The sequence below is a fragment of the Virgibacillus kekensis genome, assembly GCF_042654125.1.
In the GTDB taxonomy this organism is placed as follows: domain Bacteria; phylum Bacillota; class Bacilli; order Bacillales; family Amphibacillaceae; genus Lentibacillus; species Lentibacillus kekensis.
The window spans coordinates 1153428-1248681 of the sequence record NZ_JBHSFU010000004.1 but is presented as its reverse complement, the minus strand read 5'-3'; the positions used below and the strand labels follow the sequence as shown (position 1 = coordinate 1248681).

Sequence of the window (95254 nt, the reverse complement as noted above, 5' to 3'; positions counted from 1 at the left end):
GAAAGCATTAAATGCTTTTCCTGTCTTCTTGACATACTGGTTGTTTTGTTCAGTTTTCAAGGATCAAATTTCAACGTCGCTCTCAAATTGGCGACTTTATTAATATACCATCTTCACAACATAAAGTCAATAACTTTTTTCAACTTTTTGTTGTAATTGGTTGGTTTCACCGACAACAATACAGTTCTCTTCCGCATCCGCAGAAGAAGAATTGCGTTGCAGTTATTAGCGCAACGTTTAATAATTTACCATGGTTGCTAACTAAAAGCAATAGGGAATTTGAAAAAAATAATTGGATATTTCATCCAAACTCGCGTTTGCGCTTAAAAAAATAAAGCAGTACAGAAACCATAACCTGTATGGTCGGCTCTGTACCGCTCCTATATGAAAGGTTTAAATTGTATAACCTATTTGTTCCGCATCTGAGGAAACAGCAGTACATCCCTGATAGATGGGGAGTCGGTCAGCAACATTACTAATCGATCGATTCCGATTCCAAGACCACCGGTAGGCGGCATACCATACTCGAGCGCTTCAAGGAAATCCTCGTCCATTAAATGCGCTTCATCGTTTCCGGCATCCCGTTCTTTAACCTGAGCCTCAAACCGCTGCCGTTGATCAATAGGATCATTCAGCTCACTAAAGGCATTTGCATGCTCTCTGCCAACAATGAAGAGTTCGAATCGATCGGTAAACCGTTCATCTTCTTCATTCTTCTTGGCAAGCGGAGAGATTTCAACCGGATGTCCATATATAAAGGTAGGCTGAATTAGTTCCTCTTCTACTTTCTGCTCGAAGAACTCATTTACAATATGGCCAAATGTCATCGATGGCTGAATATCAATTCCATGTTCTTTTGCCAATACCCTTGCATCCTCATCACTCATCTTCTCCCAGAAGTCTACTCCGGTATATTCCTTAACTGCATCTACCATATGAAGTCTCTTCCATTTAGGCTCCAAATTAACTGTATAGTCACCATAGGCCACTTCTGCTTTACCAAGTACTTCTTTTGCTATATGCGCAATCAGCTCTTCAGTAAGTGACATTACATCATGGAAATCTGCATAGGCTTCATAAAGTTCCATCATGGTGAATTCAGGATTATGACGGGTAGAAACACCCTCATTACGGAAAACGCGTCCAATCTCATATACTTTTTCCATACCACCGACAATCAGCCGCTTAAGATGCAGCTCTATCGCTATACGCATATATAACGGAATATCCAGAGCGTTATGATGCGTCTCGAATGGACGTGCAGAGGCACCACCAGGAATTCCGTGCATCATTGGCGTCTCCACCTCTAGGAATCCCTGCCCATCCAGATACCGGCGCATGGATTGAATAATTTTACTGCGAAGAACAAAGGTCTCCCGGCTGTCCATGTTTGTAATTAGGTCAAGGTAGCGTTGACGGTAGCGCTGTTCGATATCCTTCAATCCGTGATATTTCTCCGGAAGCGGGCGCAGTGACTTGGTCAGAATAGTAAATTCTTTTGCTTTGACCGAAAGCTCTCCTACTTTGGTTTTGAACATTACACCGGAAATTCCGATAATGTCCCCCATATCCACTGATTTAAATATCTCGTATGCTTCTTCACCAATCATATCTTTTCGGACATATACCTGAATCTGTCCGCTTAAATCCTGCACATGGGCAAATCCTGCTTTCCCTTTGCCACGCTTTGTCATTACCCGACCGGCAATAGTAACTTCATCTGTTTTTTCCTCCAGCTCTTCCTTGGAGAACTGGTCATACTTAGCAATAAGGTCCTCTGCTAAGTGGGTCCTGTTAAATTTTCCGCCAAAAGGATCGATTCCCTGCTCTTTATATGAATTGAGTTTCTCCCGGCGTACCCGCATATGCTCATTTAGTTCTTCTGACACAACTATCACTCCAATATTTCTATTTTCGACCGAACTCCGATCCGTTAACCAACATTATATACAAGTATATAGAAAAAGAAAATTCCTTTCATCCGTCGAACCCTATGATTAAATATTGATGAACAAAAAAACTGCCAGTACGTAACCGGCAGTTTTTTCATCCTCGTCCATTGAATCAGGAAGCTCTGCTTGCCGCTTGGAGTTCCTGGGCATAGTTATAAAGTATTTCTAGTAAGCCTTCACGTGTTTCGAAACCATAATATCGCTTATTTTAAACGTTCCTTATCCTTCTGTGGAGAAGTTTCTGTCAGTGTAAGTTCCTGCTTTGAGACGGATAGCTTATCAGCAATCTGCTCGATCAAGTCACCGGAAGCTTCGATTTTTCCCCGTTCCACATCACCGAGCGTTACGATTGGTACGTCCAGTTCCTTGGCCAGGTCCACTTGTGTGTAGCCTTTTAACTTACGAAAGGCTTTTATTCTTCTGCCAAGTCTATGTCTGTCCATTTGCTTACATCCTTTATGTCACTTTCCGAAAGATCTTCTATATAATCAGCCACTGTTTTCCCCTTTTCCCCAAACCTTAATTCAGGGGAGATCTCATGTAGAGGGACTAGCACAAAAGCCCGTTCATGCATTCGTGGGTGCGGAAGTATTAATCGGTCCGTTTTTCTATTTTCTTGATTATAGACCAAGATGTCAAGGTCTATTGTGCGGGGGCCAAAGCGTATTTCTCTTTTTCTTCCTAATTTTTGCTCGATCGACTGACAGTAATCTAATAGTTCCAGCGGGCTAAGTGATGTTTGGATTTCCGCCACCATATTAAGAAATTCTGCCTGGTTCGTGTAGCCGACTGGAGCAGTCTCATAAATGGAAGATTTTTCTACTAGTAGAATTTTATCATGCCGGCTTAATAATTGTAAGGCCTTTACAAGATGTTCTTTTCGGGGTTCAATATTGGTTCCAAGCGCAAGATATACCTGTTTCATTGATCTCGCTCCCGGAAAATCTCTACGGCAACTGACTGATAATGGCCTGGGATAGGTGGATCCGGTTTAGTTACCCGAAGTCTGCAGCTGTCCAAAAGAGGAAAGTTATTAAATAAACTTTCGGCGATCTCCTCTGCCACCGCTTCGACCAATTTTTTGGGGTTACCTTCCATTATCTCTTTCACATGTTGATAGGCATCCCCGTAGTTTATGGAATCTTCCATGGCATCTGACTTTCCTGATTTACTCAAATCAAGAAACAGTTCCGCATCAACATAAAATCGTTGACCCAGTTTATTTTCCTCCGGGTAGAGCCCATGATACCCGTAAAACTCCATTCCATTTAAGATGATTTTATCCAATGGTTTCTGCTCCTTTCTTTCCGAGCATAGCATCCATCATCTTTGCCAGTTCCACATTCAACTTAACATTGTGAACACGGACGATTTGCATCCCTTTAGCAATTCCAAGACAGGTCGTAGCCCCTGTTCCGTTATCCCGGTCAGCAGGCGGAACATCAAGAACCTTGCCAATAAATGACTTGCGTGACGTTCCAAGAAGAACCGGATAACCAAGGTCGTTAAACTTCTCCAGATTATTCATGACTACAAGATTGTCCTGTGATGTTTTGGCAAATCCCACTCCTGGATCGAGTATGATGTTTTGTTTTGGCACACCTGCTTCAAGTGCGATATTAATACTCTCCTGCAAATCCTTTTTCATATCGTCGATTAGTGATGTGTAGTTTTTGTCTGGACGATTATGCATAAGTATTATTGGAACGTTACACGCTGCAGCAACCTCAGCAATTTCAGGTTCTTTTTTCGCCCCCCAGACATCGTTTATAATATCCGCTCCTGCCTCAACCGCCTGCCTCGCCGTCTCAGCTTTATAGGTATCAATTGAAATAGGTATGTTTACTTTCTCTTTAACCGCCCTGATAGCCGGCAAAACACGGTTTAGTTCCTCCTCGAGCGACACAGGGTCATGATCGGGACGGGTGGATTCTCCGCCAATATCAATAAAGTCCGCTCCCTGCTTCTCCATTTCAATCGCCTGGTCAACAGCCCGCTCAATCGTTGTATAACTTCCACCATCAGAAAAAGAATCCGGTGTAACATTTAGGATTCCCATAATATGTGTTCGTGCAGACAAATCGTATGTACTACTTTTAGTTGTCAGTATCATCGCTATCCTTCTTTCATCTCGTTTTATATAACTGTAGCATATCAAATCTATTCCATGTGTGCACAGGTAATCATCGCCTTGTTAGACAGTCTTTTCTACACTTAAAAACGGCTGGCATCCAAATCAATCGATGCCAGCCGTTTCATCTTACATAATTTTATTCTTCTTCATATTGATAAAGTGGGGTGGACAGGTATCTTTCGCCATTGTCCGGTATTACAGCAAGGACTTTCTTGCCTTTCCCAAGTTGTTTGGCAACCTTTTTAGCAGCTGCAACCGCTGCACCAGCTGAAATACCACCCAGGATCCCTTCAAGTTTAGCTACTTGACGTGATGCTTCGAAAGATTCTTCATTCGAAATACGAATAACTTCATCGTAAACATCCGTATCAAGGATTTTCGGTACAAAACCTGCACCAAGCCCCTGAATTTTGTGTGGTCCAGGTGACCCTCCTGACAGGATAGCAGAATCTTCTGGCTCTACTGCGTATATCTTCACATTTTCAAAGTTTTCTTTAAGGACTTTACCAGCACCTGTAATCGTTCCACCAGTACCGATCCCGGATACAAAGGCGTCCAGTTCATCCATTTGCTTCACGATTTCTTTTCCTGTTGTCCGGGCATGGACTTCAGGATTTGCTTCATTGTTGAACTGTTGGGGCATGAAATAGCCGTTTTCATCTTTTAGTTCCTCGGCTTTCTTAATAGCACCCTTCATTCCGTCTGCACCAGGTGTAAGAACAAGTTTTGCACCATAAGCACGCAGCAGGTTTCGACGCTCCTGACTCATTGTATCAGGCATAACCAGTACAGTTTTATATCCTTTTGCCGCAGCAACCATTGCCAGACCAATCCCTGTATTTCCACTGGTTGGCTCAATAATGGTGTCGCCATCTTTAAGGTCACCACTTTCTTCAGCAGCTTCGATCATGGAAAGTGCGATTCGGTCTTTTACAGAACTGCCGGGATTCATGAATTCCAGTTTTAAGTACACATCAGCACTATTTTCATCCACAGTACGATTTAACTTGACGATTGGTGTTTCCCCAATAAGACCAGCAATATTATCAGCAACTCGCATTCTAATTCCTCCTAATTCCTAGTAAATTTGTAGGATTAATTATAATGTACGTTGAAATGTATGAAAAGTCAACTAATACAAACTATTCATGGCGATTTCCTTATTTCCTTAGTCTATTCATAAATCCATTCAATGTTCAACTGATTCCATAAAGGTTCAGCAGTTAGCGTCTGATCCTGCTTATCAAGTGCAAGCTCACGCTTTATGTACGGCTTTATCTCATCATAACTAAACGTGATAGACGGCAATTTACGGTGCAGATATATTATTGCAATACCGGTATCGCTTTGAAATGGCTCACTGAACGACCGCTCCTCCATAGCTTCTGCAGCCTTCAAATAGCCTCCAGGAAGGAATTGACTCGAGTTGACAAAAGTTCCTAGATATCCACCCTCATCTTTGGTATCTTCATCGGTGGAGTATTCTTTCGCAAGCAATTCAAATGATGCGCCTTTCTCCAATTCTTCTACAACTTTCTCTGCGGCTTCAAAGTCAGGGACTATTATATGGGAAAGTTGAATCGACGCCTGGAAGTTATACTGATCCTGATATTTCTCATAATGGGCACGGATTTCTTCCTCAGGCGCCGAGGTTCCAGATGCCAGAAGAGCACCCAAACGGTACCTGTACAGGATATCCTCCCGCCATTCTTTTTCTTTTTTCTTCGTCTCTTTTTCAGAGAGCACCCCGGCCATTGTTGTGAGCAAAGCTATTTCCCGGGCAATAACTTTGTCGTTTATTTCAATATTTTGTTCCTTGGCCAGCTGGTTGACAACTGACCGGTTAATCATGTTCTCCAGTTGATCTTCTCCATGATTTTCTCGTAAAGTTTCCATCCAATCTTCGTAGGAAACTTCCTTCCCACCAACGGAAGCAACTGCACCATCCTGGTTGATTGCTTTATTGTTGTTATCAACCTTGACTGTTTCTTCTTTGTTCCAAAAAAACAATGTGGCAATATTCGTAATTACCAGTACCACGATTACACCAAACAGAAATTTCTTCTTCATTAGTAACCCCTCTCGCTATTCCCCGGCTGACTCTTTAAGCTCTTCCAGTTCCTTTTCTGAAAACTGGTATACTTCATTGCAGAAATGACACGTAGCTTCCGCACCATGATCTTCATTAATCATTTTTTCTATTTCCTCATTGCCGAGACCTGTAATTGCCCGTTCCACTCGCTCCCGGGAACATTTGCACTTAAACGTAATCGGTAATGTTTCATGAATTTTTAAATCTTCCTTGCCAAATAGCCGCTCAAGAATTTGCTGCGGGGTATTACCCTCTCGGATTAACGTCGATATTGCAGGGAACGCCTGAATTTTTTCCTCAAGCTTCGTTACAACCTCTTCATCTGCCCCAGGCATAACTTGGACAATAAAACCGCCAGCTGCGAGAATGGTATGATCCGGGTTAACAAGCACACCAGCTCCAACCGCTGAAGGAATTTGCTCAGAATTGGCAAAGTAGTATGTGAAGTCCTCACTGATTTCCCCTGAAACAATTGGAACCTGGCCTGTAAAATAATCCTTTAGCCCCAAGTCCTTTACCACACTCATATTTCCTTCTGTACCCACCGCACGGGCAACATCCAGTTTTCCCCGTTTATTGAGGTCAAAGTCAACATGCGGGTTTGTTACATAACCACGCACCTCACCTTTAGCGTTACCATCTGCCACGATTACGCCAATTGGACCATGACCTTCTATTTTGACCGTCAGGGAATCGTCACCTTTCATCATGGCTCCCATCATAGCCGTAACAGTTATAGTCCGTCCCATTGCTGCTGAAGCTGTAGCCCATGTATCCTGTCGTCTGCGTGCCTCTTCCACTGTGCTTGTCGAAGTTGCAGCATAAGCACGTATCATGCCGTTATACGTCGTGGCTTTAATCAAATAATCCTTCATGATGTATTCATTCTCCTTTTTGCGATTGATTAAGGTTTTTTTTGTAAATTAAATATAACCCTTTCAATGTTAAATGCTTGTCCACATAGTCAATTGTCTCAGAAGCATCGGAAATTAATGCCGCAAGTCCACCAGTCGCAATGACCTTGGGCGTGGAGTCCATTTCCCGCTTCATACGGTTTACTATTCCATCAACCTGTCCGACATATCCATAAAAGACACCGGATTGCATCGCTTCGATCGTTGAACTTCCAACGACATGTTCAGGAGCCTGTATCTCTATTTTTGGAAGCTTGGATGCCTTACTGTAGAGTGCTTCCATTGAAATATGAATGCCCGGCGCAATTAATCCACCAAAGTATTCCTCGTTTTTATTGATATAGCAATAGGTAGTCGCTGTACCAAAGTCAATAATAATGAGCGGAGCACCATATTCTTCGATTGCCCCTACCGCATTAACAATCCGGTCAGCACCTATTTCATTCGGGCTTGGATAAGCCATTTTAAGATAGGATCGAACATCCTCTTTTCCAATAACCAGTGGGTCCTGTCCAAAATACTTTTCACACATTTTTTCAAGAGCAAACATAATCGGAGGGACTACCGAAGAAATAATGACTCCGGTAACATCCGAAAACGCCAGCTTTTGATGTTCAAGCAGTGACTTTGTAAGCATCCCAAATTCATCTTCTGTCTTATATCTGTCTGTCTTAATTCGCCATTCATGTATCAGTTGATCATTATCGAACACGCCCATAACCGTATTCGTATTTCCCACATCTAGTACAAAAAGCATTCGTAACCATACCTTCCCGCCAACAGTAATTTCTTTCTTACTAATATACCATATTTACCCTGGCTAAAGAACATTATGCCCTTCCCATACCGCCCGGGATTCTTACACCAATCATATAAAAGCAGCCTCCCGTTTAGGAAGGCTGCTCTGTTATAGGTTATTCTTTTTTATCGTCTGATTGCTCATCATCCTGCTCGGACGCTTCAGCTTCACGACGTTCTTCAGCTTTTCGTTTTGCCTCTTCAAAACTTTCTGGTTCGACCTCATCCTCTTTGGACTGGATATTTACTCTCATATCCTTATCGTCGCTTGAGGTGTGCTCTTCCGCCTTAGTGGTCGGAGCCTTATCGGTCTCTTCTTCCTCTTCCAATTCTTCTGGTTCAGGAAGCTTGCCATTTTCAAACAGACCTTTTATCTGCTTGGCATCCAATGTTTCCACTTTAAGAAGCGTTTTTGCGACCAGTTCAAGTTTATCCTTGTTCTCAGTAAGAATCTTCTTAGCACGATCGTAACAGTAGTTGATAAAGTTTTGCATCTCTTTATCAATTTCGGTTGCGATGGCATCACTGTAATTCTGGTCGTTCTGAATGTCACGACCAAGGAATACTTCGCCGCCGCCACTGGTAAACTGCAGCGGACCGATTTTATCACTCATACCATACTCGGTAATCATCTTACGGGCAATACCCGTTGCACGCTGGAAGTCATTATGGGCGCCTGTACTTACCTCGCCGAAAATAATTTCCTCTGCAACACGCCCGCCGAGCAGTCCGGTAATCTTATCGAACAGTTCAGGCTTAGTCATAAAGTAACGGTCTTCTTTTGGAAGCATGACGGCATAACCGCCTGCCTGTCCACGAGGCACAATGGTAACTTTATGGACCATATCCGCCTCATCAAGTACCATACCGATAATCGTGTGTCCACTTTCATGGTAGGCAACAATATTACGCTCTTTCGGCGAAATAACCCTGCTTTTCTTGGCTGGACCTGCGATAACACGGTCAATTGCCTCATCGACATCAAGCATGTCGATTGATTTCTTATCATTCCGTGCAGCTACAAGCGCAGCTTCGTTCAGCAGATTTTCTAGGTCAGCACCAGAAAACCCTGGTGTCCGCATCGCGATTGTTTTCAGATCAACTGTTTTATCAAGCGGTTTATCTTGTGCATGTACTGCCAATACTTCCTGACGACCTTTTACATCAGGGCGGTCAACCGTGATTTGACGGTCAAAACGTCCTGGACGCAGTAAGGCAGGGTCAAGAATATCCGGACGGTTTGTAGCAGCAATCATAATGATTCCTTCATTCGCTCCAAATCCATCCATTTCAACGAGCAGCTGGTTCAGTGTTTGCTCACGCTCATCATGGCCACCGCCAAGACCAGCGCCACGCTGACGACCTACTGCATCAATTTCATCAATAAATATAATACATGGTGCATTCTTTTTGGCATTCTCAAACAAGTCACGTACACGGGAAGCACCTACACCAACGAACATTTCCACAAAGTCGGAACCACTGATGGAGAAGAATGGTGTTCCAGCTTCACCAGCAACAGCACGTGCCAGCAATGTTTTACCTGTACCAGGAGGTCCTACAAGAAGAACCCCTTTTGGTATACGAGCACCTACAGCGGTAAACTTACGCGGATCTTTCAGGAAGTCAACTACTTCCACAAGTTCCTGCTTCTCTTCATCCGCGCCGGCAACATCTTTAAAGCGAACTTTTTTCTTATCTTCGCTGTACATTTTTGCCTTACTTTTACCAAAGTTCATTACACGGCCGCCACCGCCGCCTTGTGCCTGACTAAGTATGAAGAAAAAGAATAATCCCAGAATCAGAAACGGAATCATAGTGGTCAGGAATGTGACCCATCCGCTTGGCTGCTCCTCTTCTTTCACATTCAGGATACTTTGCTCGGTAGCCTGCTCATAAACATTTGATACTATTTCCGTATTTTCCGGAATCTGTGCGATGAACTGTTCCTCTTCACTCAGTTGTCCGGTAATACGTATTATTCCATTTGATGGCTGCATCGTCATTTCTTCGATGTCACCATTATTTAATGCGTTCATAAACTGTTGTACAGTAAATTCTTTTGCTTGTTCATTCTGTCCATTAAATACTCCAATAACTCCTATTACTACTAAGAATATGAGTAAATAAAAGATCACATTACGAAATATCCGGTTCATTACTTACCTCCTCCCAAGCGGGAAAAACTACAAACAATAGTACCATAGGAAAAAGTGCTAATACAACTAATTCCACTTACTTAAAACACATGATTCTGGCCATTTTCCTTTACGTCTGACACCATTATGAAAAAAATCAACAATTCTGTGAAGGCTATATCAATATGTTGATAAATTTCCTTTTATGATTCTTCTCCACCATATATTTTCGGTTTAAGTACTCCGATATACGGCAGATTACGATATTTTTCCTCGTAATCCAGTCCGTACCCGACCACGAATTCATTCGGAACTTCAAATCCGACAACATCGGCCTTGATATGCGCGGTCCGACCGGATGGCTTATCCAGAAGCGTAACAATTTTAATGGACCTGGCTTTCCGGTATTTGAATAAATCGACCAGATAGCTTAGGGTTAGCCCACTGTCAATAATATCTTCAATGATCAGCAAGTCACGTCCTTCCACTTTTGTATCAAGGTCTTTTACAATCTTAACCTCACCTGACGAACGCATTTTACCCCCATAACTCGATACGTCCATAAAATCCATTTCCAGGTGTGTCTCCATCCGGCGCAAAACATCAGACATAAATGGCATTGCCCCTTTTAAGACACCAATTGCCAAAGGAAACTTTCCATCATATTCTTCAGTCAGCTGCTTACCAAGTTCAGCACATTTGGCGGCAATTTCTTCCTCTGTAATAAGTATTTTTTCAATATCGTTATGCATGATGCTCCTCCTACATATTACCTTTATTGAATGTCAATTGAATGTATGTGCCCTTATTCACCTGCTGTTTCGGCTTACCTTTTTTTAGCCCGATAATCCACAATATTTCACCTTTATTATCGGTAAGTATTGGCCAGATATCCCTCTTTTCCAGAGGAACTTTAGCATCAATAAAAATATCCTTGACCTTTTTGCTTCCATTCAGTCCTTCCCAGCGCATCCGGTCACCAGCCTGGCGGGTCCTGATATGTAAAGGTAGTTCAATACTGGCTTTATTGCAATAATAACCCAGTTCCCCCGTGACTTCCGGACTGTCTGTCAGGATTGCCTGCAATACTGACCCATCCGGCAACTCTGTCTCACCTGGTATATTCACTTTCTGTTGGAAATATAAACGTTGTGATTGATCGTTTGAGAAGGAAAATACTGCGGTCTGATACACCCTTTTCAATTTCAGTTGTTGTGGAAAATCAATTTGGATATTGCCTTCAGCACTGTCCAGCAAGGTGAAAAATTGCTTTTCATGCACATATGACAAATTTCTAGGCAGTTTATTATACAGATAGTTTAATATTAGATGATAGGCCCGCCTTTGTAAAGAATGTGGATAGGTCTGAAACTCAAGAATATTAAAGGAAGCTTCCTTATTCCCGTTTTTTAAATTCACCGTTGTTTCAACGAGCCTGGCTGCCTCCTGACGAAGGTAGCGTTCGTCCTCCTGCAGTGCCTCACTCAAGTGCTGAACGGTTGCTTTTATGTTGCTGTTTTGTTCTTTAATCAGCGGAATGACCCGCTTCCTGAAAAAGTTTCGCGTATAGGTTGTCTCTTCATTGGAGGGGTCTCGCCTTGGGTAAATGCCATTACTCCGGCAGTACATTTCAATCTCATTCTTCGTAACGGCAAGCAACGGACGAATAATCTGTCCATTCGCAAATTCGCGTCTGATTGGGATCCCTGAAAGTGATGAAGGTGATGCCGACCTGGAAAGGGCCATAAGCATCGTTTCCACCTGATCATCGCCATGATGCCCGAGCGCCAGAAAGTCTGCATTATTCTCAATCATTTGCTCTTTAAAAAAATTGTAGCGGAGTTCTCTGGCGGCAACCTGTGTCCCAATTTGCCTATCCTGTTTATACGTAGAGACATCCAAAAAGGTTCCAATAAATTTTATATCCCAAGAACTGCAAATAGACTCCACATATGCGAGGTCCTCCCGTGACTCTGCGCCCCTTAACTGATGATCAGCCGATAACGCAATAACTGTCAGGTTCCAGTTATCCCGGATTGCCTTAAAGTAATGGAGAAGCGCCATTGAATCAGGCCCACCGGAAACACCTAATAAAACGGTGGAGTTTTTCTTCAATAATTTATGTTTCTCAATAAACGCCTGAACTTCGTTAATCATCCTTGTCCATCTCCAGTTAGAATGCGTAAGCGTCATGCTCAACGTTAGTTATATGGACTGCGCCTGCTCACATCGGACGCTGAAGCTAGCTTAACTATACTTGGCCAACCGGCAATCATCCATAGAAATGCCATGTTTCACCTAATACATATCGTATCATACTTCATTGTATTAGTAATGAGGAAATATAATATAATAATGCGATCAGGGATATTCCACCTGCCTCCACATATGGTGTTCCTTTTGGAATGGAATTGGCTGTTCGTTTTTGGGATCGCTTTTTTTGTGTAACCGCCTGTAGGATGCCTGCCAGTTCTTTTTTCATTTCTTTGCTTGATTGATATTTTCCGAGAAGCGCTCGTTTCAGGCAATCTCTGTATATCCTGAGCGGCTTTACATCATCCAGTTGCCTGAATAGGGTTGTCCGTGGATTGCTTCCCCGTTCAAACCTTCTTGGATAATAAATATTCAAAACTACCATTACAAATGCAAACAAATCATAACTTGGTTCAGCCCTCCTTGACCCAAGTCCCCAATACCCTCTGTCAAAGAACTCCGTATATTCCTTAACTGCCCTGCCTATCTGTGTCGTCCCGCCTACATCTATCCAGCGGACTTTAGGCGGAGAAGACAGCACAATCAGGTTTTCCGGCTTAAAATCACCGAACACCCATCCAGACTGATGGAGTTTCTCCAAGTCATCAAGGAGCTGCAGCATAAACACACCAAGCCATTCATCTCCATGTTGCCTGATAAAACTGATCAGGTTTTGGCCGTGCAGATACTCCATTACATAAAACGAATATCTGAGGGATGCGGACACGACCCAATCATCAACATCTAATAAACAAGGCCCAAGTGGATTTCCTTGGACCTTCTTTAGTGACTTGAGGACATTGACCTCAGTTGTCATCGATGAGCTGTTCTCGCTTATTTTAAGGGCAACCTTTTGTCCGTTCCAGTCACACAGATATACAGTCCCTACTGCCCCGTTTCCAAGCTTCTTTGTTACCACGTAACGATGGTTATGCCATTTACCCTTGATTGCTGTTCCAGGTTTTATTTCAATTCCATGCTTCTTCCATGCCTGATTCATCGTCATCCCTCAAGTTCTTTAGCAAACTCTTCTTTCCGAACTGATAGATTGCTTCCCTGATTGCCGGTCCTGTCGGTGTAATTCCGCCACTTGTTAGTTTAGGATAAACCGTTGACATGGCATCAAGTTTAGGTGACCAGTCAAATACCTTCTGGATATCTTTTCGTTTCCCAGGAAAACTGTAGATGCAAAATCGGTTTCGTCCGATTCGCGCATTCAGACTGATGGACAAATCGATTAGCGCCTCTTTTACTGTAGGCAGTTTATCATGCATACTCGCACTTGTATCTACCAGTACTAACACTTCCAGATCACAGGTCTCGCCCATATCTTCAACAACTTCCATGATTTCGCCGCGTTTTTCCGGCTCGATATCCTCCAGACTCTGATCAGGTCCAAGAATCTGCTTCAGTTCTTTATTAACGAACCCTTGCAGTGTCTGTGTCATCGCCTGTTTCGTAACCATTTGCACTGTCTGGGAAAGCGACTGCTTATAGACAATTTGGCTGACTCCGCCTCCTGCCAGTGCAATATCTTCTACTTCCTGCAGTCCCTCAGGCTGCTCGGTCTGATCATCATCCAAAATACCAATAACATTTACTGTAATGCCCTGCTGATGGGCAAGCGCTGCGGTTGCTGCCGGATCTTCACCCTTATTTGAACAGCCGTCCGTAATCAGCAGAATTTGTTTCAATGTTCCTTTTTTCACTAGGCATACCTCCCAATTATTCCACTACCATCATCGCCAGATATTGTGCCATATATACGTCAAAAGACTATCTTAAAGGGAAATATGCTCGTGTCTTCGGGTAATCTGCCCACCTCCTTAGTCGTAAAAATGTGCACCCTGCATTTTATCAGTGGCAGACCTCATATATCCGCCGTTGTTTTAGATTTATCCGCGGTCCTCCGTTGGATATCCGTTGTTGACAACGGGTTATCCGTAGATTACGCTCATTTATCCGGAAATCGCCCCAAATTGGCAAAATAAAACTGATACCAGGTCTACGCTCGCTAACCGGTATCAGCCTGAGCATGCATATTTACTGTGCTTTTTCCGTGTACATGGGAATGGATGTCCACTGTGGGGTGTTTTTCATTATTTTTGCCACCACCACTGTCATGTCGTCAGCAATCTCCCCTGACCGTGTTCGGATAACCTCCTCCAGCAGCAGATCGGCAATCTCCTGCGGCTCGTCGGTTTTCATTTCCCGGATTTTCCGTTTCAGCCAGATGTCTGTATTCTCGACATGTTTAGGACCATCAAATATTCCGTCACTCATCATGATTAAAATATCTTCGGACTTCAATTGCTCACCGACAATATCGACATCAAATTCCTGAATGATTCCCATCGGCAGATTGCCTGCTTCAATTCTGATCAGTTCATCTCCACGTTTTACAAAGCTTGGCGTGGAGCCAATTTTCAAGAACCGGACGAACGCGTTGTGTAGGTTGATAACCGCTAGGTCGAGTGTCGCGAACATTTCATCAGATGTTCGGAGTGATAGAATTGAATTAATCGATTTAATGGCAACCTTTTCCGGAATCCCGGTCTGAAGAATCTGCTGGAGGAGGCGCAGTGTTTCTTTACTTTCCTCACTGGCACGCTGTCCATTTCCCATGCCGTCACTGATGGCCATGGCATATTTTCCTTCACCAAGCTCGATTGTCGTATAGCTATCTCCAGATACCAGTCCACCACCTTTAGCTGCGTTAGAGATACCAGTATCAATCACATACTCTTTCGCTGACCCAAATGCCAGGAAACAGCTTCCGTTCGGGAAGGGTGAAACTTCTTCTTTTTTTACAATAATCATTTCATTTAAAATATCGGACAGGACGGGGGCAATCAGCTTAGGACCCTCGCCGTGATAATCATAGAATGATACGGTCATTTCAATGTCGACATTTCCTTTATCCAGTCGATAGATATCCAGCTTTTCTAGATCAATCCCCATATGTTTCAATGTATTAACAATTTGAATTTCCTGTTTCTCGTGCTGTTGCCGCTCCTTAAGTATTTCATTTGCAAAGTCCTCCATTACCTCGGAGACTCCCTGCAGCTGGTCAGCGACAAATCGCTTACTTTCCATTACCTGTTTCTTAAGTTTCTTGTTCGCTTCATAAAAAGATAATTCCTCTTTCATTACATCAATTACTTTACGCGACTTCACACAGTGGTTTTCAAACTCGCGCATCAACTTCCGACTTGGTTCTTTTCCTTCAGTTAATTCCTCCTTCAGATTTTCCATTAGAGAATACGTACCATCAAATTGCTGCTGCCAGCACCTGTCCTTCATAAAACAGGTCTGACATGTTTTCTCGGTGATCTGACTTAAAAAGAAATCCGTTTCCCGTTTATCATCAATTTGTTCTTCGGTGAATTCTTCAGAAGAAGCAAAACTCCTGGAAAGCGCTTCAAATACATCGGAAAACTGTTCTACCCTTTTTGCGGTAACATTACGGACCTTCTGCAGATATTGTTCCTGCTCATTCGTGTGCTCTTCCGTACCAGGGATAAACCGCGACATTTTTTTGAACAAACTTGCCGGTGTAACCAGGAAAAGAAGAATTGCTATCGATGTCTCAATAAGGGACGGCATGAGTGACCCAACGTTTACATAGATGCCAACCAAAAAAGTACCAACCAGCAGCCCGAAGCTTACACCAATTTTGTTGCCCTCCTTAAGCAAACCGCCAAGCAACCCGGAAAACGCCAGCAGGCTCATCTGATAAAGGTTGGCCACATTTGCGAGTGACAGGATAAGTCCAGCTACAACCCCGACTGTCGAACCAATTGCAGCGCCGCCAATAAAAGCAAGCAATAGAACGAAATAGCGGGACAGCACCTGCTCCACAGAAGCACCATACCATTCCCAGCCAATTGTTCCGGTAAGAATCGATGCGAGAAGAATTATCATGCAAACAATTTCTTCATTTTTTAAAGCAGGATTGTATCTCTTTGGTGATAACAACGGAATGCTTTGCATAAATATAAGTACAAGTACACTCCCAAGCACTCCTTCCACAAGGAGAAGCATCCATTCATAGGATGAGAGTGTATCGGTTAATGAATATACAAATAAACGTGGTGCTACGGTAGAAAAGAACGCAAAGATTGGAATGAGGACCTGCTGATGTTTCCGGTTTTTGAAAATGCCGGCCAGCAGTACAAATAAGACCATTGCCAGTGAAATAAAACCACCATGGTAAAGTGAAACACTTAATGCCCCGGCAAGTACTGCAATCATTACTTTAGGTGCTTTATCCCTGTGGATCACCCATATTGTCGCCAGAAATGCCACCGCAAAAGGTGAGACAACCGACAGAATAACTGCTCGTCCAAGCAGAAAGCCCACAATATAAAACAGCCATCTTCGCTCGAATAAAAGTGATTTTATTTTAGAAGATGCCCCCGTATGTAATTTTCTCAATGGATTTTTGTGGACTCTGATTGGTTTGGATTCCGCTCCTGAAATTGATCCTATCATACAATACCACTCCCTCTTGCAAACATTTAAACACATTATGCTTTCTTTTTTTGTCAAAATAACAGGGCAAGTCCGGAAAATCGTTCGACTGCATTCTATGCGGACAAGCGATATTCTACATAAGACTCCGGATACTGTTTGGAATTGTCTAATAATTTATTTTACTAAAGTAAATGAATTGAAATAGATTTCGCTGTGTCTTCCCGGCCTTGGGTAATCCGCTAGCTTCCTCTGCCCAGTTCGGTGTCCCTTATTAGCTTTATTCAGCGCTAAATAGATTAATTCAGCGTTCGCGAGGTGGTATTCAGCGCCGGTCAGCGTTTTTCAGCGCAACCGGGTTATAATTCAGCGATTACAAATTAATCTGGCTGGAGTTTCTTGCTGATGGATCAGGAAAACTCTAATTCATACAACCAACCTTCTAAAAAACAACCAAATGAAAAAATATCCATTGACACACGTCCAACCCTGTTGTATTATATTTTTTGTGATTCAAAAAGGTGAAGCGGGCTTGCCAGAGACGACATGCGTAAGCAAGAGACTGTAGAGTTCTGCTCTTGTACTCGAAATGTCTATTGCTTACGTCACGAGTCTCTAGCCCGCTGAACTAGATTCATTTTGGCGGTGTAGCTCAGCTGGCGAGAGCGTACGGTTCATACCCGTGAGGTCGGGGGTTCGATCCCCTCCGCCGCTATATAAAAAGGTGAAGCGGGCTTGCTCAGAGACGACATGCGTAAGCAAGAGACTGTAGAGTACCGGTTTTGTACTCGGAATGTCAATTGCTTACGTCACGAGTCTCTAGCCCACTGAACTAGATTGAGTAAAACGAAAAAAGGCGACTGCTTCTTTAGCAATCGCCTTTTTTCAATTTTAAACCTATCCTATTACAAAAAGAGCGGGTACCACCTCATCTGAAGTGGTACCCGCTTTTTTTATATAATGTAGAGCATTGTCACAGACAGCAGCTGCTATCCTCTTTTAGCACCTCGACCTCCACGTTTGGATTCAGTGTGCTTCTTTAAAGAGGCTAAACGATCCTCAGAATCCTTCAGAAACTTGTTCATTTTGGATTCGAAGTTTTCACCGCGATCACGATTATTTCTTGGGCGTGCTGGTTTATCCTTGGCTTTTTTAATGGATAAACCAATCTTACCGTCCTTTTCAACATTAATAACTTTAACCTTTACCTCGTCACCGACAGTAAGGTGTTCATTAATGTCTTTTACATAATTGTCGGCAACCTCACTAATATGGACTAGTCCTGTCTTGCCTTCTTCCAGTTGAACAAAGGCTCCGAAATTAGTGATACCAGTTACCTTACCCTGCAGCTTGCTGCCTACTTCGATTGACATAAAAAAAATGCTCCTCCTTAAAAGTTTGAAAATGTAGTTCTTATATATTATAGCTAAGCTTGTAAAAGTGTGTCAATAAGAGTGTTCATCGTCCGGAAGTTTAAAGATAAGTTCTCCCTCTTTTGAGAAGAAATAGTTCGTTCGGGCTATTTGCAGAACGTAATCTTCATCTTTCAACAGATTGATCTCCTCTTTCAGTTCTTTCTCTTCTTTTTCCAGTGTAGCAAGCTTGTCCTGTAACTGCTCATACTCCTGTGCTTTCTCTTCCTGCAGCATCCGCTGCTGAATATGATAGGTTGTCAAACAGCCAATTACAATTACGACCACTGCAGAAAATAGTACTAGACGACGGATGAGACGCTTCTTTTTTCTTTTTTGACGTTCTATGTAGGCATCATACTGCTGTACGTAGCTTGATTCAATTTTCGTGATGGGTTTCTCTTTCCGGGACACCTGCATCTACCTCCTCTTAATCGTCAAATACTTTTTCCATTTCTTAAATATATTCTCCATTTTACTATAAAACCCTGCAACGGTGTGTAAAAAATTTCGGATATTTTTTGGCAGCAGCCGATGAAGTGCTGAAAACACCCAGGCTACCGGTACAAAAATAAACGTAACAATATAACGAATAATTGTCCAGAGAATGCTCGCTATAAAGACGATAATGGCTACAAGCATCTTTACTATATATATAATTGGAGCCACCACAATCGCCAGGAATGTGTTTTTGGCAAACTGGTAGATTCCGATTCCAATTCTGATCAGGTGCTCAAGCAGACGTTGATAGATGGTTGACGCCAACACTTGGTACATGGAAAATCCGAGCAAACAAGCAATAAATACATAAAATCGTAATTCACCGCTGTTTACCCGGAAAAGCAGATAATATAGGAGTACTGTCTGTGTAAGCCAGAAGCTGATTTCCATAAAGTATAAGAGAACCTTTTTTTTCCTCCAGTACACCGAGAATCTGCGGAAGGTATCCAGGCTCAACCCCAGATAAAAACCGCCCAGCACCATGGAAATCATAGTCAGAAACTGCACGCTCAGAGTCATTTAAACAGCTTGCTAAAGAGTCCTTTAGCTTTCTCCTGCTGTTGTTCATCCACGTAGGAAAGCTCGTATATTTTACCTTTAATCGAGACAAGGCCTTCACCTACATCAAGATTCTTCAGTTGCAGATTCTGTCCGCGGACGATCAGATATCCCATTACAGTTTCTAAAAGAAATTCTTCATTATCAAAACTATCAACTTCTTTTACACCGGTGATCTCAAGGTTTTTACGGTTATTAATCTTTACAAAGTGTTCCTGATTAGCACGCTGCGTTGTATCCTTTTCATAGTAATTCATACACTTCGCCCTCCTTATCATTATTACTGTATGATAGGTAGGACAAGTGTAGAACCTCTACGCGTTAACTTTCTCTTCTTTTAACACGGTGTAAAGCATTTCCGCTTCGTCTTTCTTAACTGCCTCTTTAAGAGCTTTAATTTCCAGTGTGACCACTTTCTGGCCAAATTTGATGACCAGTTCATCTCCGACTGATACAGTCGATGATGCTTTTGCCTGGTTGCCGTTAATGGTAATACGCCCCTGATCGGCCACCTCTTTTGCCAGGGTGCGCCGCTTAATCAATCGTGAGACCTTCAAGAATTTATCCAAACGCAATTTCATCACTCTCTTTTCTTTGCCTGATTCCAGTAATAATCCATTTCTTCTAATGGTGTTTCGTTTATGTCTTTTCCCCGCTCATTAAGCTGTTCTTCGATGAAGCTGAACCTGGACAGGAACTTCTGATTGGTCAGATTCAAGGCTATCTCTGGGTTTATTTTATAATACCTTGATATATTGGCAAGTACAAACAGAACATCACCGATTTCTTTTTCAAGATGTTCCTGTTCCTGACTTTCAACTGCTTCTTTAACCTCATCTACTTCTTCATGAAGCTTGTCCCATATATCATCAACATTATCCCAATCAAACCCAACCTTAGCCGCCTTCTTCTGTAGTTTATATGCCTTGGCAAGCGCCGGGAGACCGACTGACACTCCATCCAGTACGGATTTCCGCTGGTCACCCTTCTCTTCTTTCTTCAGTGCATCCCATGTCTGATAGAGTTCATCAACTGTGGAAATGGACGTATCACCGAACACATGCGGATGGCGGTGAATCATCTTATCCGTTATGGAGCGGATGACATCGTCAACAGTAAAATAACCGTCATCCTCACCAATCTGGCTGTGCAGCATTACCTGAAGCAAAATGTCCCCTAGTTCTTCGATAATTCCCTCATCATCCTGCTGGTCGACCGCCTCAATAAATTCATATACTTCCTCAATCACATACTCCCGAAGTGATTCATGTGTCTGCTTTTTATCCCACGGGCAGCCATCCGGACCGCGCAGCACAGCGATTACTTCCCGCAGATGCTCAAACCTGTGATTCAATAGGTGCGAAGGAGCCGGTGGCACGTAAACCGATGTCAGATTGTTAACTTCAACAGAGCGGTCAAGTTCCTCGAGAGGAATGGTTGTAATCTTCTCCTGCTCACTTCCAGCCGCTGTAACTATTGTAACAGAATATTCTGGAGGAAGATCCTCAAGCAACGCTAGTTTAACTTCTGATGCAACAAACTGATCATATACCTGACAGAAAACCAGGTGTTGCCTGTAATTTAGTTGTTCACGATTAAATCCAGTTCCATCGACAAACTGAAATCCATCAATCGGATCTATTTTTAATGATGTAAACAAAGCATCCAGGTAGCTTTGGCCCCCTGCAACCTCCACTTCTATTCCCGTTTGTTCGAGCAGGAGCTGAACTGTTTTTTCTGCAAGCATCGGGTGTCCGGGTACCACATAAATCAGTGACGAATCTTTTGCTTGTTCAAGCAGTTCCTCCACTATCTGCTGATAAACATCGGCAAACTGGTTCTTTTTTTCATACAGAATGTCATACGACGTAAAGTGCAGACCCTCGTCCTGAAGCGTGCTGATTACCGGATGGTCATTAGTCCTGGAAAATAAAGGTATTGTTGTATTCGTAAGTTTTTTGTAAATTCCAAGCGGCAGTTGATTAATATCCCCTGCACCAAGGCCGATAATTTCTATTCTGTTTCCCACAATCATTTCCTCCCTCGGTGAAATCGTATAAGTAACGTGGTAAAAGGCAGCATGGATATTTCTTTTTCAGTAAATGCTCCAAATCGTAATAATAAAAATAGATAAAGTACCGCACCGCAACTTACAACAATAAGCACATAAAATAGTAACCCCAAACGTGAAAGAACATCACCTGCAAGATAATCACTTACCAGCAAGAAGCAACACATTCCTGTTAGAGCTATGGATAGTGCCAACCAGTTTATATGTCGTTCCACACGGAGTTCAGGCAACCTTCTTTTCAGTGCATATAGCATCATTATAGAAAGAAGCGCAAGACTGATGACAGTAGCAAGGGCACTTCCCGTAATTCCAAACAGCGGAACCAGCGCCTGATTTCCGATCCATTTCACAAAAAGGGCAATCAATATAAATCCCGCAGTCCGCTTAATATACCCGAGGCCTTGGAGAATCGATCCAGCCGTAATAGCAATCGAACTAAGGAAAATGGCGATCACAAGTACGCGCAGACTTAGTGTACCCTGGTCATTTTGAAAGAGCAGGATATTAACTTCAGGGAAAATCACAATCAGTCCAACCATAGCGCCTGCAGCCAGATAAAAACTGATTGTAAGTGCGCTATGGATATATGTATAAAAATCTTTCGGATTACTGGTCAATCGTTCCCGTGAAATAGACGGTATTAACGCCAGAGCAAATGAGGAACCCAGCACCGTACCAAGTTGAATCAATGGCTGTCCACGGTCAAAAACACCTTTTGCCTTCATCGCCTCGAGCTTTGTATACCCATAATCCATCAGACTTGGCACCAGGGTGAACGTGTCAGCAAACTGAATTACCAGCAACACCATGTGATTTAAGGCAGCCGCGATTCCGAGAACAACGAAACTTTTCAAATAGAACTGCCATGGAATCTCAAACTGCTCAAGTGAAACAGGATTTTTCCGCAAAAAGAAAACGCCAACTATCAGAATTGCCCCCGCCCCTCCACATATAGCTGCAATCGCGGCAGCCTTTCCGATCAGATAAACATCCCCGCTCTGAAAATAAATATAGGTGGCAGCATAAATAATGACAAATACACGAATAAACTGTTCACCAATCTGCGAGAACGCCGTAGGTTTCATGTCCTGAATCCCCTGCAGGACTCCGCGTAGCACCGACACAAACGGCACAAGCAGAAAAGCAAACGATGTATATCTGTATGCGGGCTCAAGGTTGGCATCACCAACCCAGACAGCAATCTGGCCGGCATTCAGGAAAAGAAACAGGAACATCCCGCCGTTTATGAAAAACAGAATCAGGAATACCGGAAAATAAAAGGACTTAAGCGAAAGACCTTTTCCATTACCACGCAATTCTGCTGTCATTTTGGAAACTGCTGACGGAAAGCCGTAAAGTGACAAAACCAACGCAATTCCGAGCAGCGGATACACCTGCTGATATATATAGAACCCTAGATCCCCTGTCAGGTTTTGCAGTGGGATCCGGTACCCCGCACTCAGCAGTTTGCCGATAAGTCCTGCCAGCGTCAGAAGCAAAGCACCTCTGAGCAGCTTGTTGGTTTCACTTCCAGCCATGATAAACGCCCTTCTGTACAATTTTTGTTTATTATAGCATATCAGTATTCTCTTCATCTTCCTAGAACAGGTTTGATTATGCCCATATTAAAAGGCACTTTTCGTAAATTTTGTTGTTCCTTAACCCTCAAAGTTGATATAAAATGCGAAACAACTCTTAGCTTCGCTTCGGAAATACATTCCGCTTTCCGCGGGCAACGCTTCAACTTCCTCGGAAGAAAACCACTTCCTGCGGGATTTTCAGCTGTTGCTTCGACGAACAGGACGTTCTAGTACCGGCGTTGGTCACAGGACGTGACCGTTTTTAGCCGGTGACCCGCTGGAGTCTCCATGTATTTCCGTCGCTGGATTGAAGTTAATTCATCCTTATCCAGATGCCCATCTTAATCTTATCAAACGACAAACGCATATTAGCGCAGGCATAATACGAAGACTACTGAGGAAACAGAACGGATCTGAAGAACCCCGCAGCGACGGCCTTTCCGCGAGGAGACTGAAGCCGTGCCCGGCGGCAAAGGAAACACTGTGAAAGCTTTAGCTTGAACAGATGTTGAACTTGCACCCGGAGTGGTGAAAGCGACTGCGCGTAGCGGAAATCAACATAACTATCTTGTAGAAAATAGCCTATTAAAAAGAGCAAAAACCAGGATAGCCTGACCTGGTTTTTGCTCTTTTGTTCCATAAAGTTATTCCATTTGTTTCGCCAGAAAACTTGAGGCGGTCTCCAAGCTCTTCTGTTCAATATTACTGAGTTTCTTTCCATCTTTGGAAAACATGATTACACAGCCAACCGGATCACCATTAGCAATGATAGGACTAATGCAATACGAATCTAAATCTTCATCTTTTCCCTGAACGAGTTCAACGGTATTAGCTTCTGTCTCAAACACCGGTGTGCGGTCCTGCATTATTTTCTCACTTTGATTACCAATGCTTTTATTTAAATAATCCTTTTTTGATTCTCCTGCAACTGCGATAATTTCATCCCGGTCACATATCAGGACGGGATAGTGCAGGGAGTCAAATAATGCTTCTGCATATTCCTGAGCAAAACTTCCCAGCTCATTAATTGGTGAATACTTTTTTAAAATGACTTCACCTTCTCGATCTACAAATATCTCTAATGGGTCGCCTTCACGAATACGCAACGTTCGTCTTATTTCTTTTGGGATGACCACTCTGCCCAGGTCATCAATCCGTCGTACGATTCCTGTTGCCTTCACAGTGATAGCCTCACTTTCTACGATGATTTTTCTCTGGTGTATGTAAAAATTCAACTTTACTCCCATGTAAAAAAACACCAGTTGTAACATTAGTATAAAACATCACCGTAGAACTATACATGACTATAGAAAAACTTGTCTTTTTATCACAAATGTGCAAAATTACATTGACTTAATCATCTTCCCGGTCTACTTCAGAGAGCCTTTTAGTAAAATCTTCGACTGTGTCGTACCTGTTATGCCGGGTATCGCGTGTCCACTTAAACATAACCTTTAATTTGTTGCCCTCGGTACCGAGTTGAACTTCACGGCCAAATGTATTGGCAAGTTCGAATAGCTTGGAACCATCAATTTTTTGGCTCCTTGCCTCGTCCACCAGCATCTCCATGTTATTTTTCCGTTCACTGATGGATTCAACCCGCTGCTGTTTGGCATGCCGTTTGAGTGAAGAGACAGTAAACAGGTTAGACACTTCTTCCGGATAGTCACCGAACCGGTCAATCAGTTCATCCCTCAGTTCTTCTATATCCTCGGAGGTTTCAATCGTCTGGAACTGTTTGTACATATCAATCTTCTGCTTCTCATCCTTAATGTATGAATCAGGAATATAAGCATCAATAGAAAGGTTCAGTTCGGGTTCGAATGCTTTTATTTCTGCTGGTTCTTTTCCATATTTACGGGCATCTATCGCGTCTTTCAGCATTTGTGAGTACATATCAAACCCGACGGAATCAATGAATCCGTGCTGTTGTGCTCCCAGCAGATTCCCTGCACCACGGATTGACAGGTCTCGCATTGCAATTTTAAATCCTGATCCAAGTTCAGTGAACTCCTTAATTGCCTGAAGCCGCTTTTCAGCCACCTCAGACAGCACCTTATCTTTTTTATAGGTGAAATAGGCATAAGCAACCCGGTTCGAGCGTCCAACACGTCCTCGTAACTGATAAAGCTGGCTAAGTCCCATCCGGTCAGCATCGTTCACAATCAACGTATTAACATTAGGAATATCGACACCAGTTTCTATGATTGTGGTGCTTACCAACACATCATACTCACCTTCCAGAAAGGCAAAAATCACATTCTCCAGTTCTGTTTCATTCATTTTTCCGTGCGCTACCGCTATTCGTGCATCATCAACAAGCATTCCCAAATCGCGGGCAACGCTGTCGATATTTTCAACTCGGTTATACAGGAAGAATACCTGGCCTCCTCGCGCCATCTCCCGTTCGATCGCTTCCCTGATAAACACCGGATTATATTCCATAACGTACGTCTGGATTGGAAAGCGGTTCTCAGGTGGTGTTTCGATAACTGACAAATCACGCACACCGAGCATGGACATATGCAAGGTTCTCGGTATCGGTGTAGCCGTTAGTGTCAGGACATCAACATTGGTCTTAAGCTGCTTGATTTTCTCTTTGTGTTTCACACCAAACCGCTGCTCTTCATCCACAACAAGCAAGCCAAGGTCTTTATACTCAACATCTTTTGACAACAGACGATGCGTGCCAATCACAATATCGACCAAGCCCTTCCGGAGGCCTTCAGTCGTCTCTTTCTGCTGCTTCTTTGTGCGGAATCGGCTTAATAGCCCAATATTTATCGCATGGTCTTGGAACCGCTCCCTTACAGTTTCGAAATGCTGCTGCGCCAGAATGGTTGTTGGAACTAGTATTGCAACCTGTTTCCCGTCAGCAATTGCTTTAAATGCAGCACGAATGGCAACCTCTGTCTTTCCATATCCAACATCACCACAAAGCAGCCGGTCCATTGGCCGAACCCGCTCCATATCCTGCTTGATTTCTTCAATGCAACGAAGCTGATCCTCTGTCTCCTGATATGGAAACGATGCCTCAAATTCCCGTTGCATCTCGGTATCCTCACTGAATGCATAGCCTTTCCTTGCCTCACGTTCGGCGTACAATTCGATTAGATCATCCGCAATATCCTCTACTGACGACTGAACTTTCCGTTTTACTTTGGTCCATTCGCTGCCGCCAAGTTTATAAAGTTTGGGTTCTTTTCCCTCGGAACCTACAAACTTCTGAACGAGATCAATCTGGTCAATCGGGACAAACAGCTTGTCATCGCCTGAGTATTTAATCAGCATATAATCCTTATGAAGATCATTAACCTCAAGCGTCTCTATGCCGAGATACTTCCCTATCCCATGACTTGCATGGACAACATAATCTCCTACTTTAAGTTCCTGATAGTTTTTAATACGTTCTGCGTTGGAAATCTTCTGCTTTTTACGAGGACGCTTTACCGTTTTCCGCTTAAACAGTTCATTTTCCGTAATCAATACCAGTTTATGCATCGGCAGCTCTGTACCGCTGCTTATGTTCCCGACCGCTATTGTCGGTTTGGAGACCGGGAGTTCAAGCTTATTTGCAACTGCTGAATCAATTTCATAATCCATAAATATAGAATGTATTTTCTCAGCTCGTTTGGAATCAGGCGCCAGCACTACCACCGAAAAGTCGCCCTTCTCCCAACGTTTCAGTTCATTCTTAAATAGGTGCATCTGTCCATGGAATTCCTGCATCGCGCGTGACGATAAGTTAATTATATTCTGTGGTTGTGTATTGGGAATATGACGAAGAAATACCGACATATAAAGCCGTGGCTGCTCCATGTTTTCCCATACTGTATGCCAGTCCAATGAAAACCGGCTGTCCCGGACCATTTTATTGGCCTCCAACAGACTACTGTACCATTCGCCTTCCTCAGTATCAAGGTTGGTGGCAGTTTCCATGATCCTGCTCATTTCATCCATAATAATCAGGCCGTCTGATGGTAGATAATCTAACAAACTAGCAGGATTTTCGTATAAAAATCCAATATACTTGTACATTTCCTGGAAGCGTTCCAGGTTTTTCAGTCGTTCGATGTCATGTTCAATTGCCTCAACAAGTGTTTCTTTTGCTTCAGGTTTGGCTATTTTTTTCAGTGAGGCTGACAGCGAAGTTTCCAGGCGCTGCGCTGCGCTAATCATGTCTTCTTCTTTTAAAAGAAGCTCGGTTGCAGGGCCAATGATAATTTCGGTTTCCTTACCAAGCGACCGCTGTGATTCCGCATCAAAAAAACGAATGGAATCTATCTCTTCATCAAACAGCTCAATTCTGACAGGGTGAGCTTCGGTTACCGGATAGATATCAATAATGCCACCCCGACGGCTGAATTCACCAGGGGATGTTACCATAGAAGCTCGTTCATAGCCCATATCAACCAAAAAAGAGAGATAGGTTTCCAGGTCGATATCTTCCCCTAATTTGAAATGCAGCTGATAATTTTTCCAATAATCGGTTGGTGGCAGGATTCGTTTTAATGCCGCAACAGGGGCAATTAAGATTCCCGACTCTTTCTTTGACCATTCCGATAATGCCTCAATCCGCTGGCTTCTGAGTTCCGGGCTGGCAATAGCAATCTCTGAAGCAATCAACTCATTTACCGGGTAAAGATATATATCATCACCGCCGATAAATTCTACAAGGTCATCATAGAGCTGCTGCGCTTGAACCAGCTGATGCGTTACTAGCAGCACCGGTTTATGTAGCGACTCGTTTATAACAGAAACAAGCAGACTTCTGGCTGAGCCTGATAATCCAGCAACAAGCTGTTCATTCAGTCCACCCGAAACTCCGCTTAAAATTGACTCTATATCTTCGTTCGCACGTAAATATTCGTTAATACCTTTCATCTTTCCCCCACCTGCTAACATACAAAAATGCCTTGGTTATACAACTGCCTGACAAATCGATTTCACCTGCAACAGCGAAACCTGCAGAAGGGCAAATGCCGTATACTGCAGGAAACTAATTGCATATTCAACTGCTCTTTAAAGGCTTGAGTATACCAAAGCTCTTTGTATATATTATTGTATAAAGTAATCCAGTTCATGATAGTGGGGATTGGTTCCAAGGGATTCCTCACAGTTTTCACAAATGGTCTGAATCTGAACGTCCCCATTACTTTGATAGTGAATCATTTCCTGTCTTTCTTCTGGTGATAATCTGTCCCATCCAAGCATGGACGTATCGACTACTTGCTGGTTCAGTTTCCCAATCTCATGGCCACAATGTCTGCATTTATAGACGATAGACAAACAAAAAACCTCCTCGGATAAACATGGGGTATATTAAAGTTTATCCGAAAAGCGCCTTTTTATACTCTATGCCTGTTCTATCTGTTAAATTCATTCATTACTTCCTGAAAAGGTTTTTTCAACCATGCTTCACAAGCATCTGCCGCTTTTTGAATGCTGGCGTCAACATCAGCGGCTTCTGCTTTCGGGAACTCGCCAAGCACATAATCTACGACCGGCTGCTGGGTTACAGGACGGCCAATACCAATTCGGATCCGTTTGAACTCTCTCGTACCAAGATGGTCGATTATAGAACGAATACCATTATGGCCGCCGTGACCGCCTTTTTGCCGTAGTCTTACCTTACCAGTTGGAAGGTCAAGATCATCATAAATGACCAGTACATCTTCCGGATCAATATCATAAAAATCAGTCAATGGTCGAACGGATTCGCCTGACAAATTCATGTATGTCTGCGGTTTTAAAAGTGCAATTTTATCTCCATCCATTGTTTCAATAGTGGACTTGCCATTGAATTTATCTTTTTTTAATTTCCAATTATTACGGGAAACTAGCTCATCTATTACCATAAATCCGATATTGTGGCGTGTTTTCTTATATTTTCGGCCTGGATTCCCTAATCCTGTAATACACTTCATTCGTCTTCTTCCTTTGTGGATCAGTTTCTAATTTCAGGAATTCCTGAATGAACGGTTGTCCCTGCTATATATTTTACTGTCTTTTCATACTTAATGAAAGCGAAACCCTCCTGGACAGGAGGGTTTCTTAAGTTAAGTTATTTGCTTTTTTCTTCTGACTGTTCATCGTCATCTTCAGCATCAACCAATTCAGGCTCCGCATTTTCATCTGGTGATTCTTCTACATCATCAAGTGTATCTGGTGGAACTACGGTTGCAACTGTTGTAGTTTCGTCTTCCAGATATTCATACTTATCCGACCGCGGCAGGTCAGCAATTGTTATACTATCGCCAATTTCAAGACTTGCAACATCAACCGCGATTTCTTCTGGAATCTCACCAGGCTTTGCACGTACCTGAAGGGCATATAGAGGGTGCTGCAGAACGCCGCCGTCCTTGGACCCTTGCGCTTCCCCTTCGAGACGAAGCGGTACTTCTACGTCAATCTCCTTGTCCATATTAACAATATAGAAATCTGCATGTACCAGTTCATCCTTAAGCGGGTCAATCTGATACTCATGAAGCATTACATCTACCGGGCTATCATTTTCGATATCCAGTGAAATAATGGCGTTTCTACCTTCGTCACGGACTGTTTTCACCAACTCAATGCTATTAACAGCAATAGATTTAGCTTCCTTGTCCTTACCATATACAACTGATGGTACATTTCCATTTTCTCTGTGTTGTTTCGTCGCTGATTTTGTTAAGTCATCTCTTCTTGTCGCTTTTAATTTAACTGCCATATTTATCCCTCCATTATTTGAAAACCCGGCAATAGCCAGGTCATGTGGCTAAGCTGTTACGTTAAAAACAAAGTTAATGTTGTACAAAATCCATACCTTTTCTATACCCGTATTTGCTACGTATTAAACACTTAATCAAATAGAATACTTACAGACTTCAGTTCATGTACACGGATAATTGCTTCACCGATCAGTGGAGCAACCGAAAGCTGTGAAATTTTTTGGTTGTATTTCTCTGCAGGAAGCGGAATTGAATTAGTCACAACAAGTTCTTTTATTTTAGAGTTTTCAATCCGCTCTAATGCTGGACCAGAAAGTACCGGATGCGTACAGCAGGCATAAACTTCTTTCGCCCCATTTTCAACCAGCGCATTTGCTGCAAGAGTAATAGTCCCTGCAGTATCAATTATATCATCAATCAGGATCGCTGTTTTGCCTTCTATGTTTCCGACAATATTCATTACTTCGGCAACATTTGGGCGTGGACGGCGTTTATCGATAATTCCGATCGGCGCTTTCAGACGGTCCGCCATCTTACGCGCCCGTGTAACCCCGCCATGGTCCGGAGATACAATGATCAAGTCGTCAAAATTCTTTGCTTCAAAGTGATCAGATAAAATTGGAACACCCTGTAGATGGTCAATCGGAACGTTAAAGAATCCCTGAATCTGCGGAGCGTGCAAATCTAGTGTGATAACACGATCAGCGCCGGCAGTTTCCAGAAGGTTTGCAATCAATTTAGCGGTGATTGGCTCCCTTGCGCGGGCTTTACGGTCCTGTCTGGCATAACCATAGTATGGCATAACGATGTTGATTGAGCGTGCAGAGGCACGTTTTAGGGCGTCGATCATAATCAACAATTCCATTGTATGCTGGTTTACCGGGGACGAGGTGGACTGTACCACATAAACGTCACTTCCCCGCACACTCTCCTCAATATTAATTTGGATTTCGCCATCACTGAATGCCGAAACCGTACACTTTCCCAATGTAGTTCCGATATGGTCAGCAATTTCTTCTGCCAGTTTCGGGTTTGAATTTAATGAAAATACCTTCAACGATGAATTATTGTAGCTAGATGCCATGACTTAGACCCTCCGTTAGTCCTTTTTTCTGTTCTTAATCTTTGATGCATAACCTTCTTTATTCGTCTGCCGTGCGCGGGCTACTGATAATGAATCCCCGGGCACATCTTTCGTTATAGTCGAGCCTGCTGCAACATAAGACCCCTTCCCAACAGTAACAGGCGCTATCAGGTTGGAATTACAGCCGATAAACGAATCATCCTCAATTTTGGTGAGATACTTATTCTTTCCATCATAGTTAACTGTAATCGTGCCGCAGCCAACATTGACATTCTCCCCAACATCGGCATCACCGATATAGCTGAGGTGTGATACCTTACTTTTATCTCCGATGACCGCTTTTTTAATCTCGACAAAGTTACCGATTTTTGCTTCATCACCGATATTAGCTTCGGGACGTATGTGTGCAAATGGTCCAATTTGCACACGGCTGCCTATTTGGCTGTTCCTTGCAACACTTTGCCGGATAACAGTAGCTTCACCTACTGAACAATCAACTATCTCTGTGTGCGGACCTATTTCTGCATCTGTTTTAATGACTGATTCACCTTTAATGATTGTCCCCGGGTGAATGAGCACGTCCTGCTCGATTCTAACATCTGGTCCAATATAGGTGTTGGTAGGGTCCAATATAGTTACCCCGTTCCGCATATGCTGTTCATTAATGCGTTTCTTGAGGGTCATCTCTGCTTGAGCTAGGGCAACCCGGTCGTTTACTCCTAGGGTTTCCTCAAAATCACCCGTTACTGATGCACTTATCTTTTCGCCCTTGTTGCGAAGAATTCCAATAACATCAGGCAAATAATATTCACCCTGTGCATTATCGTTAGATACCTGCTGCAGCGCCGAAAAGAGCGCTTTGTTATCAAAACAGTATGTACCAGTATTTATTTCCTCAACGAGCAACTCCGCCTCATTCGCATCTTTATGTTCCACAATTCGTTCAACTTCATTCTCTGCATTACGAATAACCCTACCGTATCCTGTAGGGTTAGGTGCTTTTGCTGTTAATATTGTAGCCTTGGCACCAGTTTTCTCATGATCTTCAAAAAGTGCCTGGTATGTTTCACCTTTAATTAGAGGAGTATCACCACATACCACAATTGTAGTCCCCTCTTTATCTTTCAGCAGTTCTTCTGCCTGTATAACGGCATGGCCGGTTCCAAGCTGTTCTTCCTGAATCACCAGCTTGCTTTGGTCGCCTATATGTTCGGCAACCTTTTCGGCGCCATGCCCGACAACCGTAACCATCTCATTCAACTGAACCGCCTTCAGCTGTTCCATAACATGCTGAACCATAGGCCGCCCAAGAACAGGATGGAGTACTTTATATAATTTTGATTTCATTCTGGTACCCTGCCCAGCAGCAAGAATGATTGCATAACGACTCATAGTGAAGAATCCTCCATTCTGATTATCCATTATGAATATATCTTAAAAAAGCGAGGAATTCAACAGATACACCTAATTTACACCATGGGCTGAACAGGCTTTTAAATTACATTTAGACAAAAAAAGAAGGCTAACCTGTTGCAGATTAGTCCTCTTGTTGAGATTGTGTTATTAGGAAGCCCCAGCTTCTTCATATTCCACTTCGGCTTCACCAGCACGATGATATTCCTCTAACACTGCATCCTGTATTTTAGAACGCGTATTGGAATTGATCGGATGCGCGATATCTCTGAATTCACCGTCCGGAGTACGCTTGGATGGCATAGCCACGAACAGTCCATTATTACCGTCAATGACACGGATATCATGCACCACAAATTCCTGGTCCAACGTAATGGATGCAATTGCTCGCATTCTTCCCTCTGTATTAACGCGGCGTAATCGTACGTCAGTTACTTCCATGATGTTTCACCACCTTTTCGCTTTTGCTTATTTACCATAATTCTACATTTCCATGAGAATTCCTGCTAATTTTTAAAAAAAATTTAAAAAATCCAGAAATAATTCCCCTTTTAAGCAAAAAATAAACCTCTCTGGTGGCAGAAAGGTTAGATTCAGTGCTTATTCTGTTATATTGCCGGGATTCACTTCAATGTTTCGCTGCTTTATATCAACATTGGTTATTTTTACCAATGAAGTATAATCTTCCACGACCCGCTCATCTTCTTCATCATCTGCTTCAGCAAGAACACCAATTGCTTTTACATTGGCGTTAAATTCTTCAAGTAGGCTTTTCATTCCATTGATTGTTCCGCCCGCTTTCATGAAATCATCGATAATACACACGTTGGCACCTTCCTGAAGACTTCGTTTGGGCAGTACCATTGTCTGGATTTTCCTTGAGGACCCAGAAACATAATTAATACTTACCGATGATCCTTCCGTAACTTTCGGATCCCGCCGGACAATTACAACCGGTACACTCAGCACACTTGCAACCGCATAGGCGAGCGGGATTCCTTTTGTCGCTACCGTTACCACCACATCAATTTCCAGGTCAGAGAACGCGGAAGCAAGGACACGTCCAATTTGCTTGACCATATGTGGATCGCCCAGGATATCACTCATATACAGATAGCCTCCTGGAAGGATGCGTGAAGAATCCTCAAGTGTATGGCATAACTCCTGAATAAAGTTTTCCCCTTTTTTTCTGGAGAAGTGCGGGATATATTTCACTCCACCTGCAGCGCCGGGAAGTGTTTCCAGGCTGCCGATTCCTTCTTCACGTAGTACGCGGTCAACTATCCCTAGATCTTCACTTATGGACGACTTGGCAGCATCGAATTTGGTTGTAAAGAATGGCAATGATGTATGAGTGCGTGGATTTTCAAGAAAGTAATTTGTTAATGCAACTAAACGATCGCTTCTTTTCATGATTCACCTCTAAAAACCGAATATTTATTATTAAATATAACACTAATATACGTATTTTATCAAGTAATCATCGGCGATCGATTGATTGTACAATATAAACCTCGTCACAAAACCCTCTTAAGCCGTTATAAATCCGTTTTGCTTTACTTAGATGTTCGACTAATCCCACTACGGTTGGCCCGCTTCCACTCATCAAGACACCAGTGGTACCAGCCTGGATCATCTTTTCTTTTAATCGCTGAACCTCTGGATATAGCGAGAATGTAACAGATTCCAGGGCATTGCCGATATTGGAGCAAAGTTTCTCGAAGTTCTTTTCCTCCATCGCCTGGATAACCTGTTCTGTTTTTGGGTGGGTTAAATCAGCTGTATTAACGTTCTGGAAGATTACTCGTGTAGTAATGCCTATATCTGGCTTGGCGAGGATTATATAGCACGGTGGCGGGGGTGCCAGCCGGTGCACCTTTTCTCCATGTCCAGTCCCCAGAGCTGTATTGCTGTAAATACAGAAAGGAACATCTGAACCAATCCCGGCACCGATATTAGCCAATTCATCAAGCGAAGCTCCCACAGACCACATTCGATTCAGACCACGCATTACAGCAGCCGCATCACTACTCCCACCCCCAAGCCCAGCAGAGACTGGGATGTTCTTTTCAATTTCAATCCGGACACCTTTGTTAATCCGGTATTTATTTTTAAAAGCAACCGCCGCTTTATAGGCAAGATTCCGTTCGTCGTTCGGCACATACTGGTTATCGGCAGAGACTTCAATCCTGTTGCCATCAAGAGGATAAAGCTCCACCCGGTCAGCCAGATCAACAGCTGTCATGATCATTTCCACCTCATGAAAGCCATCATCTCGTTTTCCCAGAACATCCAATGAAAGATTCACCTTTGCCGGCGCTCGTTCATACAAAACCATTTCCGTCACCCACTTTTTAAAACTATATCAAATTGTAACACAAAAATAAAAGCAGAGGCGAGACTAGAAAAGTAAAAGCACACTACTCACACCTGACAGGCTTAAGCACAGCTTTTAAGATAGGTTTTGGAACACATCGAGTCTCTGCTTAGGACCTCACAGATGTTGAGTAGCGATAAAAAAAGGCAAACCTGTTAAGGTCTGCCTCCATTTTGCATGCTCTGTTCAGCAATTTCGATCGCACGTTTCACCATGTTACCGGCATCTCTTGCCCTGATGCCTCCCCAGCCTTCCTGTTTCACCGTGTCGTAAAAGCCTAACTCCTTGGCAATTTCTTCTTTCAATTGGTCTGACATCATTCCACTACGTCTAGCCATGAAAGAACTCCCCTTTCTAATACGACACTCATAGTATGTGTCCATGGGGACCGTTTACACCCGTAATATGTATGCAGAAAAGGAAATATTTATCGTTCCGCGATTTGATACTGTGTTAGCATCTTTTCTAGCTTAAGTGCCAAACTAATATCACCATCAATTTTAATTTTACCTGTCATAAAAGCAGTAGTGCTGTTTAACTTTCCAAGCAGAAACTTTTTAAAATGTTTTTCCTTCATTTTCAGTATACAGTCAGTATCCTTCTGCCTCGTATAATGTACAGCAGCTGTACCATCACTGAATTCGAGCTGGTATGTTCCATCCTGTTCATCCGTCAGCCGAAACTCATAAACAGCATTCACTCCTTTATACGGCTCGCTGTTCTGCTCTAACCGCTGTTCAATCAATTTCCAGATTTCTGTTGGTGCCAAGTGCTCAATTGATTCCATTTCCAACCCCCCTGATGGTTTAAAATTGGGCAAAAATAAAAGCAGTAAACATGATGTCTACTGCTCTGCCATTGCTGCTCGTTCCCGCTCATCGAAACTTAATTCAACTGTTTCCGTCAAGACGTCTGCATAGCTGTATGAAACACGTTCGAATGCATTTTCGTCCTGATCCAACTCAACGATGAAAACAGACGGATAAGTTTCTGCTAAAACGCCGCAGCGTTCAATTGTCTTTCTTCTACCGCCGTTGGCTTTGAGTCTAAGCCGCTTTCCAATCTGACATTCAAGACCTTGCTTAATTTCTATTAATGTTTTAGCCACTACACTCCACCTCACTACTGTTATAATACCACAAGCTTGTTTATTCGTCAAATAAAACTTTATATTATAACAGTATATCTTTTTTAATGTCAACAAGTATTTTTGCTTTCCATCTATATTTTTTCAAAAAGTTGACAAATTATGTATTAAATTTTCAAAAATAAAACTGTAAAGTGACATGAGGAGCAAAAATAAAGCTGATATTGGTTCATCAGCTTTATTCTGTTGGCTCCTCATCGGTAGCAAAATAGGGCATTCCTGTACGGAGAAGACCACGGGTTTCCACCCCACCCATCCCCTTTTCACCTGTAAGGGTATTCCGTAATGCATCCCAGACGCTGACCTTCTCCATGAACGGAGTGTAGGCAACCTTCGCAGCAATATAGACAGGGTCCAACGCATGTATATTTATCCGGGTCGGTGAACTGGCAAAATTTGCTCCTGCCCTGATCAAGGACTCAAAATGTGATTGGCAGGCACCTGCAAAAATAATCATCTGATCGAGATTGGGTGCTTTTTTTCTGGCAGCCCGTACTGTTTCAGCAAAATATTTGGAATGACGATATGCACGCAAATCATTTTTCTGTCCTTTACTTTTGGAAAAGGCGTCATGGCCAGTGATCACCATAATATCCGGCTGAATTTTTTCTATTAGCGATTCTATTTCAAACGGCATATCTTTTTCATTCACGTGAACGCCATGAACCTGCAGACCCATCCTATTATAAAGGTCAATGCACTTCCGTAAGTATGTCCGGTCTCCATCAACATGGAGCACCTTTGCCGGCAGCTGAAAATAGCTTGCTGTATTTTGATAACCGTCACTAATGTAATATTCCCGTTTTTCTTTCATAAGCTGATAGTCCTGACGAAACAGGCGATAGGAGGATTCCAGTTGCTCCTTTTCTTTTTGCTTCCTCTGTTTAAGGTCCCGCTCCTCTACATGCACCAGGTCATTCAACGGTGCATCTGCCTCAAGCCTGACATCTTCCCCATAGAGAATCGCTTCCGAGCCTGAAACTGAAGCTATCCGAAACAATAGATCATGATTATGTGATTTCCGAGTAACCAGTTCACCTTTTGTAAAATCCATAAAGCCACCTCACAGCCTTCATTTGGTGAAAGCATTCCTGTCATAGACTATGAAGTTAGCTGCCCACCTGTGTCTGGACAAGAAAAAAAGCGGCAGAATTGACACAGAAACCATAAACTGCGACGTAACAGAGAAGCTTCGCTCCGGAAATACACTACGCTTTCCGCGGGCTCGCGCTGAGCCTCCTCGTTCGCCAAGAACGCTCACTGTGGGGTCTCAACGTCTTCGCTTTCCCGCAGGAGTCTTCGGGTATTTCCTTCGCTACCATGGTGGTGATTAGAGCGAAGGGCAGTCGACTCCTGAGGGTCACCGGCTAAAAACGGTCACGTCCTATGACCAACGCCGGTACTAAAACGTCCTGTTCGTCCAAGCAACAGCTGAAAATCCCGCAGGAAGTGGTCCTCCAAGGAAGTTGAAGCGTTTCCCTTGTAAAGCGACTGCCCGGAGCGGAAATCAATAAACTTTTATGTCGCACTTTATATCAATTATGAAGGGTAGAGTAATAAAGTTTGCGAAAAGAGTCTAAAAAAAAGCCATTGCTCATCGGCAATAGCTTTTGATGTTAGTAGTTTAGCTCCTCGTAAAATGTATTGGCCAGCAAAGCAAACTCCGCTATATCAAGTGATTCACCTCGACGCGTTCCATCCAGACCAATCCTCTCGAGAGTCTCTGAAATGGTTACTTTATCGAATCCCTCTTTATCCTTAAAATAATTCACAAGGTTGTTCCGCAATGTTTTTCTCCGCTGAGCAAAACATGCCTGAACCAGTTCAAAAAAGAAATCCTCATCGTCCACTTCAACAGGTGGCTTCTCTCGGGTGGTTAGTCTGAGGACACTCGAATCAACATTTGGCTGTGGCATAAAAGCACGCTTCGGAACATTCATTACCACTTTGGCCGTTGTATAATACTGAACGGCAATCGACAGGGAACCATAGCTTTTACTGTTAGGCTTTGCTGCCATACGTTCGGCAACTTCCTTCTGAATCATCACGGTAAAACTATTGACCTGTAATCGGTCACGAAGCAACTTCATAAGAATTGGCGTCGTAATGTAATATGGCAGGTTAGCCACAACATGGACAGGCTGATCAGACCTGAAATTTGCTTTAATAGTCTCATCCATATTTGCCTCCAGAATATCCTGATGGATAATATGGATATTAGAATAACCGTTCAGCGTATCCTGCAGAATTGGAAGAAGCCGTTGATCAATCTCATATGCAACCACACGGTCGGCATGAATGGCAAGCTGTTCAGTTAACGCCCCGATACCCGGACCAATCTCAATAGCGCCAGCCGATTCATCTATTCCAGCATGTGCAATAATATTTTCCAAGATATTTACGTCAATCAGGAAATTTTGGCCAAGGCTTTTTTTAAACGAAAATTTATATTTCCTAAGTATCTCTTGAGTCCGTGTTGGGGTGGCGATCATTTTAGTCGTCATTATAGTCCTCCTGCAATACTTGGTGAATGGATTGTTCGAGCTGCTCTCGTGTAATCTGGAACATGGCCAGGCGTTTCAATAGTTGTTTTCCATTGGTATGCCCAATCTGAAGAATTTCACTGACCCGCTTCCGCAAATGGCCTGATTTCTTACCTCCGATGAGTCCGTAGTCGACCAAGTCTTCCCTGGTAATATCAGTTACCTGCTCTTCAGCTAGCTCATATACGTCCTCTAATGCCTGTTGAATTGCTTGTATGGATGCATGCTCGATACCCAGGCTTTTTTTGTTTGACTGTTTTGCCCGGGCATTTTCGCGTGTAAGAAATGCGTGCTTGCAACCCGGGATTGCCTGATCAATAATATGACGGATTCGCTGGCCTGGGTAGTCCGGGTCGGTAAAGATTATCACGCCACGCTTTTCTTTTGCATGCCGTATCTGTTTTAGGATTGTGTCATTTATTGCCGATCCATTCGTTTCAATAGTGTCTGCCTCAACGGCCTGATGAATTTTTGCCGTATCATCCCGGCCTTCCACCACGATTATTTCCTTGATTTTCACCTGTTAACCTCTTTTCATTGCCGTTCGTAATACTATTAGAAAACCTGGCATTTACCAAGCTTATGTGGCAAATGCCATAGTTACTTATGTAGGCAGGTCAGGAAATTTCGATACTTTTTTACCTGCCAAAAAAATACTCCTGCCAATTACCTTGGTAGGAGTATTTTAACATATATCAGTCCAGAATTTTCACTTTTACTGTTCTGCGTCCAAATGCATATGCCTGACTCTTTGTCGCAAAGTGAAGGTCAATCCGGTTGCCCAGAATATGGCCGCCTGTATCACCTGCAATGGCTGTTCCGTATCCCTCAACCCATACTTTTGTGCCAAGAGGAATGACACTTGGATCCACTGCGACTACCTTCATGTTTGGATTCGCATTCAAGTTAATTCCTGTGGAAGTATATCCAGAGCATCCGGAACAACTAGCCGTATATGCACTGGCACTCATGTAAAGAACCTTTCCACTGTCACCTGATTCTTCGTTACTGTTGCTGGTTTCACTGGAAAGTGTAACAAGTTGCTCTTCTTTAGTACCGAAAGCGACTACACGTGCTTCGCTTTCCTTCTCAACTGTTTTACTGACAAGTTTACGGCTTACTTCCTTGCCGTTCTCTTTAATAATCTCATACTTCTTTACAAGTACCCCTTCTTCACCTTGGGCAACAACCCGCTTTTTCCCTTTTTCAAGGTTCGGATCTTCCCGTTTCTCGGTGTCATAGGCAATTTCTTCTTTGACGACATCGGTCACCTTTTCCACGCGTACAATAGTAATAGGTGTATCCTTACTGACCTGAGTGTCTAAACCTGGCTTGATTTTATCCAAATCACTCAGTGTAATTTCTTCCCTTTTGAGAATTTCTTCAACTGTACCGCCATTTGTTGTGACTGTCTTTTTGTCTTTGCCGTCATTGATGGTAACCTGGAATGCTTTATCAATGGTGAGTTTGAGTCCTTCACTCAATTTGTCTGAGGCGTTATGTGATGATTGATCGTGCTCTGAGAGGTTTATGTGTTGCTCTTTTAAAAACGCGCCAACTGTATCAAGTGTTGTATGATAAACTGTTTCATTTCCATCTACGTTAACTATTATTTTTTTGGCTTCTTTGTATGTAATGTCCATTCCGTTTTCTACTTTTGCAGTAAGCTTATGTGATAGTGCATCATGTTTGCCAACTGTAATTCCCGCTTCGGCGAGCAGTTCGTCGATTGTATCTGCATGTGTCCTGATTGTCTGTTCTTCACCATCTGCGGTTAAAACTACTTCAGCTTTTGTGGCTTCAACCAGAATTACGGCGGTGAAAGCCATTAGTGCCAACACTCCAAGACACGACATAACCAGCTTCATTTTCGATGCCGGCAATAGCTTTGAAAATATTTTCATGCTTTTTGCCTCCTTTGACTGGAACTCCGATTATATAAAACAGTTATATTCATTAGCAATGCTTTTACGGTTACGGTTTGTTTACAATTAAGTAACAGAAAGTAACCGTTATGTGACAAACCCTCTTAAACCCTTGATGCAATAAGATTCATGGCAAGCAAAAAGAGACTGACAATTATGCCAGTCCCTTGTAAAAACTAAATTTTATTACAGGGAAATTACGACTTTACTCACTCATTTCCACCAATTTTAAACACCGAAAATGCGTTTTCTGTAGTTAATTTACTGATTTCCTCGAACGATGTTCCACGCAGTTCAGCGATCTTTTCGGCAACCAATTTTACATATGACGGCTCATTTCGCTTCCCTCTGTTTGGATGAGGAGCAAGAAATGGTGCATCCGTTTCAACCAGTAAACGGTCGGCTGGAACCTGAACAGCAACCTCCTTGGGCATGGTGGCATTTTTAAAGGTTACAGGACCTCCCAGGGAAATATAGAAGTTCATGTCCAGACAGGTCTGTACATAGTCAGCAGAGTCGTTATAACAATGCATAATGCCACCAACTTCCTGTGCATTTTCCTCTTGTAAAATTTCAATAATATCCTCCGTTGCCTCCCGATTATGAATAATAATCGGCATGTTAACCCTTTTTGCAAGTTCGATTTGTTTACGGAAAACCTCTTTTTGGACATCTTTCGGTGACTTGTCCCAATGATAATCAAGACCCATCTCACCGATTGCTACCACTTTAGGATGAGCAGACAACTCTTCAATCCAATTAAGGTCTTCATCTGTCATGTCAATCGCGTCAACCGGATGCCAGCCGACCGCAGCATAAATAGATTCATACTGTTCGGCTATTTCAATTGCAAGCGGAATAGTCTCCCGGTCAAAACCAACAATAACCATATATTTTACCCCAGTGTCAAACGCCCGCTGGATTGTTTCATCCCTATCCTCCAAAAACTGACGTGCATTCATATGGACGTGTGTATCAAATAACACTAAAATCATTCCTTTCTAACATGGAAAAGGCCAGACTCGGGTGAGCTGACCTTTTACCAAAATTATTTTACAACGGAACCATTCGGCAATGATTGTTCAACAGAAGCAAGCGCAAGTTGTCCTTCTTCGTCTTCACCACTAAGAATCATTCCTTCTGACATTTCACCACGTAACTTTACAGGTTTCAGGTTTGTAACACAAATAACTTTTCTCCCTACAAGTTCTTCAGGCTTGTAATGTTCCGCTATTCCTGATACAACCTGTCTTTTTTCCGTGCCAAGGTCAAGTTGAAGTTTCAGCAACTTATCCGCTTTTTTTACAGGGTCTGCCTGAATCACCTCAGCGACCCGCATATCCAGCTTCATAAAGTCATCGTACGTAATCTGTTCCTTTGCTGCAGATTCCGGTGCAGGTGCTTTTTCTTCCTGCTTCGGCTTCTGCATCATTGCCTTAATGGTTTCGACCTCTTTCTCGACTTCAAGCCGAGGGAAAATTGGATTACCCTTCTGAACATTTGTACCTGCCTTTATCTTGCCCTCAGCATAAACACTATCCCATTCTTTCAGCGAATCATCTGTTACACCAAGTTGCCTAAACATCTCATCAGGAGCTTCGGTAAGAAACGGCCGCAGCATAATTGCCACTTTCCGTAATGATTCAGCAAGATGTGCCATTACATTTCCAAGACGGTCCTTATTCGAATCATCCTTCGCAAGAATCCATGGCTCCGTCTCATCAATATATTTGTTGGTGCGGCTGATTAGCTGCCATAAAGAAGACAATGCTACAGAGAACTGCATGTTTTCCATTACATCCTCCACTTTTTGAATCGTTTCTTTAGCAAACTTTTCAATCGATTCATCAACCCCAGTTTCTGATGGACGGTATTCAGGCATTACTCCGTCAAAGTATTTATTGATCATAGCAACAGTACGGTTCAGCAAGTTACCAAGGTCATTGGCAAGGTCGTAGTTGGTCCGTTCAACGAATCCTTCAGGTGTAAACACCCCGTCTGATCCGAATGGTACTTCCCGGAGCAAGTAGTAGCGGAGTGCATCAAGGCCATACCGGTCTGTCAGCTGTACTGGATCAACCACATTCCCTTTGGATTTGGACATCTTTCCGTCTTTCATAAGAATCCAGCCATGTGAGAACACTTTTTTAGGTAATGGCAGGTCAAGCGCCATCAGCATAATTGGCCAGTAAATAGTATGGAATCGAACAATTTCCTTACTCATCAAGTGTACATCGGCCGGCCAGAAGTTCTGATATTTCTCGTCATCATCTGTGCCATACCCTAGTGCAGTAATATAGTTAGTCAGTGCGTCAATCCATACATAAATAACGTGTTTCGGGTCGCCGGGCACCTTAATACCCCAATCAAAGGTTGTCCGCGACACAGCAAGATCCTCGAGGCCCGGTTTAATGAAGTTATTAAGCATTTCATTCTTACGGCTCTCCGGTTGAATGAACTGCGGATTTTCGTCATAAAACTCCAATAATCGATCAACATATTTACTCATTTTAAAGAAATAAGATTCCTCTTTTACTTTTTCTACAGGTCCTCCGCAATCTGGGCAATGCCCATCATCAAGCTGACGTTCCGTAAAGAAGGACTCACAGGAAGTACAGTACCAGCCTTCATACTGATCCAGATAGATATCTCCCTGCTTTACAAGCTGGTCAAAGATTTGTGCAACAACCTTTTTATGCCGCTCTTGGGTAGTACGGATAAAGTCATTATTGGTTATTTTCAGTTTTTTCCATAAATCTTGAATTCCGCTCACAATCTCATCGACATATGCTTGTGGAGTCATGCCTTTTTCTTCCGCTTTTCGTTGGATCTTTTGTCCATGTTCGTCGGTTCCAGTCAGATACATAACATCGTATCCCCGCATACGCTTATATCTGGCAATAGCGTCCCCGGCAACAGTTGAATAGGCATGTCCAATATGTAAATTGCCGCTCGGATAATATATTGGTGTAGTTATATAAAAAGTTTTCTTTTCATCTGGCATCGTGTTACCTCCTCAATCATTAATTCCTATTGTAGCGATTTTAACATAAGTTTGCCAATATGGTAGTACTCAAACTGCCAATATTCCATTTTAGCCAATTTGAGATTAATTTAACTCCTTAAACTTCTTTATATAGTGAGACTTTTTTCTAAAAGTTTGTTGTTTTAGTCACATTATCAATAAACTGCGACGTAACTCGTAGCTTCGCTCCGGAAATACATTCCGCTTTCCGCGGGCAACGCTTCAACTTCCTCGGAAGAAGACCACTTCCTGCGGGATTTTCAGCTGTTGCTTTTCCCGCTGGAGTCTCCATGTATTTCCGTCGCTGGATTGAAGTTGATTTATACTTATATCAACGTCAAACGCCTATTAGCGCAGGCATAATACGAAGAAACCTGTGGGAACAGCACGAGGCGAAGACCCCGCAAGAAGCGTTTTTTGCTTCTGAGGAGGCTGAGGCCGTGCCCACGGAAAGCGAAGTGTTCTGCCGGAGCGGAGCTTCGCTGATATGTCGCATTTTATATCAACTACGACGGTTACAGGGGAGCAAAGTTTACGAATAATTATAGGAGATGGTATTTTAGGGGAAATTACAAAAAATTCCATTAATTTTAAAGTTTAAAGAATTTTCATATTTCGAGGAAAAATTTGTTGACACTTATGGGAATGGTTGGTACTATATTGGATATACAGATGTCGAAACATGCCGAAATTTTTATAGAGCCAGGAAAGTGCAGTTATCGATAACTGGGCTTTGCATATTGTAATAGGGGGAATAAAAAAATGAAATCAACAGGTATTGTACGTAAAGTTGATGAGCTGGGACGGGTTGTCATTCCGATAGAGCTGCGTCGCACACTTGATATTCATGAAAAGGATGCAATGGAAATTTACGTTGACAACGATAAAATTGTCCTGAAGAAATACAAAGCAAATATGACCTGTCATATTACCGGCGATACATCAGATGAAAACTTCTCACTGGCAAATGGTAAGATTGTTCTAAGTCCAGAGGGAGCACAAAGCCTAATTAATGAGATTCAGACGAGATTAGGCAAATAAACATAGAGCAATGAAAACGGCTGACGTTAATTAACGTCAGCCGTTTTCATTGCTCTATATGATACTTCTGGTAAACCTCACGTTTTGGGATTTTTCGGTCCATGGCAACCTGCTTGATTGCACCTTTACTGGAGTATCCCTCACTTATATAATGATCCACGTGTTCAATGATTGAAATGTTGCTCCACCATAACTCATCCTCAACGGAATGGGGCTGGTCATTACCTTCAACAATCACACAGAATTCACCTTTCAGTTCCTGCTGATCCGCCCAGACGATTAGCTCCTGAATGGTCCCCCGTACATATTCCTCGAACCTTTTAGTTAGCTCGCGTGCTACTGTAGCTTGTCGATCGCCGAAACTTTCCTGCAATGATTTCAGCATTTCCTTTAACCGATAAGGAGATTCATAAAAAAGGAGCGTAGCCTGCTGTCCCTTCAGTCGCTCAAGCTCTTCCAACCTGTCCTTCTTCTTCCTGGGAAGAAAACCATAGAAAAGAAATTCAGTCGCCGGAAGACCTGATCCCACCAAGGCGCATAATGCCGCGTTGGCCCCCGGCAGTACCACAACGGGGAAATCATGTTTAACTGCAGCTTGAACAAGTTCATAACCCGGATCAGATATTGCCGGCATTCCCGCATCACTAACAACGGCTATTGAATCGCCATTTTCCAATCGCCCTAGTAACTGCTTTTCTCTGCCTTCTTTATTATGCTCATGATAACTGACAAGTGGGGTGGAAATCTCAAAGTGAGTCAACAATTTACGCGTATTACGGGTGTCTTCAGCAGCGATGACCGATACCTCTTTTAATGTTTTTAGAGCACGGAATGTAATATCCTCCAGGTTTCCAATTGGGGTTGGAACGACATATAAAGTTCCTGAATCACTCTGATTAAAGCTCTTTTGAACTTTCATATTGCATCACTTCTTTCAGCTTATCCCGGATTAACTGGAATTTTTCCTTCCTGGAAAACTGTTTGATTTGGTATTCTTTCTTTAACGCTTCCTCTTTTGTCGGATACCGTTCCACAAAAACTACCTGGAACGGCCCGCGGCCCCGGGTATATTTTGCACCCTTTCCCTCATTATGCATTGCAAGTCTCTTTTCCAAATCGTTTGTATATCCGGTATAAAGGCTATTGTCGCCACACTTTAAAATGTATACGGTATGCTCATTCTCTTCCATAAATAATATCCTCTGCTTCCTTTGTATATGTATCGTCATCCTCATAAATATAGAGAGGTGGCAAAATCTTCAGATCAGCCTTACCATCTCTGGTACCCTCGATTAGAATCATATTCGCATCCTTGTTCCGTTTCGGGTAGACAAACTGCAAGCGCTTGGGCTCCAGGTTGTGTTTACGGAACAGCGTCAATATATCGATCAGTCTTCCCGGCCGGTGAACCATTGATACCTTTCCACCGGGACGCACGTGAAGTTTACAGGCTTTCACCACATCTTCCAGTGAACAGTATACTTCGTGTCTGGCGATGGTCAGATACTCATTTTTATTGTGCTCGGTTGTCTTGGGTGTGGGAAAGTAAGGTGGATTGCATGTAACCACATCAAAGGCGCTATGCCCAAGCGTATCCTTCATTTCTTTTAAATCTCCTCGGATAATGGACAACTGATTTCCCAATCCATTCAAGGTGATACTTCGTTCTGCCATGCCTGCAAGGCGTTCCTGAATTTCCACTCCGGTTATCATAGCATTGGTTCGGCGTGACATTAGAAGAGGTATAACACCATTTCCTGTACACAAATCAAGAATATTTCCTTTTCGGATTGGCACATAAGCAAAATGTGCCAGCAATACGGCATCCAGAGAAAATGAAAACACAGTCGGACTTTGAATTATATGCATATTATCTTCAGCCAACAAGTAGTCAATTCGTTCATCATCAAGTAGTGGTACCATTATTAAAACCCTTCCATGCTAGAACAGCTGCCTCGTAATTACAGAGACAGCTGTGTTATTCTTATTTCGTTTTATTAAGGAATTGCAGACAGAATATACAGTCCTGATCCTGTCTGGGACTTCCAAACTGAATATTACAGATATGAAATCCTTCCTCATATAGCCGAGCCAGATTATCATATCCTTCACCTGGAATATCCGCACCGCGTTTCTTTTCCCCATACTCCCGGGACTCCTCTGTGGTACTCCCGTCAAGCCGATTGCGTAAATGGTGATTTTCCATCGCGAGCCTGTGGTTCTCCTCCAGAAGTTCACCAAGCTCATTTTTCAAATCGCCAAGTTGCTCGTATAACTCACCTATACGTTTTTCCATATCTGATACCTGGTCAAAAACCTGTCTGTTATTCACGCCTGTTCACCCCACTATTCTGTGGCTTGCGCTGTAATAATACCTTCATCAATTAGTTCATCTAAGGTGTATTCAATTACCCGCTCTTTCTCAGGGATTTCTATCTGAATGAGCCGCTCCAGAATGTTAAGGCCGACTACCTTTCCTTTGCCGTACGGTGTGTTAATGGATTTACCAATGTCCGGCAAATCTCGCTTAGCTGTTTCGTAATCGTCATTTTCATACTTCAGACAGCACATCAAGCGGCCACAGAGCCCGGATATTTTAGCTGGATTGAGTGAAAGGTTCTGATCCTTAGCCATCTTAATGGAGACTGGTTCAAAGTCACCAAGGAATGTGGAACAACACAGCATTCTCCCACATGGACCGATTCCACCAAGCATTTTGGCTTCATCACGCACACCAATCTGTCTCAGCTCGATTCTGGTTTTAAACTGAGCGGCAAGGTCCTTAACCAAATTCCGGAAGTCCACCCGTCCGTCAGCCGTAAAGTAGAAAATTATCTTATTTCGGTCAAATGTGTACTCCACATCAACCAGATTCATTTCAAGTTTATGTTCTGCAATTTTCTCGGTACATATGTCAAATGCTTTTTGAGCATGTTCCTGATTTTCCGCAACGGTATGTTTATCCTTGTCCTCCGCAACACGGATCACTTTTTTCAACGGCAGTACGACATCTTCCTCATCAACCTGCTTGTTCTTAATCACAACTTTACCGAATTCGATTCCTCGAACAGTTTCTACTACCACGTAACTGTCGAGCTCGATGTCTTTGTCAGCTGGATCAAAATAATATATTTTACCCGCTTTTTTAAAGCGGACGCCAATAACGTTAATCAATTTATATCACCTCTGTATTTGAACGGTAAGCTGCTCCATCACAAGTGTTGGATTAACGTTCTGCTTAATCTTGCGTTTTGCATCGAGAAGCGTATGGAGAATCCTTAGCAGTCGCTCCTGTGAAAAAACCATGCCAAAGCTTTCGGCTTTCTCATCATCTTTATCTAAAGTCACCATCGCTTCTTCCTTACCGATATGAAAATATAATATATCCTTAAATGCCAGCAGCAACAGATCAAGTCCTTGCTCATGCTGGTCTCGGTCTTTAAAGTGGGGCATCCACTGATTATGAATAAATAAAAACACTTCATCTGGTTTTTTGGAAACCATTTCTACTAATTGTATCATTAGTTTTCGCGCCTGCGCAAACCACTCATCACCATTCAGTGCTATAGCATCATCAAGATTATTCGTCATGGCACTCAGTAAAATGGCACTTTGTCGCTGTATGCCTGAATCCATTAATTTTTGCTGGAATGCCTTCGGGTTAAGCGGCTGCAAATCGATAATCTGGCACCGTGAACGGATCGTAGGGATTATTGACTGACTGTTTTCGGTCATCATGATTGCTGTTGTCTTCCTGCTTGGTTCCTCCAGGAATTTCAGTATCCGGTTCGCAGCATTCACCGTTAACGTATCAGCCCCCTTTATGATGTATACCTTTTGACTTGATTCCATACCTGAGTATGCAAATTCTTTTTGTAAATGTTCAATTTGTTCTTTTTTGATCGATTGTCCGTCAGGTTCCAGAAAGTGCACATCTGGATGGTTTCCCGATTCAATCCGTCTGCAGGCATTACATTCCAGACACGGATCTACCCCTGAACGATTTGTGCAGAATAGCACCTTGGCAAGTAAAACAGCAATAGCTTCTTTTCCTGTGCCTCGTGCTCCATGAAGTAAATAGGCATGCGAAATGCGGTCTTTTTTTATGCTGTTGGTGATGATTTTACTGGCCAGCGGCTGGATTTCTCCTACTTCAGACCACGTCTTCATTTTCCCCACGCCCTTACATAAATCGGTAATTACATATATAAATTAACCAGCAGACCTTTTATTTCACCTATTAATCCCAAAAGGTCAACCGTCTTTTTTTCCTGATTCATAATATCGTCTGTAAGCTCAATCAACTTTTCATCAATTTCTTTGACAACCGTAAGCTTCCGGTTGTTCCCACTCATACTGAAACTGTGTGATTTCTGCAGGTCAAGCCCATTATTAACCGTTTCCTGTAAAAATCCTTTTACCATCCGTTTAAACTTAACCAGGTCCTGAAATGAACGGAACCGGGCAAGCTTGTTACCCTGGATGGTTATATTTTTCATAAGCTGCTGCAATTCCTGCTGCTTTAATTTATGTGTTTGGGACTGTATCATACCATCGAAGGAGGGACGGCCTTCTGTTGCTGCTTTATGATGTTTGGTTGTTGTATCCATCTGTGACCGTATATCCTGACTGACTTTCATCGGAACAGCCCCCTTTTTGTTTTGTAATTTACTTTCTAGCTACTACTCCTAGCAACTAGCTGTCTTTGCTTACTAGAACTGCATAAATGACTCGATTGGCAGGATAAATACTGTTGCTCCACCGACTTCGACTTTTACTGGCTTCGGAATATACGAATCGGCATTCCCGCCCATAGGTGAAATCGGTGCCACCATCTGCTCACGCTGGGAACAATTATCTTTGATAATATCCAGCGCTTCATCTACATACTCATCTTCACAGCCAATCATCAATGTGGTGTTTCCTTCTTTCAGAAACCCACCGGTTGTAGCAAGCTTAGTAATTTTGAAGTTTTCCTCACCCAACGCATCTGTCAGACGATTGGTATCTTTGTCCTGAACAACAGCGATAATCAGTTTCACTATCCTTACCTCCCTTTCACATTATTTTCCAGCCGGGAAACAATCTGACTGCAGGTCTCATCTTCAACCTGGGTGAATGGCTGGTCAGCATTTATTACGTGAATCCGTTGTGGAAATTTGGAAACAAGCAACTGGTATGCTTCATACACACTTTCATGAAACGCCAGTTTTTCCAAATCCAGACGGTTCCTTTCTCTATCTTTATTCGCCGTAATACGTTCTAATCCCTTTTTTGGCTGGATGTCAAAAAACAATGTCATATCCGGCATACAATCCTGGATGGCAAACTGATTGATGGAAAATACTTCTTCCATTCCCAGCCCCCGGGCATAGCCCTGATAGGCAAGACTGCTATCAATAAACCGGTCACACAAGACTATCTTTCCTTCTTCAAGCGCCGGTAATACCTTCTCTGCAAGGTGTTGACGCCGTGCGGCCGCATATAGCAAAGCTTCTGTTCTTCCATCCATTGCTGTGTGGGCAGGGTCCAGGATAATGTGCCGTATCTTTTCGGCAATATCAATCCCGCCGGGTTCCCTTGTGGCCAAAACATCATAGCCGAGTGAAGTTAATTTTTTCTCAAGCGAGTGAAGAATGGACGTTTTACCGGCACCTTCACCACCTTCAAAGGTAATAAAATATCCGCTCACGTAGTTCTGCTCCTTTATTTGAAAACACGGATGCCATCATGAATATTGTCATGCTGTATCGTGACACCCTGCTGCATTAGTTGTCCGATCATTTCTATATGTGTCTCTGTAATTCGCTCACCTTTCAGGATTAAGGGAATCCCGGGTGGATATGGAATAACTGCTTCAGCCGCCACATGACCTGAAGCCTGATGTATCGGGAGGTTTATCGTTGATCGCCTGCGCATTTCCTGATAGGAGTGGGCAAGCTGTTGTATCGGTTCTGGAAATAAACTACCTTCCTCTATTGTAGCATGATTTACTGTGTTTTTTAATCGTTCATTGACATGCTTCACTGCTTTTTTTAGACGGCTGGTATTTTTAAATGGAGCAAGCCCATGAACAAGCAGTAATTGTTTATAAGTAACCAGTTCTGGATGGATTCCTTCTTCTTCAAAAAAATCCGCAGTTGCCTTGGCTGATTTACCTTTTTTCATTTGCAGAGTAATTTTAAGCGGATCATTGGATGGGTGAATCTCCCAATAATCCGTTGCCTGTAAAATATGGCTTACCTGTTCTACACTGACCAATATTTTATTAACTTCTTCCGTTTTCATTGTCGCAAGAAATTGTCGTGCGATATCCAGCGATGCCATCAACGGGTACGATGGACTGCTTGACTGAACCATCTGCAGGTAATGTGATAGGCTTTCTCTGGAGACCAATCCGTCTTTCCAGTGGAGATAGGAGGCCATTGTCATTGCTGGTGCCATCTTATGAGCCGAATGAACGACCACATCTGCACCTAATTCAAGCGCTGACTCCGGAAGTTGGTCGCTTACCGAAAAATGTACCCCGTGTGCCTCATCCACCAGCACAGGTATATTGTATGCATGAGCAAGTTCTATCATCGTTTTAATATCATATGTAGTACCAAAATAGTCCGGGTACGTTAAAATAAGAGCCTTTGCATCAGGATAGGTTTCGATTGCTTTTTTTACTGATTGTAGAGCAGGTGCTGTATAACGGTTTGCAGTTTCATCAAATTCCGGAGCGATGAAAACCGGCGAGGCTCCGCTCAATTCCAGTCCATTGAAAATGGATTTATGTGCATTCCGCTGGACAATTACTTCATCACCGCTTGTACAGACTGACAGGATCATTGCCAGGTTCCCAGCTGTACTGCCACCAACCAGAAAATAGGTGTGATCTGCTCCAAAATAGTCAGCAGCAAGGCTTTGTGCTTCCGCAATAACCCCGTGTGGAGCATGCAAATCATCCAATCCGGTTAGTTCCGTCATATCGATGGCCATAATTTCCTGCAGATATTTTTTTGCTCTATCCGGAATTATTTCACCATTTTTATGGCCTGGAACATGAAAGGATACCGGACTGCTTTCAGAAAACTGGATAAGCTTATCGAATAGTGGCATTGAACGCTGTTTCATTAGAAAATCATCCTTTATCTTCATCTCTCCTAATAGTATCCAACAGAAAAGGCCTCTGCAAGAATTCGCAGGAGACCTTAATAGATTAAGAGTATAATTTTGGCTGATTCATATTTTTTAATTTTTGCAGGTAATAACGGTACTTTTCTTCTCTTGGTTCCGTGCGGATCATGTTAGTTTCACACTCGCAGCAGATGAACATCTTGTATAAATGAATTCCTCGTTCCTTCTCTTCCTCACAGATACCGCAGCGTTCGTGAACGATTGCCTGTTCCATTTCCCCACCTCCGTTAGCTTAGTATCTCCTAATCTAACGAATTATATACATAAAAATCTTTGAAACAACGAAACTTCTTACACTAACTATATGACTGGTGGGCCTGGATGTTTACACTTATCTGTTTTAGCTGCAGTGACCAATGTTCACGCTGCTATATAATAAACAAGTGAATTGCCGCAAGCGAGGCCAGACCGAACAGCCCCAGAAAACCGGAGACAACAGCGGTAAACAGATTAATAGGGATATGAAGGCCTATCGCTCCCCCGAATACATTAAAGAAAAATAAAAACAGTATGCCAATGCCAAGCTTTACGGTACCATGTGCGAGGAACCGCATCGGTTTAACAGGGGCCCCTACAAACAACAGAATCACAATCAATGCAACCATTATGGAAATAACCAGTGTAGAACTCAAGCCGACTCACTCCTTTAAACTTGTCCCTATTAATTACATATGAGGAGAGCAAGTAAAAAAGAACAAAATGAGAAATAGTCGGGAAAAGATCTTTTTTCCATGTTAGATCTGCTTAATCAGTTTCTATTTCATACAAAAGACCGACGGGCACCCGTCGGTCCTTTTATGATTATCGATAACGGATTGCACGGATTTTCCTGCGACGCGCTTCCCGTAATAAATATAAATATTTCGCCTGCGCAAGATTTTCCTTGAACATCCCATCTTCGCTAGGTTCAATGCTTCTGTCCATTATGGATTGAATCTGTTTCCATTCGTGTTCTAATATAAAAATAGAATCTAATAATTGCTCATCTACACGTGTTTTAATCTTCCTACCCATATAGTCACCTAACTTTTTGAAAGACGCTTGTCATCATCCTGAATTTCTTGTGTTTCTCTTATGAAAGCTTTACGGAAGTTTCTATAAATCTCTTCTGCCTTCCAGTGCTTTTGAAAGGGTTACTTCATCAGCATATTCCAGATCGCCTCCGACAGGTAAACCATGTGCAATACGAGTTGTTTTTATTCCAGATGGTTTAACTAGACGGGAGATATACATCGCTGTTGCTTCCCCTTCGATGTTTGGATTAGTCGCAAGAATTAACTCTTTAACTTCTTCGTCTTTCAATCGATTAAGCAGATCAGGCACATTAATATCCTCTGGTCCAATGCCGTCCATCGGTGAGATAGCCCCATGAAGAACATGATATTTACCATGGTATTCTTTCATTTTTTCCATTGCGATTACATCCTTGGGATCCTGCACTACACAAATAATGGACTGATCCCTGGAACTATCCTGACAAATGGAACATGGATCCTGATCAGTTATATGTCCGCAAATGGAGCAATGCGTCAGTTCACGTTTCGCATTCACCAGTGACTTAGCAAACTCCATTACGTCATCCTCTTCCATATTTAAAACAAAAAACGCCAGCCGGACAGCCGTTTTTGGTCCGATTCCCGGCAATTTTGTAAAACTGTCAATCAGTTTGGAAATCGGTTCTGGATAGTACATCCTGTATGCCTCCTAGAACATTCCTCCAGGCAAGTTCATTCCTTTCGTGAATTGTCCCATAGTTTCGTTAGTTTTATCGTCCACCTGCTTCATTACATCGTTAGTTGCGGCAAGGATAAGATCTTGCAGCATTTCCACGTCATCGGGATCCACTACTTCTTCTTTAATCTGTACATCTGTTACTTCTTTCTTTCCATTAGCGACAACGGTTACCATGCCACCGCCAGCTGACGCTTCAAACGTCATTTCCTGCAGTTCCTCCTGTGCAGCCATCATCTTCTTCTGCATCTTTTGCATTTGCTTCATCATATTACCCATATTTCCACCTTTCATGGAAATCGCCTCCTTAAAATTAATGGTTAATCGTGAATTTCTAATAATTCATCGCCTACAAGTTTGCGGGCTTCTTCAATCAGCGGATCATCTTGCTTTTCTTCTTCATCGCTGGTTGCTGACTGTTCTTGCTTACTTATATATTCATTGCGTAATTCCTGCCAATTATTCGCTGGAATTGGAATAATTGTTAACTTTTTGCCAATCACACTTGTAAGTACGGATTCAATTGTTTCCTGGTTATCGAGAAACAAGGAACAATGGATCTCATACTTGAACTGGACCACAATCGCTTTATCGGATGCTGCTGCAGGCTTGCTGTCTTGTATTGTAGCATGTGCAGGGGCACTTGTGGACTTCAGCTGGCTAAGAAACGCAGCCCACTGTGACTGAACTTCTTTGAGTGCAGGCTTCTCTGCCTCCTGAAGAACATACCGTATTTTCTCAAACGGTATTTTATAACTATTTTTACCTGGACGAGCCTGTGGCCTCCGCGGTTCGTTTGCGGGTGCCTGCCTGCCCGCTGCCGGTGGAGAGGTTTTCAAGGCCGTAAGTTCTTTTTCCAGATGTTCCAGTCGGCCCATTAGTTTCGTAACTGCCTCCGAATCGGCGGCATTGTTTGTTTCGTTTTCCCTGTTATCCTTATTCGTAATCGTAAGGATTGCAATTTCAATGAATACTTTCGGGCTGTTCGACCATTTTATTTCCTGCTGGCATTTGTTGAGGTGCATGATGGCATCCTGTATCCAATCAGCTGTAACCGCATCTGCCAGTTGCCTGAATCCATCATTGATGATAGCTCTTTCCAGAATCCCTTCAAGCGTTGGAGCACTCTTGAACAGCAGAAGGTCTCGAAGAAAATAAATCAGGTCGTATACAAACCGTGCTGGGTCCTTCCCGTTCTGAATCAGTTCATCAAGCAGAGACAATGCCTCTTGTACATTTTTTCCATGCATGGAACGTACTATATCGGTCAGGATTTCCTGGGATACCCCGCCGGTAACCGCAAGAACGTCTTCCAGCTGAACTGTTTCCTCGCTGTAAGAGATTGCCTGATCGAGAATGCTCAGTGCATCCCGCATACCACCTTCTGCGGCAAGTGCAACTGTTTCAAGTGCTTCTTCTGAGACTGATATTCCTTCTGACGCAATAATGGTTTTCATCCTCTCGACTATTGCCTGCGAGGAAATCGGTTTAAAATCAAACCGCTGACATCTGGATAGAATGGTTAGTGGAATTTTATGCGGTTCGGTTGTAGCCAGAATGAAAACAACATGCTTCGGTGGTTCCTCAAGAGTTTTTAAGAGGGCATTAAATGCATTGACCGAGATCATATGTACCTCATCAATAATGTACACCTTATACGGAACTGAGCTTGAGGCATATTTTACCTTATCTCGGATATCACGTATATCTTCTACACTTGTATGGGAAGCGGCATCCATTTCGATTACATCTGAAATAGAACCATCCTGAATTCCACGGCAGGATGCACATTCATTACAGGGTTCTTTTACAGGGGCTTTCTCACAGTTAATCGTTTTGGCAAAAATCTTTGCTGCACTTGTTTTTCCCGTACCACGTGGCCCCGAGAAAATATAGGCATGCGAAAACTTCTCCTGAACGATGGCGTTCTGCAGTGTTCTTGTGATATGTGATTGTCCTGCAACATCCTCAAAAGTTCTCGGACGCCAAACGCGATACAATGCCTGATAACTCATAATGAACGTTCCCCTCTATGAATTCTACCTAAATTATACTCGATTTAAGGGTTGATTGTGAACCTAAAAGATGAAACAGCTGACAAAATATCTATGGGTTTTCTTATCACAGTCGATATAAATTGCGACGTAACTCGAGCTTCGCTCTAGAAATACATTCCGCTTTCACCACTCCGGGTGCAAGGTCAACATCTGTTCAAGCTAAAACTCTCACAGTGTTTCCTTTGCCGGGGGCACGGCCTCAGCCTCCTCACGGAAAGAACGCCGCTGCGGGGGCTTCGGACTCGTGCTGTTCCCCCAGGAGTCTACGCATTCTGCCTGCGCTAATAGGCGTTTGGTGTTTGATAAAATTAAGAGGACAAACTTAATAAGTATGAATCAACCTCAATCCAGCGAAGGAAATACATGGAGACTCCTGCGGGAAAAGCAACAGCTGAAAATCCCGCAGGAAGTGGCTTTCTTCCGAGGAAGTTGAAGCGTTGCCCGCGGAAAGCGGAATGTATTTCCGGAGCGAGCTACGAGTTACTTCGTAGTTTATAGTTTTAACGAAAAAAAAAAGAGACAAAATAAAAAAGGCTCTATCAACCATTTTGGTGATACAGCCTTTTCTGCTATGTAAGCCGTGCACCCATTGTCGATAAGACGTCCCTAAGCGTTACTTAAGTTCATGGCTCGGCCCAGGCTTCCCCGCGGCACACGGGAATAACCACTTACTGCTGCTTCCTTCCGGACCTGACAGGATTCATGGGTTCCCGTTGCGCAGGACCTGAGCGTCAACACCACTCCCTTAAGGCAGACCTTAAGGACGACTTACCTCGAATGGGAATTCAGCCTCGCTATAGCGGATTGCGAGTACAGGGCACCGCTACCTCCCCGCTTAGCACGACAATAACCATTATAACATTTTACAGTAAAAATGCAATGGTCGTTACCGGCTGGATTATATGGAATTTTTTCCTTTTTTCTTCCTTCGCAATTCCCTGAAAAAATCAGTCAGCAGACTGGAACATTCTTCCTCAAGAACACCCTTGGTAACTTCAACCTGGTGGTTAAACCTATTGTCCTCCAGAAGATTCATCAATGTTCCGGCACACCCTGCCTTAGGATCAGCTGCCCCATACACAACCCGCCTTATTCTCGATTGAACAATAGCCCCAGCACACATTGGACAGGGTTCTAGGGTGACATATAACGTGCAGTCCTCTAATCGCCAGCTGCCGATTTTTTTATTGGCATTCTCAATCGCAAGCAACTCTGCGTGGGACAAGGTGGTCTGTTCTGTTTCCCGCACATTGTATCCCGAGGCAATTACTTCATCACGGAAAACAATCACAGCACCAATTGGCACTTCATTTAGCTTTCTGGCCGTTTCCGCCTGTTTGATGGCTTCTTGCATACGTTTTATATCATCCACTGGTTAACCACCACCTAACTAGTTTGAAAATAATTTTAAAGGAAATAAAGAATAGTAAAAAAGAAATATTTTAGTTTTAAAAAAGGAGATCGGCTATGAACCATTCTATTGAAAACAGCGCTATTCTGTTTGTGGATATAATTAATCATTTTGATTTCGACGGCAGTAAAAAACTCCATGAACATACAAAAGAAATCCTTCCTGACCTTAAGAAATTGAAACAATACGGGAAAGAAAATAGTATCCCGATTATCTATATAAATGACCACTACGGTCTTTGGCAGGCTGACTTTAAGAAAATCATCGATCACTGTGACAACGACTGGAGCCATGATATCATCCATACGTTGAAACCGGATCAGGATGATTACTTCCTTATTAAACCACAGCATTCTGCCTTTTTCCAAACCCCGCTCCATTCATTATTAAGTGAACTTGGAAAGACCAATCTGATTATGGCTGGTGTTGCAGGAGATATATGTATTTTATTTTCGGCCAAAGATGCGTATATGCACGGATACTCGATGCATGTACCGAAAAACTGTATGGCGTCGGAAAGAAAAGAAAATAATGAGTATGCTTTATATCTGATGCAATCGGTCATGGATGCAAATACAGAACCAATCTAATGACATATCCCTCCTTTTGGACTCATAAAGTGTAAGAGGAAAGTAAAAGCGTCAGTGATCGCTTTGAAGGAGGGATTCTTTTGCAGATTCATGTAGTGCAGCCAGGTGACACTATTTTTCAGATTGCTAATATGTATGGGGCGGAAATGAATGAAATTATTGAGGCAAATGAACTGGAGGCACCGGGAAACCTTGTGGTTGGCCAAACCCTGGTAATCCCGATCATCGGCCAGTTTTATTTTGTACAGCCTGGTGACAGTCTGTACGCTATTGCCCAGCGCTTTGGAACCTCGCCTCAGCAGTTGGCACAGATTAATAACATTCCAGTGGGCGGTCCACTTCAGGCTGGTGTTCGTTTGTATATACCTCCGCAGCCTAAACCGCCGATTACCTCCAACGCCTATATTGAGCCGACTGGCGGACAGGTTTCTGAAACACTTGTCAATGCTGCCCAAAAACATGCACCGAATCTGACGTACCTTGCTCCATTCAGTTATCAAATTAACCGTGATGGCACATTAACAGCACCTCCCCTTGATAATTTTCCGCAAATTGCTGAAACAAATAATACATCCCTTATGCTCGTTGTCACCAACCTGGAGGAAGGGGCGTTCAGCAGGGAACTTGGCCATATTATTCTAACCGTTCAGGCAGTCCAGAACACATTGCTTGATCAGATTGTTAACGTGGCAAATCAGGTAGGCTTTAGTGATGTCCATTTTGACTTTGAATTTTTACCGCCGGAGGACAGAGAAGCGTATAATAACTTCCTGCGAAAAGCGAAACAACGATTATCTGAAGCGGGCTTATTGATGTCCACAGCACTTGCCCCAAAAACAAGCGCTGAACAGGAAGGTGCATGGTATGAGGCACATGATTATGCAGCCCACGGCGAGATTGCCGATTTTGTTGTCCTAATGACTTACGAATGGGGCTACAGCGGTGGTCCAGCGAGGGCAGTCTCGCCACTTAATGAAGTCCGTGAAGTTGTGGATTATGCAGTAAGTGTTATTCCTCCTGAGAAAATTCTCCTCGGGCAAAATTTATATGGTTATGACTGGACCCTTCCATTTGTAGAAGGCGGAGATCCTGCTGAGGCTCTCAGCCCCCAGGAAGCCATTGCACGGGCACGGCAACAAAACGTGGCAATTGAGTATGATACAGAAGCACAAGCACCGTTTTACTTTTATACCGATGCACAGGGGAATCGGCATGAGGTATGGTTTGAGGATGCCCGCTCGATTCAGGCTAAGTTTGATTTAATAAAGCAATATGGATTACTTGGAATCAGTTACTGGAAATTGGGGCTTGCCTTTCCGCAAAACTGGCTGCTGCTTCAGGATAACTTTACAATCGAAAAACAAGAATGAAAAAATCCCCTGCACGCCACTAAGTGCAGGGGATTTACCTTATAGTTATTTATTTAACAGCTTTAGTGACTCTTTGTTGAATGCAGGGATGTCATCCGGATTACGGCTAGTTACAAGCTGGTCTTTACATACAACTACTTCCTCATCCTGTACATCTGCACCTGCATATTCCATATCCACCTGAATGGATTTAAAGCCGGTTGCTTTACGTCCTTCCAGTGTTTTTGCTGTAATTAACAGTTGCGGACCATGGCAAATTGCCAAAACAGGCTTTTTCTCATCCATGAAATGCTTGGCAAATCCCACAAAGCGCTCATCCGCACGAAGCTGGTCAGGTGAAAAACCACCTGGAATGAATAGCGCATCGAAATCATCCGGATTTACTTTATCGATTTCTTCATCAATTGTTACGGTTACATCATCATTTTTACCAGTCACTTTTTTACCTTTTTCTTTTTCGATTGTGATTACTTCATGACCGGCATCTTTAAATGCTTCAGCAGGTTTTGTATACTCGACATCCTCAAACATATCTGTCAGTACTGTTGCTATTTTTTTACCCATTATAATCCGCTCCTTTCAATGATGTTGCTACATAATTGAATCTACCCGCTGTATAAAGATTAAAACTCAGGGATTAATCCCCATTAGCTCACGGAGTTGTCGATCATTTTCGATTAAATCCTCCAGGGTGTAATTATCCAGTACTTGAAAAAAAGCTTCAATTGCTTCACGAAAAACATGTTTCAAGTTACACGCAGGCGAGATTACACAGTGTCCGCCATCCCGATGATACAAGACCATTAGTATTGATAAGCGGCGGGGTGGGGTTAACTCCTATGGCCAGTATGCTGGAAAGTACAGTTAAAAATCAGCCGGAGCGTGAGGTATACTATATTCATGCTGCACAAAATGGAAATGTACATGCGATGCGGACCACTGTACAGGATATCGCTGACCGATTCAGTAATGTCTATACCTATACCGTTTATGATAACCCAACTATTCAGGACCAGGGAGCTTATGACAAAAAGGGTACATTGATTACGAGTGGCTATCTGAATTTCTTCCAACGCCCAATGCTGCCTTTTACTTTTGCGAACCAAAAGGTTTCATGCGTGCTATTTATAAAAGCCTGACTAAATTCGGTGTGGCTGATAACGATATTAACTATGAATTTTTCGGTCCATCACAAACTATTGAGGGTTAAGTAACATATAAAAAGGGTGCCTATCAATGGCACCCTTTTCTCTATTATTCTTCCAATGTTGATGTATCGCCAGTCGGAAGGCCAAGTTCCCATGACTTCAGGAGACGACGCATAATTTTACCGCTCCGTGTTTTTGGAATGCTATCTTTTACTTCCAGTTCACGTGGTGCGGAATGGGCACTCAGCCCGGTCTTAACAAACTTACGAATATCCTCCAGAAGTTCAGGTGTATCCTCGTATCCTTCATTCAGCGTAATAAACGCTTTGATGATTTCCCCTCGCTCGGGATCCGGCTTACCAATAACCCCAGCTTCTGAAACAGCAGGGTGTTCGATCAGCTTACTTTCGACTTCAAATGGTCCAACCCGCTCGCCTGATGTATTGATAACATCATCCAGACGACCTTGGAACCAAAAGTATCCATCTTCATCTTTGTACGCACTGTCTCCGGAAACATACCATTCATTAATGAAATAACTCTGGAATTTCTCCGGACGCTTCCAAATGTGGCGCATCATTGATGGCCATCCTTTTTTAATTGCCAGATTACCCATCTGGTTAGGTGGCAGCTCATTTCCTTCATTATCAACGATTGCCGCATCCACCCCAGGTATCGGTTTACCCATTGAGCCAGGGCGAATTTCCTCTGAAGGGAAGTTTACAATCAGCATTGCACCAGTTTCGGTCATCCACCAAGTATCGTGGATACGCAGATCAAATGCTTTCAAGCCCCACGTAATAACTTCAGGGTTTAACGGCTCACCAACACTCATAATATGGCGGAGAGAGGATAGGTCGTATTTCTTCACAACATCCTCACCTGCACTTACAAGTTTACGAAGCGCTGTTGGGGCAGTATACCAAACGGTTACATTATGCTTATCAAGTGTACCGTACCAGTCATCAGGACTGAAGCGGCCACCACGGATTACGTTTGTTACACCGTGCAGCCATGGAGCGAACACACCATAGCTTGTTCCGGTTACCCAGCCCGGGTCTGCAGTACACCAGTAAACGTCATCTTCTTTCAGGTCGATTACCCATTCAGCTGTTGCATAATGCTGTACCATAGCATTATGGACATGGTAAACCCCTTTAGGCTTGCCGGTTGATCCGGATGTATAGTGAATAACCATACCGTCCTCAAGATCAACCCATTCAATATCGAAATCGGTTGATGCATCGCTCATTTCTTTATGATAATCAATGTATTTATCCGAAGACTCGTTATGGTCTCCAACCAGAACAATATTCTCCAGGTCAGGAAGGTCTTCTTGTGGTACACGTTCAAGTAATTCAGGTGTGGTGATGAGCATCCGCGCTTCACTGTCCTGCAAACGGTCACGGACGGCCTGCTCCATAAACGCCTCGAATAGCGGACCAGCCACTGCACCTGTCTTTAAAATTCCAAAGAACGACGCGTAAAACTCAGGACTCCTAGGAAGGAATAGAAATACCCGGTCACCTTTTTTCACATTATATTTTTTCAACACATTTGCGAATTGATTACTTTTCTTGCTGAGATCATCAAACGTCAACTGTTCCTCGCGGTCAGGAGAGGAATAGAGTAAGGCAACTTTATCTTTTTTATCCGGATTTTCCGCATGCCGGTCAATTGCTTCATATGCAATATTTACCTTACCTGTCTCATTCCAGCTAAAGTTTTTCTTTACCTCGTCCCATGAAAAAGAATCGCGCATTTTGTCATAGTTTTTCAGATTATAATCTCCATCTCGTGCAGGAATGCGCTGCATGTCCATACAATCACCCCATCCTAAGTATTTGGAATCGTTTACAATAGTCCCTATTTAACTTGTACGATTCAATCGCATTAAATATGCAATTATATGAAATTGTTTTAACATTTTGGTAACTGATTTCTATTTTAGAACAATTGGTGACAATTTTAAAGTGATTTACTCACTAAAAATTCTGAATGGGAAGAAAGGAGCATTTCTAAGAAACTCTGTTCCTGCCCTGTAGCGGGGCTGCGGACATAATATTATCGATATGGAACGTACGTATTTGCCGTCTGGAATAACAATAAGCCACAACAATATTCTCCTTTAGCTTAACTGGCCGGATGATTCTTTGAGAGAACTTGTTCGAGCTGTCCAGGTAGATAATCTCGATTTTACTATTGGTCTTTAGAGATTGTACAACCATGTTATTCATACGATGACCTCCCTTAATCGGAACATTTGTTCGTATTATATCACAAAAAAAGAGAACCATACACTTTGTGACAAAAAAAACAGGGACACCGGTGGGCGTGGTCCCTTGCAAATAAAGCATTCTTCGATGAAGGATAGCTGTCATACGTTGATATAGCAAGGCCTAGTCCCAATCCAACTAAATACGAAAGAACCCATAATTAATGAGAAAGTTTAATAAAAATCAGTCAAAAATATAGCGATAGGGGCAGTTTAATACCCCTATCGCTCCTTCGAGAAGATTTTTTTGTCGTTCAGTTATACAGATTGATCAATACATGTTTGATCAATACATGTTATTAACCTATTTTCAATGTCAGCTGCAAATTCCTTTATCGATTCGTCATTTACCATTCATCCTTCAAGTTCCCCTCAAGAGATTCAATTGCCTCTTTCATTGATTTATTTGTCTCGACAGTATAATGAAACACAATAAATCATCTCCTTTTCTATAATGGGTTCTTTTTGCAAAGACCTTACTGATAAAAACTGCAGACCATAACGTAATTTTTATATTTACTAAAACCCTGTCCTTTGCAAAGCGATCTTTCGTAAATATGAGCATTCACAGGTATTTTCCCTTTATTCAATGTTTAAACCCAAGCGCTCATGCCGCCTTTTACATTGGACACTTTTTCAAACCCTTGTTTCTTAAGAATTTTAGCTGCCTTCATACTCCTCATCCCACTCTGACAAATCACAACAATTTCTTTACTTTTATTAAGGTCCTTTGTCTTGCCTGCTAATTGTCCCAAGGGAATGTTTTTAAACGGTTTACGATGATTGGCACCATATTCACCTGGTGTCCGTACATCCACAAACTGGATTTCATTTTTTTGCTTGAATTTATCCTTTGCTTCCTGAGTTGTTATATTCGTTATCCCCTTCGCAGGTAAGAAACGATTCATAATAAACCAGATAATCACAGCCAGAAAAACAACTTGTATAATTAATTCCATTTTGGCTCTTCTCCCCTAATTGTTATTTCTATACTGTCTCTAGCATTATGCCAGGATATCCAGCCATATTTTTATGGCCGTGCCGAGAATTAAAATTGCCAAAATCCATTGGAGTATTTTGGTGTTTACTTTCTGCCCAAACTTTGCGCCGAGTGGTGATGCTATCAGGCTTGCGATAATCATAATGACTGCTGGGATAAACAGTACCTGTCCAGTGAGGAGCTTCCCAGTCGTCGCACCGATCGAAGAAATGAACGTAATCGCGAGTGATGTTGCGATTGTCATTCTGGTTGGTATTTTCAAGACGATTAGCATGATTGGTACCAGGATAAATGCCCCGGCTGCACCTACAATACCCGCTCCTACACCCACGAGCAGTGCAAGACCGGCTGCAAGCCACTTATTATAGGACACTTGGTCCATCGGTATATCATCCAGTCCTTTTTTAGGCACAAACATCATTACTGCAGCAATAGTTGCAAGTACACCGTATACAAAGTTTATTCCTGCATCCGTCATAAACTGGGAGCCATAACCGCCAATAAAGCTTCCGATTAGAATACTGATTCCCATGTAAAGTATAAGACCTTTATTTAGATAACCGCCTTTTCGGTACGCCCATACACCACCAATAGTGGCAAACAATACTTGAACCGCACTTATACCTGAAACCTCGTGCGCAGAAAACGTAGAAATACCTACTAAAGCAGGGATATACAATAGCATTGGATATTTAATGATCGATCCGCCGATCCCTACCATTCCGGAAATGAAGGAACCAACAAATCCAATTAGAAAGATTGTAATAATAAAGATTAAGCTATATTCCATTGCTCGATTCCCCCTAACAAAGGGAGCCCACAATAAGTGGGTCTCCTTTAACCCTTTTTAATCCAAAACTTGAGTACGTCCTCTTCTTCCGTATCCTTCAGCAGTTCATGTCCGCCTGATTTCGCCCATGCTGTAAGGTCACTTTTTGCACCTTTATCTGTTGCATGAACTTCCAGTACGTCACCACTGTTAAGATCGTTCATTGCTTTTTTTGTTTTTACGATAGGCATTGGACATGCCAATCCTTTTGCATCCAGTACTTTTGTTACATCCATTATTAATTCCTCCTTAGTTATTTATCCTTAAACCGCACAACGATTTGGTCCAGTTTCCATTTCTCTTTGTTTTTCATTTTCAGGGTTGATTTTACCCATGTTTGTTTCACGAATTTCCTGGTAAGCATTCGGTTGTGGCGGGAGATTTTCCGTTACCAATTTTCGGAAGGCATCCTCATTTTCTACCTGTAATCCCTCATTCTTGTTGTATAAATCACCTAGTCTTGCAGAAACACTTCCGTCATTTCCTAATTCTTCTACAAATGAATAGTGTGCAGGAAGAACAATCAGATCTTCAGATAGTTCCTTGTAACGTGAGTAAAGGGTATTACGCAAATCGCCTACCCAGTCCTCTGCTTTACCAGCTAAATCAGGTCGTCCAATTGATTTAACAAATAAAATATCACCAGTAAGAAGAAACTGATCATCAATAATTAAAGATGTACTTCCGATAGTGTGACCTGGTGAATAAATCGGTTGTACTGTAATGGTCGTGTTTCCTACTGTAATATCGTTACCTTCTTCAAGTGGTGCATAGTCAAACGTTACCTCTTCAGCATCTTTAGGTGGAAGATGGTACGTTGCCCCTGCTTTTTCAGCCAACTGCCGACCACCTGAAATATGGTCAGCGTGCAAATGCGTGTCAAGCGCATGCTTAATTTTAACTCCTTTTTTAGCCGCAAAATCCGCGTAGTTTTCAATCATACGGTTGGAGTCCACTACTGCTGCTTCCCCGTTAGACTCAATAAAGTATGACAGGCAACCTTTACCCAGACGAACAAACTGATAAAGACTCCCACCGTCTTTCAGCTCACTGATTTTCACCGGCTCAAGGTGTTCACTCCACGCTTTCATTCCGCCCTCAAGGCTGTATACGTTTGAATAGCCTGCTTCTTCCAAAAGATCCGCTACAAATTCAGATGATCCGCCTTTTGCACAAACAACGATAACTTCCTGATCTTTATTGAGTTTACCTTCTACTGGTTCAATGCCTTCAAGCAGGTTAAAATATGGTTCATTGATCAACTCAACCTTTCCGCCTTCAATTTTCCAATTATCAAACTCATCTGTATTCCGAACATCTAGAATCAAAGTTTCTTCGTGATTAACAACTTTTTTTGCCAATTCATTGGTTGTTATTGTTTTAGCCATACATTTCCCCTCCTGTTTAAAATGGAAATGAGATATTTGCATCCTTTGCATAATCAATAAATGACGCAGCTCCGCCAACTTCAATTCCTTCGACAAATGCATCTTTCTCAAGGTTCATTACATCCATGGTCATCTGGCAGGCAATTAATTTTCTCCTAGTTGTTTTTATTTGTTGGCCCTTGCCATTCAGCCATTCCAGGGACTACATTCCTAACATCCTGAAAACCTTTTTCGGTCAGCTTCTGTGCTGCCAGATCACTGCGGTTACCTGTACGGCAAATGACGTGTATTTCTTTATCTTTATTTAATTCATTGAAACGTTCTTCTAGATCCCCAAGGGGTATATTTACCGAACTAGGTATATGACCGAAAGCATACTCTGCAGGTTCCCGTACATCTAGAATGGCTATATCTTCTTCCCCGTCGACCTTACTGCGAAGTTCTTCCAAGTCAGTAACGGCGTCATGTTTTGTTTCTTCTTTTGTTTCTTCATCATTGGCTTTACGCAGATAATGTTTAAGGACATCGCCATCTTCAACGGTCCCTAGGTATTGGTGTCCTGTACTATCAGCCCAAGCCTTAATATCAGCCGTTGAACCTTTATCAGTTGCCTGTACCTCTATTACTTCACCAGGCTGTAGATTTGTAATTGCCTTTTTCGTTTTAACAATTGGCATTGGGCAGGCAAGTCCCTTTACATCCAAGATTTCGTTCGCTGAAATATTCACAGTAAATCCTCCTCGTCTTTATTTTTCAACCTCGTCGTCCCAGTCCAGCATACCGCCGGCCATATTCGTTACATCATAACCTTGTTCCTCCAAATAACCACAGGCACTACCACTGCGGCCACCTGAACGGCACACAAGGTAATAATGATTGTTTTTGTCGATTTCATTGAGCCGGTCCGGAAGCTGACCAAGAGGGATGTGCTTTGCACCTGGGATTTTACCCTGTGCAACCTCTTCATCCTCACGAACATCAATAATGTCTAACTTTTCCCCAACGTTAAGTTTTGTTGCAAGGTCTGCTGCTGAAATTTCATGCATTCTAATTCCTCCTAAATTTATAATTATATATACCTGAGGGGGTATTATTAAAACTAAAAAAATATTAAATAAATAAAGTTATATTTCCGTCCTCCGAGTCACCAATGTATGCTGCTACTCCGGCATATTCAATATCATCCAGTAGTTCCTCTTTCTGAAGACCAAGGAGATCCATTGTCATGGTGCATGCAATAAGTTTAATATCTTGCTCCTGCGCCATTTCTACCAATTGTGGAAGTGGCAGCGCGTTGTGTTTTTTCATTACATTTTTAATCATCTTTGGTCCCATACCTAAATAGTTCATTTTAGAAAGTCCCATTTTATCTGCGCCTCTAGGCATCATCTTTCCGAACATCTTTTCCAGTAAACTTTTCTTTACCGGAACCTGATTTTCCTTGCGGAGCGCATTCAGTCCCCAAAAGGTGTGGAAAATAGTTACTTCATGGTCATATGCAGCCGCACCATTCGCAATGATATATGCTGCCATTGCCTTGTCATAATCCCCGCTAAACAATACGATCGTTGTTTTCTTTTTATCTGTCATATACATTCTCCTTTAATTTAATTAATTATAATTTATACATATACGGGTAGGGGTATATGAATTAGTTTAAAAAATAGGGTTAATATGTTTCACTTAACCCAACTCACATGTTAAATATACATAAATAATTTGTCAAACCAATGACTTATCTACTTTTAACAAGCAGGTTGACTGCTTCTTTGATAATGTCCTCTGAACTTTCACCAGCTTCTTTTTCTTCACGGATACATTGTTCCAAGTTTTTACTAACTATTAATGCAATAGTTCGATCCATTGCATTTCGAACCGCTGACATCTGTGTAACCACATCACGGCATTCTTTATCTTCTTCCATCATCTTCAGCAAACCTCTGACTTGTCCTTCAATCCGTTTCATTCTATTTTTGACCTGGTCATCGTATTTCATAAACAATCGCTCCTTCCTTATTATCTCATTAAGTAATACCCGACAACCTGTATGCCCTTTCGCTTCAGTAAACGGATACTGAGATTCTTATCAACATGATCTGATGCCACTATTATGACATCTTTATTGGGAATATCACGAAAGTGTCTGTTCAGATATGCTAGAGGCAAACAATAAGCTTGCTCTATTGCATCCTTGAATGATGTCTGATAACTGCGTGTGTCGACTATTGTGACTTGCGAGTCGTTCTGTACAGCAACATTACTTAATTCTATTTTCCAGACTCCCCTTACAGGGATATATCTGCGATAGAGAAACTTCAAGGAAAAAAATGAGATTAAAATTACAATTGCTGTAGTCATTAATTTTCCCCTTTTCTTAAAAACAATATGACCATATATTATACCCCTAAGGGTATATTGTCAACCCTAATGGCAAAACAAAGGAAAAATTGGTTTACAAAATAAAACCTCAAGGCTTTATCGCTAACCTGCTGAATTCACGATTTAAACCGCGAGAACGTCTTTAATCACTTAATGTCCCATTCATCGTAGAAGTATTAGAAAGAGCCGTCCCTTTAAGTAACCCTTTTGACTTTTTAAATACAATAACATACTTAATGCGTTACTGTAACGATAAAGTAATCGTACTTCTTCAGGCCTTGCAATCATCCCCTAATATCAACAAGCTACTACAATTCCCGCTCGATCTTACCCAGAGCAATAATGAATTTTTACTCGTCTTTGTGAATGGAAAAAAGAAATCTACAAAGGCCAATGATAATGAACCTTTGTAGATTTCCTTCTATCTTACCTTTAGACATTTATTTTTCCTTGTAAACTTTAATTATGCTGTAACAGCTAACTCTAATAAATGTTTTGCAGAAGCTTTCACTTCTTCCATTCCTTCAGCAATAATTTCTTGCGCTTTATCGGGCATAGCATTGTGACCTTCTATAATTACCTCATCGATAATTTGCATACCGAATATGCCACCAAATACGTTACGCATGTAGTTAACAGCCATTTCCATTGGAGCTGCTTCTGGTGTGGAGTAAACCCCACCCCGAGCGTTTAGGAAAACAGCTTTTTTATCGGTCATTAATTGAATCATGTTGCCTTCAGCATCATATTTAAATGCAAATCCTGCAGCATATATATAGTCAATGAATATTTGTAATTTAGCTGGTATTGTTAAATTCCATAATGGGAACGCGAATACGATTACGTCTGCAGCTGAGATGGCATCCATTACTTTTTGCTTTGCAGCTAAAAGACGTGATTCAACGTCTGTTAAATCTCCACTATTTTGTCTTTGCCTAAAGCATAAAAATTTCTCCGAAGAAAGGTGTGTCTTCTTCAAAAACATCGTAAGTTATTACGTTTACGTCTTTACCTTCTAATTCAGCCATAAAAGTTTCGTACATTTTACTAGAAATTCCTTCTGTTGATGGGCGATTGTTTGCTTTTACTACTAATATATTCATTCTTAAAGAACTCTCCTTTTTTATACTTCTGGTTTCTCTTTTCCCATTGAGTCAAATAATTGTGTAGATGACAAGGCATTAAATGGCATAGATACATTATGTTTAATCCCTTGGTTGTAAGTTGCGATTAAGTCTTTTAATAGAACAGATAATGCAGTTGCTGCTGTCCATTCAGAAACATCACTCCAGTTTCTAACTACCCAGCTATCCCCTTTTTCCGAAGATTATAAAAGAATTTCGTGATTTATACCCGAAATCTCAATAGAGTTAGTAGAGCATAATGTAGTGAAAATAAAGCAAGACGTAAATGAAGGAATACTTGATTTGGGTGTGGTAGCATTACCGGTAGAGGATCAATTTGACGTTACTCCTTTTGTCCAAGAAGAGATCATGGTCTTTGTTCATCCTTCCCACCCTCTCGCTACTAGAGAAAAGGTTTCTTTACTAGAATTAAAAGATGAATCATTTGTCTTATTCCAAGATGATTCTACCCTCTACCAGCAAATTATGCATGAGTGTATACAAGCAGGGTTTCAACCCAATGTTGCCTATCAAAGTATCTATTGGATTTTATTACGGGGTTGGTGGGACAGAATCTTGGCATCTCCATTTTTCCTCAATATGTTGCAACAAGAGTAGATCAAAGTCTAATTAAAGCTACTCCTATTGTTAACCCACCTATTATCTGGAAATTAGGAATTATTTTAAAAAAAGATAAGTATGTATCCCATGCAGCAAGAGAAATGGTTTCCTATATTTGTTCTTTAATAAAATGAGATGGATTGCGTTTGGCATTAAAGTAGGTTAAAAAATGGAGTTAAACTTGGGAAAAAATGTAACGGGGGCTTTAGTTTTATAAGTGTTTGAAATAAAATAACAAATAACTCAGTTCATTGTTGGTTACCTCAAAAGTTAGAGTTTTATTATGTAGCAGATTAGCTAGATTGAATTCGGTATTGGACTGGACTCAATCCAGCCAATTTTTCTTTTGCTCGCACAAAAATATTGAAGCCCGCGTGTTTGCCAATTTATTGCTGCATCAATAAAGAAAATAAAAATTAGAGACGTTAACTGAATTTGAACCTAGGTTAAAGTACGCAGATCTCTGCCTTACTTTTGACTATAGTAACATAAAATAGTGCGATACCTTAACGAAGTATAAAAAAGACAAGCAACAATTGTCTTGTCTTTTTTATCTTATTTTTTATATTAAGTAGGTACTGGTGATCGAGTTCGAAATTGCACTTGAAACGTTGATATACCAATGTACTACTACAAATGCTATGTGTTAAATTGGTATAGAGCAGCATGTTATTTAACATCTATTTATAAGATTAATCCAAGACAGTCTTCAATCTTTTGTTTTAAAATTACGGATTTTTTCTCGTATTTCTATCCTTATTATTCGTTTAAAATATAATGATCGTTTGGTATTTTATACGAGTACAGATTTTCGATTGTGTTTTTTTGCTTCCTCTATATTTTTCATTTTATTGTCCCAACAAGCCTGACTTAAATTCACAGGATATTCGGCTGGATGTAAGGAACGTTTATATTCTTCCCATAATAGATTTAATTGTTGTTGTGCATAAGATTGAATTTCTTGGACCGAGGGACTTTTATACACAAGTGCGCCATGGTCGATAATATCTTCGTGCAAATCTTTAACCGTAAAGTTAGTGACGAATTTTCCAATGTACGTATACACTGGATGAAACATATGGAGTCCGACTTCTTTTTCTGGTTGTTCAAAGCTTAAGGTGATATAATCTCCTTCTGACTTTTTTGTATGATTATTGATAATGCGATACACATTCTTTAATCCTGGAGTAGTGACTTTTTCAGGGCTCGCAGAAATTTTGATGGTATCAATCATTTGTCCATTTTCATTTTCGATAGAGACAAGTTTATAAACAGCACCTAAAGCCGGTTGATCAAAGGCGGTTATCGCTTTCGTACCAACTCCCCATGCATCAATCTTCGCCCCTTGTGCCTTTAAATTCATCATGGTGTATTCATCAAGATCATTTGAAGCGAAAATTTTGGTGTCAAGAAATCCCGCTTGGTCTAGTAACTTTCTCGCTTCTTTAGAAAGAAATGCCAAGTCCCCACTATCTATCCGAATACCTTCAAAGTGAATGGTGCCCGCCAGTTCTTTGGCGACTTCGATTGCCGTCGGAACACCTGATTTGAGCGTGTCATACGTATCCACTAGGAAGACACAATTTTTGTGACGTTTTGCGTACTTATGGAAAGCGGTGTATTCATCTCGATACGCTTGAACAAAAGAATGAGAATGTGTTCCTGAAACAGGAAGACCAAACCGTTTTCCTGCTCGAACATTACTTGTACCAGAGAACCCACCAATATAAGCAGCTCTGGTACCCCATAAGGCGGCATCGAATTCATGTGCGCGTCTTGTACCAAACTCTGAGATGGGTTGGTCACCTGCGACTTGTTTCATTCGAGAAGCTTTAGTTGCGATGAGGGTATGATAGTTAACGATATTTAACAAGCCCGTCTCAATGAGTTGTGCTTCGATTAACGGTGCTTCAATACGAAGAATCGGTTCATTGCCAAATACAATTTCCCCTTCCTTCATCGCACGCACATTTCCTGTAAAACGTACAGATCGCAAAAACTCAATATAGTCTTTTTTATAACCAAGTTCTCTTAAATACTCCAAATCACTTTCGGAAAAATGAAATGTTTGGAGATAATCAATGATTCGCTCTAATCCAGCAAAAATCGCAAATCCGTTTCCAAATGGCAATTTTCGAAAATAAAGGTCAAATACAGCATTTTTGGTATGAATATTGTCTTCCCAATAAGACTCTGCCATATTGATTTGGTACAGGTCCGTGTGGAGGGCGAAACTGTCGTCCATATACTTGTACATAACACTTTCCTCCTAATGATTATGAGCACTATTATTTAGGACATTCATAAGCCCGACTAATCCTTATGCTGTATCGTCGCAATAACTTTTATATCTTTAATTTTGCAGCACATCTTAGAAAATCAACTGAGTAGTTTTACTGAAAAAAATCTTCATCATATATTTTAAAAACCCCTTTAGTTTACCATAACCAAAGGGGTAAAGCTTCGTAACGTTTTAAATCATACATCTTTTCTACAAACGGCATGCCTATATTTCAATAGATTATAAATTAGCAGTTGTAATTTCGTTTACTGCTAAAATTGCATCGGCAATTTGTTCTGGTGTAAGTTCTGGATTCATGTTATGCGATGTTTCTCCTGCTGCAGTTGCTAATTTACCAATCTTAATTAAGTCTTCATAAGTAGCATCCTCTAAATGAAGATCTTTCAATGTTGTTGGTAATTCAATTTCTTTGAAGAAGCTAGCATAACGTAAGATTTCAGTTTCTGAGTATCCTTCTAGTACTAATTGAGTTAAGACACCATAAGCTACTTTTTGACCATGAGTTAGATGATGAATTTCACCTTCTAATGCAGTAAATCCATTATGAACCGCATGAGCTGCAGCTACTCCACCATTTTCAAATCCTAATCCAGACAATAGTGTATTTGCTTCAATAATAGCTTCAACTTGCGGAGTTACTAATCCTTTTTTAGCTGCTCTATATGCTGCTATTCCTTGATCAAATAAAACTTTTTCTGCTTTTTCAGCAATAGCTTGTGCAGCAAGGGTTGCTTTTCCACCAGCCATTGTATCTGAATTTCGTTTTTGTGAAGCTCTTGCCTCAACAAGTGTTGCCATTGCATCTCCCATACCTGAAGCTAGAAGAAAGATTGGTGCACCAACAACTACTTTTGAATCAATTAAAACTAAATCCGGATTTTTATTATAGAATTTGTAACCCTCAAACACACCTTCATCTGAATAAACTACTGAAAGTGAACTTGTTGGTGCATCCGTAGATGCTGTTGTTGGTGCAACAACAACTGGAATACCTAGTGTATCACCAACTGCTTTTGCAGTATCGATTGTTTTCCCGCCACCTAGTCCGATTACTACGTCAGCATTTTTGTCTTTTCCTACTTTAGTAAGACGATCCATTTCTGCATTCGATGATTCACCATTAAACTCTTCATAAAAATAAGAAGTATTCGATGCTTTAAAGCTTTCTTCTATTGTACTTCCGGTAATTCCCCAAACGTTACTATCAGATAAAACGAGTGGTGAGTTCCCGATTTTCGCAATTTCTTCCCCGATTTGATTAAGAACCCCTGCACCTTGAATATATTTTTTTGGTGAAATAAAGACTTTTTTTTGTGTCACGATAATTCTCCTCCTAATATATTTTTAAATCAAATATCTTCAATTAGAGATATATGATTTAACTATATTTTAACACTTTGTAACTATAAATCAACAAATATGTTTCCAGACTTTATGATACCTGTTAGGACAAAAGTGTATAAAAGTAAAATCCGAACTGATTCGAATTCTGATCTTAGAATTCAAATCCATGTTCGGATTTTTGTCGAGAAGAAAATATTTTAAATCGTCGCCGTCAAAATAATTGCTTTAAAAATATATTAAAATTATAGTTCGTCTTTTGGCTTCTCAATTTTTCTTATGTCCAAGCTTCTTATAATGCCCCCGGCAGGATTCGAACCTGCGGCACACGGTTTAGGAAACCGATGCTCTATCCCCTGAGCTACGGGGGCATGATTGAAAATAAAAGCTAATATATATTGAAAAAAGTATGCTCTCTTATCACTCAAAACTAACCTGCTTATGACCTCAAGGATCTAGCGCTGAAGCTAGACAGCTTAAAAGTCACAATAACTATTATACAAAATACAATCGTTATTGAAAAGCCTGAATTACTATTTGACATGGAAGTGTCGATTTGGATGTGCTAAAATAAGATACATCTGTCGAATATTGTATTAAAGATTGGGGGGGAAGTGATGGCGGAAGTCCCGTTCATTGCTATTGAAGGACCGATTGGGATTGGAAAAACCTCACTTGCAAAGAAACTATCTTTCCATTTTGATTTTCATTTGCTGAAAGAAATTGTGGAAGAGAATCCATTTCTGGGAAAGTTTTACGATGATATTGATGAGTGGAGCTTTCAGACGGAAATGTTCTTTTTATGCAATAGGTTTAAACAGCTGGAAGATATCGAAAAGAAATACTTAAATAAGAATAAGGCAGTTATTGCCGATTATCATATATCTAAAAACATGATTTTTGCTAAACGAACACTCCAAGAAGATAAATTTGAAAAATACGAGCAAATTTACCATATCCTGACGAAAGATATGCCTGTTCCCAACATGATGATTTATTTGCATGCGAGTCTCGATACTATATTAAAACGGATTCGAATGCGGGGAAGAGATATTGAACAGAATATCAAACCTTCCTATCTTGCACAGCTTTCACAGGATTACGAAGACTATATGAATGAATTTGAAGTACTCCATCCTGAAATTCCTGTTATTCGGATTGATGGAGATGCGACCGACTTTGTGAAGCATCAGGACGACCTGGACGCGATTATAAAACAGGTTGAAAAGCAGCTTACTCAGCGTCCTGTTACTTTCAAACCATAAAGGGGACCAATGAAATGAATTTACGTGATAAATACCAGATTCCACATGACAGCATCATTACGATTGCCGGTACAGTTGGGGTCGGTAAATCAACGATGACAAAAGCGCTGGCCAATGCGCTAAATTTTAAAACGTCTTTTGAGAAAGTGGAGACCAACCCGTATCTGGGGAAATTTTACGATGATTTCGAACGATGGAGTTTTCACCTTCAGATTTACTTTCTCGCCGAGCGTTTTAAAGAACAAAAGAAAATTTTCGAATATGGAGGAGGATTTATCCAAGATCGTTCGATATATGAAGATACCGGGATTTTCGCCAAAATGCACTATGAAAATGGGACGATGTCCAAGACAGATTATGAGACATACACCAATTTGTTCGAGGCAATGGTCATGACGCCTTATTTCCCGCATCCAGACCTGCTGATTTATCTGGAAGGTTCTTTTGAAGAAATCCTGGAAAGAGTTCAAAGCCGCGGGAGAGAAATGGAACGCAATACTCCAATTTCCTATTGGGAAGAGATGTACGAACGCTACGAAAATTGGATTAATAACTTTAATTCTTGTCCTATTTTGCGAATTAACATTTCAGATTATGACCTGATTCAACAAGAAAATTCCATTGAACCAATTCTTGAGAAAATTGGTCACTTTATCCAACAATCAAGAAGATGGACGACACGGGAACTAATTAAATAATAATCAAAGGATGCACCTGAATGGGGCATCTTTTTTCTTTTCCTGTGATATGTATCACCACCTTTGGATGAAAATTTCGCTAAAGTGAATAGTGGGATAATAAAACAGGAAAGGATGAATATAGTGGCTACTATTCGTATGGAAAACACGAGGGATTTAGTGGTTGAAGCAGACCTGTCTGATCTGCAGTCATTTACCAATGAGGCAGTGAAAAACTTTGACATCTATAAAGATGAGATTGCGATGATCTATGAGAAGATGCCTAAATTTGAATATAAATATTTCTATTTTTATGCCTATTCCACATATAGACTACTTGAGGCCACAATGAATTTCGACTCCAGTGATGTGGGGCATATCCGTGTTTCAGCGCCTGATGAATTTTTCTATGCTTTTTACGGAATGATTGCAGCGCTGCATACCCAAGTTCAGACTGGTGACCAACAGGGACTTGGAGCATAAGTAAAACGCATATCGATTTCTAACCTGTCATACTATCTTCTTGTATGGCAGGTTTTTTGTCTTAAATGTTCTTATTATTTTGAAACTATTTTCGGTTATTTGCGTATTACGTTATATAGAGAGAATTATAATTGAAAAAAAGGGAGTTTAGATGGAAATTATTTTTATTTTAGCTGTTTTGTTGGTTTTGCGGTGGTAGGAGGAGCATTTTGGTTCGTTTATATGAAGTTCCGGTATAAAACTGTGCCGTCTAACGTTGCACTTATAATTACTGGTCCAAAACTGGGTGACCCGAAAACAGACAGTAATGTATTTCAGGATGATGAAGGAAGATATATGAAAGTTATCCGCGGAGGCGGGCACCGGTTAAGGATGTTTCAAACCCATACACCGGTATCTTTAACCGCATTTCAGTTAAAGATTACTACTCCAACCGTTTATACGAAGCAGGGTGTTCCCATTGTTGGTGAAGCTGTAGCCATGATAAAGGTAGCAGATTCACTAGAAGGAATCGCTAAATATGCGGAACAGTTTTTGGGACGTAAGCAAAATGAACTTGAAGCTGATATTGGAGAAGTGCTGGGTTCGAATCTGCGTGCTATCTTATCCAAGATGACGGTAGAGCAAATCAATAATGACCGGGAAAGTTTTAATGATCAGGTTCGTGAAATTGCTCAAAATCAGCTCGATGCAATGGGTTTTAAAATCACCAGTCTAGGACTGACTGACCTGAAAGACGTTGAAGGCAGTGACTATCTGACAAACCTGGGACGTCCAAGAACTGCTGAAGTCCAAAAGGCCGCTGAAATCGCTGAGGCAACCAATACTCGGGAAACAAAAGTACATAAGGCGAAGATGAATGAGGAAACACAGCGGGAAGAATACGAACGTGAAACCTCGATTGCTGAGTCGCGAAAAGAGAAAGAAATCAAAGATGCAGTATTCAAGGAAGAAACCGAACAGGCCCGAGCAAAAACAGAAGCAGCGTATGAACTGGAGAAAGCTGAACGTGAACTTGAAGTAGAAAAAGAACGACTGAAAATAATCAGTCAGAAGAAGGAAGAAGAGCTTCGTCTGAAACAGCTTGAGCGTGAACGAAATGTTAAACTGGAACAGGAAGAAGTGAAGGTACGAAAGGCGAAAGCGGATGCCGACTACTATGAAAAAATCCGTACCGCAGACGCTGAAGCAGAATCCAAAGAAAAAGAAGGGCGTGCGGAAGCAGAAGTAATCAAAATTAAGAGTCTGGCCGAAGTGGAAGCCATCGAAAAACGTGCTGAGGCACTGAATAAACATAAAGACGTCATGATGACTGAAATGCTTATCAAGATGATGCCTGACTTTGCTAAAGCAATCGCAGAACCATTGGGTAATGTTGAATCAATCCGAATTTTGGATGGCGGAGACGGTAAAGGCGTAAGCAATCTACCAGGCAGTGTAACGGGCATGATGGCAAATCTCCAGGATAGTTTATCCCAGATGACTGGATTGGACCTTAATGATATTATCAATAATTTCTCTGGGAAAAGTAACCTAAAAGGCGAACTTGGCTCTATTGCTCAGGGTCTTAATAAGCGTAATGAGACACCACCACATGGAGTAAGTGAAACTACCGGGGAGCAACACGACGAAACTCTTGAAGAAAACGATTAAGTAATAAGGTTAAAGAGGCTAACACAATAGACGTGTTAGCCTCTCTTCAAATCTAATTGTCCTCTATTTTGATATCAGCATTAGGCGAATTTCTTAAAGATGCTCGTGTACCATATTAAAAGCCGCTACTGATGTAGCGGCTTAAGGTGTTTATCTCCAATTTTATGCGCTTTTTAAAAAATGGAGGAGGTAGAGGGATTCGAACCCCCGCGCGGTTTGACCCGCCTGTCGGTTTTCAAGACCGATCCCTTCAGCCAGACTTGGGTATACCTCCGTGCGACAAAATATAATATAACATGCGCATAATACCTTGTCAACGAAAGGTGTTATTTTTTTATATTTTTTTATCAGGGGCTATTTCAAAAGGTGCTAAAAGGTTTATATAAATTCCAGTATTGCATAAAAAATAAGCCCAGAAGAATAACTTCCAGACTTAGAAATGTTAACACTTATTTGATGACTTCCTTGCCCCCCATATATGGACGCAATGCTTTTGGAACTACAACAGAACCATCTTGCTGCTGGTAATTCTCTAAAATGGCAGCTACTGTACGGCCAAGCGCCAGACCAGATCCATTCAACGTATGAACAAATTCCGGCTTACTCTTCTCTTCACGACGGAAACGGATACCAGCACGTCTTGCCTGAAAATCTTCAAAATTGGAGCAAGAAGAAATTTCACGGTAGGTATCCTGACTTGGAATCCACACTTCAATGTCGTATTTTTTGGCCGCAGTGAAACCAAGATCTCCTGTGCACATGCTCATAACTCTGTATGGTAATTCAAGAAGCTGTAGTACTTTTTCAGCATGCCCTGTCAGGGTTTCAAGGGTTTCATAAGAATCTTCCGGTTGGGCAAAATGGACAAGCTCCACCTTGTTGAACTGATGCTGACGGATTAGTCCACGTGTATCGCGTCCTGCAGAACCAGCCTCAGACCGGAAGCAGGCACTGAATGCAACAAACTTTTTCGGCAGGTCTTCACCTTTCAGGATATCATCACGGTAATAGTTGGTTACTGGAACCTCGGCTGTTGGAATTAAAAAGTAGTCCCAGTCTTCCACTTTAAATGCATCCTCTTCAAACTTAGGAAGCTGTCCGGTTCCAGTCATGCTCATCCGGTTAACCATATATGGTGGGAGCATTTCTTCATAACCATGTTCATCAGCATGAAGATCCATCATAAAGTTCATTAACGCACGTTCAAGACGTGCACCCAATCCTTTATAATAAACAAATCGACTACCTGTTACTTTACCAGCTCGTTCAAAATCCAGGATATCCAAATTGGTTGCTATGTCCCAATGTGGCTGTGCATCAAAATCGAACGTAGGCAATTCACCCCATTTTCGGACTTCTACATTATCATCTTCATCCTCGCCAACAGGTACACTTTCATGTGGAATATTTGGAATGGATAGCATCATTGTTTCTAGAGATTCTTCAATTTCTTTCAGCTCAGTATCAAGCGCCTTAATACGATCGCCAACCTCGCGCATTTCTTTGATTGCTGGCTCTGCATCTTTCTTTTCTTTTTTCAGAACGGAAATTTGCTTGGAAACCTCATTTCTTTTTGCTTTTAACTGTTCGGTTTCGGTAATAAGCTCTCGGCGGCGAATATCCAGCTCCCCGAAACGGTCAAGATCAGACAAATCCTCACCACGATGGGCCAGTTTTTCCTTTACCTCTTGAAAGTTGTTACGTAAGTATTTCATATCAAGCATGATAATTCCTCCTTTAAATTTTTCTTTGTCTAGGTTGTTTTATATAAATTGTTGTTTTTATACAAAATCTATAAACTGCGATGTAACAGCGAAGCTTCGCTCCGGCAGAATACTTGCTTTCCGGGGGCACGGCCTCAGCCTCCTCGCGGAAAAACACCGCTGTGGGGTCTTCGGACTCGTGCTGTTCTCCCAGGAGTCTACGTATTCTGCCTGCGCTTTCTTACGATTTTTAATTTATAAGATTAAATCAAACTTATTCCAGAAGCGAATGTGTGCTGTTATGTCGTACTTTTTTATCAACTGCGAGGGTTAAAAAGTAACAATCTTTACTAAAAAGCTTAAAAATAGACTAAAAAACTCCCGTCCCTAATGAATAGGGACGAGAGTTGTATTCCCGCGTTGCCACCCTGATTGAAGAGATTAACTCTTCCGGCTCAAAGTTGGTAACGGTACTTAACCGGGTTTACTTAATCAACGTTTTCATAAACCAGTTTAAGGATGGATTCCCAAGACGCCTGCATCGGTTCACACCAACCACCGACTCTCTTCAGTCAAGCACTCCAGGTACTATTTCCTTGCATTACTGTTTCATATATTATGATATATCATAGCTAATTATATACTAAGATGCAAGTGTTTGTTTTTCCAGCTCCAACGGTCAGCGACTAGTAAACTTCCCGAGCCCTCCTTGCGATAAGTCAACATTGGTTCGTTTTACTCACCATGTTTCCTTTATCTCATACGGTTAGGTCCAGTTTATACGTCGCTAAACGACCGTTCTCGCTTTCATTTTGGATTGTTCCACCATTTGGGCAAAATATTCAATAAACCGGTTATCGTCAGTCAGCTCTGGATGAAACGCAGTACATAAATACTGCCCTTGTTTGGCCGCCACAATACGTTCCTGGTAGGATGCAAGGACTTCAACCTCGGGACCAGCTTCCAGAATATACGGCGCACGGATAAACACAGCGTTAAAGTTATCGCCAACATGCATTACCGGAAGATCCGCTTCAAAACTTGCAACCTGACGGCCAAACGCATTTCTGGCAACCTTCATATTCATAAGTCCCAAGTGGGCCTTTTCCTGACCTTCGATTTCCTGTGCCATAAGGATCAATCCTGCACAAGTTCCGAATACTGGTTTTCCTTGCCTTCCAAATTCACGAATTGCATCAAAGAAATCATAACTGTCGATCAGACGGCGCATTGTTGTACTTTCTCCACCTGGAAGAATCAGTCCATCAATTTCAGCCAGCTGTTCTTTACGTTTTATCTCAACGGCTCTTGCACCAGTTGCCTCAATGGAACGAATATGTTCACGAACAGCTCCCTGGAGTGCAAGCACACCAATTGTATTCATAAGAATTCCTTCTTTCTTATTCGCTGCGATCCTGCATACGATCATGTGCCTCTAAGGTACTCATTTCAATACCTTTCATTGCAGTACCGAGACCTTTGGACAGCTCAGCGATTAATTTGAAGTCGTTATAATGTGTTGTCGCTTCTACAATCGCCTTTGCAAACTTTTCAGGGTTGTTGGATTTGAAGATACCTGATCCAACAAACACACCATCTGCTCCAAGATGCATCATAAGTGCTGCATCTGCTGGCGTTGCTACTCCACCTGCAGCAAAGTTAACTACCTGCAAACGGCCTTCTTCTTTAATCTCAAGTAGTAAATTATAAGGAGCACCGATTTCTTTTGCGAATGTCATGACTTCATCTTCAGACATTGCAGTCAGCATTCTGATTTCCGATTGAACCTGACGCATATGGCGAACCGCTTCTACAATGTTTCCTGTACCTGGTTCACCTTTTGTACGAAGCATGGATGCACCTTCGCCAATCCGGCGTGCTGCTTCCCCAAGATTACGGCATCCACAGACAAATGGTACAGTGTAATCGGATTTTTTTAGATGGAAAACATCGTCAGCAGGGGTTAGTACTTCACTCTCATCAATATAATCAACACCCATTGCTTCCAGTACACGTGCTTCAACTATATGGCCAATACGTGCTTTAGCCATTACTGGAATTGATACTGCATTTAGTACTTCTTCAGTAACCTCTGGACTGGCCATTCGAGCTACTCCACCGGCAGCACGAATATCAGAAGGAACACGTTCAAGAGCCATTACAGCTACTGCTCCAGCCGCTTCCGCGATTTTAGCCTGTTCGGCATTCACGACGTCCATTATAACGCCGCCTTTTTGCATTTCCGCCATTCCACGTTTTACTCGATCTGTACCTGTATTTGTCATATTTATTCCTCCTATGTCTGAAAACAATTCATCAGTACTATTTTACTATTTAGAACCATCCTTTTACAGTATCAACAATCGTATTAAACAAATTAGCGAAAAAATCACCAATTGCTCCGAGAGTCAACATGAACCAATTACTTTTCTCGACTGCATCTTTTGTTACAAGTGGAGCAGTTTGCGACTTCTTGTCAGGCTGAATGTAACCGTAATCTGTCTCTCCGTTAAAGACTAGCTTGGCAGCACCTATTTTTTCTCCTTTTTCAATCGGGGCAATAAGTTCACCATTTTCATTCAATTTGTCTTTATCAATTTTATATTCCACGCTGTACTTTTTCTTTTGCCCATTTTGAACAGGCGCCTTGAAAGCTTTATCGACAGCAACCTCAACCTTTTCTTCTTTACCTTTTGCTACAGGGATATCAGACTCACCTTTAAGCTGGTAGCCTTTAGGGAAAATTTCTTTCGATTCAAACTGTGAAAAACCATGATCCATCAGCTTAGCAGTCTGCGCGAAACGTGCTTCTTCACTTTTGGTTTTCATAACAACGGAGATAAACCGCTGGTCGTTCCGCTCTGCAGTACCAGTAAAACAGTAACCAGCTAGGTCGGTATAACCGGTTTTCAGTCCGTCAATTCCCTCATAGTGATATTGTTTCAGATAAGTAGCTTCATGAGGAAGCATATAGTTCCAGTTACGGATTGTCATGCCGTCAAATTCAGCTGTTGGCATGCTGGAAATCTCCAGTGCTTTTGGATAATCTTTTATCAAGTTATAGGCCAGCAATGCAGCTGAACGTGCAGACAATAAATTGTTGGCATCCGGCTCTGTTCCTTCTGGATAATTCTCCCCAAGGCTTGAGTTGGAAAGTCCAGTGGAATTCACAAATTTATAATCGGGCAATCCCATTTCTTTGGCTTTTTCATTCATCATTTTTACAAATTTGCCTTCTGAACCGGCAATCAGCTCGGCAAGTACAATTGTCGCCGCATTATCGGAATTGATAGCCATTGCATTGTATAATTCTTTTACTGTATAATCCTTATCCTGTGTAAGTCCCACACCGGAAAAAGATGGATCTGCAGAAATACTGTATGGATAGTCGCTTACCTGGGTTGTTGTTTCCCAACTGATCTCACCATTTTTAATAGCTTCCCATACAAGGTATTCTGTCATCATTTTAGTCATACTAGCTGGAGGTAATGCCATATCAGCATTTTTCTCGTATAAAATCTTACCAGTCTCAAAATCAACCAAAATAGCTGATTCTGCCTCTAAGTCTAATGTCTCTGCTGCGCTGGCAGTAATTGGCTGTGTAAATATAGCAGTCATTGCTAATAGAGCAATAAGAAGTAATGACATACTTTTTTGTAAATTATGTTTCACTTTCTTTACCTCCACTGATTTTAAGTCTATTGTTGTGAACAGTAAGCACCTTTTCTATTTTACCACAAAACAGCGTGCAAAAAAATACGTCATTTCCTCTTTGCACAGTGTTCTTGTTAGGGGTTGAAATGCTTCCGTACAAATACAAATTATACTACACCTAATGAAAAAAATAGACAGGGAAAAATCCCTATCTATTTCACATTAAAGTAGGAAATCTCTACTACTTTCACTTAAAGGAGATTAAGAGTAGTTTGGTGCTTCCTTGGTAATCTGTACATCGTGTGGATGGCTCTCTTTAAGCCCAGCATTTGTGATGCGGATGAACCGAGCATCGTTTCGCAGTGCCTCGATTGAACCTGTGCCACAGTAACCCATACCTGCACGCAATCCACCAACCAGCTGATGAACAGTGTCTGCAAGAGGACCCTTATAGGCTGTACGTCCTTCTATTCCCTCAGGTACTAGTTTTTTGGCATCTTCCGCATCCTGGAAGTATCGGTCTTTCGAGCCTGCTTTCATGGCACCGACCGATCCCATTCCACGGTAGACCTTATACTGTCTGCCCTGGAAAATTTCCGTTTCCCCAGGACTTTCTGAAACCCCTGCAAACATGCTTCCAAGCATCACCGCACTAGCACCAGCTGCCAATGCTTTCACTACATCTCCAGAGTATTTGATTCCACCATCGGCAATGACAGAAACGCCATACTCCGCTGCAGCCCGAGCACAGTCGTGAACAGCAGTTATCTGTGGAACGCCGACACCTGCTACTACACGGGTAGTACATATGGAACCAGGTCCGATTCCCACCTTAACAACTGTTGCTCCTGCTTTAATCAGGTCAACTGTAGCTTCGGCTGTTGCGACATTGCCCGCAATTATATCCAGATCCGGATAAGCGTCGCGAACGGATCTAACCTGATTCAGCACACCTTCTGAATGGCCATGAGCTGTATCAATAACAATCATGTCCACACCGGCATCGACCAGTTTTTCAATCCGCGTTAACGTATCTCCAGTTACCCCGACAGCCGCTGCAACCAGCAGTCTGCCCTGTTGATCTTTAGCCGAATTAGGAAACTCGATTACTTTTTCAATGTCTTTAATGGTAATTAACCCTTTGAGGATACCTTGCTCATCGGTTAAAGGGAGTTTTTCAATTTTATGTTGCTGTAAAAGCTTTTCTGCTTCGTTAAGCGTTGTGCCAACCGGCGCAGTTACCAGATTCTCACTGGTCATCACTTCTTTAATAGTGATAGAGTAATCCTCAACAAAACGTAAGTCACGGTTGGTTAAAATACCGACCAGTTTTTGCTCATCAGTGTTATTAACAATAGGTACTCCAGAAATACGAAATTTTCCCATTAGGTGTTCCGCATCGAATACCTGGTGTTCAGGAGTCAGGAAGAATGGGTTGGTGATAACACCACTTTCCGAACGTTTCACACGATCAACCTGCTCGGCCTGGTCCTCAATCGACATATTTTTATGGATAACACCGATTCCACCCTGCCTTGCCATTGCGATCGCCATTTCTGCTTCCGTTACTGTATCCATCCCTGCACTGAAAAACGGTACATTCAGTTGAATTTTTCCAGACAGTTTTGTACTGACTTCTACATCACGTGGCAGTACCTCCGATTTTGCTGGTACCAGCAGTACATCATCAAAAGTCAGTCCTTCTTTAGCAAACTTATCTTCACGCATTTTCTTCCTCCTATCCCTTGTTTATTTGTATAGTGGCATGAGTAATTTTTACTAACATGGCCAGACTAATAAGCAATTCTATTGTTATTTACAATACTTCAACGCTCGGGCTTTTTCAATAAGATATTCCGCACAGATTAAAAGAAAATAGATTCAAAATATTTTTATAGTTATAAGGGGAATCAGTAATGGCTAAAAGTAGTACAGATACAGTTTATACATATTTGCAATCACAACAGACTTGCCAGGACTTTTTATATAAATGTTATCAGCACCTGGATGGGGTGGATGCTGCCACAAAGAGCTATGAAAACTGTAACGCGTTTATGTATAACATGATGCATGGAAGGCAGTTTTATGCAAATGGCAAAAAACTTAATACACTGCTAAAGCCCATTCTTTTCTTTTATGGGATGGTGCATCTTTTGAAAGCGAATCTGCTCACAATACGACCGGATTACCCTGAATCAACTACCATTCTCGCCCATGGCGTATCAACCCGGAAACGCAAAAAGAAAGATTATACTTTTATGGGCGATGAAGTAAAAGTACAGCATAATGGATTGTTCCCGTATTTCTCTGAACATCTGTTTAAACAGCTTCGTGTTCCATTCGAAAAAATTAAAATGGATCTTTTATTTGGATTGATCCCGGAAATGGATTCTTTATTTACCATGCAGGGAGAAAGAAGAATGGTACCGGTGGGGGATATAGGTGGGGCAACACTCAGATTTCCTGATTCACTACTTGATCACTATCACCTTACTGTTAACACATTTATTGAACGGATTCGTCCTTTTTTACCGACAATTAAAAATATAGAACAGACAAATTCAGCCGCTGTTATAAAACTGGATAGTCCGCTAACCGCAAATTCGGGACCTTTTTATGTTCATTCACAGGATAAGACGCTCTATTTTCCGGCTGCCAGGGAACAATTTATTCCAGTTTCGGAAGTTATGGTGCATTACTTACTGTTATTCAACCTCAGTATGCTCTGCCGCTACGAGCCTGAATGGTGGGGGGATCTGTTATCATCCAAGTCAGAGGCTGATTACCCGTTTATTGTCCATTTTCTCGAGGTTACCGCAGAGAAAATACCGCATCTCCTAGGAGAGGAATTACTAAACCATGTGAATTTTCTACACTAAAATAATGATAAAAAAATCAGCTGTAGAATAATCGCGGCGGATCAGGAAACGGATTCTGTGAAGTTAATTGCACATAACCAAATGAATATCATGTAGAAATATTCATATAGCGGCATGAGGGCTCGAAACGTTGCTTTTAGAGGTGAAATTACACGTGATAACGCAATGAGGTTCCTACAACTCCACGAAATCAGCCACAAATGTAATATAATGTAAGTTTTTCTGTACTAAATAAAGAGACTAACGCAATGGCTAGTCCCCGATTATGTCACTGATATATATGCCAGGATTGTCCTTCAATGTGATAATTTCCTCTGATTCATCAATTTTCACCATTGGGCGTGCAGGCTGGTTTGCCTCCATAAAAACAATTTGTCCTTCCTGACCCGTTGAAAGTCTTACTTTCTTTCCAATGGATAAGCTGGTAAGACTATTAATAAATATATTCACTACACGATGATCAAGCTTTGTGAACTGATCTTTCTGAAGTTCTTCGATTACTTGAAACGAAGACTTTCGCCCTTGATAATTGCGTTCAGATGTCATCGCATGGTAGGTATCACAAACTGCAATGATTCTTGCATACATGTGAATTTTTGATTGTTCTAGCCCAAACGGATAACCGGACCCATCCATCCGCTCATGATGCTGAAGAATAGCCAGTTTAACTTCTTTTGTTATTGTTGATGTTTTTTCAACAAGCCTGTAGGAATAGGTAGGGTGCTTCTTAAGTTCCTGTAATTCCTGAAAAGTTAAGGGACCGTTTCTCTCTATTATAGAATAATCCATTTTAGACATACCGCAGTCACCAAGCGCACCTGCGAGGCCAATTTGAAGCCATTCTCCCTTTTCATATCCCATTTTATTTGCCAGGTAAGCCGATAAAATTCCTACAGCAACCGAATGATGAAAAAAGTAGTCTTCTTTTACAGCATATTTATGTAACGTATAAACTTCCGCATTTTGTTCAATTGCACGCTCAAACAGAGGTAACAGGGCCTTTCTGACAAGCGGCATTTTAATACTTGAGTTATTCTGCCATGCAGTGAACAGTTTTTTTAAAGTTTTCACTGTCTTTATGTATTGATCTTCGAATGAATTCTGCTCCTGGCTGGTTACTTCAGGTTTTTTGTCTTGTCCAGCCGGCATTGGTTTCGGTGTGTATATCTCTCCATCATGAAGCTTTGCAGCTACATCGACATTGTCGATCATAAACTTATGCAGCACGGTAATATGTTCTTCCGTTATAACGGTACGCTTTGGAACAATTGGTTTATTTGATTTTCCCCATACATCACTTAACAGTACACAGCCCGCAATAAGCTGTGACGGTTCTACCCGCATGAAAGTTCCCCCTTATAAAAAAGATGGCTCAAGAGAACCTGATATTTATCCTCAATGAGCCACCTCAACCTTTACATCTACTTTTTTATTCTTCCTGATTGTCTGCAGAATCAGAATCTACTTCTTGAGTTTCCTCTACAGCTTCCTCAGAAACCTCGCCGCCATCTTCAGTAACCGGCTCTTCTTCTTCCGGTTCAATTTTGGCAACAGTTGCTACTTCTTCATCCTCTTTCAAACTAATCAGTCGTACACCCCGTGTATTTCGTCCGGTCTGGGAAATGCTTGCTACAGGTATACGAATCAATACGCCCGCCACTGTAATCAGCATAATATCTTCATCCCCAGAGACTGCTTTAACCGCAGCAACATGATTGTCGTCATCCAGTTTACAGGTGAAAATCCCTTTACCGCCACGGTTAGTAACACGGTACTGCTCTTCAGGTGTTCGCTTGCCGACACCTTTGTTGGTAACGTGCAGTATCTGAAGCCCTTTATCAAGTATCTCCATGGAAACAACTTCATCATCGCCGCGCAATGATATGCCGCGAACTCCGGCTGCTGTTCGACCCATCGAACGTACTTGATCCTCAGGGAAACGGATCAGATAGCCATTTTTCGTACCAATCATAATGTCTTTTGATCCATCGGTCAGACGTACTGAAATTAGTTCATCACTATCACGAAGTCCTACCGCAATCAGCCCGCCTTTACGGATATTGGCAAATTGTGAAATGGTCGTCCGTTTAGAGATTCCATGCCTGGTTGTGAAGAACAAGAACCAGTCATCACTGAATTCATTAACCGAGATTACTGCGTTGATCCATTCGTCTTTCTCAACCTGCAATAGATTAATAATTGGGATACCCTTTGCAGTACGGCTGAATTCCGGTACTTCATAACCTTTGGCCTTATACACTTTACCCTTATTGGTAAAGAACAGAATCGTGTCATGGGTTGATGTGGATACAAGATGTTCGACGAAGTCATCATCATTGGTACCCATCCCCTGAATACCACGGCCACCTCTGTTTTGCGTACGGTAGGTGGATGCCGGCAGACGCTTAATATATCCCTGGTGGGTAAGCGTTATAACAATATTTTCTTCTGGAATCAGATCCTCGTCTTCAAAGAAATCTGCTCCGCCAATGACGATTTCAGAACGGCGCGGATCATTATATTTCTCTTTGATCTCTTTAAGTTCTTCACGGATGATTTCGAGTACTTTTTCATCATCAGCCAGAATAGCCTTTAATTCGTCAATTAATTTAAGAAGTTCATTGTACTCATTTTCAATTTTTTCCCGCTCCAGCCCTGTAAGACGCTGCAAACGCATATCAAGAATAGCTTGGGCCTGTTTTTCTGAAAGGCCGAAGCGTTCCATTAATCCGTCACGAGCAATATCGGCAGTCTTTGAATTTCTGATCATGGTGATTACTTCGTCCAGATGATCCAGAGCTATTCTTAGACCTTCAAGTATATGGGCACGTGCCTCTGCTTTTCGCAAATCAAATAATGTCCGTCGTTTAATGATAACCTTCTGATGCTCCAGATAATGTTCCAGACACTGTTTAATAGTCAATACTTTCGGTTGACCATCAACTAATGCAAGCATATTAATTCCGAAAGTGGTCTGTAAAGCTGTGAACTTGTACAGGTTATTCAGGAGGACATTTGCATTTACATCACGACGCAGCTCCATTACTACACGTAATCCGTTACGGTCAGATTCATCACGAAGATCGGTGATTCCATCAATCCGTTTATCACGTACCAGTTCAGCAATTTTTTCAATCAATTTAGCCTTGTTTACCTGGTATGGAAGCTCTGTTGCAATGATTTTTGATTTTCCATTAGCTTGTTCTTCAATATTCACTTTAGCGCGAATTGTGATGGATCCTTTACCAGTTTCATATGCTTTTCGAATTCCGCTTCTTCCAAGGATTTGACCCGCAGTTGGAAAGTCAGGTCCGTGAATATAATCTTCCATTAGCTCTTCAATAGTTATTTCAGGGTCTTTGCTGACCGCAAGTACAGCATCAATAGTTTCTCCGAGATTGTGGGGAGGTATATTGGTTGCCATACCAACGGCGATTCCTGATGTACCATTTACCAGCAGATTCGGAAATCGTGATGGGAAAACAACTGGTTCCCGTTCTGTTCCGTCATAGTTATCAATATAATCAATCGTGTCTTTGTTGATGTCGCGCAGCATTTCCATGGAAATCTTGGACATCCTTGCTTCGGTATACCTCATCGCAGCAGCCGAGTCACCATCTACTGACCCAAAGTTACCATGTCCGTCAACAAGCATGTTACGGTAACTGAAATCCTGAGCCATCCGTACCATTGCTTCGTAAACAGCTGAATCACCGTGCGGGTGATACTTACCAATTACTTCACCGACAATACGTGCCGATTTTTTATATGCCTTATCTGAATGCATACCAAGGTCATTCATTGCATACAATATTCTCCGATGAACAGGCTTCATGCCATCACGGACATCCGGCAAGGCCCGCGACACGATTACACTCATTGCATAGTCCAGAAATGACGTTCTCATCTCCTGGCTGATATTAATTTCCTGTACGTTTGGACGTTGTTGATCCGCCATTACATTACCTCCAAATCTTACTTTCATCCGCACCAGCTTTTAATCCTGATAGCGGAAAGAACAACATAAGCGCCGATAACGACGCTATGCTAAACGGGTTAATACAATTTTTCTATCTGAATTAACTTATACGTCAAGGTTTTTCACGTATTGTGCGTTCTCCTGGATAAAGTTCCGTCGTGGCTCAACTTTATCGCCCATCAGCATATCAAAAATATGATCGGCATCGATGGCATCCGACAGTTCTACCTGCAGTAGTGTACGATTTTCCGGATCCATCGTGGTTTCCCATAACTGGGTTGCATTCATTTCACCGAGACCTTTGTAACGCTGCAGTCCTGGTTTTGGTGTCTTAGGAATTTCTGCCAGGATACGGTCCAGCTCTTTATCGTTATAGGCATAATACGCAGCCTTACCCTGTTGAATTTTGTAAAGTGGTGGCTGAGCAATATAGATATATCCATGTTCAATAAGGGGACGCATATATCGGTAAAAGAACGTTAGTAACAGCGTCCGGATATGCGCGCCATCAACATCTGCATCAGTCATGATCACAATTTTATGATATCTTGCCTTACTGATATCAAAGTCCTCACCAATCCCTGTTCCAAGTGCTGTGATCATCGAGCGGACTTCATTATTGGATAGAATTCGATCCAGTCGCGCTTTTTCAACGTTTAAAATCTTACCGCGTAACGGAAGAATTGCCTGGAAGTGACGGTCCCGGCCCTGCTTTGCAGAACCTCCGGCAGAGTCACCCTCAACGATATAAAGTTCACTGATATTTGCATCCTTTGATGAACAGTCAGCAAGTTTACCAGGAAGGTTTGATATCTCAAGAGCACTTTTACGACGAGTCAGCTCCCGTGCCTTCTTGGCCGCCATTCTTGCACGGGAAGCCATTAACCCTTTTTCAACCACTATTTTAGCTACATCCGGGTTTTCGAATAGAAACTTTGAGAACGACTCACTGAAGGCAGAGTCTGTGACTGTTCTAACTTCACTGTTTCCAAGCTTGGTCTTTGTCTGTCCCTCAAACTGAGGATTAGGGTGCTTGATAGAGACAATCGCCGTAAGACCCTCACGGACATCATCTCCAGAAAGGTTCGGGTCGCTTTCTTTAAACATGTTATTTTTTCGGGCATAATCGTTTATCACACGGGTTAAACCGGTTTTAAATCCGGATTCATGGGTCCCGCCTTCATAGGTGTGTATATTATTTGCGTACGAGTAAATATTACTTGCAAAGCCATCGTTATACTGAATGGCAACCTCAACAGTAATTTGCTCTTCTTCCGTTTCAGCATAAAATGGTTCATGAAGAACTTCACGACTGCGGTTAATGTATTCCACGTAGGAACTGATTCCGCCTTCGTAAAAATAACTTACAGGCTCCTGTTCCGAGCGTTTGTCCTCAATAGTTATGGTTATCCCTTTGTTCAGGAAAGCCAGTTCACGAAGCCGCTGTGCCAAGGTATCATAATCGTAAGTGTTTGTTTCATTGAAAATCTCCGTATCTGGTTTGAAATGTGTAACCGTTCCGGTGATTTCTGTTTCACCGACTACGGTTATATCACCCTGAGGTACTCCTTTTTCGAAACCCAGGAAATAAATTTTTCCATCACGGTGCACATAAACCTCCAGATTACTGGACAGCGCATTAACGACTGAGGCACCTACACCATGCAAACCGCCGGAAACTTTATATCCACCGCCGCCGAATTTACCACCAGCATGAAGAACGGTCATAATTACCTCAAGGGCAGGTTTCCCGGTCTTTTTCTGGATATCTACCGGAATACCGCGGCCATTGTCTTTAACCGTTATACTGTTGTCCTCTTCGATAATTACCTGAATATGATCACAATATCCTGCCAGTGCCTCATCGATACTGTTATCGACGATTTCCCAGACAAGATGGTGAAGACCCCGTTCACTGGTCGAACCAATATACATACCTGGTCGCTTCCTGACCGCTTCCAGTCCTTCTAGCACCTGAATTTGATCAGCACCATATGCTTGTTCATTTGATAATTTGTTTTCTGCTGCCATTTTTCCACCTACGTTTCTTTTGAGGTTTTTCTGTCTAGCTTAAACTGATAAGACGTCCTAGTGCCGGATATGCCTCAAAACATGGCGTACCGGCCCGCACCTACCCCACAAGGTTTTAAATTGGTGGGGGATGAGCAAGGCGCCTATGCTTTTGCCACGTCCAGCTACAGCGCCCATCACCTAGTGCCCTTCCGGACTCTTCTTACGATAAAGAAGACTTGCCGACTGGTGAAACCAGAGGCCTAGTCGCACTTATACCCTTGTGGTGAAAGTCAACATCAATTCGCTTTGCTCATTGTGTTTCCTTTATCTCATACGACTCCGTCCGGGTCATACGGTGATAAGCAGGGCACTTTCGCTTTTGTTCTTTATCTGTCACTCCAGCTCATCGGAGAAGTCATCAAGCTTGCTAATTGTTGAAATCATACTTGCACGTTTTTTCAGTGTCGAAACCGATAATGAACTGTAGTAGATTTTTTGATTGGTTATCACAACAGATTTTGCTTCATCAACCGGGCTAACCACTATTTTTTGTTTTGCGGCATTCTCCATCATTTCTTCCATAATCGATGAAGATGTGATGACATTGCGATCAATGATGGAAATTACGTCTTCCGACCGTATAACATTATCATTTCCAATATGAATAAACATCGTATCCCCCCATACCTATACATGTACAGTTCCATTTTCTACCCGGAACAATTCAGCCTGTCTCAATGTTTCATGATTGATTCCATCCACACTTGTAGTGGAAACAAAGGTCTGTACTTTACCCTGAATTGTGTTCAGGAGGTGGGACTGCCTGTGATCATCAAGTTCACTTAGAACATCATCAAGGAGCAAAATCGGATATTCACCGACTTCGTTGTATATGAGTTCAATTTCAGCAAGTTTAACGGACAATGCTGTTGTCCGTTGCTGTCCCTGGGATCCGAAAGTTTGTACATCTTTGTTATTGACATGGAAAATAAGGTCATCACGATGCGGTCCAATCAATGTAGTGCCCCGCTCGACTTCCTTTTCCTGGATTTCATGGAATTTATTTGCGTATATGGTTTCTATTTTCTCCTTATTTGCCGCTTCTGATACTTGAATCGTTGCATTATAGCTGATTTCCAGCGTTTCCAGCTCCCGGCTGATACCATGATGAATCGGAGCAGCCCATTTCCGCAGTAATTCGAGAAAGGCAAATCTGCGCTCAAGCAGGGTGGCTGCATGCTCGGTCAGCTGGTCTGTAAGAACATTAAGCATGGTCCTGTCCTGTTTCTCTCTGCGCTGCATTTGTTTCAGCAGATGATTACGCTGCTTTAATACTTTCTGATACTGGCCGAGGTGGTAGATATACCTTGGCTGAATCTGGCCCAGCTCCATATCAATAAAACGTCTTCTTATTTGCGGAGGGCCTTTTACAAGTGTCAGGTCCTCCGGGGCAAACATAACAACGTTAAGGGCTCCAATATAATCACTTAGGCGTTTCTGTTCAATCCGGTTCAGACGTGCCTTTTTACCCTTTGAGGATAAAATAATCTCAAGGGGAAACGACTGCTTTCGTTTCGTCACTCTACCTTCTATTTTAGCATACTCCTGCTCCCATTGGATAAGTTCTTTTTCCCGGGGTGTACGGTGGGATTTTGTGAAAGCAAGAACATAGATTGCTTCCATCAGGTTGGTCTTTCCTTGTGCATTTTCACCTATAATGACGTTTACTTTGTCATTAAATTCAATGTTCAGCTGCGGATAATTGCGGTAGTTTTTCAGATTTAACTGTTCAATATGCATGAGAATTCCTCACAATTATTCTTTGGTAACAGTGTAAGAACCAATGCTTTCAATTTCTACCACATCACCGGGATAAAGTTTCCTTCCCCTCCGGTGCTCCAGTTCGCCGTTCACCACTGCTCCCTGATCCTGCAAAAATGCCTTTACCATACCACCGGATTCAAGAATATTAATAAGTTTAATAAACTGGCCAAGCGTAATATACTCAGTATTTATTTCGACGTTTTCATGCATGTAATCACCAGTTTCTTTTTTAGAATATAAAAATCAGGTTCGCACCCAATAAACATTAATTTACGTACACATGTCGTTCCTTTCTATTTTACTAAAGTTTTGGCCTTAAGGGAAGGAAGGACTTCATAATTTCTTTATATTCGCATGTTAGAGGGCTTTGCCCCAAAAAAAGAACTCCTATCATTCGATGATAAGAGCTCTAATCAAAAGTTTTAATAAGTCCTGACTGGCAAAATAAGCTGTAAAATTGGATCTTCATTTGCTGGTCTGATAATAAACGGACGCATGGCACCGGTAAATTCAACTTTAACTTCATCGTTATCAATCGCCTTGAGGGCATCCAGCATGTATTTAGAACTGAAGGAGATTTTTAATTCTTCACCTTCAATGGATTGAACCGATATTTCCTCAGCTACCCGTCCAACTTCTGGTGAATTGCTGGTGATTTCCAGGAGATTATCGCCAATTGTGGATAACTTAACCACATTATTACGTTCTTCTTTCGCAAGCAATGAAGCACGATCAATTGTGTTGATCAGTTCCTTTGTTTTTACATAAAGAACTGTCTTACTCTGATCCGGGATTAACCGGGAAGTTTCCGGGTAGTTTCCATCCAGAAGTCTGGAGAGGAAGTTTAAATGCTTGGTCCGGAACAGTATCTGGTTATTAGTGACGCTGATTTCAACGTTTTCTTCGGTATCGTCAAGAATTTTGGAAAGTTCACTCAAACTCTTGCCAGGAACTACAATCCCTGGAAGATCTCCAATAGCATCTTTTACGGGAATTTCCCGTGAAGCTAATCGGTGGCTGTCAGTTGCTGTAAATTTAAGTGTATTATCTTCCAGTCGGATATTTACACCAGTAAGAATTGGACGTGTCTCCATTGTAGAAACTGCAAAAACAGTTTGTTTGATTAGACTTTTCAGCAGATCTGTCGGAAGAGCAAAGCTGTCATCTGTTTGCAATTTGGGAAGTTGTGGATATTCCTCAGCATCCTGCCCATTAAGGTTAAATTCTGCTTTACCAGAGCGAATTGTTACTTTCAAATTGGAATCAACTTCAATCTCTACTGTTTTTTCCGGCAGTTTTTTAACAATATCCGGAAAATACCGAGCTTGAAGTACAATACTTCCTTCTTCGATCTGTTCGACATTAACAACGCCATTTTCTTCTGCAGGGATGAATGATTCGATTGAGATGTCAGAATCACTTCCTGTCAGAGTAATTCCATGGGATTTGGCGTCAATCTTCATTCCCGTCAAAATTGGAATTGCAGTTCGTGAGGAGATTGCTTTCATAACATCTTGAACACTGGCGATTAACTGGTCACGCTGAATAATAAATTTCATGGAAATAATTCTCCTTTATGGACATATATTTATTATTATTTTTATAAAAATATAGTAATAATAGTAATAGGGCTTGTGATTATGTGGATAACCTTAAAAATCCTAGAAAATATAAAGTTATCCCCATGTGGATAGATTGTTTATAAGTATGCACGCAGATTCACATTATTCACATGTTGATAGATTAAAAAGACTTCAGCTGTTCTTTCAGTTCTTCAATCTCTTTACCAAGAAGCGTATCATTTTCCATCATTTTAGAAATTTTTTCGTGAGCATGAATGACGGTAGTATGGTCACGCCCACCAAACTCCTCTCCGATTTTCGGCAATGAGAAATCAGTAAGTTCCCTGGACAAATACATAGCGATCTGCCGCGGGAAGGCAATTGACTTTGTACGTTTTTTGGCTGTGAAGTCTTCAAGCTTCACATTATACTTCTCTCCGACAGCTTCCTGGATACCATGGATGGTAATTGTCCGTGGCTTACTGCTTGGAATAATATCTTTCAGTGCATCAGCTGCAAGTGAAGCATTGATATCCTGGTTGACCAGCGAGGAATACGCTACCACCCGGATCAGTGCCCCCTCCAATTCACGGATATTAGTATCAATCTGATTAGCGATGTACAACATAACTTCATTAGGAATGTCGAGCCCTTCCGCTTTGGCCTTTTT

Annotated in this window: 95 protein-coding genes, 3 tRNA genes, 1 other RNA gene, 2 pseudogenes and 1 other annotated feature (1 of these 102 running past the window's edge); of the genes and pseudogenes, 11 read left to right on the top strand and 90 right to left on the bottom strand. The window is 41.9% G+C overall.

The features are described from left to right. Window positions 1-407 precede the first annotated feature (407 nt). The 15 genes from lysS to spoIIE all read right to left on the bottom strand — a co-directional run bounded on the left by lysS (window position 408) and on the right by spoIIE (window position 16775). Complete coding sequence (gene lysS, locus ACFO3D_RS10205; protein WP_390295449.1) at window positions 408-1889, bottom strand: lysine--tRNA ligase; 1482 nt, start codon at window positions 1887-1889, stop codon at window positions 408-410. Window positions 1890-2155: 266 nt separating this feature from the next. Then, complete coding sequence (locus ACFO3D_RS10200) at window positions 2156-2395, bottom strand: helix-turn-helix domain-containing protein (protein ID WP_390295447.1); 240 nt, start codon at window positions 2393-2395, stop codon at window positions 2156-2158. Beyond that, window positions 2365-2877, bottom strand: a complete 513-nt coding sequence (gene folK / locus ACFO3D_RS10195) for a 2-amino-4-hydroxy-6-hydroxymethyldihydropteridine diphosphokinase (protein ID WP_390295444.1) — start codon at window positions 2875-2877, stop codon at window positions 2365-2367. Before folK ends, ACFO3D_RS10200 begins: the two co-directional genes overlap by 31 nt. Next, window positions 2874-3239, bottom strand: a complete 366-nt coding sequence (gene folB, locus ACFO3D_RS10190; RefSeq protein ID WP_390295442.1) for a dihydroneopterin aldolase — start codon at window positions 3237-3239, stop codon at window positions 2874-2876. The genes folK and folB overlap by 4 nt, the downstream gene beginning before the upstream one ends. Continuing rightward, window positions 3232-4065: a dihydropteroate synthase gene (folP, locus tag ACFO3D_RS10185; RefSeq protein WP_390295440.1), complete on the bottom strand. Its 834-nt coding sequence runs from the start codon at window positions 4063-4065 to the stop codon at window positions 3232-3234. Before folP ends, folB begins: the two co-directional genes overlap by 8 nt. Window positions 4066-4222: 157 nt before the next feature. Further along, a complete protein-coding gene (gene cysK / locus ACFO3D_RS10180) occupies window positions 4223-5146 on the bottom strand; it encodes a cysteine synthase A (protein WP_390295438.1) in 924 nt (307 codons plus the stop codon). Between the two features lie 113 nt (window positions 5147-5259). Then, window positions 5260-6156: a peptidylprolyl isomerase gene (locus tag ACFO3D_RS10175; RefSeq protein ID WP_390295436.1), complete on the bottom strand. Its 897-nt coding sequence runs from the start codon at window positions 6154-6156 to the stop codon at window positions 5260-5262. A gap of 15 nt (window positions 6157-6171) precedes the next feature. Further along, on the bottom strand, window positions 6172-7053 hold the full coding sequence (gene hslO, locus ACFO3D_RS10170) for an Hsp33 family molecular chaperone HslO (RefSeq protein WP_390295433.1): 882 nt from the start codon (window positions 7051-7053) through the stop codon (window positions 6172-6174). Window positions 7054-7060: 7 nt separating this feature from the next. Next, a complete protein-coding gene (locus ACFO3D_RS10165; RefSeq protein WP_390295431.1) occupies window positions 7061-7849 on the bottom strand; it encodes a type III pantothenate kinase in 789 nt (262 codons plus the stop codon). Between the two features lie 157 nt (window positions 7850-8006). Then, window positions 8007-10049 (bottom strand): ATP-dependent zinc metalloprotease FtsH, encoded by a 2043-nt coding sequence (gene ftsH, locus ACFO3D_RS10160; protein ID WP_390295429.1) that lies wholly within the window; start codon window positions 10047-10049, stop codon window positions 8007-8009. A gap of 182 nt (window positions 10050-10231) precedes the next feature. Then, on the bottom strand, window positions 10232-10780 hold the full coding sequence (gene hpt / locus ACFO3D_RS10155; protein WP_390295427.1) for a hypoxanthine phosphoribosyltransferase: 549 nt from the start codon (window positions 10778-10780) through the stop codon (window positions 10232-10234). Window positions 10781-10790: 10 nt separating this feature from the next. Further along, the gene (tilS, locus tag ACFO3D_RS10150; RefSeq protein WP_390295424.1) at window positions 10791-12185 is read right to left on the bottom strand and encodes a tRNA lysidine(34) synthetase TilS; all 1395 of its coding nucleotides are present in this window, start codon (window positions 12183-12185) and stop codon (window positions 10791-10793) included. A 163-nt stretch (window positions 12186-12348) separates the two neighbouring features. Further along, entirely contained in the window at window positions 12349-13287 is a 939-nt protein-coding gene (locus ACFO3D_RS10145) for a protein kinase domain-containing protein (RefSeq protein WP_390295421.1), read from the bottom strand. Further along, entirely contained in the window at window positions 13250-13990 is a 741-nt protein-coding gene (locus tag ACFO3D_RS10140; RefSeq protein WP_390295419.1) for a VWA domain-containing protein, read from the bottom strand. Before ACFO3D_RS10140 ends, ACFO3D_RS10145 begins: the two co-directional genes overlap by 38 nt. A 334-nt stretch (window positions 13991-14324) precedes the next feature. After that, the gene (gene spoIIE, locus ACFO3D_RS10135; RefSeq protein ID WP_390295417.1) at window positions 14325-16775 is read right to left on the bottom strand and encodes a stage II sporulation protein E; all 2451 of its coding nucleotides are present in this window, start codon (window positions 16773-16775) and stop codon (window positions 14325-14327) included. Window positions 16776-17395: 620 nt separating this feature from the next. Here spoIIE and ACFO3D_RS10130 point away from each other — a divergent pair. Further along, window positions 17396-17469, top strand: a tRNA-Met gene (locus ACFO3D_RS10130). A 274-nt stretch (window positions 17470-17743) separates the two neighbouring features. Here the strand turns inward: ACFO3D_RS10130 and ACFO3D_RS10125 are convergent. From ACFO3D_RS10125 to metG, 26 genes are all read right to left on the bottom strand, one after another. Further along, on the bottom strand, window positions 17744-18127 hold the full coding sequence (locus ACFO3D_RS10125; protein ID WP_390295415.1) for a S1 domain-containing RNA-binding protein: 384 nt from the start codon (window positions 18125-18127) through the stop codon (window positions 17744-17746). A gap of 72 nt (window positions 18128-18199) precedes the next feature. Next, on the bottom strand, window positions 18200-18580 hold the full coding sequence (locus tag ACFO3D_RS10120) for an FtsB family cell division protein (RefSeq protein ID WP_390295413.1): 381 nt from the start codon (window positions 18578-18580) through the stop codon (window positions 18200-18202). 6 nt (window positions 18581-18586) lie between these two features. Then, window positions 18587-19186 (bottom strand): spore cortex biosynthesis protein YabQ, encoded by a 600-nt coding sequence (gene yabQ / locus ACFO3D_RS10115; RefSeq protein WP_390295411.1) that lies wholly within the window; start codon window positions 19184-19186, stop codon window positions 18587-18589. Continuing rightward, complete coding sequence (gene yabP, locus ACFO3D_RS10110) at window positions 19183-19482, bottom strand: sporulation protein YabP (protein ID WP_390295407.1); 300 nt, start codon at window positions 19480-19482, stop codon at window positions 19183-19185. Before yabP ends, yabQ begins: the two co-directional genes overlap by 4 nt. A gap of 57 nt (window positions 19483-19539) precedes the next feature. After that, window positions 19540-19800 (bottom strand): RNA-binding S4 domain-containing protein, encoded by a 261-nt coding sequence (locus tag ACFO3D_RS10105; protein ID WP_390295519.1) that lies wholly within the window; start codon window positions 19798-19800, stop codon window positions 19540-19542. 5 nt (window positions 19801-19805) lie between these two features. Continuing rightward, entirely contained in the window at window positions 19806-21260 is a 1455-nt protein-coding gene (gene yabN, locus ACFO3D_RS10100) for a bifunctional methyltransferase/pyrophosphohydrolase YabN (RefSeq protein ID WP_390295405.1), read from the bottom strand. Further along, complete coding sequence (locus ACFO3D_RS10095) at window positions 21257-22834, bottom strand: putative polysaccharide biosynthesis protein (RefSeq protein WP_390295403.1); 1578 nt, start codon at window positions 22832-22834, stop codon at window positions 21257-21259. The genes yabN and ACFO3D_RS10095 overlap by 4 nt, the downstream gene beginning before the upstream one ends. A 686-nt stretch (window positions 22835-23520) precedes the next feature. Further along, window positions 23521-24057, bottom strand: coding sequence for a stage V sporulation protein T (gene spoVT, locus ACFO3D_RS10090; protein ID WP_390295517.1), 537 nt, complete (start codon window positions 24055-24057; stop codon window positions 23521-23523). A gap of 172 nt (window positions 24058-24229) precedes the next feature. Beyond that, on the bottom strand, window positions 24230-27760 hold the full coding sequence (gene mfd / locus ACFO3D_RS10085; RefSeq protein ID WP_390295401.1) for a transcription-repair coupling factor: 3531 nt from the start codon (window positions 27758-27760) through the stop codon (window positions 24230-24232). Between the two features lie 174 nt (window positions 27761-27934). After that, the gene (locus tag ACFO3D_RS10080; protein WP_390295399.1) at window positions 27935-28165 is read right to left on the bottom strand and encodes an anti-sigma-F factor Fin; all 231 of its coding nucleotides are present in this window, start codon (window positions 28163-28165) and stop codon (window positions 27935-27937) included. A 77-nt stretch (window positions 28166-28242) separates the two neighbouring features. Then, window positions 28243-28803: an aminoacyl-tRNA hydrolase gene (gene pth / locus ACFO3D_RS10075; protein WP_390295397.1), complete on the bottom strand. Its 561-nt coding sequence runs from the start codon at window positions 28801-28803 to the stop codon at window positions 28243-28245. 137 nt (window positions 28804-28940) lie between these two features. Continuing rightward, window positions 28941-29588, bottom strand: coding sequence for a 50S ribosomal protein L25/general stress protein Ctc (locus ACFO3D_RS10070; RefSeq protein WP_390295395.1), 648 nt, complete (start codon window positions 29586-29588; stop codon window positions 28941-28943). Between the two features lie 131 nt (window positions 29589-29719). Further along, window positions 29720-30673 (bottom strand): ribose-phosphate diphosphokinase, encoded by a 954-nt coding sequence (locus ACFO3D_RS10065; RefSeq protein WP_390295393.1) that lies wholly within the window; start codon window positions 30671-30673, stop codon window positions 29720-29722. 15 nt (window positions 30674-30688) lie between these two features. Then, window positions 30689-32065 (bottom strand): bifunctional UDP-N-acetylglucosamine diphosphorylase/glucosamine-1-phosphate N-acetyltransferase GlmU, encoded by a 1377-nt coding sequence (gene glmU, locus ACFO3D_RS10060; RefSeq protein WP_390295391.1) that lies wholly within the window; start codon window positions 32063-32065, stop codon window positions 30689-30691. Between the two features lie 171 nt (window positions 32066-32236). Next, on the bottom strand, window positions 32237-32527 hold the full coding sequence (spoVG, locus tag ACFO3D_RS10055; protein WP_390295389.1) for a septation regulator SpoVG: 291 nt from the start codon (window positions 32525-32527) through the stop codon (window positions 32237-32239). A 159-nt stretch (window positions 32528-32686) separates the two neighbouring features. Beyond that, entirely contained in the window at window positions 32687-33499 is an 813-nt protein-coding gene (gene purR, locus ACFO3D_RS10050; protein ID WP_390295386.1) for a pur operon repressor, read from the bottom strand. Between the two features lie 67 nt (window positions 33500-33566). Then, entirely contained in the window at window positions 33567-34424 is an 858-nt protein-coding gene (ispE, locus tag ACFO3D_RS10045; RefSeq protein WP_390295384.1) for a 4-(cytidine 5'-diphospho)-2-C-methyl-D-erythritol kinase, read from the bottom strand. Window positions 34425-34618: 194 nt separating this feature from the next. Continuing rightward, complete coding sequence (locus ACFO3D_RS10040) at window positions 34619-34801, bottom strand: small, acid-soluble spore protein, alpha/beta type (RefSeq protein ID WP_390295382.1); 183 nt, start codon at window positions 34799-34801, stop codon at window positions 34619-34621. Between the two features lie 89 nt (window positions 34802-34890). Then, a complete protein-coding gene (locus tag ACFO3D_RS10035; protein WP_390295380.1) occupies window positions 34891-35250 on the bottom strand; it encodes an SCP2 sterol-binding domain-containing protein in 360 nt (119 codons plus the stop codon). Between the two features lie 57 nt (window positions 35251-35307). After that, a complete protein-coding gene (gene veg, locus ACFO3D_RS10030; RefSeq protein ID WP_390295378.1) occupies window positions 35308-35571 on the bottom strand; it encodes a biofilm formation stimulator Veg in 264 nt (87 codons plus the stop codon). 217 nt (window positions 35572-35788) lie between these two features. After that, window positions 35789-36664: a sporulation peptidase YabG gene (yabG, locus tag ACFO3D_RS10025; protein ID WP_390295376.1), complete on the bottom strand. Its 876-nt coding sequence runs from the start codon at window positions 36662-36664 to the stop codon at window positions 35789-35791. A 562-nt stretch (window positions 36665-37226) separates the two neighbouring features. Then, window positions 37227-38114, bottom strand: a complete 888-nt coding sequence (rsmA, locus tag ACFO3D_RS10020) for a 16S rRNA (adenine(1518)-N(6)/adenine(1519)-N(6))-dimethyltransferase RsmA (RefSeq protein WP_390295373.1) — start codon at window positions 38112-38114, stop codon at window positions 37227-37229. Continuing rightward, window positions 38104-38673, bottom strand: a complete 570-nt coding sequence (gene rnmV / locus ACFO3D_RS10015) for a ribonuclease M5 (protein ID WP_390295371.1) — start codon at window positions 38671-38673, stop codon at window positions 38104-38106. The genes rsmA and rnmV overlap by 11 nt, the downstream gene beginning before the upstream one ends. A gap of 175 nt (window positions 38674-38848) precedes the next feature. Next, window positions 38849-40057 carry a ubiquitin-like domain-containing protein gene (locus tag ACFO3D_RS10010; protein ID WP_390295369.1) on the bottom strand — a complete coding sequence of 403 codons (1209 nt, stop codon included), beginning with the start codon at window positions 40055-40057 and terminating at the stop codon, window positions 38849-38851. Window positions 40058-40287: 230 nt separating this feature from the next. Then, entirely contained in the window at window positions 40288-41064 is a 777-nt protein-coding gene (locus ACFO3D_RS10005; RefSeq protein WP_390295367.1) for a TatD family hydrolase, read from the bottom strand. A 62-nt stretch (window positions 41065-41126) separates the two neighbouring features. Beyond that, window positions 41127-43082 carry a methionine--tRNA ligase gene (gene metG / locus ACFO3D_RS10000; RefSeq protein WP_390295365.1) on the bottom strand — a complete coding sequence of 652 codons (1956 nt, stop codon included), beginning with the start codon at window positions 43080-43082 and terminating at the stop codon, window positions 41127-41129. Between the two features lie 783 nt (window positions 43083-43865). Between metG and ACFO3D_RS09995 the strand changes: the two genes are divergently transcribed. Then, window positions 43866-44144 carry an AbrB/MazE/SpoVT family DNA-binding domain-containing protein gene (locus tag ACFO3D_RS09995; RefSeq protein WP_390295363.1) on the top strand — a complete coding sequence of 93 codons (279 nt, stop codon included), beginning with the start codon at window positions 43866-43868 and terminating at the stop codon, window positions 44142-44144. 46 nt (window positions 44145-44190) lie between these two features. Here the strand turns inward: ACFO3D_RS09995 and rsmI are convergent, their stop codons facing one another. The 18 genes from rsmI to tadA form a co-directional block, all read right to left on the bottom strand. Beyond that, window positions 44191-45063, bottom strand: a complete 873-nt coding sequence (gene rsmI / locus ACFO3D_RS09990; protein ID WP_390295361.1) for a 16S rRNA (cytidine(1402)-2'-O)-methyltransferase — start codon at window positions 45061-45063, stop codon at window positions 44191-44193. Continuing rightward, complete coding sequence (locus ACFO3D_RS09985; protein ID WP_390295359.1) at window positions 45041-45334, bottom strand: GIY-YIG nuclease family protein; 294 nt, start codon at window positions 45332-45334, stop codon at window positions 45041-45043. Before ACFO3D_RS09985 ends, rsmI begins: the two co-directional genes overlap by 23 nt. Beyond that, complete coding sequence (locus ACFO3D_RS09980) at window positions 45321-46067, bottom strand: tRNA1(Val) (adenine(37)-N6)-methyltransferase (protein WP_390295357.1); 747 nt, start codon at window positions 46065-46067, stop codon at window positions 45321-45323. The genes ACFO3D_RS09985 and ACFO3D_RS09980 overlap by 14 nt, the downstream gene beginning before the upstream one ends. 61 nt (window positions 46068-46128) lie before the next feature. Then, complete coding sequence (gene yabA / locus ACFO3D_RS09975; RefSeq protein WP_390295355.1) at window positions 46129-46476, bottom strand: DNA replication initiation control protein YabA; 348 nt, start codon at window positions 46474-46476, stop codon at window positions 46129-46131. Window positions 46477-46490: 14 nt separating this feature from the next. Continuing rightward, on the bottom strand, window positions 46491-47318 hold the full coding sequence (locus ACFO3D_RS09970) for a PSP1 domain-containing protein (RefSeq protein WP_390295353.1): 828 nt from the start codon (window positions 47316-47318) through the stop codon (window positions 46491-46493). Window positions 47319-47324: 6 nt separating this feature from the next. Then, window positions 47325-48314, bottom strand: coding sequence for a DNA polymerase III subunit delta' (gene holB, locus ACFO3D_RS09965; protein WP_390295351.1), 990 nt, complete (start codon window positions 48312-48314; stop codon window positions 47325-47327). A 29-nt stretch (window positions 48315-48343) separates the two neighbouring features. Continuing rightward, the gene (locus ACFO3D_RS09960) at window positions 48344-48784 is read right to left on the bottom strand and encodes a YaaR family protein (RefSeq protein ID WP_390295349.1); all 441 of its coding nucleotides are present in this window, start codon (window positions 48782-48784) and stop codon (window positions 48344-48346) included. Between the two features lie 72 nt (window positions 48785-48856). Continuing rightward, entirely contained in the window at window positions 48857-49186 is a 330-nt protein-coding gene (locus ACFO3D_RS09955) for a cyclic-di-AMP receptor (protein ID WP_390295347.1), read from the bottom strand. A gap of 5 nt (window positions 49187-49191) precedes the next feature. Next, window positions 49192-49836 (bottom strand): dTMP kinase, encoded by a 645-nt coding sequence (gene tmk, locus ACFO3D_RS09950; RefSeq protein WP_390295345.1) that lies wholly within the window; start codon window positions 49834-49836, stop codon window positions 49192-49194. Between the two features lie 14 nt (window positions 49837-49850). Continuing rightward, the gene (locus ACFO3D_RS09945; RefSeq protein ID WP_390295343.1) at window positions 49851-51263 is read right to left on the bottom strand and encodes an aminotransferase class I/II-fold pyridoxal phosphate-dependent enzyme; all 1413 of its coding nucleotides are present in this window, start codon (window positions 51261-51263) and stop codon (window positions 49851-49853) included. An 85-nt stretch (window positions 51264-51348) separates the two neighbouring features. Beyond that, window positions 51349-51540: a sigma factor G inhibitor Gin gene (locus ACFO3D_RS09940; protein WP_390295341.1), complete on the bottom strand. Its 192-nt coding sequence runs from the start codon at window positions 51538-51540 to the stop codon at window positions 51349-51351. 154 nt (window positions 51541-51694) lie between these two features. Beyond that, window positions 51695-51958, bottom strand: coding sequence for a pro-sigmaK processing inhibitor BofA family protein (locus ACFO3D_RS09935; protein WP_390295339.1), 264 nt, complete (start codon window positions 51956-51958; stop codon window positions 51695-51697). Window positions 51959-52127: 169 nt separating this feature from the next. Further along, the gene (locus tag ACFO3D_RS09930; RefSeq protein ID WP_390295337.1) at window positions 52128-52340 is read right to left on the bottom strand and encodes a YaaL family protein; all 213 of its coding nucleotides are present in this window, start codon (window positions 52338-52340) and stop codon (window positions 52128-52130) included. An 81-nt stretch (window positions 52341-52421) separates the two neighbouring features. Next, a complete protein-coding gene (gene recR, locus ACFO3D_RS09925) occupies window positions 52422-53018 on the bottom strand; it encodes a recombination mediator RecR (RefSeq protein WP_390295335.1) in 597 nt (198 codons plus the stop codon). Window positions 53019-53030: 12 nt separating this feature from the next. Further along, window positions 53031-53351 carry a YbaB/EbfC family nucleoid-associated protein gene (locus ACFO3D_RS09920; protein WP_390295333.1) on the bottom strand — a complete coding sequence of 107 codons (321 nt, stop codon included), beginning with the start codon at window positions 53349-53351 and terminating at the stop codon, window positions 53031-53033. A 26-nt stretch (window positions 53352-53377) separates the two neighbouring features. Continuing rightward, window positions 53378-55072, bottom strand: a complete 1695-nt coding sequence (gene dnaX, locus ACFO3D_RS09915; RefSeq protein ID WP_390295331.1) for a DNA polymerase III subunit gamma/tau — start codon at window positions 55070-55072, stop codon at window positions 53378-53380. A 620-nt stretch (window positions 55073-55692) separates the two neighbouring features. Then, window positions 55693-55958: signal recognition particle sRNA large type (gene ffs / locus ACFO3D_RS09910), an RNA gene on the bottom strand. Between the two features lie 54 nt (window positions 55959-56012). Beyond that, on the bottom strand, window positions 56013-56486 hold the full coding sequence (gene tadA, locus ACFO3D_RS09905) for a tRNA adenosine(34) deaminase TadA (RefSeq protein ID WP_390295329.1): 474 nt from the start codon (window positions 56484-56486) through the stop codon (window positions 56013-56015). Window positions 56487-56581: 95 nt separating this feature from the next. Here tadA and ACFO3D_RS09900 point away from each other — a divergent pair, with 95 nt between their 5' ends. Then, entirely contained in the window at window positions 56582-57115 is a 534-nt protein-coding gene (locus tag ACFO3D_RS09900) for a cysteine hydrolase family protein (protein ID WP_390295327.1), read from the top strand. Window positions 57116-57195: 80 nt separating this feature from the next. Continuing rightward, the gene (locus ACFO3D_RS09895) at window positions 57196-58485 is read left to right on the top strand and encodes a LysM peptidoglycan-binding domain-containing protein (RefSeq protein WP_390295325.1); all 1290 of its coding nucleotides are present in this window, start codon (window positions 57196-57198) and stop codon (window positions 58483-58485) included. A gap of 45 nt (window positions 58486-58530) precedes the next feature. Here ACFO3D_RS09895 and ACFO3D_RS09890 read toward each other — a convergent pair whose 3' ends face one another. Then, the gene (locus tag ACFO3D_RS09890) at window positions 58531-59049 is read right to left on the bottom strand and encodes a type 1 glutamine amidotransferase domain-containing protein (RefSeq protein ID WP_390295323.1); all 519 of its coding nucleotides are present in this window, start codon (window positions 59047-59049) and stop codon (window positions 58531-58533) included. A gap of 161 nt (window positions 59050-59210) precedes the next feature. Between ACFO3D_RS09890 and ACFO3D_RS09885 the strand changes: the two genes are divergently transcribed. Further along, window positions 59211-59624: an NO-inducible flavohemoprotein gene (locus tag ACFO3D_RS09885; protein WP_390295321.1), complete on the top strand. Its 414-nt coding sequence runs from the start codon at window positions 59211-59213 to the stop codon at window positions 59622-59624. Window positions 59625-59739: 115 nt separating this feature from the next. Here the strand turns inward: ACFO3D_RS09885 and acsA are convergent, their stop codons facing one another. From acsA to ACFO3D_RS09825, 13 genes and pseudogenes are all read right to left on the bottom strand, one after another. After that, window positions 59740-61455: an acetate--CoA ligase gene (gene acsA, locus ACFO3D_RS09880; protein ID WP_390295319.1), complete on the bottom strand. Its 1716-nt coding sequence runs from the start codon at window positions 61453-61455 to the stop codon at window positions 59740-59742. Window positions 61456-61651: 196 nt separating this feature from the next. Further along, a complete protein-coding gene (locus ACFO3D_RS18925) occupies window positions 61652-61861 on the bottom strand; it encodes a WYL domain-containing protein (protein WP_465270752.1) in 210 nt (69 codons plus the stop codon). A 640-nt stretch (window positions 61862-62501) separates the two neighbouring features. Further along, window positions 62502-62867: a rhodanese-like domain-containing protein gene (locus ACFO3D_RS09875; RefSeq protein ID WP_390295317.1), complete on the bottom strand. Its 366-nt coding sequence runs from the start codon at window positions 62865-62867 to the stop codon at window positions 62502-62504. Window positions 62868-62912: 45 nt separating this feature from the next. Then, window positions 62913-63698 carry a sulfite exporter TauE/SafE family protein gene (locus ACFO3D_RS09870; RefSeq protein ID WP_390295315.1) on the bottom strand — a complete coding sequence of 262 codons (786 nt, stop codon included), beginning with the start codon at window positions 63696-63698 and terminating at the stop codon, window positions 62913-62915. 47 nt (window positions 63699-63745) lie between these two features. Then, the gene (locus tag ACFO3D_RS09865; protein WP_390295314.1) at window positions 63746-63973 is read right to left on the bottom strand and encodes a sulfurtransferase TusA family protein; all 228 of its coding nucleotides are present in this window, start codon (window positions 63971-63973) and stop codon (window positions 63746-63748) included. A 27-nt stretch (window positions 63974-64000) separates the two neighbouring features. Next, the gene (locus ACFO3D_RS09860; protein WP_390295313.1) at window positions 64001-65125 is read right to left on the bottom strand and encodes an MBL fold metallo-hydrolase; all 1125 of its coding nucleotides are present in this window, start codon (window positions 65123-65125) and stop codon (window positions 64001-64003) included. A 16-nt stretch (window positions 65126-65141) separates the two neighbouring features. Next, window positions 65142-65276, bottom strand: a pseudogene (locus ACFO3D_RS09855) (DsrE/DsrF/DrsH-like family protein); the annotation flags it as partial. A 4-nt stretch (window positions 65277-65280) separates the two neighbouring features. After that, window positions 65281-65853 carry a sulfurtransferase TusA family protein gene (locus ACFO3D_RS09850; protein ID WP_390295312.1) on the bottom strand — a complete coding sequence of 191 codons (573 nt, stop codon included), beginning with the start codon at window positions 65851-65853 and terminating at the stop codon, window positions 65281-65283. A gap of 18 nt (window positions 65854-65871) precedes the next feature. Beyond that, entirely contained in the window at window positions 65872-66171 is a 300-nt protein-coding gene (locus ACFO3D_RS09845) for a rhodanese-like domain-containing protein (RefSeq protein ID WP_390295310.1), read from the bottom strand. 64 nt (window positions 66172-66235) lie between these two features. Further along, entirely contained in the window at window positions 66236-66715 is a 480-nt protein-coding gene (locus ACFO3D_RS09840) for a DsrE/DsrF/DrsH-like family protein (protein WP_390295308.1), read from the bottom strand. Window positions 66716-66860: 145 nt separating this feature from the next. Beyond that, entirely contained in the window at window positions 66861-67121 is a 261-nt protein-coding gene (locus ACFO3D_RS09835; RefSeq protein ID WP_042224024.1) for a metal-sensitive transcriptional regulator, read from the bottom strand. A gap of 20 nt (window positions 67122-67141) precedes the next feature. Then, window positions 67142-67483: a hypothetical protein gene (locus ACFO3D_RS09830; protein ID WP_390295306.1), complete on the bottom strand. Its 342-nt coding sequence runs from the start codon at window positions 67481-67483 to the stop codon at window positions 67142-67144. A 484-nt stretch (window positions 67484-67967) separates the two neighbouring features. Further along, window positions 67968-68607 (bottom strand): annotated as a pseudogene (locus tag ACFO3D_RS09825) (FMN-dependent NADH-azoreductase). A 246-nt stretch (window positions 68608-68853) separates the two neighbouring features. Here ACFO3D_RS09825 and ACFO3D_RS09820 point away from each other — a divergent pair. Continuing rightward, complete coding sequence (locus ACFO3D_RS09820; protein ID WP_390295515.1) at window positions 68854-69246, top strand: LysR substrate-binding domain-containing protein; 393 nt, start codon at window positions 68854-68856, stop codon at window positions 69244-69246. Window positions 69247-70042: 796 nt separating this feature from the next. On the opposite strand, the gene ACFO3D_RS09815 is transcribed toward ACFO3D_RS09820, so the two are convergent. From ACFO3D_RS09815 to ACFO3D_RS09805, 3 genes are all read right to left on the bottom strand, one after another. Further along, entirely contained in the window at window positions 70043-71506 is a 1464-nt protein-coding gene (locus tag ACFO3D_RS09815; RefSeq protein WP_390295303.1) for a nicotinate phosphoribosyltransferase, read from the bottom strand. 264 nt (window positions 71507-71770) lie between these two features. Next, window positions 71771-72871 carry a glycerol dehydrogenase gene (locus tag ACFO3D_RS09810; RefSeq protein ID WP_390295301.1) on the bottom strand — a complete coding sequence of 367 codons (1101 nt, stop codon included), beginning with the start codon at window positions 72869-72871 and terminating at the stop codon, window positions 71771-71773. A 319-nt stretch (window positions 72872-73190) separates the two neighbouring features. After that, window positions 73191-73263 (bottom strand) — tRNA-Arg (locus ACFO3D_RS09805). A gap of 246 nt (window positions 73264-73509) precedes the next feature. Between ACFO3D_RS09805 and ACFO3D_RS09800 the strand changes: the two genes are divergently transcribed. The 4 genes from ACFO3D_RS09800 (at window position 73510) to ACFO3D_RS09785 (ending at window position 76970) form a co-directional block, all read left to right on the top strand. Then, window positions 73510-74157 (top strand): deoxynucleoside kinase, encoded by a 648-nt coding sequence (locus ACFO3D_RS09800; protein WP_390295299.1) that lies wholly within the window; start codon window positions 73510-73512, stop codon window positions 74155-74157. A gap of 14 nt (window positions 74158-74171) precedes the next feature. Beyond that, complete coding sequence (locus tag ACFO3D_RS09795) at window positions 74172-74855, top strand: deoxynucleoside kinase (RefSeq protein WP_390295297.1); 684 nt, start codon at window positions 74172-74174, stop codon at window positions 74853-74855. Between the two features lie 123 nt (window positions 74856-74978). Further along, window positions 74979-75317 carry a hypothetical protein gene (locus ACFO3D_RS09790; RefSeq protein WP_390295295.1) on the top strand — a complete coding sequence of 113 codons (339 nt, stop codon included), beginning with the start codon at window positions 74979-74981 and terminating at the stop codon, window positions 75315-75317. 222 nt (window positions 75318-75539) lie between these two features. Beyond that, entirely contained in the window at window positions 75540-76970 is a 1431-nt protein-coding gene (locus tag ACFO3D_RS09785) for a flotillin family protein (protein ID WP_390295293.1), read from the top strand. Between the two features lie 181 nt (window positions 76971-77151). Here ACFO3D_RS09785 and ACFO3D_RS09780 read toward each other — a convergent pair. The 6 genes from ACFO3D_RS09780 to guaB form a co-directional block, all read right to left on the bottom strand. Further along, a tRNA-Ser gene (locus tag ACFO3D_RS09780) sits at window positions 77152-77244 on the bottom strand. A 175-nt stretch (window positions 77245-77419) separates the two neighbouring features. Continuing rightward, window positions 77420-78694 (bottom strand): serine--tRNA ligase, encoded by a 1275-nt coding sequence (serS, locus tag ACFO3D_RS09775; protein WP_390295291.1) that lies wholly within the window; start codon window positions 78692-78694, stop codon window positions 77420-77422. Window positions 78695-79066: 372 nt separating this feature from the next. Further along, window positions 79067-79284, bottom strand: a binding site (T-box leader). A 176-nt stretch (window positions 79285-79460) separates the two neighbouring features. Next, window positions 79461-80057, bottom strand: a complete 597-nt coding sequence (gene pdxT, locus ACFO3D_RS09770; protein ID WP_390295289.1) for a pyridoxal 5'-phosphate synthase glutaminase subunit PdxT — start codon at window positions 80055-80057, stop codon at window positions 79461-79463. Between the two features lie 16 nt (window positions 80058-80073). Next, window positions 80074-80958 carry a pyridoxal 5'-phosphate synthase lyase subunit PdxS gene (gene pdxS, locus ACFO3D_RS09765; RefSeq protein ID WP_390295286.1) on the bottom strand — a complete coding sequence of 295 codons (885 nt, stop codon included), beginning with the start codon at window positions 80956-80958 and terminating at the stop codon, window positions 80074-80076. Window positions 80959-81007: 49 nt separating this feature from the next. Beyond that, window positions 81008-82345, bottom strand: coding sequence for a serine hydrolase (locus ACFO3D_RS09760; RefSeq protein ID WP_390295284.1), 1338 nt, complete (start codon window positions 82343-82345; stop codon window positions 81008-81010). A gap of 243 nt (window positions 82346-82588) precedes the next feature. Next, entirely contained in the window at window positions 82589-84055 is a 1467-nt protein-coding gene (gene guaB, locus ACFO3D_RS09755) for an IMP dehydrogenase (RefSeq protein WP_390295282.1), read from the bottom strand. Window positions 84056-84243: 188 nt separating this feature from the next. Here guaB and ACFO3D_RS09750 point away from each other — a divergent pair, with 188 nt between their 5' ends. After that, the gene (locus ACFO3D_RS09750) at window positions 84244-85206 is read left to right on the top strand and encodes a YaaC family protein (RefSeq protein ID WP_390295280.1); all 963 of its coding nucleotides are present in this window, start codon (window positions 84244-84246) and stop codon (window positions 85204-85206) included. A 252-nt stretch (window positions 85207-85458) separates the two neighbouring features. On the opposite strand, the gene ACFO3D_RS09745 is transcribed toward ACFO3D_RS09750, so the two are convergent. From ACFO3D_RS09745 to dnaA, 8 genes are all read right to left on the bottom strand, one after another. After that, a complete protein-coding gene (locus ACFO3D_RS09745; protein WP_390295278.1) occupies window positions 85459-86550 on the bottom strand; it encodes an HD-GYP domain-containing protein in 1092 nt (363 codons plus the stop codon). Between the two features lie 85 nt (window positions 86551-86635). Beyond that, window positions 86636-89164: a DNA gyrase subunit A gene (gene gyrA, locus ACFO3D_RS09740; RefSeq protein ID WP_390295276.1), complete on the bottom strand. Its 2529-nt coding sequence runs from the start codon at window positions 89162-89164 to the stop codon at window positions 86636-86638. Between the two features lie 126 nt (window positions 89165-89290). Beyond that, window positions 89291-91216: a DNA topoisomerase (ATP-hydrolyzing) subunit B gene (gene gyrB / locus ACFO3D_RS09735; protein ID WP_390295274.1), complete on the bottom strand. Its 1926-nt coding sequence runs from the start codon at window positions 91214-91216 to the stop codon at window positions 89291-89293. A 375-nt stretch (window positions 91217-91591) separates the two neighbouring features. After that, complete coding sequence (gene remB / locus ACFO3D_RS09730; protein ID WP_390295272.1) at window positions 91592-91870, bottom strand: extracellular matrix regulator RemB; 279 nt, start codon at window positions 91868-91870, stop codon at window positions 91592-91594. 15 nt (window positions 91871-91885) lie between these two features. Then, the gene (gene recF / locus ACFO3D_RS09725) at window positions 91886-92998 is read right to left on the bottom strand and encodes a DNA replication/repair protein RecF (RefSeq protein ID WP_390295270.1); all 1113 of its coding nucleotides are present in this window, start codon (window positions 92996-92998) and stop codon (window positions 91886-91888) included. Window positions 92999-93013: 15 nt separating this feature from the next. After that, window positions 93014-93232, bottom strand: a complete 219-nt coding sequence (yaaA, locus tag ACFO3D_RS09720; RefSeq protein WP_390295267.1) for a S4 domain-containing protein YaaA — start codon at window positions 93230-93232, stop codon at window positions 93014-93016. A 212-nt stretch (window positions 93233-93444) separates the two neighbouring features. After that, entirely contained in the window at window positions 93445-94581 is a 1137-nt protein-coding gene (dnaN, locus tag ACFO3D_RS09715) for a DNA polymerase III subunit beta (RefSeq protein WP_390295265.1), read from the bottom strand. Window positions 94582-94765: 184 nt separating this feature from the next. Further along, on the bottom strand, window positions 94766-95254 hold the 3' end of the coding sequence (gene dnaA, locus ACFO3D_RS09710) for a chromosomal replication initiator protein DnaA (protein ID WP_390295263.1). The gene runs 864 nt beyond the window's last position; 489 of the gene's 1353 nt are visible here — the last part of the coding sequence; its start codon lies beyond the right edge, outside the window; the stop codon is at window positions 94766-94768.

Excerpts from the sequence above, each read along its gene's own strand:
- ACFO3D_RS10200 (WP_390295447.1), bottom strand. The coding sequence starts at position 2,395 with ATGGACAGACATAGACTTGGCAGAAGAATAAAAGCCTTTCGTAAGTTA.
- folK (WP_390295444.1), bottom strand. The coding sequence starts at position 2,877 with ATGAAACAGGTATATCTTGCGCTTGGAACCAATATTGAACCCCGAAAA.
- folP (WP_390295440.1), bottom strand. The coding sequence starts at position 4,065 with ATGATACTGACAACTAAAAGTAGTACATACGATTTGTCTGCACGAACA.
- cysK (WP_390295438.1), bottom strand. The coding sequence starts at position 5,146 with ATGCGAGTTGCTGATAATATTGCTGGTCTTATTGGGGAAACACCAATC.
- ACFO3D_RS10175 (WP_390295436.1), bottom strand. The coding sequence starts at position 6,156 with ATGAAGAAGAAATTTCTGTTTGGTGTAATCGTGGTACTGGTAATTACG.
- hslO (WP_390295433.1), bottom strand. The coding sequence starts at position 7,053 with ATGAAGGATTATTTGATTAAAGCCACGACGTATAACGGCATGATACGT.
- ACFO3D_RS10165 (WP_390295431.1), bottom strand. The coding sequence starts at position 7,849 with ATGCTTTTTGTACTAGATGTGGGAAATACGAATACGGTTATGGGCGTG.
- ftsH (WP_390295429.1), bottom strand. The coding sequence starts at position 10,049 with ATGAACCGGATATTTCGTAATGTGATCTTTTATTTACTCATATTCTTA.
- hpt (WP_390295427.1), bottom strand. The coding sequence starts at position 10,780 with ATGCATAACGATATTGAAAAAATACTTATTACAGAGGAAGAAATTGCC.
- tilS (WP_390295424.1), bottom strand. The coding sequence starts at position 12,185 with ATGATTAACGAAGTTCAGGCGTTTATTGAGAAACATAAATTATTGAAG.
- ACFO3D_RS10145 (WP_390295421.1), bottom strand. The coding sequence starts at position 13,287 with ATGACGATGAATCAGGCATGGAAGAAGCATGGAATTGAAATAAAACCT.
- spoIIE (WP_390295417.1), bottom strand. The coding sequence starts at position 16,775 with ATGATAGGATCAATTTCAGGAGCGGAATCCAAACCAATCAGAGTCCAC.
- ACFO3D_RS10125 (WP_390295415.1), bottom strand. The coding sequence starts at position 18,127 with ATGTCAATCGAAGTAGGCAGCAAGCTGCAGGGTAAGGTAACTGGTATC.
- yabQ (WP_390295411.1), bottom strand. The coding sequence starts at position 19,186 with ATGACTCTGAGCGTGCAGTTTCTGACTATGATTTCCATGGTGCTGGGC.
- yabP (WP_390295407.1), bottom strand. The coding sequence starts at position 19,482 with ATGAATTACTATGAAAAGGATACAACGCAGCGTGCTAATCAGGAACAC.
- yabN (WP_390295405.1), bottom strand. The coding sequence starts at position 21,260 with ATGATTGTGGGAAACAGAATAGAAATTATCGGCCTTGGTGCAGGGGAT.
- ACFO3D_RS10095 (WP_390295403.1), bottom strand. The coding sequence starts at position 22,834 with ATGGCTGGAAGTGAAACCAACAAGCTGCTCAGAGGTGCTTTGCTTCTG.
- mfd (WP_390295401.1), bottom strand. The coding sequence starts at position 27,760 with ATGAAAGGTATTAACGAATATTTACGTGCGAACGAAGATATAGAGTCA.
- pth (WP_390295397.1), bottom strand. The coding sequence starts at position 28,803 with ATGAAGTGTATTACAGGATTAGGGAATCCAGGCCGAAAATATAAGAAA.
- ACFO3D_RS10070 (WP_390295395.1), bottom strand. The coding sequence starts at position 29,588 with ATGGCAGTTAAATTAAAAGCGACAAGAAGAGATGACTTAACAAAATCA.
- ACFO3D_RS10065 (WP_390295393.1), bottom strand. The coding sequence starts at position 30,673 with ATGGCATCTAGCTACAATAATTCATCGTTGAAGGTATTTTCATTAAAT.
- glmU (WP_390295391.1), bottom strand. The coding sequence starts at position 32,065 with ATGAGTCGTTATGCAATCATTCTTGCTGCTGGGCAGGGTACCAGAATG.
- spoVG (WP_390295389.1), bottom strand. The coding sequence starts at position 32,527 with ATGGAAGTAACTGACGTACGATTACGCCGCGTTAATACAGAGGGAAGA.
- purR (WP_390295386.1), bottom strand. The coding sequence starts at position 33,499 with ATGAAAAGAAGCGATCGTTTAGTTGCATTAACAAATTACTTTCTTGAA.
- ispE (WP_390295384.1), bottom strand. The coding sequence starts at position 34,424 with ATGGTTTTGTATGAACGAGCGCCGGCAAAGGTGAATCTTTCATTGGAT.
- ACFO3D_RS10040 (WP_390295382.1), bottom strand. The coding sequence starts at position 34,801 with ATGGCTAGACGTAGTGGAATGATGTCAGACCAATTGAAAGAAGAAATT.
- ACFO3D_RS10035 (WP_390295380.1), bottom strand. The coding sequence starts at position 35,250 with ATGGAATCAATTGAGCACTTGGCACCAACAGAAATCTGGAAATTGATT.
- yabG (WP_390295376.1), bottom strand. The coding sequence starts at position 36,664 with ATGGATTTTACAAAAGGTGAACTGGTTACTCGGAAATCACATAATCAT.
- rsmA (WP_390295373.1), bottom strand. The coding sequence starts at position 38,114 with ATGACGACTAAAATGATCGCCACCCCAACACGGACTCAAGAGATACTT.
- ACFO3D_RS10010 (WP_390295369.1), bottom strand. The coding sequence starts at position 40,057 with ATGAAAATATTTTCAAAGCTATTGCCGGCATCGAAAATGAAGCTGGTT.
- metG (WP_390295365.1), bottom strand. The coding sequence starts at position 43,082 with ATGCCAGATGAAAAGAAAACTTTTTATATAACTACACCAATATATTAT.
- ACFO3D_RS09995 (WP_390295363.1), top strand. The coding sequence starts at position 43,866 with ATGAAATCAACAGGTATTGTACGTAAAGTTGATGAGCTGGGACGGGTT.
- rsmI (WP_390295361.1), bottom strand. The coding sequence starts at position 45,063 with ATGAAAGTTCAAAAGAGCTTTAATCAGAGTGATTCAGGAACTTTATAT.
- ACFO3D_RS09985 (WP_390295359.1), bottom strand. The coding sequence starts at position 45,334 with ATGGAAGAGAATGAGCATACCGTATACATTTTAAAGTGTGGCGACAAT.
- ACFO3D_RS09980 (WP_390295357.1), bottom strand. The coding sequence starts at position 46,067 with ATGGTACCACTACTTGATGATGAACGAATTGACTACTTGTTGGCTGAA.
- holB (WP_390295351.1), bottom strand. The coding sequence starts at position 48,314 with ATGAAGACGTGGTCTGAAGTAGGAGAAATCCAGCCGCTGGCCAGTAAA.
- ACFO3D_RS09960 (WP_390295349.1), bottom strand. The coding sequence starts at position 48,784 with ATGAAAGTCAGTCAGGATATACGGTCACAGATGGATACAACAACCAAA.
- ACFO3D_RS09945 (WP_390295343.1), bottom strand. The coding sequence starts at position 51,263 with ATGAAACAGCGTTCAATGCCACTATTCGATAAGCTTATCCAGTTTTCT.
- ACFO3D_RS09940 (WP_390295341.1), bottom strand. The coding sequence starts at position 51,540 with ATGGAACAGGCAATCGTTCACGAACGCTGCGGTATCTGTGAGGAAGAG.
- ACFO3D_RS09930 (WP_390295337.1), bottom strand. The coding sequence starts at position 52,340 with ATGGGTAGGAAGATTAAAACACGTGTAGATGAGCAATTATTAGATTCT.
- recR (WP_390295335.1), bottom strand. The coding sequence starts at position 53,018 with ATGTACTATCCAGAACCGATTTCCAAACTGATTGACAGTTTTACAAAA.
- ACFO3D_RS09920 (WP_390295333.1), bottom strand. The coding sequence starts at position 53,351 with ATGAAAGGTGGAAATATGGGTAATATGATGAAGCAAATGCAAAAGATG.
- dnaX (WP_390295331.1), bottom strand. The coding sequence starts at position 55,072 with ATGAGTTATCAGGCATTGTATCGCGTTTGGCGTCCGAGAACTTTTGAG.
- ACFO3D_RS09900 (WP_390295327.1), top strand. The coding sequence starts at position 56,582 with ATGAACCATTCTATTGAAAACAGCGCTATTCTGTTTGTGGATATAATT.
- ACFO3D_RS09890 (WP_390295323.1), bottom strand. The coding sequence starts at position 59,049 with ATGGGTAAAAAAATAGCAACAGTACTGACAGATATGTTTGAGGATGTC.
- acsA (WP_390295319.1), bottom strand. The coding sequence starts at position 61,455 with ATGGACATGCAGCGCATTCCTGCACGAGATGGAGATTATAATCTGAAA.
- ACFO3D_RS18925 (WP_465270752.1), bottom strand. The coding sequence starts at position 61,861 with ATGGTTGTACAATCTCTAAAGACCAATAGTAAAATCGAGATTATCTAC.
- ACFO3D_RS09875 (WP_390295317.1), bottom strand. The coding sequence starts at position 62,867 with ATGGAATTAATTATACAAGTTGTTTTTCTGGCTGTGATTATCTGGTTT.
- ACFO3D_RS09870 (WP_390295315.1), bottom strand. The coding sequence starts at position 63,698 with ATGGAATATAGCTTAATCTTTATTATTACAATCTTTCTAATTGGATTT.
- ACFO3D_RS09865 (WP_390295314.1), bottom strand. The coding sequence starts at position 63,973 with ATGGATGTAACAAAAGTACTGGATGCAAAAGGATTGGCATGTCCAATG.
- ACFO3D_RS09860 (WP_390295313.1), bottom strand. The coding sequence starts at position 65,125 with ATGGCTAAAACAATAACAACCAATGAATTGGCAAAAAAAGTTGTTAAT.
- ACFO3D_RS09845 (WP_390295310.1), bottom strand. The coding sequence starts at position 66,171 with ATGCATGAAATTTCAGCAGCAGACCTTGCAACAAAACTTAACGTTGGG.
- ACFO3D_RS09840 (WP_390295308.1), bottom strand. The coding sequence starts at position 66,715 with ATGACAGATAAAAAGAAAACAACGATCGTATTGTTTAGCGGGGATTAT.
- ACFO3D_RS09835 (WP_042224024.1), bottom strand. The coding sequence starts at position 67,121 with ATGAAATACGATGACCAGGTCAAAAATAGAATGAAACGGATTGAAGGA.
- ACFO3D_RS09830 (WP_390295306.1), bottom strand. The coding sequence starts at position 67,483 with ATGACTACAGCAATTGTAATTTTAATCTCATTTTTTTCCTTGAAGTTT.
- ACFO3D_RS09815 (WP_390295303.1), bottom strand. The coding sequence starts at position 71,506 with ATGTACAAGTATATGGACGACAGTTTCGCCCTCCACACGGACCTGTAC.
- ACFO3D_RS09800 (WP_390295299.1), top strand. The coding sequence starts at position 73,510 with ATGGCGGAAGTCCCGTTCATTGCTATTGAAGGACCGATTGGGATTGGA.
- ACFO3D_RS09795 (WP_390295297.1), top strand. The coding sequence starts at position 74,172 with ATGAATTTACGTGATAAATACCAGATTCCACATGACAGCATCATTACG.
- ACFO3D_RS09785 (WP_390295293.1), top strand. The coding sequence starts at position 75,540 with ATGAAGTTCCGGTATAAAACTGTGCCGTCTAACGTTGCACTTATAATT.
- serS (WP_390295291.1), bottom strand. The coding sequence starts at position 78,694 with ATGCTTGATATGAAATACTTACGTAACAACTTTCAAGAGGTAAAGGAA.
- pdxT (WP_390295289.1), bottom strand. The coding sequence starts at position 80,057 with ATGAATACAATTGGTGTGCTTGCACTCCAGGGAGCTGTTCGTGAACAT.
- pdxS (WP_390295286.1), bottom strand. The coding sequence starts at position 80,958 with ATGACAAATACAGGTACAGATCGAGTAAAACGTGGAATGGCGGAAATG.
- guaB (WP_390295282.1), bottom strand. The coding sequence starts at position 84,055 with ATGCGTGAAGATAAGTTTGCTAAAGAAGGACTGACTTTTGATGATGTA.
- ACFO3D_RS09750 (WP_390295280.1), top strand. The coding sequence starts at position 84,244 with ATGGCTAAAAGTAGTACAGATACAGTTTATACATATTTGCAATCACAA.
- ACFO3D_RS09745 (WP_390295278.1), bottom strand. The coding sequence starts at position 86,550 with ATGCGGGTAGAACCGTCACAGCTTATTGCGGGCTGTGTACTGTTAAGT.
- gyrA (WP_390295276.1), bottom strand. The coding sequence starts at position 89,164 with ATGGCGGATCAACAACGTCCAAACGTACAGGAAATTAATATCAGCCAG.
- gyrB (WP_390295274.1), bottom strand. The coding sequence starts at position 91,216 with ATGGCAGCAGAAAACAAATTATCAAATGAACAAGCATATGGTGCTGAT.
- remB (WP_390295272.1), bottom strand. The coding sequence starts at position 91,870 with ATGTTTATTCATATTGGAAATGATAATGTTATACGGTCGGAAGACGTA.
- recF (WP_390295270.1), bottom strand. The coding sequence starts at position 92,998 with ATGCATATTGAACAGTTAAATCTGAAAAACTACCGCAATTATCCGCAG.
- yaaA (WP_390295267.1), bottom strand. The coding sequence starts at position 93,232 with ATGCATGAAAACGTCGAAATAAATACTGAGTATATTACGCTTGGCCAG.
- dnaN (WP_390295265.1), bottom strand. The coding sequence starts at position 94,581 with ATGAAATTTATTATTCAGCGTGACCAGTTAATCGCCAGTGTTCAAGAT.